Raw genomic sequence first — 115,343 nt, forward strand, 5'->3', positions numbered from 1 at the left:
TCCAGCAAATCGTCTCCGCTGCCTCCGTACAGGATATCGTTGCCGCTGCCGCCTTGCATTACATCGTTCCCATTCGTTCCATACAGAATATTTCCCGCATCGGCCTCTGCTGGAGGACTGGCATGATTTAACACATAACCATAATCCCATACGGTGCCATCCGCAAAGCTAAATGCTTCAACAATATTAGAGGAGCTGCTGAAATAATCAACGATTTTAAGCTTATCTTTCGTATCCGTGATTATTAATTCTAAATGATTGCCGTTGCGCACAATTATCAATTCATCTGGCGACAATCCGGCATTAAAGAGCACCTGGTCATAGTTGCCTGCAACAGAATCAATGTCAACAATCGTATCGCTGCCGTAGCCTTTACCGAAGATGTAGGTGTCATTGCCCGTTCCCCCGACAAGATAATCATTGCCGGCACCGCCATCCAGCGTATCATTTCCGTCTTCTCCGGCAAGATAATCATCCCCAGCTTCACCGATCAGTGTGTCGTTCCCGGCACCGCCAAAGGCAGTATCGTCACCGGCCCCTGCCAAGTATCTCTCGCCAAGTGCAGTACCATAAAAGGTATCCTGCTGATCCGTCCCTCTGACCTCCTTCTGCGCCTGACCTAATATGTATTCAAGATTCCACAAGCTTCCGTCAGCAAACTTGATATTCTCAATCCGGTAATTCTCGCCCTTGAAGAAATTACGGACATTGATCTTATTGGCCTGATCACCAACCGAAACCAGCAGATCGTTCTGAGCTCTGATTAATCTCACCTGCTGAGGCAGAATCCCTTCACCTAATTGGATGCTGTCAGCATTTCCAGGTGTATCATCGTCTTCATAAATATGAACAGTTCCGCTCTCTTTTCCAATTACATATGTATCATTGCCCAGCCCGCCGAACAAGGCGTCATTGCCGCCATTTCCGGAGAGAATATCATTTCCGCTGCCGCCTGCTAACGCATCATCTCCAGCTGTACCGGTTAAAGTGTCATTCCCGTCCGTTCCTGACAGACTGTTCTTCAGGTTTGACTCCACTATCCATGCCAGCTCTACACTTTGTTCGGAGAAGAAGTCAGCAAAGTTAGTCCATTGAAGCGAACCCGCCTGATACAACTGCTTCGAGGTCCGGATAAACTCACCGAGTCGGCCCTTTGCCCCCGCATCACCAGCCTGAAGTGAAGACTGCAGCTGGTTCTGCACCCCGCTCAAATCCACCACAAATCTGTCAGTACTCCAGACCATCGATATCTCAGCATACAGCGCAGCCAGATGAGTCTGAGCCATAAGCTGTGCATATACATATTCCCGGATATCATGGTAAAACTCCTTAATTGTATCAGCCGTATTCCCCGGCGGAATATGCCCGGGCTGACTCACGCCGTAATACTTTTCTATGACTACTAATTTTTGCGCATCCACGATACCGCCGCGGCTGTCAGGATCAACCGCGTCAGCCCCCGTCCACTTATAAACCATCTGGTCAAGCAGCAGATCACGCACTTCCATATCGCTTTCCGCCTGGAACTGCTGCACCCATTGCTTCAGCTGTCCGCTGGCATCACGGAGCATTGCTTGATGGAACGTATGTAACAGACCGCTTCCATCTACATCAGGCAGCAATTGAATATCCGCGGGCTCTTCCAGCCATTCTTCAGCCACCGTATCATAGGGAGCCGCACCCACACTGTATTCAATCATGGAGTGGTTAACACCGTCGATCGTTCCGTACGATGCTTGCCCGGTCTCCTTATTGCCGGTGTCTCCATCCGGCCATTCCAGATTTCCGTGATCAAGCAGATTAAGGTACGTGATTCCCCATTCTGTCAGTGTCTGCAGCTCACCGGCATCTGTAATTCCGTCGGAGTTGAAATCCTGCCAGATTTGCAGCTGTCCGAATGCCTGGTCCAGACTGTCAATGACCTTATCCCCGTTGCTGTCCAGATCAAGCAGAGCTTCAAAGCCGCTCTTGGCAAGAGTTCCATCCTGAAGCACCGTGTATTGTCCAAACAGCTCCGAACCGTCGTTGATGATTCCGTCCTGGTTGATGTCGCGTACCAAAAGACCATCTTCAGCATTTACCCAGCCGGTTTTTTCAGCGAAGCCATCCCCGTTGTGGTCGAAATATACCCCGCTTTCCTCAAGACCAATTGTATTGTTGCTGCTGTCGTGGTCGAGATCCAGTATGACGGGATCGATGAAATCCTTCGCTCCGTTAGTCAGAGTATACAGCTTGTTTTTTTGATTCACTTTCAGGGTACCGCTCTTAAGGTGACTTTCAAAAAGCTCCTTCATCAGAACAGTCTTGGTGATTTCATTCGTATACGGATTGGCAAAAGACACCTTCTCCACGCACCCCACCGCATAGTTGGTTTTGTCATAGGTCAGTGTAATGCTGTCATTCGAATTTTCAAAGGTAAGAATGCCGAATCTTTTTCTTGCGTATTTGCCGATACCCTTGGCATGTGTAAATTGAAGTCTTGTGCTGGCTAGTGAATGCCCATAGATAATTAGCTCGTCCACATCCTTGCCGTTATAATTCACTTCATTGATGGTGTCCTGACCGTCTCCGGCAAAAAATTTGTAGGTGTCCGAACCTTTGCCGCCATATATGATATCGTTGCCTTTGCCGCCTACAATGACTTCGCCTGAATCACGTCCGTATAGTATGTCTGCACTGCCGGTCCCAATCAGGCTGTTATTATCGAAATATCCCTTGCCATTCATATAGTATTCAAAAGAACTGAACGCATTATGCCGATCTGCCGCTCCCGTCGGATCGCCGTCTTGATAACTGAACGGCATTTGCACCTGTCTACCCAGATGTGTTCCTAATTTCACTCTTGTATTCAGGACCTCTCCTTCCAGGATGTAGTTCCTTACCGGATATTGATCCAGGGGCATCGAATTTTTCGGGCGGTAATCTGAATCAGGCAGATAGCTATCGGGGTAAAACTTATTGTGTGTTCTGGCTGCATTAAAGATCACTGCCTGGCCGACCTGCTCCCGGTTCACGTTAATATGCGGACTGATTGTGCTCTCTACGCATTCGTACAATAGCTGTTGAGCCAGCTTTCCCCCTAAGGAATGGCCAGTAAAATTGTATTTAACATTACGCAGCTCATTATAATTGACCAGCTTCTGCGTATTCTTAAATAGCTGAATGGCTCCTAATAAAAACTGCGGGGAATACCAGTCCAGATTAATATTCTCTTTGTACCAGTCCACATTGAATGGAATCGGCCCCTCCGAGCCCCTGCAGGCAAACACTATTTCTCCTGTCATCTGACCGTTGGCCACACGTGCAAACGATGCTCCGTAAAATCCGTTTTGTGCGTTCTGATCTTCGACACTCAGCACCCTCCATTTGCTGTCCGTGAGTGAGTATTTATCCGGCACATTAATCTCTAGCAGATTCGGGCCTGTAGTTTGTTTCTTGTAAATCTCTTGACTTAGTCTCATGTATTCATAATCGGTTACCATATAGTAGAACACTCCTCTGCCGTTAATAATCTTTCAAACATGGATTGCCAATCTCAAATCTGGTCAGGTCAGTCAATTCATCCGGTGTGAGAATTTCACAGGCTCCAGTGAATGCCTCCCTGTTTTCCGCATAATATTCCGCAAAGCCCAGCTTGTTAAGTGAAGACAGGTCCGGTGAAGAAGCAATAGGATACAGCATGATGCTTAAGCTGCCTGCTCCTTGTTCTTTCATTTTATTAATAATGGAAAATACTCGTTCTCTGGTCATTATCCCGGTATACAGAAAGGATAGCTGTACAGACAGCTTTTCCGGGTGCCTGACGAAATTATCGTCCCAGTATTCAAGTCCCAAGCTATCATTAAATGACAGCGACGGTGATTGATAGACAGCCTCATATCTGACATCACTGCTTTCTAGCAAAGGGGAGATCAGGGATTTGGCCCACACATTAAGCGGATAATCTGTCTGCGGGTCCCGGCCGGAACGTTTGGCAAAATTGAAGGTCACCTCTTCATCGACAGATATTCCGCGCCCCTCATAATATCCGCTCAAATTCGTTTCGTTCAGCGCCGTGATCAGGAAGGGCTTATCGTAACGCTGTTCCATGAATTCACGGGTCTCCTTCTGTAACTCCTCTGAACCGGGAGAGCTTATTGCAGAGAAAAGGTTCACAATGAAGAGCGGATTTATAACAATCAGATAAATCAATGGCACGAGAATGGACACAATGATCCAAAATGGTATTTTCCGAAGCTTCATCACAAGCACATCCCTTCCATCACTTTATAATCAATACTGCTACTTCACAAAACTCACCCCCACTCTCTGCTCCCCGATCAGCTTCTTTTCCCCCTTGTAGCTCAGATATACCTTCACTTGCAGCGTGGGCTCCGACAGGCTGGTTGGAATACTGTCAATCTTGAATGTTCTCGGGATCAGGGAGAAGCTGCTTGTATCATCTGCCGTATTTAATCCATACTCCCTCTGCGTGATGATCTCCCCGGCATTTTCCAGTTGAATGATAATTTTATGTTCTGTGTCAAACGAGTCAAAAGACAGTTGCTTCGTTAATCCGGCTGTGAATTCCAGGGTGCCGTTATATCCTGAGACCAGCTTTGTCTGCGGATAGGAGATGTTCAGACTGTAAGGACCGGCATCCATTCCGGTAAGTCCATTAGCTGCAGCCCCTTTATCCTCTGTTAATTTAAGAAAGGCCGGTTTGACAAAAGCATCTGCATTTCCGCTGGTAGCTGCAATCTCCTTATTTTGGATCGCTAAGCCGAACAGCAGCTTCAAATCTGCCATTTTTGTTCCCTTTGGCACTCTCCCGGCCAAGGATTGAATAACCACATTGCCGTATTTCACAAGTTCATCTGCATTTGTTTCATACTTAAGCGGATAATACATTCCATCTGTGCTCTGAAAATAACCATACAGCGGATTGAGTACCTGAGTCCGTTTGTTCTTATTACGCTGAATCATTAATACTTCCACGAGATCTTCGGACGTGCCGGGATACACCACGACCTTATACATTTGTGCTTCGGATTCGCGGCCGGCTATATTCAAGGAATAGGATTGATCAGTTGCATACTCCGGCGCTTTATCCAGGGCATCGATCTGGAATTGTCCAATGCTCCGGCCCGCTCCCTCCTCATCGATTTGAAGCAGCACATTTACCTCACCTGAAGGCATGGAATACGGAATTTTCCCGATGACCTGCAAGGAAACCGGTGTATCCGGACCAGCACTGATCACTTTATCCAGTACAACGGGCTGTGCATCCACGGATATATGATTCACAGCATAGACTCCTTTGAATTCCGGAATAGCACCACTCCGGTAGGAGCTGCTGAACAACTCAAACTCCGTGACCATAGCATCTTCGCCGTCTACCGGTAAACGAAATGTAGAGATCCTCTTAATTTTGAAGTCCCCGTCCTTCGTTGAGAAATAAACCCAATCCTTCGTTATCATTTGTGTATGCTGTAATCCCGGCAGACTGAAAGTAGCAACCGGACGATACAGCTTGTTATTCCCCTGCTGAAAAGGTTCTTTCACGTTCAGTCTGAAATCCTGCAACCCTGCGTTGCCGGGAATCCGTACCTGAAAGGTTAACCTAATCCGGTCCTGCGGACTTAACCCGTTATCCGTCTGAGCATTAAGGAACGTCCCCTCGTAGCTGTACTTGTTCTCCACAGAACCACTAAGCTTGAATTCAGGCAATTCAATTTTTTGCTTCCCGTCATTATTTATCGTTAAGGTACCTTCAACAATCCGGTATTTTCCGTCCATATATCCCATGACGTTACTGACCGTCAGTGAATAAGGCGATCCGTCCTTAAGTGCTGTTTGAGTGATACTCGCTGCTTGCGTCGGCCCCGCTTCCGCAGACTTGCTTAAAGGAAGCTTTAATAGAGGCTGATACACGGGTTCCTCGCCGCTGCTTAATACTTTTGCAACAATTAGGTTCATATTGTACGGATTCATAATCTTTGGCAGACCCGCTGAAAGCGCCACCTCCCGCTGCTCCAACGCGTCGATCGTTTTTTCCGATGCGGTACCGCTTGAAACCAGCAGATAAGTGATTTTGTTGACTTCAACAAAATAGGCCAGGTTCGGATTAGCCACAGTATACCTGTTGTTATTGATTAGGGTGATGGATGTCCCTACATCCATTTGCGGCAAATCCGTTTCATTCATATATAGCTTGTCAGCTTGCAGCTGAAGCTGTTCCTTATCCGGTCTGATATAATATCCTCTCTCTGTGTTCAGCGGAATAGCGGTCCAGGCTTTGGCCTGTTCCAGCTTGAAGGCATGCTGAGTCAGCTGCACACTGTTCTCCTCTGTTGCCACAAGCAGCTTGAAGCTTATCGGAGCAGCCGTTTTGGGCAGGTTAGCATACAGGTCAGCGGTTACTTTGCCTTTGGCGTTCAATGTAATGCCGCTGCCGCCTACGGTCTGAAAAGGATACAGCTCACCTGAATCCGTCTGCAGCCAGTAGCTGTATCCGGGAAGCTCTACCGGCTGCGTTCCCCAGCTCTCCATTGTGAACGCCAACGTATATACCCGGTCATTTGCCGTCTCATATGAGTAAAAATCACCTGGTGTCATGCGGATCTGATTATTTTGCAGTACGGTTATTTTACTGTCACCGGCCGGTACGGTATTTGAATAAGCACCCGGTATTTTGACAACGCCGATGGATTTGCTGAAGCCCGGATAATGAATATTCCACTCTTTCACATCAAACTGCACCCCCGCAAGCCGGGTCTGATTAGGAACAGCTGCATAGAATATGAAGTCTCTGGCGGATTGCGGCAGCACCTTGGTGCCGGTCTGGGATTCTTTTACCTGTATGGCGTTTCCCGCATTTCCGGCATCAGTCTTTACCGTAATACCATATCTCAGCAGATCCATAGGAACCTGACCGCCATTCTTCAGCCGGACCTTGAAGGACAGCACGTTACTTTTTCCCCACTGTACCAGGTGAGGCTCGATGATCTCAATTGAACTGTTGTTGCTGACTGCTACTTTACCTACCGTCTGGGCTACTGCATTCCGGCCTTGGGCTGACATTTGACCCTGCCCTTGGCTCGTCAAAAGAATAAGACATAACATTATGGCTGCACATGCTGCGGTTACCTTCTTCATCTTTCTTCCCCTTTATAATTATCTTAGCGTGAAGCTCTCTTCGGCGGCTTTTTTGAGCGGTGACAGGAAGAAGTCAATAATCCTTCTCCTGCCTGTTTTGGCCTCAACGGACACGGACATCCCCGGAGTCAGCCCGATCCGATATCCGGATGAGGTCTCTGCAGACAGAACCTTCAGCTTAGCCTTGAAGACAGGTCCAAGCTGTTCATCTTCAAAGGCATCCGGGCTGACATAGATAATTTCACCCTGCAAATAGCCGTATTTCTGAAAAGGAAAAGTGTCTACCTTCAGATTGGCCGCCTGTCCTTTTTTAATAAAGCCGATATCCTGGTTGGCGATGGTTGCCTCTACAATCAGCGGCGTATCATCCGGCACAATGGAAATAACATCCTCAGCTGAACTGACTACCCCTCCAATGGTTAAAGAGGACAGCCCATGCACGGTTCCGTCTACCGGTGAGGATAACCGCTGTAGTTCGAACCGCTTCTCAGCTTTCGTTAACTCAGATTCCAGACTGTAAATGGTCTTTTCATTCTCAACAAGCTCATCCAGCACCGTTCGGTTGCGCTGTTTCTTAATAGAGGTGACATTCTCTTCAGCTTCGTCCAGTGCATCCTCCGCCCTGGAAATTTTCTTTTTCTGGGAATCTATCTCCAGTAAGGTTCTATTCAGGTTATTATCCGCCTGGAGCAAATCCGCACTGTCTGTGAAGCCCTCATCCCCGCCATTTTGCGATTTCATCAGGGCGAGCGAGTAGTCTTTGTTGGCCAGTTCGAGAGCAGCTTGCTCCAGATGAAGCTCCTGCCGGGTCTGAGATACAACCAGCTCTGCGGCTTTGATCCTACTGCCGAATTCTTCATCCCTGGCCTCACGCAGCTGCAACTGTACTTGCAGTACTTGCTCTGCATCTATGCCTGATCCAGCCACGGCAAGCTCACCCTGTTCGAGTCCGTCAAACCCCTTCCCCTCAAGCTCTGCTTCCAGCATTGCTTTTTGCAGCCTCGCAACGTACAGCTGCTTTGTCATCTCTTGAAGATCTGCTTCCGAGGTGGTCGAATCAAGCTCGATAAGCAGCTGGCCCTTTTGTACATGCTCCCCTTCGGATACCAATACTTCCTTGATGGTTCCCCCTTCCAGCGGCTGAAGGACCTTGGTCCGGCCGTCCGGGATAATCTTGCCGCGGGCTACCGCAACTTCATCCACTTTTCCCAGGTAAGACCAGGCCAGGACGATGATAAAAAGAATAACGATCGTCCAGATCAGCCAGCGCCCAAGCGGTGCTGGTGGAGTCTCTTCAATTTCTACGGCTGCAGGCAAAAATTCATATTCCAAACGATCTGCTTTTAATCCAAACATGTCTATTCCCTCTCCTGCTGGTTGTATAAATAATGGTACAGCCCTTTGTTCGCCAGCAAGCTTTGATGTGATCCGGCTTCAATTAAATGTCCTTTATCCAGCACGATTATTTTACTGGCTGTCCGCAGCGTAGATAGCCGGTGCGCAATAATAATTACAGTGCGGCCGGCACAAATTTTCTGCAGATTGTTCTGAATGATCCGTTCCGATTCATAATCCAGCGCCGAGGTCGCTTCATCGAAGATCAGGATTCGCGGATTCGATAACAGAGCCCGGGCAATCGCTATCCGCTGGCGCTGGCCTCCGGACAGCCCCTCACCCCGTTCACCAACCGTAGTGTCATACCCTTCAGTCAGCTCAATAATAAAGTCATGTGCCCCGGCCAGATGAGCCACACGAACAATCTCTTCAATTTTGGCGGAAGGATTGTTGAGCGCGATATTCTCCCGGATCGTTCCGCTGAACAGGTAGTTCTCCTGCAGCACAACACCAATCTGACGGCGCAGCCATGAGGGATCGGCCAATGAAATGTCCACACCGTCGATCAGAATTTTACCTGACTCCGGTACATAGAGCCGCTGGATCAGCTTGGATACCGTGCTTTTACCGGAACCACTGCGGCCTACAATTCCCACAACTGTTCCAGGCGGTATGGCAAATGACAGATCTCTTACAATTTCCGGCCCGTCCACTTTATAGCGGAAGGTGACCGCTTCGAAGGCGATTCCCCCCTGAATCCGGGGCAGTCTGGTTTTGGATACTGAGACTGCAGGTTCCGGCTTAACCTCAAAAATATCCTTTAATTTCTCGATAGAAATCCCGGTTTGCTGAAAGTCCTGCCACATCTGTACTAGCCGTAACACCGGATCACTGACACGTGAGGCCAGCATCTGAAAAGCAATCAGCTGCCCGACCGATATTGTCCCGGCCAGTACCAGATGGGTACCATAAAACAGAATCACGAGGTTTGATATTTTCTGGATAAACTGCGCAAGTGAACCTGCTGTTCCGGATAACATGAGCACTTTAAACGTAGCCTTAGTATAATTCGCAAGCAGGCCTTCCCACTTTTTCTGGGAGATCGGCTCCAATGCAAAGGATTTGATTGTCTGAATCCCGGACACTGCTTCAACCAGATAGGATTGGGATTCTGAGCCGCGCTGAAACCGCTCTTCCAATCTATTTCGCAGTAAGGGAGTAAAAATTAACGACAGCAGGGCGTATAAAGGCAACGTGCCTAAAGCGATAAATGTCAAATTGGAACTGTACGCAAACATAACAGCTATGTAGACAACAATGAACAGCAAATCAAGCACCGCCGTAAAGGGCGAGCCTGTAAGAAACTGGCGGATATTCTCCAGTTCACGGACCCGGGCAATCGTTGCACCGGTTCTCCTGTTTTCAAAATAGGACAGGGGAAGGCGGAACAGATGACTGAACAATCTGGTGCTTAGTGTAATATCCACTCTGCTGGTCGTATGGGTAAAGACATATGTACGGCTGATCCCAAGGATCAGTTCAAACAGGATAATAATCAGCAGTCCAGCTGCAAGCACGTTTAAGGTAGAGAGTCCGTGATGCACAAGAACCTTATCAATAATGACCTGTGTCATCAGCGGGGATACGAGTCCGAAGAGCTGAATGAACAGCGACGCCAGCAGAACCTCGGCCAGAATCTTTTTATGCTTCCACAGAGCAGGCAGAAACCATTTGATTCCGAATGCTTCGGTATGCTCTGTCTTGACTGCAGGAGCGAACAGAATGATGTCATTGCTCCAGATCTCTATCATCTCTTTGGTGGAGAGCGAAGAGGGTTTCCCGATCAGGGGATCGAAAATTAAAAATTGCTCCTCTTTCACTTTGGCAAGAACGAAATAATCTCCCGTTGTTGTCATCAATATGGCTGGCAGCGGCAGCTTATACAAGCGCTTCAGTTGAATACTGGCCTTCTTCGACTTTAACCCCAGCTCTCTGGCTGCTTTGAGAATCTGCAGTGTGTCCATCCCTTCATCATTCACCGCGAATGAATGCCTGATCTGCTCATAATCTGCCGGGATTTGATGATAATTAGCGATCAGGATCAGGCAGTGCAGCCCAGTGTCGGTTTTACGAATCCTCTCCTCTCCGGTAACCTGATTTTCTTCTTCCTTGTAAATGGCTTCTGCCTGCATGATGAGCACCCTTCTATGATGTAGTTAAACCCACACTTCAAATTTATATAAATTAAAAATAGGATTTTTGATTAAAATTAGAACAATAGAACTGAATTATTCATAACAGTAATTACAGATATTATTTTCCTTATGAATTTATCATCGGAATATTATGGTTAAATATGTACACAGAATGCTCAGATGTTAAAGACAGCCGAATGAACGACAGTCAAAAAAACACACCGTCAAAAATGACGATGTGCCGTGCCTGCTCGCTTGGAATTTAGAACACTTTCTTCTTATCCCGCTCCTCCATCAATATCTGTACCGACTCCTTAAACCGGATGGCATGAATGATCTCGCGCTCCCGCAGAAACTTAAGGCTGTCCTGAAGATCCACATCATCCGTCATGTCAATCAGCCACTGGTATGTAGCTCTGGCTTTCTCTTCGGCAGCGATGTCCTCATATAGATCAGCGATCGGATCACCCTTGGCCTGGATGTAGCTGGCGGTCCACGGAACCCCTGCTGAGTTCTGGTAGAACAGGGCATGATCGCGCTGTGCGTAGTTTGGCCCTAGTCCTGCCGCTTCCAGCTCCTGCACCGAGGCATCCTTGGTCAGTTTGTAGATCATGGTGGCAATCATTTCTAAATGGGCAAATTCCTCAGTTGATATATCAGTAAGGACACCGATTACCTTATCAGGAATCGAATAACGCTGATTCATGTAGCGCAGGGCTGCTGCCAGCTCCCCGTCAGCACCCCCATATTGCTCCATCAGGTACCGCGCCATTCTTACATCACATTTGCCGACACGAACCGGGTACTGCAGCTTCTTTTCATAAATCCACATCCGAAAGCCTCCCTCCTATACGCTGGTTTTGCGCTACACCTGCCAAGGCCAAGGGCTCTGGCTCCATTCCCACGGACATTTAGAGTACGCCCGCCCGAAATTCTGCAGCGGCCCGTACAGCTCCTGAAACTGGTTAGCCAGCCGGGTTCGCTCCTGAGTCAGCTGGTTAAACTGCTCGATTGCCTTCAAGTCCTCCGGATGAGTATCCAGATACAGATTCAGCTCAACCAGGGCAAAATCAAGCACTTGCAGCTGCTCCAGCATTTCATAGTAACGCGGCTCACATGCTTTTGGCTGCTCCATCTGGCTACACACCCCCTTTTCCGGCTTTGGATTCGTAAGGACTGTAGAAGGCCGGCCATAAGGTTCCTGCCCTCAGGGCTTCAGCCAACGGATACTGTGGCAAGCCCGGCGGCTGGAAGTTGACATACTGGTTGGGCGGCACAACGTACGTTTTGAACGGCACCGGCGGGCAAGGATCAAACGGTCCCCGGTAAGTAGCCCATACACGCTCCTGGGAGTTCAATAAAGTTCCCCTCCTAATTAAATCTGCTTCAAGTTCAGACATTCTTTCCTTCGTAACTACTGTATGATGCTCTGAGGCGCTCACAGAACGTTTGTCACACAAATTCCTCCTGAAACCTAAACATTCTTCATCAGCAAAAAAAAAGCCGCGCCGCTTCATCAGGTCAGGTGACCCTCATTCAGCAGCACAGCTTATAAAATAGTATATTACTCCCTGTCTTCATCCTCACCGGGATCTGCTTCGTCCGTCAAAGGCGGATTCAGATGGTGTATCTTGATTCTCGTAATCCGCAGGCGGGTTGATTCCTCAACTTCAAAGGTTACATCACCAATCACAATATGCTTGCCTTTGGACGGATTGCCCTCCAGCTCCTTAAACAGCCACCCGCCGATCGAATCCACTTCTTCATCTTCGATAATGACACCGGTCAGATCATTCACATCCTCAATCAGCATCCGCCCGTCCACCGAGATAAATTCTCCGTTACGCTCCACGTCCGGCCGCTCATTCTCGAACTCATCGTGCAGATCGCCGACTATTTCTTCAAGAATATCCTCAGCAGTCAGGAGACCGGCCGTTCCGCCGTATTCATCGACCACGAGAGTGAGCTGGGATTTGTTCTTCTGCATGAGCCGCAGCGCATGGCTGATCTCCATGGATTCCGGGACATTCAGGATCGGGCGTACCAGTGATCCCAGGTCATTCTGCTGATCCAGCGGGGCGAACAGCAGGTCAGTAATATGGATGAAGCCGATAATCCGGTCTTTATCCTCATTGGCTACCGGGTACCGGGAATGCTTGGTTTCGTTGATGATCCGCATATTTTCTTCCAGTGAAAGATTGCTGTACAGCACATCCATATCGGTGCGCGGCAGCATCACTTCACGGGCAAGGAGGTCCGAGAATTCAAAGATGTTATCCATCAGCTTCATCTCATCCTTGTCGATGACCCCGCTTTTGGCGCTCTGGTTCATCAAGATGCGGATTTCTTCCTCCGAGTGGGCTGCCTCTGCTTCACTGGCCGGTTCTACGCCGACTAATCTCAGAAGCGCATTTGCCGAAGCGTTCAGAACCCAGATGAACGGCAGGAACAGATTATAGAAGAACATCAGCGGTGCGGACAGCAGCAGCGCTGAGCCTTCTGTTTTTTGAATCGCCAGCGATTTCGGGGCAAGCTCTCCCAGTACAATATGTAAAAAAGTAATAATGGAAAATCCGATTACGACGGATACGGTAGAAATCAATGTATGGTCGGTAACCCCAAGCTTGAACATCAGCGGCTCAACCAGCAGCTCTGAGATTGCCGGCTCCCCGATCCACCCGAGCCCCAGTGAAGCCAGTGTAATGCCGAACTGGGTAGCAGAGAGATACGAATCGAGCTTCTTGTTGACCTTCAGCGCATACCCGGCCATTTTATTTCCTTCGCTCACCAGCTGGGTCAGACGGGATTGTCTGACCTTCACCAGTGAGAATTCAGCAGCGACAAAGATACCGTTCAACAGCACAAGCACCAGAACCAGCAACAAATTAAGCAGTAAGCTTCCTATGTCAAATTCCGTATGCACAATAACAACGCCTCGATTCTACAAAGTGATCGCTTTTCTTGATTTGAAATCGATCTTTGGATAGTACATGTCAGCAACCAGCAGATTTGGCCCGCAGCAGCCCGCAGCATCACAGAAGCAATTAACCTTCTGGTTGAGGGGATGACTGCTTAGCCATTCAGCAAAAATATCATCCAGCCGGTTCGTTTCAATGTTGCCAAAGGCAGAAATGTCGGCAAAATCTGTTACGAATACATCACCGGTAAACATATTTACATTTACCCGGTTGCGTCCGTCCGGATCATTACGCAGTGTCACATTCTTTTCTGTACGCAGCCTGCGCAGCAGTGTCTGGTGCTCTTCAAGTTCGCTGCAGGCAAAAAACGGCAGAGTGCCGAACAGCATCCACATCTCCGGATCGCGGGCATCCAGCAGGGAATGAATAGCATTCCCCATCTCCTTCAGGGATAGCACAGGAAGTGAAGAAGCGAAGCTGGAGGCATACATCGGATGCACCTCATGGCGCCGCGCCCCCATATCACCGATCAGCTTATGAATTTGCGGCAGCTTCGTGTGTGTGCGGTAGTTAATCATGGATTCTGCCGAGATCAGCATACCGTCGTCACTTAGCCGGCGGGAATTATCAATCATTGTCTCGTACAGCCGGTATGCCGCTTCCTTCGCCACCGGGTGCCCGCTGTTCGCGAAGCCGACCTCGTGGAAGTCATCACCGTTCACGTAATTGAAGGAGATATGCATAACGTCCAGATATGGAAGGAGCTTCTCGTACCGGGCATAAGGCATGGTGAGATTCGAATTGATCTGCGAGCGGATACCCCGGTCATGCGCATATTTCAGCAGCGGTACAATCATATTATCTACCGTAGAAGCCCGGAACATCGGCTCTCCCCCGGTTATGCTGATGGTCTGCAGATGCTCCACCTCGTCCAGGCGCTTCAGCATATTGGTTAGCGGAAGCATGTCCCCCTCCTTCATGGTCAGGCTATCCCCGACAGCACAGTGCTCACAGCGCATATTACATAGATTGGTAACCGTCATCTCCACACTGGTCAGCACATGACGCCCATGCCGGCGGAGTGAAGTAATCGGATCCCAAGGATCGTAGCTTGGCGACAGCTCCTTCATTGATCTTGATGGTTCTAATATACTCATTTTGCTTGCTCCTTTAATGCGTATTCCTTATTATTAACCCAAAAATATGAACAAGATAGGCAACTTACCTTTTATCATACCACGGCGAGCCAAAAATCGTCATGTTCTGAAGCTACAGTCTGCAGCAGCATCTTTTATATGCAGCTAACGAAAAACAGCGGGGCGGACACAGGCACACTATCTGCCGCACGGCTGCGGCTGCCCGTTGTTCGCTCCTCGCTGCTAGGTGGCAGGGGGCTGCAGGTGAAGTCCCTGCCGCCGCTCTCGGCGTTCCGGCAGACTTCACTGTTCATCATTTTCAGAGACATCAGATATCACTACGGAGAGCGCCGTGCCCAGATCCAGCTCATGCGGGGTAACCGGCTCATCTTCCGGCCCTGTAAATATGCGTACTACCGGCCTGTGCGGTGTACTAGGATCAATTTTGACCACAACGCCGCTTTCGCCTGTGCTCAGCTTGACAGTAAGCCCCAGCGGATAGATAGCTACACGGTCTCTGAACAGCTCCAGCTGCTTCTGCTCGTATAGCGTGCCTGAACCTACATAGAGTGCCTCTACAGCCTGATGGGGCAGCATAGCCTTTTTGTATATCCGGTTGGAGGTCATGGCATCATAGGAATCTGCAACGCCCAGCCACTTGGCATATTCATGGATCTGCGGGCCGGTCAGGCCGCGCGGATAGCCGGAGCCGTTGATCCGTTCATGGTGCTGAAATGCGCAGTGGGCGGCAAGCAGCGGAATGTTGGGCTCTTCTTTTAGAATCCGGTAGCCGATCTCGGTATGCGCCTGCATATGCTTGAACTCCTCATCGCTCAGCATGCCGGGCTTCTGGACGATTTTGACCGGAATCTGGGTTTTGCCGATGTCATGCAGCAGCGATCCAAGACCGAGTACCCGCAGCTCTTCCCTGCTGTAGCCGTAAGCAATTCCAAGCACCAGTGTATAAAGACATACGTTAAGCGAATGGACATACAGGTAATTATCGGCTGTATGCATATCCGCCAGCATGATCATCGGATCTTCCTGCGAGGACATATCATCCAGAATAGAATCCATAATTTTGGAGAATTTTTTGTCCAGATGGTAGAAGCCCTTGGTAATCCCCGAGGCACCGGACATCTCCTGGAACTGGTTCCTGATAACTTTGAGCGCCTGGTTGCGCGTCTCATCATGCAGCATTGACGTAATTACAACATCGTCCGTATGGGCATCCTCAATATAGACATAGCCGATGTCGATCTTAGCCAGCCGCTTAATTAACGCATCCGTAAGTTCTATCCCGTCAGCGAGCAGAACCAGTCCTTCATCATTATAAATCTTTTTTCCGAGCTTCATCCCAGCCTGAAGCCGATTCACGGATACTAAACGCACCTTGGCTCACTCCTGCCTTTAACGGTAAATTACAATTCTGATTCGAAGTCTTTTGAAGTACTGTATGCTATACCGTTATCACGGGTAAACCTGAATTAACGCATAATAAACAGCCAGAAAACAGCTGCCAGAATAAAGCGGTAGATGGCAAAATGCGTCGGTCTGATCTTCTGGATCAGCTTCATGAATAATACCACCACGAAGTATGCAACCACAAAGGCAATTACGAATCCGATCGCGAAATCCATTATGGTATCCTTTGTAAAATATTTGTAGGAATCGAGCAGCTCATAGCCGGACGCAGCACACATAATCGGAATCGCAATAAGGAAGGAGAAATCCGCCGATGCCTTATAGCTTACTCCGCTCAGCATCCCCCCTGAGATCGTTGAACCCGAACGGGAGAATCCCGGCCATAATACGGAAATAATCTGATACAGGCCGATCGCCAGCGCCTGCCCGTACGACAGATCATCCAGCTCATGCGCAGTCACACGCGACTTATGCTTGTTCCACCACTCCGCCGCAATCATCAGTATCCCCCCCGCAACGAGCGCCCAGAGTACTGTAGTTGCCCCAAAGAGGCCTTTGATAAAGTCCCTGGCAAAAAAAGCGACCGCCAGCGCCGGAGCAATACCCAGGATAATGTGGATCAGATTAAGCCGGGGAGCCGGCATAACTCCGCCTCTGCCCCTGCCCCTCCGGCCTATGCCGAGCAGATCCAGCACACGTTTGCGGTAGACCAGTGCGATAGCCAGAATGGCCCCGAGCTGGATCACGATTTCATATGTCTTCATGATCGAATTTTGCTCATCAAAGCCAAGCAGCTTGGTGGTAAGAATCATATGGCCGGTTGAAGATACGGGTATAAATTCGGTGATACCTTCAACTATAGCGAGAATTATTGCTGTAATTGTATCCATGGCTTCCTCCTGATTTTGATTAAAAAAATGAACCTGGCCCGTCTTCTGCCTGTGCTGCAATAATTGCGTTTATGTAGATGAAGCTTTTATGTGGCTGTGCTCTCCCAGCGGACAGCAGCAGCTTCCTCAAGGCTTCCCGGACGCTGAAGCTCAATCCGCAGCAGATCGCGCAGGAAATGGGGCACCAGATAAACCGGATCGCGCCCGTTCGCAATACTCTCATAGCCGGAGCGGAAGGTGAACATATCGAGAGTACCGACCTCGTACTCTGTATCATCCTCCAGCGGCTCCTCTCCAACAAAAACTGCAATACTATTATCATACGGTATTATGGCAGGATCGTACAAGATTTTTAATCCGTCTGCGGCCAGGCTCCCAAGCACTTTGCCCCTGAAACCATAGCCAAAGATAGGCTTAGTACAGAACTCCTCCCTGAGGCTCTGCAGCAGGGCTGTCCGGATATCTCGGCCCTTAAGCCTTATTACGCAGGAGTTAATCGGCGAGGGACATAGGGCGTGCAGCATACCTGCCGTAATGTTGCCTTCCGGAAGAGGCCCAAGCAGCTGTCCGGTATTGACCAGCGACAGCCGGGTGCCTGTAAAACGGCGCACGGCCTGGGCGAGCAGATTGCCGAAAGGCGATTCTCCAAGCAGATTCAGCGGCAGCTCTTGTCCGGTAATCGCTGCAGTCTCCTCCAGCGCCTCCTGCCCCTGCTGCAGATGCAGCGCAGCCGCAGGAGCAATAACTGCTTCTGTCAGCCGCTGATCCAATTCAATGCATTCTCCGCTCACCAGTCTGAACGGTACTCCCGGCTCCGGCCGCTCGAACTGCAGCCTTCCCAGATAACAGCCGAACTTGCCCGCGCCGCAGACAGCCGTGCCGTTTATCATCAGCGGCTGCTCCAGCATATGGTGGGTGTGACCGCCCAGAATGGCATGAACCCCTTCCAGCCGCTCTGCCAGCAGCTTATCTGCCGGCAGCCCCAGATGAGACAGAATTATTACAAGATCCGCCTGCTGTGCCAGCTGGCGGCACTCTTCACGTAGCGCTTCTTCCGGATTTCTGACGTCCCAGCCCAGCAGGGCATAAAAGGAAGTGAACGCAGCAGTAGCCCCGGTTATGCCGATCCTGATCCCATTCTTCTCCACGATGGCATGACGCTTCATCCATAGCGGAGGCTCGCCTGTGGCAGCATCAAGAAAATTACAGCATACTACGGGGCACTGCAGCCCGGAGAATATAACGGCTAGCGTCTCCGGTGAGAAGGTCAAGCCTTCGTTGTTACCTATAGTAACCGCGTCATATCCGGTCAGATTAATAATATCAATGTTCGCCTGGCCCATTGTTCCTTCCGTCTCTACTGCAGCCCGGTCCATATGGTCACCGATATCCACCAGCAGCACAGCTTCCTCACCGGCGGCTGCCTTCAGTCCGGATATCCCGGCAGCAATGGGACTCATCGTCTCAAAATGGCTATGTATATCATTGGTATGAAGTATCGTCAGTCTCTGCGGTACAGACTCCATGAGCACTAGTTCCCTTCCTTCTGTAAAGCCGTTCCGGCAGAAGCGGCAGGCATGTAATCTTATGTAGCCTAGCATAACATTTTCAAGGGCAATATGGTATATTGTAATCATTATTAGAGACATGAGGTGAAATGAATAGTGCAGATAACCATACGCCTGTTCGCCGGCCTGGCCGAGCTGTTCAGCGCATCCACAATTACCTTTCAGGTCCCGGAAGCTCCGCTGACCGCAGGCAGCCTGAAGGCACAGCTTGCCGCCTCCTACCCTGAGGCCGCACAGCAGATCCATACTTCACTTGTAGCTGTTGATCATGAATATGCACCTGATGACTCCCTTATTTCTGCAGATGCCGAAGTTGCCCTGATTCCGCCTGTATCGGGCGGAGAACCAGATCAGACGGACGGTGAGACAGCTGACGGCCTGTTCAGCATAACCGGTCAGCCCCTGAATGCAGAAGCTCTCCTGGATAAGGTGCTGGATCAGAATCACGGCGCTTCTCTGGTGTTTGTCGGCACCACAAGAGAAATGACCGGAGATCAGCGGACAACAGCGCTTCATTATGAAGCTTATACACCGATGGCGCTTGGCAAGCTGCAGGAAATCGGCAGAGAAGTTAAGAGCCGCTGGAAAGCGAATTGCGCAATTGCACACCGTACAGGCCTGGTCGGACTGAAAGAGGCAAGTGTCATTATCGCGGTGTCCGCCGCACACCGTGATATCTGTTATGAAGCAAGCCGGTTTGCCATTGAGAAGCTGAAAGCCTCAGTACCTGTATGGAAAAAAGACATCAATGACTCCGGTGAAGCGTGGCTCGGCTCTGACCTCAAGGCTGAACAATATAAGCCGCTTTAGCTCCTGCTGCAAAATCATTGAATAATTCCGGCTTTATTGCTATGCTGAGGAAAATTGCGATGAGTAAGGTGGCCTAGCATTGAGAGTACACGTTATGGATCTTAAAGCCGGTGATTTTCTGCGGTCGGATACCTTTAGTTCGAAAGGGCTGCACGTATTGCCCAAAGGCTCTCTTCTTCAGTTGGATGAGATATCCAAGCTGATACAGCATGGGGTGGATTATGTAGATATTGAAGAGACTCGGCAGGAGGCTGTTGTACCGACCAGCAGATCTTCCGTTATCCAGGCAGTAACCGCCAGCTTCGACAGCAGCATTGATGGCTTCGAATCCGTGTATATGGAAGCGTTGACTAAAGGAAGCTTTAATCAGTCTGTCGTAGATGACATCCTGCAGCCTACGCTGCAAGCGTTGGACAAGCACAAAGACGTGGTAACTCTCCTATTGCTGCTGGACCGGGAAGATAATTACACCTATAACCATTCCCTCCAGGTTGGCATGCTTTCTTATTATATAGCTTCCTGGCTGGGATATTCCAAGCAGGAATGTTATGAGATCGGCCGGGCGGGTTATCTGATCGACATCGGGAATTGCCGGGTCTCCCCTGCTATACTTAAGAAGCCGGGCAAGCTTACACCGTCTGAATACGAAGAAGTGAAATTACATACGCTTTACGGCAATGAAATTATCCGCAATTCCATGGATGATCCCTTCACAGCCCTGGTTGCCCTGCAGCATCATGAGCGGGAAGACGGCAGCGGTTACCCGAATGGACTGACTAAAGCCGAGATCCATCCCTATGCCCGGATTGCAGCCGTCGCTGATACCTACAGCGCAATGACTACCCACCGGATCTACCAGTCGAAGCAGGAGCTTATCTCCGTGCTGCGGGAGCTTAATTCGCTTAGCTTCGGCAAGCTGAACGGCAGACATGTCCAGGCTTTTGTCCAGCATCTGATGCCCAACTTCATCAATAAAAAAGTGCTGCTCAGCACCGGGGATATCGGAGTTATCATCATGAATAATCCGCTGGATGTCTTCCGTCCGCTGGTGCAGTGCGACGGCATGTTCCTTGATCTGTCCCGTGAACGCCAAATTTCCATTATTGAAATTTATATGGAATAAGAACTAAGCCCCCTGACCGCTAGCGGTACAAGAGGGCTATTTTTTTGAGTGAAACGGAATAGTCACTTTCTATTGGGCATTGGATAGTAATTGGAGGGGATTTGGCTAGCAATTTGGATGGAAATCAGATGACAATTGGAGGGCAACTGCAAGTATGTTTGGACTCCGGATTCTCTGGCGAGGCTGTAAAGACAGCTGTAAAAAACCGGAGGTGGAGTAATGCTACTGATTCATCAGCGGCTGGCTGAGCTGTATACCATAGGCTGCAAGCGTCCGCTAACACAAGCGGAGCTTACCGAACAACAGCACTGCCTGCACGCCAACGCTGTCTACTGCTGGGAGATCAGCCGGCTGAATATGGAGGAACAGCTTGCGGCGTTAACCGCAGATACGTTATGGCAGCAGGACATTGCTGCTCAGCTTCAGGAGGTGCGTATCAGCGGTAAAGCATCTAGGCGCCGGTAATGGCTGCTGCACGGCTGCTGCACACAACTGGAAATTTGCCCAAGCCGCGGTTACCTCTTCTTATCTTCACAACATATATGAAGGTAAGCCATTATAACAGGTGCTCGCCGTTTGAACCGGAGGTCTAGTTGGAATGTATCCGATTACATCACATTTGCTGATCTAACATTTGTAATTAGCGGGATAAAGTCCGCCTGATTCATCTCTCTTCGGATAAAAGCCAGCATTTCACGTAATGTAAACGGATTCTTTCCGCTTAATCGTTAGTTAACAGAGAAATAGACTGAATTAACGTACGTTTTTCCAGCTAATATGCAGATAAACTTCTTAGCAGCTCCCTGGCATCATGGCGGTCACAGCACCGGATAACCCTTTCCCGGGCAAACAGCCCGTCTCCATTAATCTGGAGACGGGCTGTTGACTTTACCATTAGAGGAAGCGGAATTGCGCTTCAATCAATCCGTTATAAATGCCGTCCCGTGCCGTAAGCTCGGCATGGGTTCCTTCTTCCTTGATCTCACCGTGATCCAGCACGACAATTTTGTCGGCATGTCGGATCGTTGAAAGTCTGTGGGCCACGATAAAGGAGGTCCGGCCTTTGAGCAGGATTTTCAGCGCATCCTGAATTTTGATCTCTGTCTCGGTATCAATACTTGCAGTAGCTTCATCCAGAATCAGAATCCGCGGGTCAGCCAGGAGCGCCCGGGCAAAGGATAGCAGCTGGCGTTGTCCCATCGACAAGGCGCTGCCCCGCTCCTCTACCTCAGTGTCATAGCCGCGGGGCAGCTTCATGATGAATTCATGCGCATCCACCGCTTTGGCTACCTCTTCGATCTCCAGGTCGGTTGCATCCAGACGTCCGAAACGGATATTGTCCCGGATCGTCCCCGAGAAAATGAACGTATCCTGCAGCACGATCCCGATCTGCTCGCGCAGGGTCTGCAGCTGAACTTCACGCACATCCTGGCCGTCTATTGTCAGCCCGCCGCTTTTAATATCATAGAAACGCCCGATCAGGTTAATAATGGTACTCTTCCCTGAGCCGGTATGCCCGACAAGCGCTATAGACTGGCCGGCTTTGACGTCGAGCGAAATCCCCTTAAGCGCCGCCCGTCCCTTTTCATACTCAAATACGACGTTCTTGAAGCTGATATTCCCCTGAATCTTCGGCAGCGGCTTGGCATCCGGCTTATCCTGAACCGCAGGCTGCTCATCCAGGTATTCAAAAATCCGCTCCGAGGATGCCATCGCCACCAGCAGCTGGTTGTACATCTGGCCCAGCCGGTTAATCGGGTCCCAGAAATTGCTGACGTACGTACTGAACGCGACCAGGTAACCCACTGTAAGCTCGCCTGACTGGATCAGATATGCGCCGTACCAGAACAGAATCATCGTGCCGATCCCGCCGGTAACCTCGATAATCGGGCCAAAGCCCTGGTTCATCGCCGAAGCCCTGTTCCAGGATTTGCGGCTGTCCATATTCATCGCGTCAAAATACTGCATGTTCTCCTGTTCCTGCGTGTAGGCCTGAGTCACCCTGATTCCCTGAATCGACTCGTTCAGATGGGAATTAATCCGTGAGTTCTTCATCCGCACATCCTGCCAGGCGATCCGGATTTTCTGGCGCAGCTTAGTGGATACAAAGAACATAATCGGCACAGTAATCATTACAGCGAGGCCCAGCTTCCAGTTAATCAGCAACAGAATGACCATAATGCCGACCAGCTGAACACAGTCAATCATCAGATTGACAACTCCGTTTGTGAACAGATCCTGCAGGGAGTTAATATCATTCGTTACCCGTACCAGCACCGAACCCGCAGGCCGTTTATCAAAGAAATTAAAGGACAGCTTCTGGATATGCCGGAATAAATCTGAACGCAGATCATAGATGACCCGCTGGCCGATCACATTCGTGTACTTAATCCGGTATACCCCGGCAATCCACTGGATCAGATATAACACGATTACGCTTGCTGTCAATATGTAGAGCAGGGTTAAGCTCGGACTGCCTTCCTTGGGCGCAATTGCCTTATCAATAGCCATACTGGTCAGAAAAGGAACGGTCAGCTTGGTTATTGTACCCAGAATCATCAGGATAGAGACCAGCGGGAGCATTTGCTTCGCATACGGCTTCATATACCCGAACAGGCGGGTGAACTGCCTCCAGTCAAAGGCTTTGTCAATCTGGTCATCATCCTTGTACACAAAACGCTCCTCAAGGAGCTGTCCCGCAGCCTTACCCTGCTTACCGGCCTTACCTGCCGATCCGCCTGCCGTTTGTTTCTTTTCAAGCTCCATGCTCCGTCCCCTCCCCTCTACCCTGCGTTCTGGCCAGATAATCGGCATATTGAATTCTATACACATCCTGATACGGTCCGGGAACCTCAATCAGCTCGGCGTGCGTGCCCGTTTGCGCCATCCGTCCCTGATCCATAACGATGATCTGGTCGGCGTGGCGCAGCGAGGAAATCCGGTGGGCGATAATCAGCGTGGTGCGTCCGCGCATAACCTCCTGGAAGCCGGCCTGAATCTCGTGCTCCGTCTCCATATCAACCGCACTCGTTGCATCATCAAGAATCAGAATCCGCGGGTTCTTCAGCAATGCCCTGGCAATGGCAATACGCTGCTTCTGTCCGCCGGAAAGTCCCATCCCCCGTTCTCCAACCACCGTATCATAGCCCTCCGGCATCTCCATAATGAAATCATGGGCTTTGGCGAGCTGAGCCGCCCGGATGATCTCGTCCATGCTAACATTTTTGAGTCCGTATGAAATATTATTGCGGATGGAGGAGGAGAACAGAAACGTCTCCTGAAAAACAGTAGAAATCTGCGAACGCAGACTGCGCACATTGTACTCCCGGATGTCAGTACCATCCAGCGTAATACGGCCTTCATTCACATCATAGGCACGCATCATCAGCTGGGTAATCGTTGATTTACCGGAGCCGGTTCCGCCCAGGAAGCCGATTACTGCGCCTGGTTTTGCCTCAAAGTGAATATCCTTAACAGCAGGCATCTTGTTTCCGTAGGCAAAGGTTACATGGTTGAAGATAACCTCACCTTTAACCTTAGTGGAATCCAGCGGAAGAGCATCTGCCTTATCCTGTACATCAATCCGCTGGTTGAGCACTTCGAGCACCCGTTCTCCGGAGGCTTTGGACTGCGTATAGTTGTTGATATGGAAGCCAAGTCCCCATACCGGACCGATAATGTACCAGATCAGGCTGAAAAAGGCTACCAGCTCACCCAGTGACATATTCCCTTTAATGACCAGCGTTCCGCCTACACCAAGCAGAATGGCAATACTGACCGAGGCCAGCAGCTCCATCACCGGGAAAAACTTGCTCCACAGCTCAGCCGCAAAAATTTGGTTATCTTTATAGCGTTCATTACGGTGCGAGAATTTCTGAACCTCATAATCCTCCCTGGCGAAGGATTTAACCGTCCGCACACCGGTAACATTCTCCTGTACAGCCGTAGTCAGAGAGCTTAAGGCAAGCCGCATCTCCTGAAAGGCGGGATGAATTTTCGATTCAAATTTGAAGGCTACGGCCGCCAGAAACGGCATCGTAACCAGGGTAACAAGCGTCAGCTGCCAATTAATAGTGAACATCATAACGGAGCCGAACAGCACCATAAAAAATACATTCAGTAATTGTGCGAAGCCGAAGCCGATGAAGTTACGGATCGCTTCCAGGTCCCCGGTTAAACGGGACATCAGATCGCCTGTCTTGGCAGTGTCATAATAACGGAAAGACAGGAATTGCAGCTTCTCATAACAGGCGTTACGCAGACGGTAGGCCAGAAAGTTACCCAGCCGTCCGCCAAAAAAACCATGGGCAAATTGCAGGCAGGCTTTTACAATGACGACTGCAGCAACACTGAGGGCCAATACCGGCACCTCTGTAAATTTCAGGGGAACAATAACATCATCAATCAGTCTTCTAAGCAAATTCGGGGTTATAAGCCCCACTGCAGTTGCGGCGGCCAAAGCTATAATCGACAGAATCAAATAATGCAGCTTCTCCCGGTAAAAGCCCCGCAGTTGCCTGAGAACATCCATTTCTCTCCTCCTTAAAGCTTAACCTCACATCGTAAGCCATATTTATTAGCGCTTTCACATTAGCGGCTTTATGCAGTTTATCACCCATGTTTTAATGCGGCAAAGGGGAGAAACGCCCATATTCCATGTTTTTTCCGGTTAAATCAGGCTTAACCTGGTCCAAAACAGCAGCCGTATCTTTAATTGCTCCCGTTTCCTTGCAAATACTGCTCAATTCAGCTTTAGCATTATTCAACGTACATTTTACCGGAATTTGCGCTGAAAACAGCACACCACACTGACTTTTTATCCATAAAAGTTATTATATGTATTTATCTGCAGTCAAATGATCAAAAGTAATAGCTACTTCACCAAATATACTTCCTTCTCACTCCTCCGCCTAAGCAGCCGTTGTTAACAGCAGGCTGTTATTTCCTCGGCAATACTTCCGCTTTATACAGGCTATATGAACTGCATCACGTCACTTAACGGTTACCTTCTGACAGGTTAGTAGCCGAAATCAAAAAAAAGTGCCCGCTGATCTCGGACACTTCAGTGTCAGGATGACAGCGGGCACTACTCTATACGTTATCGTAAACGATGGTAAGGTTACATAGGTCCGGTTCTTCTATAAAGAAGAATTAACCGATGCTTCCTTCCATTTCGAACTTGATCAGTCTGTTCATTTCCACCGCATATTCCATTGGCAGCTCTTTGGTGAACGGCTCGATGAAGCCCATGATGATCATCTGTGTAGCATCAGCCTCAGTCAGGCCGCGGCTCATCAGATAGAACAGCTGCTCTTCAGATACCTTGGATACCGTGGCTTCATGCTCAAGAATGACATTATCATTCATGATCTCGTTGTACGGAATTGTATCTGAAGTGGACTGGTTATCCAGAATCAGCGTATCGCACTTAATGTTAGCCTTCGCGCCTTCTGCCTGACGGCCAAAGGAAGCGAGACCGCGGTAAGTTACCTTGCCGCCGTGCTTACTGATGGATTTGGAGACGATGGTCGATGTTGTATCAGGTGCCAGGTGAATCATCTTGGCGCCTGCATCCTGGTGCTGATCCTTGCCGGCAACCGCGATGGACAATACCGAACCCTTGGCTCCCCGTCCCTTCAGGACAACTGCAGGGTACTTCATGGTCAGCTTGGAGCCGATGTTGCCGTCAACCCATTCCATGGTGGCATTTTCTTCGGCTACCGCACGTTTGGTAACGAGGTTATAGATGTTCGGTGCCCAGTTCTGGATCGTAGTGTAACGAACGCGGGCGTTCTTCATACACAGGATCTCAACGACTGCGCTGTGCAGGGAATTCGTGCTGTAGATCGGCGCTGTACAGCCTTCCACATAATGCACGAAGCTGTCCTCATCTGCAAGAATCAGGGTACGCTCGAACTGTCCCATGTTCTCGGAGTTGATGCGGAAGTAAGCCTGCAGAGGCACTTCGCACTTCACGCCTTTTGGAACATAGATGAAGCTTCCGCCCGACCATACTGCACTGTTAAGTGCGGCAAATTTGTTGTCGGCCGGAGGAATGATTGTGCCGAAGAATTTCTTGAACAGCTCAGGGTGCTCGCGAAGTGCAGTATCTGTATCCGTGAAGATAACGCCCTGATCCGAAAGATCCTTCTGCATGCTGTGGTAGACTACCTCGGATTCATACTGTGCCGATACACCGGCGAGGAACTTCTGTTCCGCTTCCGGAATACCGAGCTTGTCAAAGGTTTCCTTGATTTCAGAAGGAACCTCTTCCCATGTCTTCCCTTGCTTCTCGGAAGGTCTTACATAATATTGAATATCTTCGAAATCCAGATCATCCAGATTGCCGCCCCACTTAGGCATCGGCATTTTGCGGAACTGCTCCAGAGACTTCAGGCGGAAGTTAAGCATCCACTCCGGCTCGTTTTTGATTGCGGAGATTTCGCGGACGATTTCTTCCGTGAGTCCTTTACCAGACTGAAATATCGACTTATGCTCATCACGGAACCCGTACTGGTACTCTTCCATATCAGGCGCTTTCTTAGCCATGGTGTCAGCCTCCTTGTTCTAATGTTGTTGGTGCTCTTCTTCTGTTTCAATGCCTTTGCGCAGCGCGTTCCAGGCCAGGGTAGCACATTTGATCCGCGCCGGGAATTTATTAACACCGGACAGGGCTTCTATATCTTCGTAGTCTCCGAAATCTGCGTCTTCACCCTTCATCAGTGAGGAAAAGCTGTCAGCAAGCTCAAGCGCACGTTCAAGGCTCTGGCCTTTGACCGCTTCCGTCATCATGGAAGCGGAGGACATGCTGATCGAGCAGCCTTCGCCGCTGTAGCGCGCATCCTTAACGATGCCGTCCTCTACCTTAAGCTGCAGCGTAATACGGTCGCCGCAGGTCGGGTTGTTCAGTTCGATCTTTAGGGCATCGTCTTCAAATGAACCGCGGTTCCGGGGATTTTTATAATGATCCATAATAACGCGTCTATACAGGTCATCCAAGTTCATAAGAGAAGTACTCCTTTGCCTTGATTAGGCCTTTAACCAGCGCATCTACATCCTCTTCAGTATTGTAGAGATAGAAGCTGGCCCGGGCTGTTGAGCTGACCTGCAGCCAGCGCATCAGCGGCTGGCAGCAATGATGTCCGGCCCGTACGGCAATGCCTTCGGCATCAAGTACGGTGGCAACATCATGCGGATGGACGTCACCGAGATTAAAGGTTACTACACCCACCTGACGATTGCGCGGCCCGTAGATGGACAGATCGCTAATCTCAGACAGCTTCTGCTCCGCATAGGCGGCAAGCTGCATTTCATGACGGTGGATATTGTCCAGCCCTACCTCCTGCAGGAAATCAATGGCTGCTCCAAGACCGACAGCACCGGCAATAATCGGTGTACCGCCTTCGAACTTCCACGGAAGCTCCTTCCAGGTCGATTCGAACAGGCCGACATCATCAATCATCTCTCCGCCGAATTCAACCGGCTCCATTGCTTCAAGCAAGGCTTTTTTGCCGTACAGAGCACCTATACCGGTCGGAGCCAGCATCTTATGGCCGGAAAAAGCGTAGAAGTCGCAGTCCAGGTCCCGGACATCGACCTTCATATGCGGAGTACTCTGCGCACCGTCCACGACAATGACTGCGCCGTTGCGGTGTGCAATAGCGGCAAGCTCTTTAACGGGATTCGTAACACCCATTACGTTGGAGACATAAGCGATGGCTACAATTTTTGTCTTATCCGTAATGGTAGCCTCCGCATCCTCCAGCGTAACCGTTCCGTCCTGCTGCAGCGGGATAAACTTCAGGGTAGCCCCTGTCCGCTTAGCCAGCTGCTGCCACGGAATGAAATTGCTGTGATGCTCCATCTGGGTAATGACGATCTCATCACCTTCACCGACTGCAGCAGGTCCATAGGAGGATGCAACAATATTCAGCGCCGTAGTAGTTCCGCGGGTGAATATAATCTCCTTGACGCTGCGGGCGTTAATGAATTTCGCTACCTTCTCACGTGCGCCTTCATAAGCATCCGTTGCCCGGCTGCCTAAGGTATGAACACCGCGGTGCACATTCGAATTATCCCATTCATAATAGGCTTTGACCGCCTCGATAACCTGACGCGGCTTCTGTGAAGTCGCCGCACTGTCCAGATAAACGAGCGGATGACCGTTAATTTTCTGGTTCAGGATGGGAAACTGGTCCCGGATACTGCTGTTAATCATTGGCCCAACTTCCTTTCCACAAGAGTCTGGAGCTGATTACGCAGTCCCTCAAGTGGAATTTGCGACACGACAGGTGCCAGGAAGCCGTATATGATAAGTTTCTCTGCGTCATGCCGTGTAATTCCGCGGGACATCAGGTAATACACCTGCTCGGGATTGACCTGTCCTACGGAAGCGGCATGGCCTGCTGTTACATCATCTTCGTCTATGAGCAGAATCGGATTGGCATCTCCGCGCGCTTTCGGGCTCAGCATCAGTACTTTTTCAGTCTGCTGGCCGTCAGCTCTTGTCGCACCCTTCTCGATCTTGGTAATCCCGTTAATGATCGAATTGGCTGACTCACGCATTACCGCGCGGGTAATCATGTCACTTGGTGTGTTTTTGCCGAAATGCTGTGCTTGGGTAGTGTAGTTCAATTTCTGGGAACCCGAGCCTACTGCAATCACTTTGGCGTCAGAGCTTGAACCGTTGCCCTTAAGCACGGACTTGGTATCGCTAGCCGTATCGCCATAGTTCATCTCTCCGACAATCCACTCGATCGTGCCGTCATTCTCAACAACAGCCCGGCGGTAAGTAACATCTGTGGTGTCCTCCCCAAGCTGATGGACTGTCGCATAACGTACCTTTGCCCCAGCGCCGACGAACACTTCAACTGCCCCGTTGTGCAGACCTGCTTCAGCCTTGTCGGATACATAGTTGTCTACATAAGTAACAGAGCTGTTGGTGTCAGCAACGACCAGGATATGCGGAACAAAAGACGCCTCAGCATCATCGGTGAGCAGAACTGCCTGCAGCGGAGTATCAATAACTACATTCTTAGGAACATAGAGGAATACCCCGCCGTTCCACAGTGCCGCATGCAGCGCAGCAATTGAATGCTCGCCCGGGAGAACAGCTTTATGCAGATAACGCTGCACAAGATCTCCATGCTCTTTGGCAGCTGTCTGCAGATCAGTGAAGATTACGCCCTGTGCAGCCAGCTCAGGCGCCAGACGTGTATAGACCACACCTGAATTATGCTGAATGATCAGGCTTCCATCTTCCTGGTCCTTAATCAGCGCAGCAATAGCTGAAGGTGCTTCATTGAGGGCAGTAAGCAGCTTAGCCGCTTTGTAGCTTCCATAGTTGTTCACGTTCCAGCGGTCAATCCGTGTCTTCTCCAGTTTCGGCAGCTCCAGTTCGGCTGCCAGTGCCAGCGCCTGCAGGCGGCTGTCCTTCAGCCAGCCCGGCTCACCGCCGCTCAGTGATAATTCGCTGAGCCGCTCGGCATCCACCGGAAGAATGGTTTGCGTCGTCATAAGTGGTTTCCTCCTTCCTGGTGTATGAATTAAACTTCTTGTCCTACAGTTTCATCTTCAATGCCGAGCTCTTCCTTAACCCATTCATAGCCTTCTGCTTCCAGACGCTCAGCCAGCTCAGGTCCGCCGGATTTCACAATACGTCCCTGCATCATGACATGAACATAATCAGGCTTGATGTAGTTAAGCAGGCGCTGATAGTGGGTAATAACGAGGAAACCGCGCTCCGGGCTTCTCATGGCATTTACACCTTCAGCAACAATCTTCAATGCATCAATATCAAGGCCGGAGTCAATCTCATCAAGAATGACGATCTTCGGGTCCAGCATCATCATCTGTAGTATTTCATTACGCTTCTTCTCACCGCCGGAGAAGCCTTCATTCAAATAACGGTGCAGGAATTCCGGATTCATCTCCAGTTCCTTCATCTTCGCTTCCATCTGGCGGATGAAGCGGATCAGGGAAATTTCTTTCCCTTCTTCACGGCGGGAATTAATCGCGCTGCGCAAAAAGTCGGAGTTGGTTACGCCGGCAATTTCGCTCGGATATTGCATTGCCAGGAACAGGCCTGCACGGGCACGCTCATCTACTGCCATCTCCAGCAGATCTTCACCGTCAAGAACAGCTGTACCTTCAGTAACCTCATATTTAGGGTGACCCATAAGTGCCGAAGCAAGTGTACTTTTACCGGTACCGTTCGGTCCCATGATGGCGTGAATTTCTCCGCCCTTCATCTGAAGATTGATCCCCTTCAGAATCTCTTTTCCTTCAATGTTCGCTTTTAGTCCTTCAATGACAAAATCTGCTGCCATAATTAATATTCCCTCCACTATTCAATTTGCGAAATCAGAAAGTTGTATTGTCACAGGATTTCCCTGATCGCCAGCACAATTAGATTGTATATCACATTATAATAATTATAAACAGAATCATAATGATTATCAATGATTCTCAATAATTTTATTACAAAGGATGTCTTTTTTCAAATATTGCTTTTCATTTTTCACGGTATTTCTGCACTTTTTTGCCCTATTCTATGGCATACTACCTGCCAAGAGCAGACAGAATTTCATTTCTTCTCTGCTCAAACTCACTATCGCTGAGTACCGGCTTCCATTGCTGCGCCGGTGGTATATCAGCCAATTCAATCCAGGAACGGCAGCCCGAGTATTCAGGCAGTACCGGTACAGACACGGCAGCATCACTAACATATACGCGAAGCAGCAGAACATGCAGCGGCTCCTTAGCCTTCCAGCGCAAACGTTCGGCAGCCAGCTGCCCGCTCCAGATATGATAAGGGTTCAGCAGCTCAAGCTGTTCCAAATCCCTAATCTCAATATCATCAGCAGCTTCGGCATACACTGCCAGCGGAACCGTCCCGCCACCGGAAGCCGTCTCCTCCGCCAGTGTCTCTGTGACCAGATGACGGTAGGATTCCTTCAGGAGCTCTTCACGCTGATGCTCATAGGTGGGGTAAAGAAAAAACGAAGGGCTCTTCAGCTCAAACCTTCTGGTCTCCTCCGCAATGCCTCCTTTGCGCAGCAGGACTATCTGCTGTCCTCCGGCCAGGGCATGTACAGCTGAAGCCCATTCCTTTAGCGCGACAGAATTCATATTCAAGAGCAGTCTTCCCCTTTCCGGCTCCAGTTATATAACAGGAGATTTACTATGGATTATATAACTTGCAGACGCAGTCTACAAATAGCCTGGATCACATCTGCCGGAGAAATATTTAGCTGAGAATCCCCTGAAAATGTTCCTGCAAAAAAATATAGAGCCTCCACGCGGGAGGCTCTATATCCTACTGTCATAGTCCTTACGGTGTTACGCGCCCAGGAAAGAACGAAGCATCCACTGGTTCTTTTCCAGATCGGTGCGGATTTTGATGAACAGGTCCGCGGTCGGCTGGTCACTGGCCTGCTCAGCCAGCTCGATGCCTTCAGTCAGCTCTTCCGCTACTGTTGCAAAATCCTCTATCAGGGTCTGTACCATTCCGCGGGTATCTTCCTTGCCCGTTGCTTCCTGGATCGTCCCGATCTCCAGATATTCCTTCAGCGTTGCAGCAGGTTTGCCCTTGATGCTTAGCAGGCGTTCAGCTACCTCGTCCATTTTAAGGGTTACATCATCATACAGCTCTTCAAATTTCACATGCAGGGAGAAGAATTGCTCCCCCTTAACGTACCAGTGATAATTATGAAGCTTAACGTACAGTATGTTCAGGTTCGCCACCTGGCGGTTAAGTACTTGTTCCACTGAAGTTGTGTCGACTTTGTTTGTTGCTTTAGCCATTATTGATCCCATCCTTATCCATAATATTTGCCGGCTGCATGTCCAGCCTCCGGCAGCAGTTGTCTATATTCATTGTACCCTTCATAACCGGGCACGAAACAACGTCTCCCCCGGCATTGCCCGGCAGCCTTCGGGCGAGGGTATGCAGCTTCCTCTTATGTAGGATGACCATCTATTGCCGGCTTATCCGCCGCCTGTTCGAGCACAAATAAAGGGGCCTCAGCGGCCCCTTACCAGCTTTTCAATACGTTGAAAATACACTGCCTACAGCATAAGCAGCAGCGCTTCTTCACCGGTCATCCCCGGAACGATGCCCAGCTTCCCGGCTTCTATGGTAACAGACTCCAGCGGAGCGGCAAGCAGCTGAGCCAGCGTACGCACACCTACCGCCCTTGCCGCAATGATCTTCCGGTCAGCCAGCATCTCGTTCAACAGACCTACATCGAGTGCTCCGCACATAATATATCCCCGGTCCGTGCTGACCGTCAGCAGGGTTGTTTTGGGCAGCTTCACCTCGACACCAATTAGCGTATGTCCGCCTACCTGAACAGGCTCCAACGTCACCACTTTGCAGTTCCTCCTTTTTATCACAGTCACGTTGTAAGTGTATGCTCCCCTGGATGCCGGGGTGTGGACGTATGGACTAGACAGTCTATAAATTACATGGGCCGCTGGTCCTTGTTCCGGACAAAGAAGTATATGATTATCTGCTGTTTAGTGGTATAGTTTACTTGGATTGTGAAATGACTATATGAACAATTAAATGAGATGATTTAATGAAAAGCTGGGGGATTTATGGATAAGAAACTGCAAAATACGGACGGTAATTACCTGTTTAACGTCGATATCCTGATTAATGCCCGTACCAACCCGCTAGCCCTGCAATATTTACTCGAAATATTGAATAACAATAGCGATAAGGTCACGGATTTCAAAATCAACTCAGGTGTTGAACTGGGAAGAAGCATTGACACGCTGCTCCGCTCAGCCAAAGCAGCCCTGAATCAGGAGCCTGTGCAGGCCCCAGCGCCGTTCAAAATGCCGGCTAAGCCCGATAGCAAAAAGGCAGGGACGACAGAAAAGCCAGCCGCAGCTAAATCTGCAGCTGACAGCCCCGTTGATGCTTTTGCAAAAATCCGCCAATACATTAAGAACAATCAGCTGGTCCGTCTGCGCACGAACAGGCCCGGCAACCAGGTCTCCATGCCCTGCCGGATTCTGAACTTTGATGAAGAGTCATCGACCATCAGCGTCTATCATGTCGATGAGAAGCAAGTGTATACCTTTAAAATTTACGAAATTGATGAGTTTGTGTAAGATTATTCTTTACAGGTACACCAACAGGCACCTCCCGCCGGTACGATGCGGGCAGGTGCCTGTTGGTGTTTTGGCATTATTGCTTGCGGGAGAAGGCTTCCAAAGCGAGGCAAATCCAGCCGGCGATAAAGCTGACTCCGCCCAGTGGCGTAATAGCCCCTAAGAAGCTGATTCCGGAAATGCTCAGCACATAAAGGCTGCCGGAGAACAATATTATTCCCGTTATCAGCAGCCTGCCGGCCCAGCGCAGCCGGGCACTCTCTCCCCATTGCCCGATAAGCACGCCTATCAGCAGCAGGCCAAGTGCATGAGCCATGTGATATTGAACGCCTGTCTCATACACAGCCAGATGCTCACTGCTGATAACAGACTTCAGCATATGGGCGCCAAATGCGCCAATCATTACCGACAGCATCGTAAGCAATGCACCCCAGGCTATAAATCTTCGCTGCACTAATGTCACAACCCCTCTTCAGTAAGCTTTCCTTATCTTAACTTATCGGAGCCTGCGTTTTCCAGCAAGGGAGGACGGGGACTGACAGTATTTTTGCGTTATATCTTGCTTTTACAGCTGTCTTATGAAAAAGTGGAAGTATAAGTCTTCATCCCCATTATGAGGAGTGCTGAATATGAATCAACATTACCCGCCCAGAACCGACCTCCCGGACAGCCCGCCCGAGTCTTCCCTGACCGGGGCAGGCATGCAGCCGGAAGTAAACCCGGGATACGGGCATGAGGAGAACAAACGCGATTACAAGCATTCCGGCCCGGGGATCGCTTCTTTCGTAATTGCCCTGGTTACCGTAATCGGATATGCCATTGCCTTTGTCTACGCTGGCATGCAGGCGACTTCCATCCTTAACAGCAGCAATGATGTAATCAATGATTCATCGCAAGCCATCATGATGCTGGGTCTGGCCGTCATCATTCTTGTAGCGGTTAACATAGCCGGTGCTGTTGTCGGGATTATCGGCCTTACCCTCCGCAGGCGAAAAAAAGTATTCGCCATCATCGGTACCATTATCAATGCAATCATTCTTATTCTGTTCATGCTAATGATTGCTACCGTACTGGTAAATGCCGGAACCTGATCCTTGCGGCTCTATGATTCACACAGAAACAGGGCCGCCCGGTTAAATCCGGAGCGGCCCTGTTCTGTTATGATCAGCGGCTGACGATGGAATCCAGTGAAGCATAGACATGCGGTCCGAACCCTTCCGAGGCCTCCCGCTGCGGAATATTCATACGGATGATGTAGCCTTGGCCGTCAATTTCTTTAACAATATATTGGCTCGTTACTCCGGAGCCCATCGCCGTGAGATACAGCCTTATCCCTGACATCCGCCGTTCACGCTCTTCCTGGCTCAGCTTGGTAATCTCTCCGGTAGCAGATAGGGCTTTCCGGCCTTCTGCTTCCAGCTCGTCCAGGTTGAAATCGGAGGGCAGCCGGGTTATGTCGGCATAATAGCCGGGATCTACCTTCATAGCAAGCCTCCCGGTTGTCTTGTCAAAGGTGAAGATATCAAATACATACAATGAATAGCCTTCCCCCTCGGCCAAATTCGCCGTCTTCTCCTCCTCCATGCCCTCAAGTGTCAGCTTGAAAGCTTTTGTAGGCGGCAGGACTTCAGCAGAATCCGCTCCCCCGCCGGCTTCCGCCTTTTCCAGTCTGGACAGAATCCGCTGGACTACCGAGGGATCACCTTCCACTACTTTTTCCACATATTCAATAATGACATGATCATCCATCTCAAGTCCTTCTGGAACGTTCTCGGTACCTGCTCCCAGCTCAAATGCAGTCGGACCTTCTTCCGTTTCGATTTCCACGGAATGATTATCAATCTGACCGATATAGGTCCCGCTCCCGCGAATGACCTGCGCCGCTTCTTCTGTAGGCACAGGGGCGGGTGAAGGTGACACCGGTGCAGCATTCTCTGTCTGCGACGGGGCGGCCGTTGCCGTGGGCCCGCCTGGCGCCTCTGCCGGGCTCTGTCCCCCGCAAGCGGTAAGGGCCAGCATTAATACAGCAACAGCAGCTGCAGCCGGTAATGAACGTTGTGATCTCATTGATCTCATGTTGACGGCCTCCTTGTGTGTGCAGAGTGTAATAAGAGTCTACCCTTAATAACGTTTAACCCGTTGTCAGGGTTGCATAAACTTGCTCTGCATCACATCAGGGTAACGGTTCTCTCCGGCCGGCCGTTTAATCCGCGCTGTAGGCCGCAATACCGTTAACAACTGTCATACGCACCTTTACGTTCAGCATCTCCTCGGCATCCGCCATAATATCACGGTCTATAACGGTAAAATCCGCCCGGCAGCCGGGTGTGATGCGTCCGCGTTCCTGCTGCTCACCAGCCGCAAGGGCACTGCCCTCTGTGAACAGCCTCAGCGCTTCCGCCGGACTGAGCTTCTCCTCCGGCAGATAGCCCCCGTGACGTTCTCCCGGCCTGCACCGGGTAACAGCAGCGTGCATACCCAGGAACGGGCTCAGCGGCTCAATCGGGGCATCGCTGCCTCCGGCGCAGGGGATGCCTGCCGCCAGGAGCTTTTTCCATGCATATAGGTATCCGGCTCTAGCCGGACCGACCCGCTCCAGCACCCACGGAAAGTCACTCGCTACAAACCGCGGCTGGATGTCAGCAATCAGCCGCATAGAGGCCATCTGCTCTACCAGGCTGCGGTTCAGCACCTGGGCATGGATGAACCGGTCAGGCAGCGCCGCATCCGGCCGGAGCGGCTTATGCTGCATCGCAGCCAGCGTCATCCGGGCAGCAGCATCGCCGATGGCATGCACCGCGACCGGATAACCGAGCCTGCGGGCAGCACGGACAATCCCGTCCAGCCCCTCCTGGGTATGAATCGCTATCCCTGCGGTTCCAGGCTCATCACTGTAGGGCTGCTCCAGCAGGGCAGTCCGTCCGCCGATCGCCCCGTCGGCGAACAGCTTGACTGCGCCAAGCCGCAGCCATTCATCGCCGCTGCCTGCTGCGAGCCCAAGCTGCTCCACCTCTTGCAGATAAGCGTAGTAGAGCAGCTGATGGGTGCGGAACAGAACCCCTTCCTCCCTCAGCTCACGGTGGATGCGCAGCATGGTCTCCACGCTGCCCAAGAGCCGCAGGTCCTCGGTATGGACCGCGGTCAGCCCGAGGGAGAGCGCGTCCGCAATGCCGCGGCGCACCGCCTGTTTCAGGGCGGTGTAGTCCGGCGCCGACTGCACCTCATTGAACGGCTGGACGGCATCCTCGTAGATCCAGCCGTTCAGTCCCCCTTCGCTGTCACGTCCGTAAGCGCCGGAGGCAAAGTCCGGTGTGGAAGCCGTGACACCCGCCCGCCGGAACGCCTCACTGTTGCCCAGGAAGGCATGGAAGCAGGTCCGGGTCAGGAATACCGGATGCTGCTGTGTTACTGCGTCGAGCTCCGAGATGTGCGGTGCGGCGGCTGGCCTGAACTCATTCTCGTTCCAGTTGAGGCCGAGAATCCATTCACCCGGCGGCGTAAGTGCCGCCCGTTCCCTGATCGCCTGCAGCATCTCCTCTTTGGAGGTCATGCCGGTGAAATCCAGCATGTCCAGCTTCATACCATGCATGCCCAGATGCACATGGGCATCGACAAGTCCGGGCAGGACATGACCGCCGTCCCAGTCGATAACAGCCGCCCCGCTTCCCGTCAGCTGCAGGGAGAGCTCACTCCCTTTTCCGACAGCCTTAATGAAGCCGTCCTCTACAAGCACAGCATCATCTCCGGGTCGTCCGGCTGATGCGAGCTTTCCATTTTTGAACAAGGTTAATGTCATTGGCAGATACTCCTTTGTAATTGAAATCTCTTATATATAAATAGAATGCAGGCAGCAGTACTGTTTCTTTCCCGGCCCATAGGCATCTACCGGAAGCAGGAGCAGGCGGAACTAATACAATAGTGAAGAGCCTTATTTTATCCCCCCGAAGGAGTGGTTTCCTTGAAAATCGATATCGGCTGCGGTTCCGCCAAAGAATCAGGTTATCTGGGAATCGACCGGACTGCATACACCGGAGTGGATATTGTCTGTAATATTAATGAAGAAATACCGCTCCCGGATAACACCGCCGAGTTCATCATGGCCAGCCGGGTGCTGCCTTACGTGGATAATCTGATGGATGTCATGGCCGAAATATACCGGATCAGCTGTCACAAGGCGGTGGTCTGCATTCTGGCTCCTTATGCCCACAGCTATCCGCACAGCTCCAACCCTTTTTTCAAGCAGAAGTTCGACGAATATACCCCCCGTTATTTTACAGGCAGCTTCTTTCAGCCGTCCTCAAGCCCCGTATCGCCGGCGGTTCCCGATTATCCGGTCCCTGTGCCTCCGTTTGACTACAGGCTTATGCGGATGGAGCTGTTCTACCAGTATCCGTTTGACCAGTCACTGTATGAAACAGAGGAGCTTGATATCCTCAAAACGCTTCAGGCAAATGTTGTTCATGAAATAATGTATCATTTCGTTGTAGTTAAGAAGGACATTTCCCATGCCGAGCTTGAAGCCATGAGCCGTATTCCCTATCCCGAGCCGCGTGTACTGCTGGAACGCAGACGGCTGAGCCGGCTGAGACAAGACCTGATCTGAGAGCCGCTGCCGCTGCCCCGCAGAACCGGCTTGAATTATTCAAAAAAGTTGCAGTTGGACAAACAAGTAACGCTTTCTTCCGTCATAGGCTAAATATATCACAAGAAAGACAGCATATCGTCCTCAGCAGGAGACGGTTTGCTTTTTTTCGTTGCAGAACAAGCACAATAGCCCTATGAAGGAGGTGAAAATTATTCCTCTAGTCGTTCGGTCTACTATTAATGCAACAGGTGCAATTACGTTTACAGGCAACACGCTCGGCTTAAGCCGCTCAGATACGGCAGGCGTACCCGGTACACTGGACAGTATCGGTGCCTTCAGCACAATCAATACTGCCTCTGTATTTGGCACTTATCCTGCCGGGACTACCAATCTTTATCAGAACAACAGCGCTTCTGCCATTCTGACGATCCCTTCCGGAAGTACGGTACTATATGCGGAACTCATCTGGGGCGGCTCCTATATCAACGGGACCGTCAATCTTAGCGCGTTCATCAATAATCCTGTTTCGCTGACAACACCAGCCGGCAATACAGTCAGTGTCTCTCCCGATTCAGCTACCAGCAACACAGTGGATCTGGGCAGCGGAGCTGCAGCCTATGTGCGTTCCAACAATGTAACGAGTGTCATCCAGGCAGGCGGGGCTGGAACATATACCGTCGCCGGGGTGGTCGGGACGATCATTATTGCCGGTGATCCGACAGGGAACCATGCCGGGTGGACGCTCGGTGTCATTTATCAGAACCCGTCGCTGCCCTTCCGCAACATGTCGCTGCGCGCCGGAGCCGTACTGGTCCAGTCTACTTCCGCGCCTGTCGTCACTACAATTACTGGCTTTGCCACTCCTGTATCCGGGGCGCTCGGCGGACGCATCCTGTTCAGCGCACAGGAAGGCGATGCCAACCGGTCCGGTGACCAGGCCTTGTTCGGCCCTACCTCTGCTACCCAGGTGGCACTGTCCGGGCCTAATAACTTTGCCAACAACTTTTTTGCCTCACAGATTAACAATGATGCCGGTTCGCTGAATACCACCGGGACCTTCGGCAACCGCAACCAGACCAACGGCAGTCCGGGCAGCAATATTATCGGCGGCCGTCAGGGCTGGGATATCACCAATGTTGATGTGTCAGCCAGGCTCGTCAATAACCAGTCCTCGGCACTGCTGACGCTGACAACTTCCGGTGATGCTTATGTAGTTAATGCAAACGCGCTGCAGATTGATATCAATGCCCCCAAAATCAGTCTGACCAAAGGGTCCAACGTAACCGGAACGATTGTCGGTGACACCGTAACTTATACGGTAACTGTCAGCAATACCGGTACAGCCAGTGCCGCCAGTGTTGTGCTGTCAGATACTATGCCGCCCGGGCTGACTTTTGTTGCCGGAAGCGTCGTCGTTGCCGGGATATCCAGGCCTACTTTTGATATAACAGCAGGTATTCCTTTAGGTTCACTTGCTCTGGGCACCTCTGTGACCGTTACATACCAGGCAAGGGTCACTTCACTGCCTAACCCGCAGTTCGTTCCGAATACCGCCAATGCGGCATTTACGTTTCAAAGCGTGGCCGGCGGTCCCGTAGTTTCCGGGGTTATCCCCTCCAATACCAACTCCCTGCCTGTATACTCTCCTGTACTCGGACTTGTCAAAAGCGCCAATACCACCAATGCTACCGTCGGCGACCAGATCATTTATACCATTCAAATCTCCAACACCGGCAACATCGGCGCAGTCACTACGCTTACCGATAATATTCCGGCAGGCAGCACTTATGTCCCGGGCAGCTTTACCGTTAACGGGACACCTGTAGCCGGCAATCCCGCCACCGGCATTCCCATTGGCACCATTGCCGCCGGAGGAAGCTCTACCGTGCAGTTCCGGGTCGTGGTTAACAGCCTCCCGTCACCGCCTCAGCTCGTAGACCAGGCCACCGCTGCCTACACCTTTCTGGTTCCTGACGGCCGTACGGTTTCCGGGTCCGCCGCATCCAACACCCTGACCATACCCGTCACTCTGCCAAATGTAGCGGTTGCCAAAAGCGCCAGTCTGCCTGATGTTGCCGTAGGTGATACCCTGCTGTACACCTCGGTCATCAGCAACAACGGCATCGCTGCAGTTACCAATGTAGTCCTGTCCGATCCGATACCCGCCGGCAGCACCTTTGTGTCCGGCAGTGTCGTTGTTGCCGGCACCTCCCGGCCGGCAGCTGATCCCGCCTCGGGGATAACCATTGGAACCATTGCTGCCGGCGCCAGTGTCACTGTCACTTTTCAGGTAAGCATCACCTCTATTCCGGCAGGAGGACAGCTCTCCAACCGCTCTTCAGCCTCCTACAGCTCTGGAGCGTTCACTGCCATCACGCAATCCAATATTGTTCCTACACCTGTGTTCCAGCCGGTCATCGGAATCGTCAAAAGCGCCAGTCCGACCAGCGCAACCGTCGGAGGGAACGTCCTGTACACCCTGCAGGTGCAGAATTCAGGAAACATTGCTGCAAACGTTACATTGACAGACAACATACCGGCTGGTTCAAGCTTCGTCTCCGGAAGTGTCATTGTAAACAATGTTGTCCGCCCCTCGGATTCTCCGCTTACCGGGATTCCGCTGGGGTCTGTAGCCCCCGGTGCTTCCTTTACCGTAACGTTCCTTACCTCTGTGCAGTCTCTGCCTTCACCGGCAGTATTAACCGACCAGGGCAGCAGCAGCTATACGTATCAGCTGCCCAGCGGCCGTTCACTGTCCGGCTCCAGTGTGTCCAATACAGTCAGCATTCCGGTATCGGCACCTAATATCACAATACTCAAGAATGCCAATCTTACTGCCATTGCCGTCGGAGAATATATCACCTACACCGTCTCTGTCTCCAATCCCAGCGGTGTCGCAGTCAGTAACGTCGTCCTGTCCGATCCGATTCCGGCTGGAGGCGCTTTTGTAGCCGGCAGCGTAACAATTAACGGTGCTTCCTCACCCTCTGCCAATCCCGGTGCCGGTATTAATCTCGGAACGATCGCTTCAGGTGCAACCGTGGTCATCACCTTTCAAGTCAATGCCACCTCGGTGCCGCCGTCCGGCCAGCTCAGCAACCGGGCCAGCGCGTCCTTTACCGCCGGCGCATTCAGCGGCACCGCACTGTCGGGAACGATTAACACGCCGGTCTTCACTCCGGTTATCAGTCTGGTCAAAAGCGCCAATGCCGCACAGGCCTCTGTCGGCAGCTCCTTATCCTTTGCCATCCTGGCCCGGAATACCGGCAACATCGCTGCCACGCTGAATCTGACCGACAGCCTGCCGCCTCAGGTCACCTTTGAGCCTAACAGCGTCATTGTCGGAGGTACTCCGCTGCCGGGTTATGATCTGGTCAGCGGAGTGCCTGTCGGACCGCTTGCCCCCGGCGACAGCGTAACAGTAAGCTTTCTTGTTACTGTAACAGCACTGCCGCCCAATCAGCAGCTGCTTAACTCGGCAGCCGCCTCGTATACCTTCACCCTGCAGGACGGCCGGCAGCTCGGAGGAAGTACCGTTTCGAACACGCTAACCGTCCCTGTCTCAGCTCCTAATATCAATGTCGTCAAAAGTGTAAACGCCATTGACGCCGTTACAGGCGATATCCTGACCTTTACCTCCGTGCTGACAAACACCGGTATTGCTGCTGTAAATAACATCATTCTCAGTGATCCTCTGCCTGAGAATGCAGTCTTCATTCCCGGAACCGTAATTGTGGGCGGCGTGTCCCAGCCGTCATCAGTTCCGTCCACCGGCATTCCAGTCGGCAGTCTGGCCCCTGGGGCTTCAGTTGCCGTAACATTCGAGGTGAGGATTACAATGCCGATTCCATCACAGATTAACAACCAGTCCACCGTCAGCTTTACCTCCGGGGTCTTTTCCGGTTCGTCCAGTTCCAATGTGACAACCACCCCGGTCATACAGCCGCAGATCTCGCTGGTAAAAAGCGCAAACGATCTAAACGCAACAGTCGGCGATACCATTATTTATACCGTCATCGTCAGCAATACCGGAAATCTGGCAGCAAACGTAACCCTGACTGATAATATCCCGGCAGGGACCACCTTTGATCCGAACAGCGTCATCGTTGGCGGCTTTCCGCAGCCCGGCTCCGCTCCGGATACCGGCATCGCGGTCGGAACCGTCGCACCCGGAGCCAGTGTTACGGTCAGCTTCACTGTTTTTATCGTCTCCCTGCCTACTCCGCAGCAGCTGGTCAATCAGGCCAATTCCACCTTCACCTTCACTCCGCCTGACGGCCGGCTGCTTACAGGCACGGCAGCATCAAACAACGTAACCATTGCCGTTTCTGCACCTAGCCTTGCTGTAGTAAAGAGTACCACCTCTACCGCTGCGGCCCTCAATGACACTATCCCTTATTCCGTAAATATCACCAATAACGGGATTGATCCGGTCAATAATGTACTTCTTAATGATCCGACACCTGACGGAGCGGCCTTTGTGACCGGCAGCGTGGCTGTCAACGGCGTGCCGTTCCCCAATGCCAATCCGACTACAGGCGTGGCTATCGGGACACTGGCATCCGGTTTTGTAGCTGTGGTTACCTATAATGTAAGGGTAACCTCTGTGCCAGCCGATGCTTCCATAGATAACCAGGCGACGGTAACCTACACCTCAGGTGTATTCTCAGGTTCTACTTTCTCCAATCCGGTGGCTGTTCCTGTCTTCCAGCCCAATATAGCTGTAACCAAAGGTGCAAGCACCGTGAATGCCACTGTCGGCGATACGGTAACCTATTCCCTGACGGTTAACAACAGCGGGAACTACCCGGCCGCTCTGACTGTGACTGATAATATTCCGGCAGGCACAACCTTTGTACCGAACAGCGTGCTGGTTAACAGCCTGCCGCTGCCTCAGGCTGATCCGTCAGCAGGTATTGCCGCCGGCACCATTCCGGCGGGAGGTACAATAGTAGTACAGTTCTCAGTGGTCATTTCTTCCCTGCCGTCGCCGCAGCTTCTTGTCAACCAGGGAACCGCCGCTTACACCTTTACTCTGCCGGACGGACGGACACTGAGCGGATCGGCATTATCGAATACCTTCACCATTCCGGTGTCGAATCCGAATCTGGGCGTTGTCAAGAGCACTACTACTACAGCTACGACAGTCGGAGATTCCATCATTTATACCGTTGTTCTGACCAATAACGGAATAGCTGCCGTGAATAATGTCGTCTTCACGGATGCGCTGCCGGCAGGCACCGCCTTTGTAGCCGGCAGTGTACGGGTAGACGGAGTTGCCCGTCCCGGCGCTTCTCCGGCCACTGGAGTTACTATCGGCACCATTGCTCCCGGCGCTTCCGTTACAGTCGCCTTTACCGTTACGGTAACTTCGCTGCCGGCCACCGGACTGCTGAATAACCAGTCCTCTGTCAGCTTCACTTCCGGAGCACTTGCGAATGTCGCCTTCTCCAACATTGTTACGACCCCGGTCTATCAGCCGATTGTTGCAGCCGTCAAATCAGCTAACGCGACTAATGCAACTGTCGGCGATACCATTATTTATACTGTTACTGTCAACAACTCAGGGAATTATCCGGCAACGGGCACGCTGACTGACACCATTCCTGCAGGAACTACACTTGTAGCCAACAGTGTACTGATTAACGGGCAGCCGGTTCCGGGCAGCAACCCTGCCGCTGGCATTCCGCTCGGCACGATCGCTGCCGGAGGGGTGCTCACCGTTACGTTCTCCGTATTAATCAACATCCTGCCGCCGAGCCAACAGCTCAGTAACCAGGCTATCATCTCTCTGGCCTATACATTGCCGGACGGCCGGACCTTTAATCAGACAGCACCATCCAATATCAATCTGATTTCGGTATCCTCGCCTAACGTAACGGTAGCCAAAAGCACAACCGTTATCGATGCCGTCATCGGAGACACCGTGCCTTATACTATCGTCGTCACCAATAGCGGAATTGCGCCGATTAACAACATTGTACTCAGTGACCCGATACCGGCAGGAGCTTCTTTTGTTACCGCCAGCGTAGTCGTAGACGGCACTCCGGTACCGGGAGCCAATCCGGCCAATGGTATTGCAATCGGAACCATTGCACCCGGAGCCTCTGCTACCATTACGTTCAATATCCTGGTCAATGCCCTGCCTGCCAGTACTGTACTTAACAATCAGGCATCGGTCAGCTTTACCTCAGGTGCGTTCTCAGGTGCTTCCTATTCCAATAATCTGATTACACCGGTATACCAGCCGTTCATTAATGTCGTTAAGAGCGCGGATACTGCGAACGCTACTGTCGGCGATACCGTCACTTACTTCCTGAGTGTGAATAATACAGGCAATCTGCCGGCCAATGTTACCGTAACAGATGCTATTCCGCCGGGTGCTGTATTCGTGCCAAACAGCGTACTGGTTAATGGTGTGCCTCAGCCGGGTGCTGATCCTACAGCGGGAATCGCTATAGGAACTGTTGCGGCAGGAGCTACCGTTACGGTAACTGTTACCTTGCAGGTAACCGTAGCTTCCCTGCCTTCACCGCAGCAGCTCGTCAACCAGGCAGCGGCCACTTTCACCTTCACTCCGCCGGACGGACGTCTGCTTTCCGGCTCCTCACGCTCCAACGTGCTTGTTATTCCGGTATCTTCACCGGACGTTACGGCGGTTAAGAGCACCCCTGCAGTCGATGCGGTAGTCGGCGATCTTATAACCTACACGATTGTGGTAACTAACAACGGTATAGTCGCTGTCAATAACGTCGTACTGGTTGACCCTATTCCGGCAGGCAGCCAGTTTGTAATCGGCAGTGTTGCCGTCGACGGGGTTCAGCGTCCTGGCGCCAATCCGGCAGCAGGTATCGTAATAGGTACGATTGCCGCAGGAGCTACAGCAACCGTTACTTTCCAAGTACAGGTAATCGTGATATGACTCCCGGCCCGAATCTGCAACCCGTCGTGACCAATCAATCGATGGTGCTGTTTAGCTCAGCGGCGGGCATTGACGGGATCACCTTTTCCAATACCGTCAACACCCAGGTTGTAGGTCCTGTTCTCTCCCTGTCCAAAAGCGCAGATAAAACCAGTGTTTCCCTCGGGGAAACACTGGTTTATACCATTACGGCAACCAACAGCGGTAACCTCCCCGCGCTGGTTACAGTCCTTGACGCGCTTCCCCAGGGAGTGTCTTTTATTGCCAATAGTGTGCTAAGAGACGGGGTACCCTTACCCGGTGTGTCTCCAGAGGGCGGCATCCCGCTTGATGCGGTTGCACCGCAGAGCCATACCACAATCGCCTTCCAGGCTATTGTAGTTTCACTTCCGCCGTCACTTGAGCTGCAGAATGCGGCCACCGGCGAATACTCATTCTCTACAACAGGCGGCAGAATAATCAGGGGCGAAATCCGCTCCAATACGGTTAGTGTATCTCTGCTTGCCTATCAGCTCGCTCTGCTGCTTACTGCAAGTACTCCGACTACATTCATCGGTGATGTCATTACCTATTCACTACTGCTGAGAAATGAAGGCACACGGCCGCTAGCAGGTATCTCTGCTATTGTTCCTGTACCGGAGGGAGCCGTGTTTATCCCCGGAAGTGTAATAGCAGGAGGAGTATACTCCCCGGAAGCGGACCCCGCTGCCGGTATCCCGCTGGGAACACTGGAAGCCGGAGCAGCTGAAGAAATCTCCTATCGGGTTCGCGTGAATGCTGTTCCCGCTGATTCCGTACTCGTTACCCGCGCCGCGCTCTCCTATATTGTCGGTGATGATACTGAACGGGCCGAAAGTAATGCAGTAACGGTTACCATCGTGCAGGCTGGCATCAATGTGAGCTTAAAGGTAGACCGTAACAATGCATCTCCGGGCGATAACCTGCGCTATGAATTTACAGTCCGGAACAGCGGCAATCTGGCTGTGGAGGCTGTACTTACCGATGCCATACCTGCCGGTACACTGTTTATTTGGGACAGCATTCAGGTGAACGGAATGCCTCGTCCGGGTGCCCGGCCCGGGGACGGCATTCCGCTGGGCACCTTAAGACCCGGGGCATCTGCAGCAGTAGCGTTTCTTGTCTCCATACCGGCGGCTACCGATATCCGTGAACTGCCGGCAATCCGGAACCAGGGGAATGCCATGTACACCTACTCTCTTCCCGACAGCCGTAATGTCAGGCAGAATTCCCGGTCCAATATGGTCACAACACTGCTCTATGCTCCGGTCATTACCATTCAGATGACCGGCGAACCGCCGGTTGTCGAGCACGGAAGTATTGCCGAGTTCAATATCCATGTAACCAACAGCGGCAATTATCCTGCCGATGTCACTGTAATCCGGATTGTGCCTCAAGGCACGGTTATTGATCCGGATATTGTAACGGTCAGCGCATTGACGATGCCGGGAACCTCTTATAGCGGTACAGTGCCGCTCGGGATTCTGGAGCCCGGTCAGACGGTTCATCTGACCTACATGGTCAAAATCAATATTGATTATATGGGGAATACCCTTCAGGGCAATTCGACGGCTCTTTACGTATATACCATCGAGGACCGCCGCTATTCAGGTGAAGCCAGATCCAACAGCTACCGCCTGATTATTGAAGAGATCAGCGAATAAAGACAGTTCACATATCCCCCATCCCCATGAATATACTTTAGTTACAACCCTTTCAGCGGGACTAAGGCTTGTGCATCGACTGATTTATATTTCATGGGAGGTGGTCATCCTGCCGCAATCACCGGAGCCATATACGTTCGTTGTCTCGAAAGAAGACTGGTCCCTGCACCGTAAAGGCCATCAGGATCAGGAGCGTCACCAGCAGAAGGTCAGGGAAGCCATTAAGGATAATCTGCCCGACCTGGTTACCGAAGAGAACATTATCATGTCTGACGGCAAGCAGATTGTTAAGGTGCCTATCCGCAGTCTGGATGAATACCGGATTATCTATAACTTCCGCAAGCAGAAGCATGTCGGCCAGGGGGACGGAGACAGCCAGGTGGGCGATGTGCTCGGCCGTGACTCCCAGTCTGCCCAGCCGGGAAAAGGTGATAAGGCCGGTGATCAGCCGGGCCAGGATACTGTGGAAGCGGAGGTTAATCTGGAGGATCTGGAGGATATTCTGTTTCAGGACCTGGAACTGCCGCATCTGGCCCCCAAGGACAAGGAAGAGATTGAGGTCAAGTCGATTGTATTTAACGATATCCGTAAAAAGGGCATGATGTCGAATATCGACAAGAAGCGCACCCTGCTGGAGAATCTGCGGCGTAATGCCAGCAGCGGCCGGCCGGGCATCCATAGCATCAGCCCCGATGACCTGCGTTACAAAACCTGGGATGATATTACGGTTCCTCATTCCAACGCCGTTATTATTGCAATGATGGATACGTCGGGCTCCATGGGTACCTTTGAGAAGTACTGCGCGCGCAGCTTCTTCTTCTGGATGACCCGCTTCCTGCGCCGCCAGTACGAGAAGGTCGATATCGTCTTTCTGGCCCATCATACCGAAGCCAAGGAAGTCAGCGAGCATGATTTCTTCACCCGGGGCGAGAGCGGCGGCACGATCTGTTCATCAGCCTACCAGAAGGCGATTGAGATTATCGACAGCCGTTACCCTCCGGCAAAATATAATATCTACCCCTTCCACTTCTCGGACGGTGATAACCTGACCTCTGATAATGAGCGCTGTGTCAAGCTGATCGGCGAACTGCTGAAGCGCAGCAACATGTTCGGCTACGGTGAGGTGAACCAGTACAACCGCAGCAGCACGCTGATGTCCGCCTACCGCCATCTCAAGCAGGAGCAGTTCATGCACTATGTCATCAAGGATAAAAAGGAAGTGTATCAGGCCCTCAAGACTTTTTTCCGCAAAAGAGAGGCGATCAAATAACATTACAGCCGATTGCCGCGTGAGCAGAAAGCCCTGTCCCGACTAACCGGGACAGGGCTTTCTGTTTACCTCTGCTACTTTATGACCCTCCATATATTCAACACATTTCTTCTAAAGTTAATCATGGTCATTTTCCCCCTATACATTTGCCTGTTGACATCTATATCGGCAGGCGATATAGTTTATGTATCGGTAGACGATATAGCGATACACGGTATAGCAGGAAAGAGGTGATCCGGAGTGGCAGACACTAAAGATTTTGGCGCTTTAACAGAAGGCGTGTACTATATTCTTTTATCTTTGCTCACCCCGATGCACGGCTACGGCATTATGCAGAACGTGAAGCTGCTGAGCAATGAGCGGGTCGAGCTGGGCGCTGGCACATTATACGGCGCACTGAGCACACTGGCCGAGCGGGGCTGGATCGAGCTGCTGCAGGGGGATCAGGATTCCCGCAAGAAGGAGTACAGGATTACAGCTGACGGCCGGAGTGCTGTCCGGAACGAAATGGCAAGACTTGACGAGCTGCTGGCGAACGGTAAAAAGCTGATAATAGGCGAACCGGAATGAGTCTCGTACAACGCAAATTTTTCAGTGATTTTGAGAAGGAAGAGGAATGGCTGAATGAGATGGCTGCCAAAGGGCTCGCACTTAGCGAATACTCATGGGCAAGGTACGTATTTGAGGAAAGCGGCAAGAGAGAGTATATCTACCGCATTGAGCTGCTGAAGGAAGATCCGAAAGGACCGGAGGCTGCCGGATATCTGCAGTTTATGAAAGAGACAGGGGCTGAGCTTGTGCCTACCGGCAAATGGTTATGGGGCTTGCTTAAGTACAATAACCTGCGCTGGGTGATCTTCAGAAGAAAAGCATCAGAGGGTGCATTTACAATCTACTCCGATATTGATTCCAAGATCAGGCATTATAAAAGAGTTAACAGCCTGTGGATGTCCCTGGCAATGATGGAGCTGATCATCGGCCTACTTAATATCTCCTTAATGTTCGTGAATAACCCCACTGCCCTCAACATGATTAATCTTGTCATGGGATTGCTCCTTATCATTCTGAGTCTTTTCTTTATATCAATCAGCAGGCCAATCCGTCAAAAGATTACCAAGCTGCAAAATGATAAGCTGATCCGCGAATGATCCTTTATCCAGGTATAACCCGCTTCTGTAAAAAATAGGCCGGAAGCAGACACTCTCTGCACCGGCCCTTTTTCCATTCACTGCACCTTCTCACGGTCCTTGCCCTTGTCGGATTCACCGGCATTTTTGTTGGCTGCGTCGCGGTCCTGCTGCATTTCCTCAACGCTCTTCACCTTCAGGCGGGCAGCTCCCTCATTATCTGTACGGGTAGGAATAAGATTCCCTGAAGCCAGACGCTCCTTTGCTGCGGCAATCGCCGTCTTGTACTGCGGCAGCCACGGCTCCCCGGCAACGAGCATCTCATCGACCATCTGCCAGATTTCCTTCGGATTGCAGACCGCACCGACCAGCGGGTCCATCATGAACGCCTGACGCAGCAGCTGGTCATCCCCGTGCACCGCTGCCTCCACTGCCAGACGCTGCACCGAAATGCTGACATTGCAGACTGCAGCCGGACCAAGCGGCAACTCGCCGACCAGCGGCATCGAGATCCCGTTGTGATCTACATATCCCGGTGCTTCGATAATAGCATCAGCAGGCAGGTTGGCGATTACGCCGTTGTTCACGACATTAAAGTGCCCACGATAGACCCGGCCTGTCTCAAGCCCTTCAATGATATAGGAGCCATGCTCCTCCCCGCGGTTCTCCGGTGTATACTCCAGCGCCGGGTCCTTCATCCAGTTGGGAAAATCCGTCTCGAACCAGTTACGCCCCTCTGTGCACACCCGCAGATAACCTCCGGTTTCACCGTTAATCCAGCTGCCCAGATCAATCCAGTCCATAATTTCACCGCTGCGTTTACGGTACCACGGCACATACTCACTCAAATGGCCGTTGGATTCCGTGCTGTAGTAGCCGAACCGGCGTAGCATGTCAATCCGCACCTTCTCTGTCCGGCTGAACTCCGGATGACGCTCGAACGCTTCCAGCAGGCCGGCTGTCAGATCCTTGCCCTTATGCTTCGCCGAGATATACCAGGTCTGGTGATTGATGCCGGCACAGATAATGTCCACCTCTGCCTTCTCCAGCCCGTAGACCTCTGCAATCTGATGGTGTCCGTGCTGCACACCGTGGCACAAGCCGATTGTCCGGACCCCGCCGTATTTATTGCAGGCCCAGGTCAGCATCGCCATCGGGTTGGAGTAGTTGAGCAGCAGTACATCCGGTGAGGCCACCTCACGGATATCACGGCAGATTTCCAGCATTTCGGCAATTCCCCGCTGCCCGTACATAATGCCCCCGGCACACAGCGTATCGCCCACACATTGATCCACCCCGTATTTCAGCGGAATATCCACATCTGTCGCAAAAGCCTCCAGTCCGCCCATACGAATTGTGCAAAATACGTACTTGGCATCCTGCAGCGCTTCTCTGCGGTCAGTTGTAGGCTTGATCTGTATCGACAGTCCGTTCTCCGCAATATCGCGCTGGCACAGCTCAGTGACCATCTGCAGATTGTGGCTGTTAATATCCATGAAAGAAACTTCAATATTGCGGAATTCCGCTACAGTCAGCAGGTCACGCAGCAGTCCGCGGGTAAATCCGATACTGCCCGCCCCGATAAAGGTTACTTTAAAAGACATCGTTATCATCCTCCGTTATAGGCTCTTCTACCTGTCCATTGTAGCAAGATATCACACGGAAGCGTAACCAAAATCATGACCCGTTTCGTCCCACACTGTCAACAATCCTCACCTTTCATCGGATATCAGGCTGTTGTCGCTCCAGGAATAACGTTCGATTGCATTACGATATTCAACCGGAGTGACACCGGCATACTTTTTGAACAACAGATGAAAATACTGTCTGCTGCTGATTCCCACATAATCCGCAATTTCTGCCACCGGAATCTCGCTTTGTGCGAGCAGCATCTTAGCCTTCTCCATCCGCAGCAGGTTCAGATAATCCGTCAGTGTTCTGCCAGTCTGCGCTTTGAAAATACGGTGTAAGTACCCGGGATGCACATTTACGGCTGCTGCAACCTCGCTGGCTTGAAGGCTGCGGTCATAATTCTGGTGCAGAAATTCGACAGCCCGCCGCACGTAGAGCTGGGAGGGCTGCTGGCTGGCAACCAGCCGCTCCCGGCGGAGCCTGGAAAGCCGGAGCAGGAGCTCGGCAAAAAGCAGCTGAACCAGACTGCCTCCTTCTTTTCCATGCTGGTCAAGCTCAAGCACCAGTGCTTTCAGCACATGAAAAACCTCCTCCGGATCAGAGAGCACCAGACTGATGAAGGGCTTTTGCAGAAAATCAGCCAGGTCCCCCTCTTCGCGGGCCAGACTGCTGAGTGACGGCACGACTCCCTTATGCTCTGCGAAGCCGAATTCTACGTTCAGCATCCGGCAGGCCGTGTCCGGTTCAACGATCAGCCGGTGCGGAACATTAGCATCAAGGATAATTAGCTCGCTGCGCTTAAGTCTGAACCGCTCCTCCCCGCCAGTCCCGCTGCGCACTTCAACGGTGCAGCTCCCGGAGATAACATACATAATTTCCGTTGAGTTGTGCTGATGGTACGGCATCGTATAATGCTCCCACTGCTTATAATAGTAGGCAAAAAAATGCGGGCTATATTCTTTTTCAAGCAGAGACTGCTGAAACAGGCTTCCGCTCAGCTCACTCATGCGGTCCACTCCCTTTCCTTCTGTACCGGTAAATGCCTTCATACCGCTAAACTAAGCTGTACTTTGTACAATACAATAATCCTTGACCGGCAAACAAGCCTCAGTATCCATAACAGCTACGGAGACAGAGGCTTGTGTATCAGCTATAAATTTTATCTGGAGCGGATCTCTACAATAATATAGTCAGCCTTCAAAAGAAACCAGCGACTGCTTCAGATTCTCAGCCAGCTCCTCCAGCTTCGCTGAAAGGGCGACAAGCTCTTCGCTGACAATGAATTGCTGTGACGACATCGACGCTACCTCCTGGGTCGAGGCGCTGGTCTGCTGCACAACAGAGGTGACGCTTGCCATAGACTCGCTTAACTGTTGCTGGAAGCTGTCCAGTTCAGCAACAGATGCAGAAGATTGGCTGATTAGCCCGAGCAAGGCTTCCATCTCGCTGCGCACGCTCTCAAATATAATAGAAGATTCCCGCACAGATGTAATCTGCTCCCGGAACAGCGGGTCCGCCTCGCTTACAACTTTAACTGTGTTCTCTATATGCCGGCTGATCTCTTCCGTTATGCTGGAGACAGACTGGATGGATTGGCTGGACTGGTTAGCCAGAGCCCTGATCTCATCGGCAATGACAATAAAGCCTTTCCCGGCTGCACCTGCACGGACTGCTTCAATAGAAGCGTTCAGTGCGAGGATATTCGTCTGCTTGTTTACAGCAATCATCGGACTCAGGATACTGCGGATCAGATGAGTGCTCTCCTGCAGCATGGCTGAATTCTCCTGAATCAGATTCATCATCTGCACGGTTGACTCGCTCTGTGCCACCAGTTTTTGCATGAGCCCGGCACCCTGATCACTTACGTCAAGCACCCGCTCCGCCGAGCTGTCCATAATGGCATTGATCCCGGCTACCTCTTGCATTTTCCCGCCCATCCGTTCCACATTCCTGTTGCCTGCTTCCGCTTCAGCCGCCAGACTGGCTGTCCCTTGTGCGATCTCACCCGTTGCCTCGGCAACCTCTCTTGCATGACTAGCCGTTGCCCCGGAAGCCTTGACCAGCTGCTCTGAGGTCGCCAGTACCTCAGCTGCCGACCTGCTGCTCTGCCCGGCCAGCAGTGAAATCTGCTCCATCATCCTATTGAAGCTGTGGCCCAGCCGCCCGATCTCATCCTCACCCTTGAAATTTGTCCGGACCTGCAGATTGCCCTGTTCCCCCTCTTCCATCAGGCGGGCCAGCTTGCCCAGCGGACGTCCGATCAGGCGGACAAGAATATAACCGATCAGGAGCGCAATCAGAGCTGCCGCCAGCACCACTGCAAAGGTAATATAGAGCAGCTTATCAGCGGATCTGGTAAAATCACTGACCGGAGCATAGCCGATAAGGGTCCAGTCAGCTGTAGCCAGCCGCTGATAGACCACCAGCTGGGATTGGCCCGATTCATCACTGGCTGTAAAGGATTGCTCCTGCCCCCCTGCCGGCTGTACCGCAGCCTTTATGTATGAGTCCTGCCCAAGCAGGGCATTATCTGCTCCGTACACAATCTGGCCTGCCGGGTTCAGGATACGAATCTCTCCGGCTTGTCCGATATGAAGGTTAGACAATACATCTGTCACGGAGCTGCCCTTGATTTCAATCAGCATATAGTATTCTGCAGCGGGATTCTGAATATTGCGCAGCAGCCGTCCCATCGTCATGGAGGATTCACTGTACATTTCAAAGAACCCCTTGGCCAGCACCGGGAACCAGACCGGCTGGCCCTTACCCTCGTCGATCCTCTTCATTCTGGCCTGAATCTCCTCATCGCTGCGGACAGCACTGACTCCGGCTGATTTATAAGACTGCGCATCTACCAGACTTCGGGATACGAGGCGGATGGCGATCAGGCGGTCGTCTGACCCCTTTACCGAATCAAGCTTACGACGGATGCGGTCCTCTGCTGCTACCTTGGCTACTGTTCCGGCTCCCGGATTGTTCACCAGCTCCATATCCGCTTTCAGTGTAGAATCGACTGCGAACTGTCTTGATAGCGCTTCATATTCTGCAAACAGGAAATCCAGCTTGTCAGCAGCCTGGACAATCGACTGCGAGGAGGCAGCTGCTACTTCATCCGTTATAATGCCCTTGGCAGCATAATAAGAGGTCAGCCCCAGGACTGAGGACAGCAAAACTATAGTACAGAAGAGAATAACAAACAATTTGACGCCTACTGATTTGAACTGAATCTTTCGCGGCTGTTTCATTACACCTTCTCCTCATGACAGAAATAAACAGGGTACCCCCTTACCAGACTTCATAAAGGTGTACCCTGTTTTCATGGAATATTTGAAGCTGTGATGTATTATCCTTTGCTTGCACCGGCGGTCAGACCGTCAACCAGCAGCCGTTGCAGGAATCCAAAGAGGATCATTATTGGAACGGATATCATCACTGCGCCGGCAGCGAATAGTGTAAAGTTCGTATTCTGCTGGCTGTTAACCATATCCCACATCCCGACGGCAACCGTCCAGTTCTCTTTGGTGCGGAGAACGAGCTTGGCGAAGATGAAGTCCACCCATGGACCGACAAACTGAGTCAGCGCCATATAGGTGATCATCGGACGGGACAGCGGTAAGATAATCCTGGTGAAAATCCCGAAATTACTCGCACCGTCGATCCGTGCCGCTTCATCCAGCGAACGCGGTATTGTATCCAGGAAGCCCTTGGCAATCAGCGTTCCGCCCAGCGGCGCCCCCGCCGCATATACAATAATCAGAGCCAGATGTGTATCCAGCAGATTGAATTCCTTCAGCAGCAGGTAAATGGCAATCATGCTCATGAAGCCCGGGAACATCCCGAGAATCAGCAGGGTTGACAGTGTTGTCTTGCGGCTTTTGAACCGGAATCTGGATAGGGCATAACTGGTGAGCAACGTTAGCAGAACACCGATCAGCATGGAAAATACGGCAATTTTCAACGTATTGGTGTACCAGGTACCGAACATATAAACATCTGAAGTAAACAGCTCTTTGTAATGGGAAATTGTGAACTTCTCCGGTATCAGCGTCTTGCTGTACAGCGATTTACCCGGACGGAAAGAGGCCAGCAGAATCCACAGAGCCGGGTACAGTGCTGCAACCGCCAAAACAATCAGAATGATGTAGCTTCCAGCCAGGCGTACAAAGTTTGCAATTTTGCGTCCGATCATTGGATCATATCCTCCTCTTTAAATGACTTGGTCCGGCGGTAATTGTACAGGGAGAATCCGGCCACAATGATAAAGATGATAATCCCGATTGCGGAAGCCATATTATTTTTGTTCTGGTCAGCCGTTAATTTATAGAGCCATGTAACGAGCAAGTCGGTTGAACCGGCATATTGATAATTACCGTTAACCGGTGCACCGCCTGTCAGCAGGTAAATGGCGTTAAAGTTATTGATATTACCGGCAAACTGCATAATCAGTGTCGGTGCGGTTGAGAAAAGAATCATCGGCAGGGTGACGATCCGGAATTTCTGATAGTTTGTAGCGCCGTCTACTTCAGCAGCTTCATACATATCACGCGGAATAGTAGTCAGTACACCCATAACCAGCAGCATGGATACCGGTATACCCACCCACATATTTACGAGGATAACCGTCACTTTAGCCCAGAACGGGTCGGTCAGCCACGGCAGGCCGCCAAGACCGAAATAACCCAGATACTGGTTGATCGGACCAAACTGCCCGTTGAACAGGTTACGCATGAGCAGAAGCGAAATCATCTGCGGAACGGCATAAGGAACAATCAGAATAATTCTCCATAGTCCTTTGAAGCGGATCCCCTTCTGGTTAACCAGCAGCGCCACAAGTATGCCGCCGAAGTATGTAGTGACCGTCGAGAGCACCGCCCAGATGATCGTCCACGTTAATACTCCATAAAAAGTATGGCTCCAGGTTTTTAGGACCAGCAAATTACGGAAGGTTTCAAAACCAACCCAGTCTACCAGTCTGGCAGGCGGGATATGATCTGGTGCTGAAAAGTTGGTGAATGCCAGCATGATCATAAAAATAATCGGCATAATGGTGAAGAATAAAATGCCTATCCCAGGAAGAATCAGAAACGTTTGGGCAAACTTATAATCAAGAATATATCTGACCGTTTGCTTGAATGTATTGGATTCAAGACCGGCATCGCGTGCCGCTCCGATCTTATAAGCATCTCTAATGTTAATATACCAGGCAAACAGAATGATGATGAAAAACAGGAGGGTAATCAGACTCTCAATCATAAGGAAGATGGAGTGGTCACCCGTGACCATTTTGGCTATGCCGTTTACTTTCTCAAGACGGCTTGGAGAATCTCCTAATGTGAAGATGCCCCAAAAGGCTCTTCCCAGGTTATTGATGAAATAAATAAGGCCTAACGCCTCAACTGCTAAGAAGATAAGACCTTTGATGAATTGGCGGTTATATATTTGTCCCAATCCCATAAATACGGTCGACAGTATTGCGGCTCTCGTACGGTGTCGCTGCATTTCCCTTCCGTTCTCCTCTCCGCGCGGAATTCAGGAAACTGCCCGCCGGTGAGGCTTCGGCGGGCGATTTGATTCCACAGTTTGCTATTAGTTATTCACTGCTGAGTACTCAGGATTTTACTGGGCACCGTTGTTAAGGTCTTTAATCTGCTCTACTGCTTTGTCCATTGCTGTTTTTGGATCAGCATTGTTATCCCAGATTTCCGGAAGCGCCGCATTTACAGGAGCCCATACGTTGCCCATTTCAGGGATGGAAGGCATTGGCTGTGAGCTCTTAGCCTGCTCAGCAAATGCGGATACATAAGGGTCACCCGTAATTTGCGGATCTGCCAGTGCTTCATTGTTAGTAGGAATGGAACCAACCAGCTTGTTCAGGGCCAGCTGAGAGTCCTTGCTGGAAGCGAAGTGGGCATACAGCTTGGCTGCGTTCGGATATTGCGTATAAGCGTTAACTCCGAAAATTTTAATACCGGAGAAGGTAATGGCCGTTTTGCCGTTAATAGTCGGAACCGGAGCAACACCCAGGTTGTCACCAAGTGCCTCTTTATATGCTGCAAGTTCCCAAGGACCAGTGATGTCCATGGCTACATCGCCGGTAGTGAACAGGCTGCGCTTGATGTCGGCGCTGATATCACCGCTCTTGATCGGCAATGCTTCCTTCAATTTAGCAAGTGCAGTCAGACCTTCGATAGCCCCTTCGTTGTTCAGGCCGATATCATCCTTGTCAGTACCATCTTTACCGAACAGGTAGCCGCCGGTAGTAGCAATGAAGGTGTAGCCGTAGTACATGTTGCCGACTTCCCACATAATGCCGTATTTGTTCTCGTTTTTGTTAGTGAATGTCTTGCTGAAGGCCAGAACGTCATCAAAGGATTTCGGTGCCTCAGGCAACAGTGTCTTATTGTAGTAGAGGGCATAAGTTTCAGCGGCTCTAGGATAGCCGTACAGTTCACCGTCATAAGAGGAACCTACGATGGATGCTTCAGTATTGTCAGCTTTGGTCTGCTCTGCAAAAATATCGTTTGGCAGCAGCAGGCTCGCACTTGCAGCTTTACCAAGATTGTCATGCGGAATCAGAATAACGTCTGCAGCCAGTCCGGAAGGTCCGTCCTGTGTCAGCTTGCCAACTTGATCCGGCGGCGGAATCTCTTCAATTTTGACCGGAACGTTGTATTTCTCAGTGAACTGTTTAGCAATTTCTTCTGCAAATACTCTCTCTTCTTTACTTTCCCAGACAACCAGCGATGCGCCTTCTTCAGGAACAACCTCACCGCTTACAGCCTCGCCGCTGTTTGTAGCTGGTGCATTAGTAGCTGTTGTGTCCGCCGGAGCATTTGTTGCTGCTGCATTTCCCCCGTTGTTGTTGGAGCCGCATGCCGTGATGGATGCTGCCATGGATACTGCTGCGGTGATGACCATGAGTTTTTTCAACTTCATTACTTTAACCCCTCCCGATTTTGTAAATCGCTTTTTGTAGCCTTAATGATGCTGCAGAACGTGCGCAAACGATTTCAGAAGTTCCAAAAAAAAGGTGTATGCCAGTGAACCACACTTCTGAATACGCTTCAACAAGTTCTAGAAAGCGCTTCATTCATAATTTCATAATACAACAGTAATCTTAATTGTTAAAACGTTTGCACAGTGTGTATTCGCCCATTTAACGTTTTTAACACGCGTTAACACTAATATATCTCTTGAATTCACATGATTGCTCTGATTTACTGCTAATAACAGCAATAAAATCATGCGGTTTATCCAAAATACGTTTCTTCTTCAATAAAAACCGGGGATTAGCGGGCTGAAATTCTTTTTTCGAGTCCGGAATAAGGCTGCTGCTCGTGAAAAATAGTGCAATGGTTTGTACAATAGTATTGTACGGCCATTTATTCCATGCTATAATCCAAACCATTATGAGCACCGGCCCAGCCGGCGGCATTGGATCATGCGCCCTTGTTCTTACAACAATTAAAAGGCAATGTTACTTATCAGGGACAACCTCGGACAAGCTTATGCTGAAGTTGTGCCTTTTTGCTATGGGCGAATTCAGGTGATCCTGTGCCAGCTGCGGCGCAAAATGCGTGCCATACAGGCACAGCGCCATCCCTGGCACTTACAACCTCTTACATAACCATATCATGCTAAGCTCACAAAACTTAAGCCAATGCTTTCGAAGTCAGTTTTGTACGAAGAATTTCAGGAAGCACAGCTCACAAAACTTAAGCCAATGCTTTCGAAGCCAGTTTTGTACGAAGAATTTCAGGAAGCACAGCTCACAAAACTTTTAGGAGGAATTATTATGTTACTAGAAGCTGTATATCACCGCCCGCGATTGAACTGGTCTTATGCCTATGATTATGAAACCATCCATCTCCGGCTGCGTGCCAAAAAAGGAGATTTAACAGAAGTATTCGCCTGGGCCGGTGATAAATATGCATGGGATACCACCAAAGAGCTGATTCCGATGAAGCTGTTCACCAGTGACGCTATGTTTGATTACTGGGAATGTGAATCCGTTCCGCTGTACCGCCGCCTGAAATACGGTTTTCTCCTGCAAAAGGGGCATGAGCGCATCTGGATGACAGAAAGTGATTTTCAGACAGAACGGCCGGCCAACCCGAACCGGCTGTTTGAATTTCCGTACATTAACCGTGGGGATGTGTTCACTCCTCCTGCCTGGGTTAAGGATACTGTCTTTTATCAGATTTTTCCGGAGCGTTTTGCGAACGGTGATGCCAGCCTGAATCCTGACAATGTGCAGCCTTGGGGAGAAACCCCGACACCTGATAATTTCTTCGGCGGAGATCTGCAGGGCGTGATGGATCACCTCGATCATCTGACGGAGCTTGGTATTAACGGAATCTATTTCACGCCGATCTTTACCGGCACCACCAATCATAAATACGATACGGAAGATTATATGCAGGTGGATCCTCATTTCGGCGATGTGGAGATGCTTAAAAAGCTGGTTAACGCCTGTCACGAACGCGGAATCCGCATCTTGCTGGACGCTGTGTTTAACCACTCGGGCAGAACCTTTGCCCCGTTCGTGGATGTGCTGGAGCATGGGGAGAACTCCCGCTATAAGGACTGGTTCCACGTCCGCGAGTTCCCTCTGCAGGTAATCGATAACATCCCTAACTATGATGCCTTTTCTTTTGAACCGCACATGCCGAAGCTCAATACAGAGAATCCTGAAGTAAAAAAATACTTGCTGAAGGTTGCAGAATACTGGATCAAGGAGGTCGGGATTGACGGCTGGCGCCTGGATGTGGCGAACGAGGTGGATCACGGCTTCTGGCGCGAGTTCCGCAAGGTTGTCAAGGCTGCCAATCCCGAGGCTTATATTCTCGGTGAAATCTGGCATGAATCGGCACCTTGGCTGGAGGGTGACAAGTTCGATGCCGTAATGAATTACCCGTTCACCGACGCCGTGCTCGACTTCTTTATCAGCGGCACGCTTGATGCCGAAGCCTTCGCAAATGCGATCGGCAAGCAGTTGTCACGCTATCCGCTGCAGGCCAGCGAGGTTGCCTTCAATCTGCTGGACAGCCACGACACTGCCCGCCTCTTAACCCTGGCCGGCGGCGACAAGAAAAAATTCAAGCTGGCGGCGCTGTTCCAGTTCACCTTCCTGGGCACACCATGTATTTACTACGGCGATGAGGTCGGCATGGACGGCGACAATGATCCGGGCTGCCGGAAATGCATGGAATGGGACCCTGCCAAGCAGGACCGTGACCTCTTCAGCTTCTATCAGAAGCTGATTGCAGTCCGCAGCAGCCATCCGGCCCTGCGCAGCGGTGCCTTCAGATTCCTGGAAGCCGGCCGCGGCGGCAGCAAGCTCGCTTATGAACGCAGTCAGGGTGACGATATCATCATCGTCCTGATGAATACGGAGGAAACCGCACAGACCTTCCGGCTTAATGTTGAGGAGCGCAGCTGGGAGAACCTGTTCACCGGTGATTCCCTGCGTGCTGAACGCGGTATGCTGTCCGTGAAGCTGCCGGCTTACGGATATACAGTAATTAAGGCCGTTTTGTAGCCTGAACTATTCTTCTTGTTGTTCTGGGATTTAACGTATCCGCAGAGAATGTTTGAGCTTCCGGCAGCTGCCCTGCTGCAGATTTCTTGATTAGAACCGCAATTTGCACTGGAAATCTGCAGACTGCCTATATTTCTGTAGCGGGCTGTTCGGCGAGAAGCTCTCAGGCTGTCGTTAGTGCATCTACAGTTCCAAAATTCTCCGCCGCCACTTGCCCTTAACTTGTATTTTCAAGCTCAATCTATCTATAGTTGGATTTTTGCCACCTAATTTTATCATTTTTCAATAATTCTGATAATTAGGTGGAAAAAGGCCATCTAATTCAGTCCAAAACCACCTTTAGGGCTAATTTTGGCAAAATAAGTGGCGATTTTCCACCTATACTCTTAAACAACTCAATTGTTAAAGGATTAAGATGCGAAAATCCACTTATTTCAAACAGCGCCAACCTTCAGCACACGCCCCCTTACATTTGCTCTAACAAAGCCTTAGTTACTCGAACAATACATGGCAAACAGCCTTCTTCAACATTTGAAGAGGGCTGTTTGGTGCGCGGGCCAGGATGCGTTCAAGCATAAGTATGAGCAATAGTAAAAGCAAACGGTGACAGCCTACGGTGAAAGACCGTAGTATCGTATTGCATACCAGTCCAGCCAATGAAAGTAATTACTCGCTCTAAAACAAAACAACAATAACTCAACATCCCGACATCTCAACATCCCGACATCTCAACATCCCGACATCTCAACACAGTTACAACAACTCAACAACTCAACAACCTCAACAACCCAACAACCTCAACAACCCAACAACCCAACAACCCAACAACTTAACAACCTCAACAACTCAACTACTCAACAACCTCAACAATTTCAACAACACAAAGCAGCGGTCCCCATCACGAGGATCGCTGCTTGCGTTGTCTAACGCTAAATCTTCTACTCAGCCAGCAATTTGTAAATAACCTGTGCGCTTTCGGCGCGGGTCATGTTGGCTTTTGGGGCAAAGCGGTTGTTGTCTCTGCCCTGCACCAGACCAAGCTCTGCGGCTGCATTCACGTACGCCGCTGCCCATGCGCCGATGCTGCCCGCATCCGTAAAGCCTGCGGAAGCTGAGCTCAAGCTTACCTTTTGACCCTGTTTCACTTCAAGGGCCCGGATCAGCATTGCCGCCATTTCTTCACGGCTGATCTCCGCATCCGGTGCAAACTGCGCTGCGCTGCGGCCAGATACAATGCCCTGGCTTACAGCTGCCGCCACATAAGGGGCATACCAGGCATTCGCCTTCACATCAATGAAGGCTGTCTGGCCTGCAGCTTCGATGCCAAGCGCCCGGATCAGCAATGCCGTAAATTCTGCACGGGTAACATCCGCACCCGGATTGAACGCAGACGCTGATACTCCTGTTACAATCTGTTTGGCACTGAGTGCCTTAATAGCCTGGGAAGCCCAGTGTGAAGCCGGGACATCCGCAAAGGATTTGTCCAGCACAAGTGCAGCATATTTGCTGAAATGCATTACCTTCGCTGTTATCCACTCTCCGCTAACCGAGCCGCGGACATATTCCAGACTATTGTTATCACCTACATAGAACACGCCTGTCAGGTCTTTATCGGCGTTCCCGCTTAGCTTAAAGGATAGCTCAACCGGTACCGTGAATGAAGAAACAGGGATACTGGTGCCGTCCTTTTTGACAACAGACAGCGAGAAGTCATACATCTCAGAAGCTGCGTTTATTCGGGTGTACCCGTTACTCAGCCCGTTAAGCATTGAGGTGACTGCACTATCGGGTAACGGATCGGCAGTAAACCGGATCTGTGCACCTTCAGCATCTGCAGCACCGAGAGACTTCTGGAGCTCCAGTAATACCGCATTAGGCACGGTTACACTAAGCTCACCCATCCGGAGCTCAAGATTATTGGTACCCAGCTCTGTACCGGCCTGAACAGGCAGCAGGACTGTCGAAGCCGACGCAGCAACCTCAATGGTCACTTTGCCGTCCTTTCCGTTCTTCAGACTGTCTGCATTAACGATTTGTGTGCCGGCGGCCGGTGCAGGCACAGGCGTTACACCAGAGCCCGATCCGGGAAGCGGTGAAGGTGTTGGTGTTACATCCGGCACTGCTGCCAGGATAACCGTCCCTCCGCTATCTCTGCCGGGAAGCTCAACTTCCACCTTCCGGTCAGCCGATACGGTATATGTCTTGCCGCTGTATACATCTTTGACCGCCGCTCCAGCGGCAAACGGGACAGACAGGCTTAGCGCTACAGCTTCTGTCTTCGTGTTAATAACGGTTACTACGTTATCATCTCCGTATTGCTTGTTAAAGGCCAGATAACCAAGCTCATCGGAGCCAGCCAGTGTCGTGCGTGTTCCCTTGGAGTATACCTTGGAGAAGTCAGCACGGATATTAAGCAGCTTCTGATAGTGGTCATGCAGATCCTGCTGAGCTGTCAGCTGATCCCACGGCATATCGCTGCGGTTCTCGCTATACTCTCCCTTGGACATATCACCGGCATTGCTGCCGGAACGGCCAAGCTCTTCGCCGTAATAAATCACCGGCTGGCCTTTAGCCGTAATCTGCAGTGCTGCAGCGATCATCAGCTTGCCCTGATCCCCGCCCACATAATCGGAGAGGAAGCCGTTCTCGTCATGGCTGCTCAGGAATTGGGCCATAGTCTTCGTATTATCGAGCTTAGATTCACGGTCCTGCAGATAAGCATCGACTTCCGTAATTTTGCCGTCGGTGAAGCTTTTCGCTGCACCCTTGAAGCCGAAGTCAAGCAGACTGTCCATCTGCCCGGACTGCAGATTTCCGCCGTCACTGTCGATGGTTCCGCCGAAGTATTCACCGGCCAGCTTGAATTCAGGGTCGATGGCAGTCAGTGCATTTTTGAATGCTTTCCAGGTTGTGCTCTCTACATGCTTGACGGTATCCACGCGGAAGTAGTCAATCGTATCTCCGCGCTCCGTCCGCGCATTGTCAAGCCAGCCGGTCTGCCAGTCAATAATCTGCTGGCGCACCGCAGGATCTTCTGTCTTGAAGTCCGGCAGTCCGGCCAGTTCACCCTTGATCGGATCGGTGTCCGAGGATACACCGTCTGTGCGGAGCATGCCCTCGAAGCGCGCTTTATCTTCAGCAGTGACTCCTTCAACGTTGTCGCTCTCCTTCAGGCCATAGCCTGTATGGTTAAGAACAACATCGACCATAATCTTAATGCCGCGGTCATGCGCCTTCTCTATTAATTCCTTGAAGGTTTCCATATCACCCAGATGCTCATCAAGCTGTGTGAAATCCTTGGCCCAATAGCCATGGTAGCCGTACTGAATACCGCCGAAGCCGGTGCCTTTATTGAAGTCGATGTTATCGACAACCGGCGTAATCCACAGCGTATTGATGCCAAGCTCCTTAAGATAATCGAGATGGTCGATCATACCACGGAAATCGCCGCCGTGGTAAGCCTCCAGATGGCTTTTGTCCACATTCTCATTATTCGTCGGGTCCCCATCGGCAAACCGGTCAGTCAGCGCAAAATAAATCCGCGCCTCATCCCAGTCAAAGTCAAGCTTATCCCCGCTGTAGGTTCTGGCTTTGACTTCAAGTGTAGCTGAGCCTTTATGCGTATTGCCGTATTCGTCCACAAGTGTAACCGGAATGGATTTAACCCCCGCCGCCACTGTATCCTTCACGGCAACCGTCTGCTTCATCAGACTGGTATCAATCTGGACCTTAGCCGGCCCGCCCAGCGCAGTGAGATCCATATAACCGTCCTTATAGGAGACCTCCTCATCGGAAGCGGCAGTAACGGAAATTACTGCATTATCGTTAGAGTTAACCGCCTGCGGTGCTGCTGTTGCCGTAACGGTAACTTCAGGTTTGTGGTAGGTTACTGAAGATTCGCCGCCGGCGTTATTTTTCGGATCAGCCAGTTCTTCAACAGCCCCGTCTTTGGTGACCAGGAAGGTGTATTTATAGGTTCCTGTCTCTACGCCAGTAAGCTGATAGCTGAACCATTCATTTACGGCATCATAGACCATCGGATGTTCGGTACCATTCACTTTTACAGTGACAGCCTCAATCTCCTGCTGGTTGCCGCTGCGGAACAGCGCTTCATCACGGTACATGAAGGTGATTGTTCCGTCCTTCATCACTGGTCCGCTGATAAACGGCTTGATATCCAGCTCCTTCACCATGCTAGTTACAATGACCTTTGTATAGCTCTCGCCTGCCGTCAGCGGAATGACCCGGTCATCCGGATAGTCCTGCTTGCCTGTATTCCAGTCAGTGCCCTTGCGCAGTACAAAGCCTACACTTGTGGCATTCTGGGCAACTTCGATCAGAACACTGGCTTCCCCCTCCTTGAAGGTGGTGAAATCAATCTGGTCATTCTTCGCGCCTGTGTTCCAGACCCAGATATTCCAGCCGGAATAATCTTCGTCTGCCCGCACATAGGTAAATTCAACATAACGTTTGTTGTCCACTGTCTCAGTGACTACTTTAACCGTTACGACCGTTGACTTGCCGCCGTAAGTAACAGTAATATGGGCTGTTCCGGCTTTATGTCCGGTCACAACACCCTGAGCGGATACGCCGGCTACTTCCGGTTTATCGGAAGTATAGACTGCTGCTTTCGTAATATTCCGTTTGCTTCCATCGTCATATTTTGCATAGGCAGCTGTCTGATGACTTGTGCCTACCTGTAAAGAATAGGCTGCGCTGTCCGCTTCTACCGTAGTGAACACGGCTGCCGCTGCATCCATACGGATAATTACTGCAGTAAGCGGCTGGAGCTGAATCGATGTTCCGGTGAGCGCAAATCCGGTCTGCTCTTCAGCCGGAATGGCTGTCACGCCTGCCTGATCATCATCAGCCAGCACGGTACCTTTAGTAAGATCCTCTGACAACGTGAGCACTCTTGCTTCATCATCAGCATTGACGAACACATAGTACATGCCTGTGCCGTCAGTTGCTTTATTTTTGTAGCCGATTACGAGATCCGTCGCCTTCATTTCCGGCGCCTGAATCAGCGTAACATTGGAGTCCACCAGACTCTTGTCACCAAGGCGGAAGGCATCTGAGGACTTTCTGAGCTGAATAAGACCTGCTGTGTAATCCTTGGTCGTATTCTGCACCGGATACTTCACTTCATCCGTTACTTTAGACCAGTCGAACATATTAACAGCATCTGAGGAATCATAAGAGTCATGGATAAAATAGCCAAAGGACTGGCCGCTCAAATCCTTCATCTCGGTATACTTCTGTTCGGGCACATTTGTACCCAGCCACTGCTTCGTACGGCCGTATTCCTGGCCGGCCTGCATAAAGGCCGTACCCTGGGAAGTCAGCTCCAGCGTATTGCCAAGACGAATCCGCTGCTGGATTTCCAGCTCATTGGCCGGAATCGCAGGGTCCTTCTTAATGGACTGGGCAATGACATCATGCAGGGTCAGATTGTCATGGGCCTCAATATAAGGGACTACATCGCCCGGATCATCCGCCGGAATGTTGGACGGCTGGGCTTTGATATTATTCAGGATGGTCGCAATGGAGCGCGCTCCGCCTGTAATAAATCTCGGCTCGCCTTCCGATCCGAAGCCTGATTTCAGCTCATTACGGAACTCATCAGAGAAGACGCCAACGCTGTCTGTTTTGTCCATCCACTGCTGGTCGGCACCCTGGCCGGCAAGTGACGGGTCAGAAGCCGCGCCGCCGAACGTAACCCAGCCTTCGCCGATAAACAGCGCCTGCGGATTAATGGCCTGAGCCGCATCATAGGCCGCCTGCACCGCATCCTGTGTGGCATCGCCCATCATATCCCAGCGCATGCCGTCGATTTTGTACTCGCTGAACCAGTATTTGACGGAATCAATCATCAGCTTCTCGGCCATTTTGTGATTGGTGGCCAGATTATTGCCGAAGCCGCCGATAAAATTACCGTTCGCATCCTGGAACGCATAATAGTTCGGAACGATGTCGTCCAGGAAGTCTTTTTTGGCCATATGCGTATACACGACGTCCAGAATGACACCCATTCCGGCCTCATGCACCGCATCAATCAGGCCCTTCAGCTCCTTGATCCGCTCCTCAGGATCGGCCGGATTTTCTGAATAGGCGCCGTCTGGAGAGAAATAGCTGTGCGGGTCGTAACCCCAGTTATACTCATTGTTTTGCGCATAATAGTCCAGTTCTCTCTCATTCATCTTCGTTTCGTCCCCGTAATACCAGGCCATTACCGGGAGAAGCTGAATGTGGGTTACCCCCATTGATTTGATGTAATCCAGCTTAGTGGCAAAAGCGTCATAAGAGCCCCAGCGTTCGCCGCCCAGACTGCTCTCAATGGAGACATCTGAGGTGAAGTCCCGGATATGGACTTCATAGATAACGGCATCCTCACGTTTTTCATAGCCCTCAATGTCTGCAGGATGAACTTCCGCAGGATTCGTCTGGCTCAGATCAACGATTGCCGCTTTTCCAACGGTATCGCCGTCCGGACCGGCTGCACCGGCAGAGTCAACAGTAAATACGGCCATTGATTTGGCGTAAGGATCAAGCACAGGCTTGGTAACCCCGTTGTTGGTTACCTGATACTGATAATAGTAGCCGCGGACATCCTTCTCACCGCTGACTCCTGTAATATCTGCCGGCGTAAGGACTGTGGACCAGACTCCCTGCTCACCCCGTGTCAGGCTAACATGGCCGACAGCCTTAGTTGCATCCGTTTTGCTGTACACGTTGACTATAACGGAGCTGGCTACTGGCGCCCACAGCTTCAGCGTTGCTGATTGGTCAGCGGCGTGATAGGTAGCTCCCAGATCATCCCCGGTATAATTGTACATTTCATCGAGCATTCTCCAGCCGCTGGACGCGGACACTGTTTTGCCTGAATAGGTGACACTCAGCGGCGTCTTCTCCAGGTCAAAAGCCTCCGTATCCACTTCAATTGAAGACGTTCCGGTGATCTTCACTGCAGAAATGCTGACGGGAGCACCGTCCTTGTCTGTTACAGTGATCGCGCTCTTCAGAGCTGCAGCATCCAGTCCGTCAGTAAGGGTGAAGCCGAGCAGCAGCTTACTCGTTGACAGCACCTCAGCCGATACAAGCCCTATAGGCTGCTCACCAAACGGCGAGACATAGACTGTATTATCGCCCTCTTTGATCCAGAGCTGATTGTAGCGGTCCAGCAGGCTGAACGCTTTGTCTCCGCCGTCTTTAGCTTCGTTTGACGGATTCACGACAAGGAAGCCCAGCTTCTTGGCATTTTCTTTTAGCGGAAGATCTACATAAGCACCGAAACGGTCTGTATTCTCATCAGAGAACCGGACCGCATCAGTTGGCCATTGGGACGGAGCTTGGGCTACATCCTCCCAGGTCCATAAACCGAAATCACTTTGCTTATGATCCGCGCGGATATAATGAATCCGGACTGTATTGGCAGGCAGCGTCACCGGTTCGTACGGCGTCACTTCATCACTGCCCTGCTTAATCCAGATTTCGTTCGTTTGCGGAGTGTTGATCAGGAACGTTTTGTCTCCGCCGTCCTTAGCTTCGTTTGCGCGGTTAACGATAAGGAAAGAGATTTTTTTGGCGCCGGCTTTTAGCGGAATATCCACGTAAGCCCCGTAGCCATCCAGCTGCCCTTCTGGAAAAGCAGTAGCTCCACCCGGCCAGCCGGACGAGCCTGCAGCTACATCATCCCATAGCCACAGACCCTGATCAGCGTAATCACCGGCTGTACGGTTGTAGTGAATCCGCAGGTTTCCTTCCGGAACAGGCGTTACAGTGCCCGGATCGACCGGTGCTATGAATTTGGCATTCACCGCGTAAGTCTGAGCATTGAACTGGAAGGTAACCGGAAGATTTGCCGGCAGCGCAAGCGTAAGTTCTGCAGCAGGATAGCTTGTATCCTCAGCTGCGGATGCTCCCGGCACGAAGATCTGGTACACATAATCGCCCGCAGGCAGATTCACCGTAGTCTCGTAAACGTTATCAAAATTAGCATCTGCAAGTAATGTCCGGGCGTCTGCCGCAGAATGATCGTGTGCATCCCCCAGTTCCGTCTGCAGGGAGCCTGTCAGTCTAGGCAGCTTATCCTTTGTATGCAGGGTGTAGTACGTGGAATCGGCAATTTTTTTGGTAATATCGTTGTAATAAAAAGTCACCTGAGCTTCAGCAGCCAGCGTAAGCAAAATATTGCCGTCTTTGTCTACGCCCTGAGGATTGGTATAGCTGCTGTAGCCGTAGCTTTCATCCCACTTGCCGTTTAGCGCAACCTTATATTCATAAGTGCCCGCCGGCAGTGTTCCAGTGAACACATAAGTGCCGTTGTCCAGATAAGTCATTTCAGTAACCGTAGTATCCGGATTCCAGTCGCCTGTCTGGCTGGTCTCCGTAGACAGCTCGGACTGAAGCGAGCCTACCAGAACTGCCCTGGTTGCTGCTGCCTGTACCTTAGATGCCGGAAAGCTGAAATAGGAGCACACCAGAACGATAATCATACTGATGGCAAACGCCTTTTTGCTCCATGAAGCCATTTTCATTCCAAAAAGCCCCCCTAATATGAGATTATTTCCGCTCTGCGCGGGATTGCACCATGTCTTGCACGGGTTCACCTTCGTTTCGGCTGCTTAGACCGGAGTAAGCCTGAATCCTCCTTTTGTTATACCTGCAGTAATACTAAACGGCATAAAAGTAGCGCAAACGTTTGCAACAATGATTAAAAGAAGCTGCAGCAAGCAAAATAACAGAATTCTGGCTATTGCTGCACAAAAAACGCACTTGTAAGCGCTTTTAAGTACTGGTTACCATATTAATCCTAGCTTTAAAGCGTTGTCAATAATCATTTATAAATTTTAAATAATTATTTCGCTTTCGTACTTATGTTGATTCCCTTGTTAATTTGCACAAAATTGCACAAACCGTAAAGCAAATTACCTATATTTAAAACATTCTTTCATTGAAAACCGTTTGCACAGTCTGACTTCGCTGATTTTATTGCCTAGCAGCCCCCTTTCTCTGAAAAACCGTTATTTTCGGATAATGGCCTGATCCTGCTGTAAAATCATGCAAAAATAACACACAAATCCTTTAGATTATTCCAAAAACGCCGTAAAACAGCCTGTAACGGGACTTTCTCTATTTACAATTATCAGCACTTCGATTAATATTACTGTGTAAAGCAAACGGTTCCATGAAGGAGGTTTCTATGACAGTTACCATTAAGGATGTGGCTAAGAAAGCGGGAGTTTCTCCCTCCACGGTATCCCGGGTGTTGTCAGGCCATCCCAGAATCAGCCTAGAAACTTCCCGTAAAGTTAAAGTGATCATGGAGGAAATGGGCTACACTCCGAACATGATGGCAAAGAGCCTGGTTTCGAAAACAACCAACAGTATCTGTATCATCCTGCCTAAGCCGGCTGAGGAGCTTTTCTCCAATCTGTTCTTTATGGAATTGATCCGAGGAATCGTCACCCAGTCAAGCCGTTCCGGCTATGATGTACTGATCAGCTCCGGTGCGAACGAGAAGGAAGAGCTTGAAGCTGTTTCCCGCCTGCTCAAGGGACGCCGTGTTGACGGCGTTATTCTGCTGTACTCACGTAAAGATGATGCGGTTATTGATTTTCTCGAATCCGGCGGCTATCCCTTTGTCCTCGTGGGACGGAGCGACCGCTATGAGGATATACTGTCTGTGGATAACGATAATGTTATGGCAGCCTTCGATGCCACGAATCATCTGATATCCATGGGTCATGAGCGTATCGGCTTTGTCAGCGGACCTCCCAATCTGATTGTGTCGCGCGACCGTCTCGAAGGATACCGCAAAGCGATGCAGAACAGCGGCCTGGAGATGCGTGCGGAATGGATTGTGGAGGGTGAGTTTCTGCAGGACAGCGGCTACCGGGCGATGTCGTTCTTTATGAATCTCCCGAACCGCCCGACGGCGCTGGTCGCAGTCGATGATATGGTCTCTTTCGGAGTGCTGCGCGGACTGAATGAACTGAAATATAAGGTGCCCGAGGATCTGGCGATTGTCAGCTTTAACAATATCCCGCTCTCGGAATTATCCAGCCCGCCGATCAGCAGTATAGATATCGGTATTTATCATCTCGGATATACGGCTTCCCAGGTGCTTATCCAGACTATTCAGAAGCCGGACAATGATTCCGGATATACGAACCGGTTCGTTATTCCCCACCGTCTGATCGTGAGAGAGTCGTCCATGTATGCTCCAGGGAAGAAATGACCATGATTCAGGAATAAATGAAGCAGAGCCCTTGCTTCATTTATTTTTTCGAAAATTGTACAAACGTTTGCGCTAAAAATGCGGCGATCACTCTACAAAAATAAGCTCATCATTCCGAAGCTAGTTCTATAAGAAACAAACAAGGAAGCAAGCGCTATCAAAGTCTGATCTGCGTTTCCGCTGCAAGTTGTGTACGAAGAACATAAAGTAGCTAGCTCACCAAACTTAGCCTCTGCTTCCGAGCCGGGTTTGAACGAAAAATATCCGGAAGCGCAGCTCACCATACTATTAGGAGGTTCAATATGTCAGAAATCAAAGCCTGCCTGTTCGATCTGGACGGCGTACTCGTGGACACCGCCAAATATCATTTTATCGCCTGGAGAGAATTGGCAGATGAGCTTGGCTTTATATTCACCGAGCAGGACAACGAGCGGCTCAAGGGTGTCAGCCGGGCCGCATCGCTCGACATTCTGCTGGAGATCGGCGGACTTACATTCAGTGATGAGGACAAAACCCGCTACGCCGAACAGAAAAACAGCCGTTATGTCGAATACATCTCCAAAATGGACAGCTCCGAAATTCTTCCCGGCGCCCTCTCCTTCCTGCAGGAATGCCGCGAAGCCGGAATCAAGGTTGCCTTGGGATCTGCCAGCAAAAATGCAATGACTATCTTGGACAACACCGGCCTGACTCCTTATTTCGACGCCATTATCGACGGTACACACACCAGTGCTGCCAAGCCGGACCCTGAAGTATTCCTGCTGGGCGCACAGGCGGTAGGCATTGCCCCTGAGCAATGCGTTGTATTCGAGGATGCCGAAGCCGGAATCCTTGCTGCCACCCGCGCCGGCATGCGCAGCATCGGCATCGGCTCACCGGAAACCCTGTCCGGTGCGAATGTAGTCGTCCCTTCCCTCGCCCAGGTCAGCGTAGCCAAGCTGGGAGAATGGTTTGCAGAGGTTTGACCCATATTAACCGGTAATTGTGATATGTAACTGTTTCTGCCCTACTCTTTTATAAAATGAATTAATAAAACGTTGATTCATTCTTATATCTTCATCCCTCATTTAAAAGGAGCCAAATAACAATGAAACAATATCTCAAAATTGATGAATGGTCCATCATTGAAGAATCCTTTGATCCGCATACCCAGGAAATTTCCGAAAGTGTTTTTAGCATCGGGAACGGTTACATGGGCGGCAGAGCCAACTTTGAAGAGCAGTACAGCGGCCACAGCCTGCAGGGCAGCTATATGGCAGGCGTCTACTATCCGGACAAAACACGGGTCGGCTGGTGGAAAAACGGCTATCCGGAGTATTTTGCCAAGGTTCTGAACAGCACCAACTGGATCGGCATCAACATTGATATTGACGGCACAACGCTTGATCTGGCAGCCAGCACCGTGACCCAGTTCCGCCGTGTACTTAATATGAAGGAAGGCACACTGCTGCGCAGCTTTACTGCAGAGCTGGAAGGCGGCAAGCAGGTGCAGGTGGAGAGCATCCGCTTTGTCAGCATGGCCCGTCATGAGATCGGTGCAATCCGTTACTCGGTTACTCCGCTGAACTTCGCCGGAACGCTTACCGTTACTCCTTACCTCGACGGGGATATTAAGAACAAGGATTCCAACTATGACGAGAAGTTCTGGAATGAAGTGGAGAAGCAGAGCGGCACGGAAGGCGGCTATCTGACGCTCAAAACGAAAAAGCTCGATTTCCATGTGACTTCGGCTTTCACTTTTGACATTATGGTTAACGGTGAAAAGCTTACCGGTGGCGCCGAAGCGCTTGAACAGGAAAAATATGTAGCCAGCAAAGTGAAGCTTTCTGTGCAGTCCGGCGACCAGGTGGTTATTTATAAGTATGCCGCCAATGTAACCTCCCGCAATTACGGCCTGGGTCAGCTTGTTGAAGCCGCCCACAGCGCCTTGTCGGGTGCGCGCGAAGCCGGTTTTGTTACCCTGCTGAACGAGCAGGCTGCTGCATGGGGCGACAAATGGAAGGAAAGCGACATTATTATTGAAGGAGACGTGTCGGCGCAGCAGGCGATCCGCTTCAATATTTTCCAGCTGAATCAGACCTATACCGGTGAAGATGACCGTCTGAACATCGGGCCTAAGGGCTTTACGGGTGAAAAATACGGCGGCAGCACCTACTGGGATACCGAGGCGTATTGCGTACCGTTCTATCTGAGTACTGCGGATGCCAGCATTTCCCGCAATCTGCTGATCTACCGCTATAAGCATCTGGAGAAGGCTAAAGAGAACGCGCGCAAGCTCGGCTTCAAAAAAGGTGCACTCTACCCGATGGTGACCATGAACGGTGAGGAATGCCATAACGAGTGGGAAATTACGTTCGAAGAGATTCACCGCAACGGGGCAATTGCCCATGCCATCTACAACTATGTGAACTACACCGGCGACAAGGCTTATCTCGGCCAATACGGGCTTGAGGTTCTGGTCGAAATCTCCCGCTTCTGGGAGGAACGCGTGCATTATGCACCGCGCAAAGACCAGTATGTGATGCTGGGCGTTACCGGCCCGAACGAATACGAGAACAATGTCAACAACAACTGGTACACCAACCGGATCGCCTCCTGGACGATGGAATATACGCTCGAAGCACTGAAATATCTGCAGGAAAATGAAGCTGCACGCTACGCAGAGCTGGCTGATAAGCTGGAGCTGCAGGACAGCGAAACGGCCAAGTGGAATGAAATCATCGGCAAAATGTACTATCCGTCTGACGAGGAGCTCGGCATCTTCCTGCAGCAGGACGGCTTCCTCGACAAGGAGATTATTCCGGTGAAGGAAGTGGCCCCGGAGAACCTGCCGCTCAACCAGAAATGGTCCTGGGACCGCATCCTGCGCTCCTGCTACATCAAGCAGGCGGATGTCCTTCAGGGGCTGTATTTCCTGGGTGACCGTTATGACCTGGATACGAAAAAACGGAATTTCGACTTTTATGAGCCGATCACCGTTCATGAATCCTCCCTGTCGCCTTGCATCCATGCCATTCTGGCCTGCGAGCTGGGCTACAAGGAAAAAGCCTATGAGATGTACCTGCGTACCTCCCGGCTGGATCTCGACAACTACAACAACGATACGGAAGACGGCTGCCACACTACCAGTATGGCGGGTACCTGGATGTCGGTAGTACACGGCTTCGGCGGATTGCGTGTGCTGGCAGACCGGCTGATTCTGAATCCGTCCAATCCGGGCCACTGGACCTCGTATTCGTTCAAAATCATGTTCCGCGGCTCACGGCTCAAGGTGACTGTAACCGATGCTCAGATTACTGTTACCAATGAGACCGATGTGCCGGCAGCACTCACAATTCATGGCAAAGAGTATACTGTGAACGGGCTAAGCAGCGTCACTGCTGAAGGTTCCTCGGTAACGGCATAATTTTTGGCGGCCCCGGGACTTAGGTCCACGGGGCTTTTTTATGCGGGTACACAAACTACCATATAGAAGGAGTCGTTAATATGAACAGAGCCTTTTGGAAAGAAGCCGTAGTCTATCAGATTTATCCCCGAAGCTATCAGGACAGTAACGGAGACGGCATCGGCGATCTGCGCGGGATCATATCAAGACTGGATTATCTGAAGAAGCTCGGCGTGGATGTAGTCTGGATGTCGCCGGTCTATAAGTCGCCTAATGACGACAACGGGTATGACATTAGCGATTACGAGGACATTATGGATGAATTCGGCACACTGCAGGACTGGGAAGAACTGCTGGCCGGGCTGCATGAACGCGGCATCAAGCTGATGATGGACCTTGTCATCAATCACTCCTCCGATGAGCATGCCTGGTTCGCCGAATCACGCTCCTCCAAGGATAATCCTTACCGGGATTATTATATCTGGCGTCCGGGCGGCCCGGATGGTGAGCTGCCGAACAACTGGAGCTCCATCTTCAGCGGCCCGGCATGGGAGCTGGATGAACAGACCGGCGAATACTACCTGCATCTGTTCTCGCGTAAGCAGCCGGATCTCAACTGGGAGAACCCTAAGCTGCGGGAGGCATTATACAAGATGATGACCTTCTGGCTGGACAAGGGTGTGGACGGCCTGCGGATGGATGTCATCAATATGATCTCCAAGGTGGACGGTCTGCCATCAGTCAAGGGCGACGGTGTGGAGCCAGGCAGGCTTGCCGGCGGCGGCGAATATTATATGAACGGTCCCCGGGTCCATGAATATCTGCAGGAGATGAACCGTGAGGTCCTCTCCCAATATGATGTGATGACGGTCGGGGAAACACCGGGCGCCAGTGTTGAGGATGCGATTCTATATACGGCAGAGGACCGCAAGGAGCTGCAGATGGTGTTCCAGTTCGAGCATATGGACATCGATTCCGGTCCCGGCGGTAAATGGGAGGTTACACCGTGGAGCCTGAAGGGGCTACGCGATATTTTGCATAAATGGCAGGTTGGTCTTGCTGAACAGGGCTGGAACAGCCTGTACCTGAACAATCATGATCAGCCGCGGATGGTGTCGCGCTTTGGTCATGACGGTGAATACCGTGTGCAGTCGGCCAAAATGCTCGCTACCCTGCTGCATACGCTGAAGGGCACTCCTTATATCTATCAGGGTGAAGAAATCGGCATGACCAATGTGAAGTTCCCTGTGCTGGAAGACTATAAGGATATCGAGATTCTGAATATGTACCGGGAAAAGGTTACGGAGGGCGGAGGGGATCATGACACCATATTGAAGGCGATCCATGCCAAAGGCCGTGACAATGCCCGTACTCCAATGCAGTGGGATGCTTCACCAAACGCCGGCTTTACGGAAGGCACACCCTGGCTGAAGGTGAATCCGAATTACAAGGATATCAATGCGGAGCAGGCTTTGGCGGATTCCGATTCCATCTTTTATTACTATCAGAGGCTGATTGCCCTGCGCAAAGAGAATCTCATTATGTCTTATGGCGAATATGAGCTGCTGCCGGAGCATGAATATATTTATGCCTACACCCGGACGCTGGATGCCGAAAAATGGCTGGTGCTGCTCAATTTCAGTGATGTGCCGCAGAACGTTCAGCTTACGGATGAGCTTGCTAAGGTGCGTGAAACAGTTATCAGCAATTACCCGGACGAGCCGGCTGCCGCTGAGCGGGAAACGCTGCGTCCTTATGAAGCCAGAGTGTACCGTCTCGGGAACTGACAGCTGTGCCTGTAATCGGGTATACTTTGAAGAAAACCTGTCATTAATGAGCAGAGAATAACAGGACTGGTTCCTTAAGAAATGATAGGATGAACTCAAAGGGAGATGAAAGAGTCTTGGAATGGCTGATCCGGATGAAGGAAGCTATGGATTATATGGAGAGCAAGATGACAGAACCGCTGCGGATCGAGGATGTGGCGGGAATCGCGCACGTATCTCCGTTTCATTTTCAGCGGATGTTCAGTATGCTGACCGGCTTTACGGTGGCAGACTATATCCGCAAGCGCAGGCTCACACTGGCTGCCCAGGAGCTTGCCAGCTCCAAAGTCAGGGTGCTGGATGTTGCACTGAAATACGGCTATGACTCACCGGAAGCCTTCGCCAAGGCGTTCCGCAAGGCCCACGGTCTCACACCTTCGGCTGCGCGTGAACCAGGGGTACAGCTCAAAGCGTTCCCCCGCCTCTCTTTCCACCTATCATTGAAGGGAGATCAGGAAATGGAATACAAAATCGTAGATAAGCCTGCTTTTAACGTAATCGGCAAATCCATTCAGGTTACCTGCAAGGACGGAGAGAACTTTCGCAGAATTCCTAAGTTCTGGGACGAATGCAACGAGGACGGGACCTCGGATGAGCTGATCGGGCTTGCTTCAGAGGAAGCGTGGCTTGGAATCTGTATGAGCATGGACATGGAAAAGGATCTGCTGTCCTACTGGGTCGGAGTTAAGGCGGATGAAGCTGCGGATTCGCATGGTTATGAGAAAGGTATCGTTCCGGCTGCCAGCTGGGCGGTCTTTACCTCCAAAGGGCCATTGCCTGATACGCTGCAGGCGGTCTGGCAGCGGATTTATCAGGAATGGTTCCCGGGAACAGGCTACCAGCATGCCGGAGGGCCGGAGATTGAGCTGTACCCTCCCGGTGATACATCAGCAGAAGATTATGTGTGTGAGGTTTGGATTCCGGTTGTCAAAAAATAAGCAGTACTCTTCCATACTGCGTGAAGTATACAACAGTTAAGACTGTCTCTTGCGGACGGTCTTTTTTCTATTAAATTGTGATTTTTATTTTGAGATTCGGCATGGGCTTGGTATAATAAACAGATTATATGGTATTTCTGCAACTTATAACTGTGATCCGAGATTCAGATTCGGTGAAGGAGAATTTCATGTCTATTGTAAAGATTTTTTCAGACAGCACTTCCGATTTGCCGCAAGGCTGGAAGAACACGTATGATATCGGCATCGTTCCGCTGTACGTAGTATTTCAAGACGGTACATACAAAGACGGCGTAGACATTACACCGGAGGAAGTCTACCGCCGGGTAGCGGCTAACGGAGCTTTACCGAAGACGGCTGCCCCGTCCCCTGCTGACTTTATTGCTGCCTTCGAGCCTGTTGTTTCCGGCGGCGGAGATGTAGTCTACATCAGCCTGTCGTCTGCCCTATCCTCTACATACCAGAATGCCCTGCTTGCTGCAGGCGAATTTCCGGAAGGACGAGTCCGGGTCGTTGACTCCGAGACCTTGTGCGGCGGGATTGCGCTGCTGGTCATGAAGGCTGCCCGTGCTGCCGCACAAGGCCACAGCAGTGCTGAAATCGCCTCCATGCTGGAGCAGTGCCGCAGCCGGGTGGAAACCGAATTTGTCGTTGATACGCTTGACTACTTATATATGGGCGGCCGCTGCTCTGGGATGCAGAATTTTATCGGCAGCCTGCTGAAGATCCGGCCGGTCCTCCGTTTGATCGACGGCGCGATCGTGCCCGTCAGCAAAGTCCGCGGCAAGAAGGAAAAGGCTGTTGAGCAAATGCTGCAGAATGCGCTAGATAACGTGGACGAGATCGACCAGGAGCTGCTGATTATTGCACATACCCTGGCTGAAGAAGATGCAGCGTTCCTGGAACAGGCACTGCGTAAGCAGACTAAGGTTCAGGAAATCGCAGTAATTAACGCCGGCTGTGTTATCGGCAGCCACTGCGGACCGGCAACTGTCGGACTGATGTATATGCGTTAAGACTGGCGATGCCGCCTGTCTTGTGTATATTCGTTATGGCTGGCTGATATTTGCCGGTTCAGGCTAACCAGGAAGCGGGGCGGCTAAGCCTACGCGAAACCGGAGTGTCACGGCAATTTATGTAGTTGGATTTTCACCACCTAATTCTGTCTTATTTCAACTTTTAAGATGATTAGTGGGAAAAACGCCATCTAATATATGCTTACAAGCCTTCCATGGACGAAATCTGGAAGATTAAGTGGCGTTTTTCCAACTAAAGTTCTGAAGCCGGTGTTCTGGTAAGAAATAGGTGGCAAAAATCCACTTAGTCTGACGAGCGCACAACTGTACGGTAACCAGCCAGAACAAATAAGCCAGCCTGCCCCCGGATCAACGGGGCTGGCTGGCTTTTGTATTGATAATAGCAGCAACATCGGAAAGGCAGCTTCCTGGTACTCCCATGCAGCTCCGCCGCTTATTAAGCCTCCGCTGCTTGTTTCACGAACGGAAGCATGAAGCGGAAGATCGACCCGCGGCCTTCCTCGCTCTCCACAAAAATGGTGCCGCCCATCAGCTCGACCAGCTGCTTGCATATGGCAAGCCCCAGGCCGGTGCCGCCGTATTTGCGGTTAATGAACGGATGCAGCTGTGAGAAGGACTGGAACAGCAGATTCAGCTTGCTGTCGGCAATACCGACACCTGTATCCCTTACAGAGAATTCAAGCAGATACTCCTGGGAGCCCGGCAGCGGGATATTCTTCACTGACAAGGTTACACTTCCTTGTTCAGTGAACTTGAGCGCATTGCCGACCAGGTTGACAATAATCTGCCGCAGCCGGCTGGGATCGGTGGTTACTGCCTCCGGTACGCTGGTATCTGCCCACCAGCGCAGGGCAAGCTGCCGCTCCTCCGCCTTCGGAGTAAACAGATCAATTACACTCTCAATCATCTCTCGCAGGTCAACGGTCTCGGACTGCAGCTGCATCTTCCCTGCTTCCATTTTGCTGAAATCAAGGATATCATTCAGAATCCGCAGCAGGCTGTAGCTGCTGCTGCGCAGAATCTCCGCATAGCTGCGCTGCTCCTCCTCAAGCTCCGTATCGAGCAGCAGGTCTGCCATCCCGATCATTCCGTTCATCGGTGTACGGATTTCGTGGCTCATCATCGCCAGAAAATCCGACTTGGCCTGGGCTGCCTGCTCAGCTGACTCCTTAGCCCGCAGAATCTCCCGTTCATTCGTGATATCCGTAAATGATACGACTACCCCGCAGATCACCCCTTTGTCGAGCAGCGGGGCAATCCGGTAGCTTACGAAGAAGCTCGTGCCGTCCTTGCGCCAGAATATCTCGTCCGATTTGCTGCGGGTAATCCTGTCCTCCAGCGTATGCCGGATCGGGCATTCCAGCGGAGAATGGGAAGTGCCGCTGTTGTGGGCATGATGAATCGTGTCCATCAGAGGCACTCCGGCCAGCTCAGACGGATGATAACCCAGCATATCCGCACCTTCACGGTTGATAAAGATCGTTCTGCCTTCTGTATCCAGCCCGAAGATGCCGGCGGATACAGAATTGAGTATCAGGCTGAGCCGCTTATCCTCAGCCATCTCACGTATCAGAGCAGGAAGCTCCTGATCCTGCTCTGCCGGTTCCCCCGGCGTTCCGGCTGCCGCGAGCCGGCTGAGCCATTCCTTCAGTGCGGCAGGGAGCAGCGTGTTCACATCCTGATGAATAATCGCAAATACGCCGGCCACCCCTTCCGCAGCCTTAACAGGGGCATAGGTAACGGTAGCGCGGGAGAAGGTATTGCCGTTCTCCTCCTCTGTCAGCTCGAAGCTTGCAGTCAACCCTTCCAGAGCTGCGGCAAAGTGTACTTCACCAGGGGTCTGCTGCGGCTCTCCGCCTGTCTGAATTTGCACTGGATCACATAATGCACCAGGGCCGAGAGCACGGTTGCTGTCCACGTAATTACCCAGCCTGTCGAGCACAATGATCAAGTCCGGATGATAATCATATAACGATTTAAAAGCACTTTCCCCGGAAAGCACCCTGCCCAGTATGGCAGCCCAGTCTTTATGCATAGCCCACCTCCGCAGCTGCTCTTAGCCCCGCTATTGTTGTTAATCCGCAAATGCGGAATATATCTTTTTATGTAGAAATTCCTGAATTAACCTCTATTATAACAAAAAAACCGCTTGCAGTCGCCAGAAAAACTAGCGGCGTCAAGCGGTTTTGTCACTTTTTTATGCAGCCGGGATACGTAATCAGGCTACGTCCTGAGTCTCTATCTTACGGATCGAGAGATAAGCAATGGTAACACCCACAATTCCAAGAACCAGGGATACGCCAACCTGATTGCCAAGCTGGAAGCTGCCGAAATCAGAGGACAGGAGACCCGCAATCAGCACACCCGTTACAATAGTTGTAGGAACGGATTTCTTACGCATCCCAAAATACAGCGGAATTAGCCCGATGCCTGCCGAGTATACCGCATCTGAAGCAGCCCTTATAAGATGCTCACTGATTAGCTCCGCCGTCAGCTCGCCCGAAATCGCTTCTACGAAATAATGATTAAAGCCGACAATTGCAGCACCCACCAACACGTTAGCTATAAAGATTGTAACCAGCATGAATAACGAGACAATCATCAGCTTGGCTGCCATCAGCTTTTTGCGGGGAATCGGATACATGAAGAGCAGATCTATCGTGTTGTTTTTGTATTCATCAATAACCAGCTTGCTGATCAGGACGGCGCCAAACACCATAAAGACGGCTTTTACGAAAATATGCACCCCGTCAAAAACATCGGCATAGGTAGCGAAGTCACCCGGATCATCTATTTCTGTGAATACGACCAGCAGCATAAACAACATAATAGCCAAGGCTGCTATCAGAGACCCTTTAAACAAACTGATTCTGTTCTTTCGCAATTCCAGTCTGATCAGCTTAAGCAATGACTTCACCCCCCATTAGTTCGATAAAATAATCTTCCAGCGAGTGCTGCTTCCGGTTCAGGCTCTCCAGCTCCACATCTGCCGCTGCCAGCGCCTTGCTCAGCTCCAGCTGTGAGGTTTGCTCATAGATGCGGATTGTCCGCGGCCCGATTACCTTGAAATTGCTTAGGCCCAGCGAATGAGTCAGTGTATATACCGCCTTGCTGCTCTCACTGGTAACCAGCTCAATGTAGTCGGTATCACGTCTGCGGATCTCATCCATGGAAACCTCCTCCAGCAGCACACCGTCCCGGATTACGCCGATGGTATCGGCAATCTGCTCCACCTCACCAAGGATATGGCTGGAGATCAGCAGCGTCATCCCGTATTCACGGCTCAGCATGCGGAACACCTCGCGCAGCTCCATGATGCCCAGCGGGTCCAGCCCGTTAATCGGCTCATCCAGGATCAGCAGCTCCGGTTTGGTCATTACCGCTCTGGCTATGCCCAGCCGCTGCTTCATCCCCATCGAGAACTGCTTGACCGGCTTCTTGTCTGTTCCGGTAAGCTTTACAAGCTCCAGCGCCTCCTTCAGCGCCTTCGGATCATAATAGCCCATATACTCCCCGTGCAGCTCCAGATTCTCCCGGGCGGTCAGCTTGTCGTAGAATACCGGGTGCTCAATAATACAGCCCATGCGCTTAAGCATTTCGTAGGAGCGCGATGTCATCTTTTCGCCAAAAAACTCGATCTCGCCGGCAGTGGGCTTCACCAGGTTGGTGATCATTTTCATTACTGTACTCTTACCGGCTCCGTTCGGTCCCAGAAAACCGTAAATCTCACCCTGCTTAATATTCATGTTCACGCTGTTCACAGCTTCTTTGCCCTGATAGACCTTGGTTAAATTCCACGTCCGCAGTATGGTTGTCATTTCCGTTATCCCCTTTGGCTTCGTTGTCTTCCTTGATTTATATAATACAGGGCGGAATTTTCTTTTTTATTACCTGTTTCTTACGAAAATCTTAAGCTTCGGCAGAGGGATTTCTTATCGGGGCTTCGCCGTGAATTATTCCCTAAAAATCCAACCTTCGAAACGACAGCGTGAATGCGGTTCTGACATAAGGCTTACTGGTCAAAGTAATGCTGCCGTTCATCTGCTCGGTCAGTCTTTTGGTAATGGTCAGGCCCAGGCCGCTGCCCTGGTATTCACGGTTGCGCGAATCCTCCATTGTATACAGACGCTCAAATATTTTATCCTGATGCATCTCGGCAATGCCCTTGCCCTTGTCCCATACCTCAATGCATACCTGCTCTTCCTTCAAAAAAAGTCTGAGCCCCAGCACACCCCCGTCTGCTCCGTAGGTGATGGCATTAGACAAAAGATTGCCTAGCACCCGGTCCAGCGCCTCCTCATTCCCCATAATATACAGCGGCTCATCGGGGATCTCGATCTGCACATCACTGCCCCCGGTACTGAGAAGCTCATAGAAGGACAGGATATTGCGGCGGCACAGCTCACCCAGCTCTACCCGCCCAAGGGGGATTTCTTTATCCCCTGACTCCAGCTTGGCCAGATCAAAGAAGCGGTTCATCAGCGCAATTACCTCCTGCGCCTTGGTATGGATGGTCCGCAGCATAACCTCCCGTTCTCCGGCAGGCAGATCATCGCTCTGCAGCAAAGTTTCTATATAACCGAGCACAACGGTCAGCGGTGTCTTCAGATCATGGGATATATTCGCCAGCATATGGCGCATGGATGTCTCCAGTTGAGCCCTCTCCACAGCCCCTTTGTGATTAATGTTAAGCAGCGCATTGAGGGCTGCCAGCAGCTGCTGCAGTGCCGGATCGCTGTTAAACAGCAGCAGCCGTTCATGCGAGCCGCTTGCCATAATGCCCGTAAGCTTGGTCTGGATGTACCGCAGCTGGCGCCCATGCTCCCTCAGCCGCAAGAATTGCCAGAGGATGATGAGCAGCAGGGCCACAACAAGGCCGCCAAAAAAAGTAATCATGGCAGCACATCTCCCAGCTTATAGCCTATGCCCCACAGTGTTTTAATGTATTCGGGATGGGAGGGATCATCCTCAATCTTCTCGCGCAGCCGGCGCATATGAACATTAATGACATTCTCATCGCCGTAATAATCCTCTGCCCAGACCAGGCTGTAGATCTGCGCCTTTGTGTACACCCTGCCGGGGTTGGCCGCAAACAGCCGCAGGATCTGGAACTCCTTGGCGGTCAGCTTGATCTCTTCTCCCTGCTTCTGCGCAGAGAAAGTATCCAGATTCACTGTCAGTCCGCGCAAAGGGATGACCTTGGCTTGCTGCACTTCGGCTGCTTCCGGCCCTCCGCTGCTTGCTGCACCGGCAGCGGCATAGCCTGCCCGGCGGATCGCCGCCTTCACTCTGGCCGCGAGCTCGATCATCGAGAACGGCTTGGTAATATAATCATCTGCGCCGAAGCCGAGTCCGAGCGCTTTATCCACATCACTGTCCTTAGCGGACATAATCAGCACCGGTACCAGACTTACCGACCGGATACTCTGCAGCACATCCATCCCGCTGCGCTTTGGCAGCATCAGATCCAGCAGCACCAGATCAAAAGGATGACCGGTGCGCACCTTCCGCTCAGCAGCTTCCCCGTCAAACACCTGCTCGACCTGATAGCCCTCTTTTGCCAGATAAGAGCTTACCATTCTGCTTATATCTTCATCATCTTCAATCAGCAGTACACGCTGTTGCATTGCTCTTCCTCCTCGGTATTATCCCATAAAAGATTTACTAATTTGGGGTTAGCCGTGACTCCAGGGAATGTTTGGACTTCCGGCCGCTGTTGTCTTCAGATTTCCTGATTTGAACCGCTGTTCGCGGTAGAAATCTGAAGACAAAGGCGGACGCATTCGCTCCTACAGTTCCAAAATTCCCCTCCGCCACTTTCCCCTTAATTTTGGTATAAATTCAATCTGCTAAATTCAAATGCTTATAAATGCTATTAATAAAGCCGTGACCGGCCTTTATTCATAATACCCCTTCGTCTCCGGCAGCGCCTGATATAATTCGCTTTCCTGCACCTCGCTGATAATGCTCTGAGCCAGTGCAGTCATAACCTTGCCATCCGCGCTTTGATCGCATTCACTCCAGGCAAAATTCCGCTCATTTCCGTTCATCTCGACCAGCAGCGCGTAGGTCACAGCCGGCTTCCTATTGCACGCCTCAGTCAAGGTCTTGTCCTGCATATACCCGGCCAGCACCAGCTCACGGTAAATGCTCTGCAGCTTCGCGTGCGGCAGCCTGAAATCTGAGGCTTCGACGGTTCTGCCGTCCTGGAGATCCTTAACCAGCCTTTGTTCAAGTGTGTTAATCTCGTTTCTCCGGTTCACTCCGTATTGTAGCACGAAGCCAAAGTCAGCCTGCTCTGACAGACCGTAATGGACCCGCAGCAGTTCAGCTTCCGGATATTCTCCTTCACAGCCAGTAAGAGTATATTTCAGCTCTGTGCTTTCCTCTTTTCTCTCAAGCGTTGAGCAGGTATACATGCTTATTTCCTTAGAGCCAAAGGCGTCTTCTGTGTTGTCATAAGTAACGCTCAGCTTATCCCCTTCATACCGCAGCTCCATGAAGAGCGGGTCACCCTCAATCGTATATTGGATAATCCGCTGGCTGCCCGCTTTCCGCTCCAGGAATTCGTCCAGCTTGTTCAGGTTAAGCAGGCCTGTCCCGTTGTAATACACAACATCCTGTTGCTCATTAATCTTATGGCTAAGCTTACCCTTTACATTCTCCGTCAGGAAGCAGCCCGCCAGAACCACCGCAGCCAACAGCCATACTAGCGTCACCATCCCATAGCGAAGTGCCCTTTCTTTTACAGAACCCGGCATAATCTGCCTCCTCTTTACTCTGGAAAAGTTTGTCTATCATTCGAGTATACCAAGCCGCTGCGGCTCTTACTACCCGCTTATCAAAACTTGCAGACACGCAGTGTTCACCAAGCTCATCCCTATTCATCATTTCAGGTTCATTAAAGGTAAGGCGCGTAAGATCCAACTTAAGAACTTACACACCCGAGGTGATGCTGAAATGGCACAAATGGACAAAAAGAAAACTCTGAGCTTCAAGCAAAAGACAGGAATCGTAATTCTGGCCGTGATCCTGGTGATTGGCGGAGTGGTGTATAAGCTGGCTGACCGTTATTTGATCGAGCATGTTGAGGTCGTTGTGGCAGATGAAGGTGCAGGAACGTCCGGCAGTAATGGCACTGGTACAACCAATAGTGCTGAGACTGATTCACCTTCAGCCGAGGTTAATGCTACATCCGACGACTGGAGCTACAGCAGTGATGATATCCAGATCCAGATTGACCAGGTGGAGACCGGGTCCGGTTCGGACAAGATCACGTATTATGTGGCGGATGTTGTGCTGAAGGATGCGGAGAGCTTGAAATCAGCTTTTGCCGATAACAGCTTTGGCACGAATATTACGGAGGTGACTTCGGAAATTGCTTCCGGTAATGATGCGATCTTTGCGGTTAACGGCGACTACTACGGCTTCCGCGACGACGGGGTGATTATCCGTAACGGTACGGTGTACCGCGATGACCCGGTGCGCGATGCAATGGCGCTTTTTGAGGATGGCACGATGCAAACCTATAACGAGGAGGAGGTTTCCTCTGACGAGCTGCTGGCGCAGGGAGTTATTAATACCCTTTCCTTCGGGCCGATTCTGATTCAGGACGGACAGATCACCAGTGACTTCAGCAGTGTCAAAATCGACTCCAATTTCGGCAACCGCTCGATCCAGAACGCCAATCCGCGCACGGCCATCGGCATGATTGCCCCGAACCATTATGTGTTCGTTGTTGTGGACGGGCGCAATGAAGGCTACAGCCGCGGCATGACACTGGCTGAGCTTGCGGACGTGATGCAGGAGCTCGGAGCGACAGAAGCCTATAATCTCGACGGCGGCGGCTCCTCGACCATGTATTTCATGGGCCGGGTGGTCAATAATCCGCAGGGTAAAAACCAGGAGCGCGGCGTCAGCGACATACTATACATTAAGGAGTGACCCCTATTATGACTATATTAATTCCAGCCTATGAGCCTGACGACCGTCTGCTTGACCTAATAATTAAGCTGCAGGATTACGGGCTTGGCCCGCTTCTGATTGTGGATGACGGCAGCGGCCCCGCTTACCGCGGATTGTTCCAGACGGCTGAGGCGTTCGGCTGCACCGTGCTGACCCATCCCGTAAATTACGGAAAGGGCCGGGCGCTCAAGACCGGATTCCGTTATATATCGGAGCATGGACTGCCGGGCTACGTAGTCTGCGCAGACAGTGACGGACAGCATCTGCCTCATGACATCAAGCGGGTTGTGGAGCTGCTGCACAGCCAGAGCAAGCCCGGAATCGTGCTGGGCAGCCGCCGCTTCAGCGGTAAGGTCCCGCTGCGCAGCCGCTTCGGTAACGCTGTGACCCGCGGAGTGTTCGCACTGACCACCGGCAGCACAATCAGTGATACCCAGACCGGGCTGCGCGGCTTCCCGCCGTCCATGCTGGAGTGGCTATGCCAAATCCCCGGCGACCGGTTCGAATATGAGATGAACATGCTGCTGACCGCCCGCAAGGAGGGTTACGACATTAATGAAGCATTCATTGACACCGTATATCTGGATCATAACAAATCGTCACACTTCCGCCCGCTCTCCGACTCCTTCCGGATCTACCTGCCGATCCTGATGTTCAGCACCTCATCGCTGCTGTCGGCGCTGATGGATTTCGTCCTGCTGTTCCTGTTCCAGCGCCTGACGCACAATTTGTTCCTGTCCGTAGTCGCCGCAAGACTGTGCAGCTCGATCTTTAATTATTCCGTGAACCGGAGATATGTCTTTACCGGCGGCAAGCGGTCGCGCCTCCAGTCGCTCCCGAAATACTTCTCACTCGTTGTGCTGGTGCTGCTGTTCAACTACGGCCTGCTCTACTTCTACAGTGAGCAACTGATCCTCCCGCTGGCCGCGGCCAAGATCTTGACAGAGGTATCGATCTTCGTGTTCAGCTACTGGGCTCAGCGGCGGTTTGTGTATTGAGGGTATATGCGGAAACAGAAAGAGCAGCGGCTCCCCCATAACGGGAGAATCGCTGCTCTTTCTATTCATGCTGCTGTTCTTCATTATCTGAGGTATCTCTTTTCATAACCCTGACCACATGGAGAATAAAATACGTTCTTAAATTTCGGCTTCGGATTAGTTAAGAATTCCGCATATAATAGGAAGTTATTTATTCTTCGTTCCGATTAATTCCGATTAATTCAGATTCAATTATGGTCAAAATATGGTCATGATATTTTGGTATCGAACAACTGTTGTGATAGGTTGTTTTCAAGTTCTGCAGTATCCTGAATAATCTTTAGAAGAGATTCTTCAGCCTCTACTTTCGAACAACCGTCCTGCACTTGCATAAGAAGAAACAAAATATCAGTCCTGATTTTAGATACAAAGTACATGTTCGTAATGTCGATCATTTCCATGATTCCACCTCTCTGATGTGTTATAATGCGTTCGAATGACAACCTAACTGAGAGGAGATCAGCAACTTGCGCGTTCAAGTTACACGCGGAAGATGCTTACTCCAGGATTGGATCGACAGTAAAGGCTGGACTCAAACACATTACGCAAAAAAATCTGGTCGTCATAAACGTGTGATCTCCCATTTCTGCAACAACGAGAGGGTAATGCTACCAGAGGACGTCTACGCCGCCACCCTCATATTTGAATGCAGAATAGAAGAGTTACACGAATTTACCGTCGAATATCTGAAAGAGGAGTAGGCTGTGCGGATTACCGCACTTCCCTACTCTGATTGAGAGCAATTTGCTCCCAAAATCATTTTATACTGTGATTGGTAATATTTATGTCGCTAATTGTCGAATGAATTTAAGGTAAAATATTCCTTACACCTCCTAAATAAAATACAAAAAGGCCGTTACATTTCAAGGATAAGAATCATGATCACATCAAACCAAGCGTGTCGCAATTGCGACATGCAAGATTTTTTTTAAAAAGTGATCTGAATCAACCTTAAACTGTAACGGCCAGGATCTCAGAAGGAAAATGAGAGATTGTGCCGCAATTACAACACATTTCGTGTATGGCAGTTATTTGTTGCATTTAAAAATCAGAATGCTCTTACGGCGCATGCCCAGAGCTAAAAGGAAAAATTTATATGTGAATTCATCTTACCAGAAAAAACTGGCTAAGGGAAGGGATATATTCCTAAACAGATATCACACTCCGTATTTGCGCATTATATTGCGCATTTTTTTCATTGACGCGCAATATAATGCGTGTTACAATAAGGATATAGAAAGGAGGTAAGCAATGGGAAAACAAAAAACAGTCCGAGAAGTTATCCAAGCCCTTCGGGATGCAGGGTTCAGGCCATCACCGAACCACGGGAAAGGCACCAGCCATCAAAGGTACATACACCCGACAGACCCAACCCGATATGCAGATGTTAGCGCTCATGCAGGCGGGCGCTCCATACCGAAGGGGACACTAAAGAATATTGAACGGACTTCCGGGGTTGAATTCTGACCCCGGCTTTCCCCTCCGCTTACCTCTAAATTTTAAAGGAGCGTGATAATTTGACTACCCATGTGTATCCAGTAGTTGTTGAGCGTGCAGAGGACGGCGGTATCGGGATGTATTTTCCCGACTTTCCCGGCACTGCGATTATTCCCAAGGATCTGGCTGACGGTATTTGGAGAGCTAAAGAAATGTTAGCCTTTAGGCTATTGGAGTTAGAGGAGAAGTCAGAGGCATTTCCTGCGCCATCAGCACCAGGAGATATTGAGGTTGAGGACGACACGGATCGGATCATTTTTATTGACGTTTTCTTACCTCCGTATAGGGATGCGAGCGCGAATAAATCAGTTACAAAAAATTGCTCTATCCCAAAATGGATGCGGGAAGCTGGTGATTCGGCCGGGCTCAATTACTCCCTCCTGCTGCAAAATGCAATAAAGGAAGCGCTCGGACTGCAAGAACAACGATAATTTTAAAGCGAGGGAAATCATCATGAGCAGACAAGACAGACCGCTTAAAGAGTCATACCCGCTACCCGCAGACTTGTACCCGGTGTGGATACGATACATTGAAAAGGCTGCCCTTCAGGATGAGCAGCCCGCCGCAAATGAAGCTGCTGTGCGTCTCATGCGTGCTAATATCTTAAGTATCGGAAGACTATCAGAGTATAGCTTCGACCAACTTAAGAATATCCCGTATGTAGAAACGCACATTCCAATGCTGAAAAAATTACTCGCACGAATTTCCGCAAATCCGCAAATTGCAAGACCAATTAAGAAAGACCCGCTTCAATGATCCGCCTGACGATGGCCGGAAGGGAACCGGCCGAAACGCTCCCCTGTTTGGGGGAACGTCGCGGAATCCCGCCACGAGCTAGCCGTGCATGGCTGGCCTTTATATATATTGTTCTTTGATAAAGTAGAATAAAATTACTTCGCAAGTAAGGCAGCATTGACATCAGAAACCAATATCCTGTTTGCTTCAGCGTTGTCATTAAACGTAACAGAAATAAGATATTTTCTATTCTTAGTATTTTCTTGATCAGGCTTCATTTCAGTTAAATATTCTTTATTTTCAGAATCGTACAGATAATCAAGATTATTCGGAGCTTCAATAGAATTGTCATCACCATAAATCTTTTTAAAATCGTTTTTGTTCATATTAACTTCTGCCCCGCCAACAGTCTTGTATTTACCTTTTGAATCTTCACTAAGATGAATAGCAACCAAAACATTATCTCTAAAAATGACCGAGACGCCATCTGCATAAAACATCATATTTCCAAGTCCATCACGTTCCGCTTCACCAAGAACCTTTTCGACGTTTGCCCGGCTCATTCCATACTTAACCACGGCGTTTTTATCATCTACCTTTACAATTGCTAAATCATCAGGGGTAATCCCGCTTTTTGAAGATCCGCAGGCAGTGAGTACTGCCAAAAAGAGTAACACTAAAATACCTTTACGCATGTCCATCCTCCAATATAATTTTTCTAAAGTTTACCATGGGATGATATGCAAAAAAAAGCCCTGCTGACCATAACGGCCAGCAGGGCTTTATTAAGCGTACTACAGTAAGAATGCTTTAGAAATAATAACCAGCAAAATAAACAGAACTAAAATTCCAGCAGTTGAAGTAAAGCCGCCACCAAATCCACCGTATCCGCCACCGTATCCTATATTCTCACCCATTGCATTTCCTCCTTTAATTTAAGGTACGGCTTAGGATATGCAGATTAACTCGTTTAGTTTGGGCATAAAGGCTACAGGATTTCAAATTAATTACAAATAAAGCCCGCCGACCAGTTATGGTTGACGGGCTTTTTGCCATCACTACAATTTCATTTGCCAGCGTAGCATCCTATCAAGAATACGATCTGGTAAAAATCGCACCAAACGCGTCAACAATACCGCATCAGGACCAACGGTATAACGAGTTCTCGGTTTTTGCTCGTGGATAGCACGCGAAATGATTGCCGCAACTTTTTCGGGAAGGATACCATCCCTAGCCCATGATTCAGCCTGGGCTTTCACTGCGGAGAAAAGGCGGTCATGCCGCTTATGTTGTTCAGGAGTCATTAATTTAGAGAGCCTCCCTGATGTCTGAATTCCTTGCTCAGACATACCGGTACTAACCCCACCTGGTGTGATCATAATGACCTTGAGACCGGATGAGGCCATTTCTCTGCGGAAACTGTCATTAATGGCTTCCATAGCGAATTTGGCCGCCGAATAGATACCAAATCCGGGCATCGAGATTTTCCCACCAAGGGAACCAATATTTACTACGCGCCCACCACTAGCCAGTAAAGCAGGGGTTAGCGCTTGGGTAACTGCAACTTGACCAATGACACTAACTTCAATCTGGCGGCGTAATTCATCGAGCGGAACCATCTCCAAGGGCGCATTGACTGCAATACCTGCATTGTTTACAACCGCTCTCAAAGGACGACGATATAGATCATCTTTTACTCTTTTCGCTAAATCATTCAATGTATTCACATTAGTAATATCAACAATTACTGCTTCAATATTATCCTGGTTAATTTTATCAGCATCTTCTTGACGCCGAACACCAGCCAGAACATAAAATCCTTCTTTCGCCAGACGCTCTGCAGTAGCACGGCCTATACCGCTGGATGTGCCGGTAACAACAACCAATTCTTGATTAGTGGATGACATTGTAACCCTCCTTGGAAATCATAAACAGCTCACTATAACACTGCTATATTTAAAGTATAGCACCGTTATAGCCGAACGTCTATAAAACTGATATACAAATCTACTTATTGTCAGTACACACAGGGATTAGTCTGAAATTAAAGTTGCAGAAATGAACAAAAGAAATAGGCTTCGTCACCGAAGCCTTCCATAATTATTCATCAGTTTTTAATATTAATTTCATCGTACTCTCTCTAATCAGATTTACAACTGAAGGTTGTGGCGAAGGCCCCTTTCGAATATCGGCCGTCACATGTAGCAAAGAGGCTGAATTCGCGGAAGTCCAAATCAAATCAACTGCGGTTTCTAAAGATACTGCTAACTGATTCTCGTCTGAAACACCCTGAACATTACTTTTTAGTAATTGATAGGCCTGATCTGCTGCTTCAATCTGAGCGCCTTCTAGCAACCGCCCCATCATCGCTGCGTAGAGTCGTGGTCGGGTTGAAGCAAAACGAACATAATTGTCCCACCCTTGCCGAAGAGCTATTTTAGGATTGGTAGACATTATTGAAGTGTTTTTTTCCTGGAGAAATTGTTTAAACGCCTCCATGATGGCTGCACTCAAAAGTCCGTCAGCATTTCCAAAATGATGGTAGAGTGTGGGAGCTGATACTTGTGCAATCATACAAACTGTTCTTGTAGAGAAGTGCGCTCCGCCCTCCTCTTCGAGAACCCGTAGAGCGGCTGCCAATATTTTATCATAAGTCTTCATGATTTGATTATAGCAGTGCTATAATCCCCTGTCCATCTGAAACAGCATGAATTAGAAACCGAACCAAGGTCGGCATGCTCCGGATTCCGATATTTATAGAGATACAGTATAAACATAAAAAGCCCGCCGACCAGTTATGGTTGATGGGCTTTATTTTAGGGTCTGGTCTGAGGTCTTAATATTATATCCCTGATCGTGAGATTTATGCTCAACAATAAAAAATCCCGCATCCTTAGAACACGGGCAACACTTGATGGGAGTAAGGAGTCTATATTATGTTTCCCGTCATTCCATGCTTTTAAACCAAACCGCTAATACGTAGAAAAGCCCTGCCCATATAATCAGGACAGGACTGGTATATTTAAGCTTGAGTAAGCAAAAACCTCTGCAGATCCATTTCAGTTTTAGCTGCTTCTGCTGCTGCCTCTAAAGACGGTATCCATAACATAGAATCCTGCCGGATATAACTCAGTACTGTTTCGCTGCTCCGGTCAAAATCCAAAAGGTGTTTGCTTTCCGAATGTTCAAGCAGATGTCTTGCTAATTCTGCAAGTGTAACGTAATCCAGTCTCAGCTGCGTTTGAAATATTTCATCTTCGGAACTAAGGGCTGCCCACGTAAATGCTCCACCCTCTACAACCTCTTCTGAATCCTTTACGTACTCAACACTAGAATGTCCTTTGATAAAATGCAATACCCGCTCTTCAATCGCCCGATAGTCATTATGTAGTTCGTCAACATTTTTCATACAACACTCCTCTCTAACTTAGAATATGCAATGATGGCGCTCCTATGCCTACAGCCTCAGCTCAGCGCAGCGCATTAGAACACCCTCTTGGATGGGAACCGCACTAATAAGTTAACATAATCATACACCATGTTTGATCAATAACAAAATCCAAATGTTACAATAATGTTTATTGTATTTATTTACCGGATAGATTAGGTTTACATGAAAAAAAGCCCGCCGACCAGTTAAGGTTGACGGGCTTTCATATTCCCAAGCGTTTGGGATTTTACTCTTTATCGGATTTATTAGCATCTGTAATGGCTTCGGCCAGCATATAGACGGCGCAGGCACCTACAGCTGCAATAATACCTGTAATCTTAACCGCCGCATCATCTGAAGCACCTACTGCCCCTAAGATCGAGGTAGCCAATGCAGCGACCAGCGCCCAAAATTTACGGCTGGACAACTTTGCTTTCCAATCCACTTTATTCACCTTAACCCTCCTTTTCGGCAGGCAGGATACCTGCTTGACCCAATATCTTCATGAGCCGGTAAAAGTCAAAGCTGCCGCCTTCCGGCGTGTCGATCAACCCGACATCATAGGCAGCCTGAACGTATCGAGCCGCCCAATCCGGAATTTTAGCAAGCGCGGCTTTATCCTCCAGCTTCTTAACCCGCTCGCCTACCTTACCCATACTGCTTCCCTGTTCTTGTACGGCTTGTTTAAGCACATCCTTGCTTTTGGTCAGACCGGCCACAACTTCCTTCAGGTCCTTAACCTCAGCCCGCAGCGCGGCCAACTCCTGTTTTTCTGCTTGGGACAATTCGCCCGCCTCCTCATTTAATTTATCAATAACGGCATAAGCAACTGTAGTCTGCGCCGGTGTCGGCTGGGCTCCTGCCAGCAGCTTGGCAATCGACAGACCAAAGCTCATCTGAAAATGAGGATAGTCCTTAAAACTGGTCCAGTCTCCTCCCCATTCAAACCCGAGCGCCTTAGCCTGCTGTGCAACCTCCTGCCAATCGGCAATGCCGTCCTTGTCGCCGTCACGCTTCATATCCCAGGACGCACTGTATCCGTCCGGCAGCAGCAGTGCAAAATCGACAGCCAGCCCGTAATTATGGTAACTGTACCCGCCCCGGGCATTGGTAACGATGCCGCCCGGCTTCGTGCGTCCCTGCGCATAGAGCCCGTCCTGCTCAGCCTTGGACCGGTAACCCTGTGTAATGATGATTGGGACACCCTGAGCATAGGAGCGCTCAATAAGCGCCACAGCAGCTGCCACAACCACCGGGTGCAGATCAACAAGCCGGGCCTGTGATTTAAGCTTTACCTGAGCCAGCGTTAACATCGTCGGTATCCTCCTTTACTGCCGGGAAGATCATGAACAGATCCTGCCTGCGGGTATACATCAGCACGGTGAGGATCAGCAGCCCCAAGGTTGTGCCGGTTTGAGCGACGGCCCAGGCATTGGATTTGAGCGCAGCATAAACAGAGTCAGCGCCGGTGACGCTGGAGAAACGAATCCAGAAGGCGACAGCCATCTTGACTGTATAGGCTGCCAGGAAAGCGAACGCCGCCAGCATAAACAGGCTGACCACTCTGGCCCGGAACCTTTTGCGGAAGTACAAAAAAAGCGCGGCTATCAGCAGCAGCGCACAAATGAATGAAACCCCATATGCAATTAAAAGCAAGATATCAATGCCCCCCATGTTTAACACCCCTGTCGTAAATTAAGAATGGAGCAAATCCGTTATTTGCAATTTCCTCCTGAATCTCCTTTGAGGTATCCTTATAACGCTTGATTGAAAATGCGACCCTGCGGGACGCCTGCGCCAGCTCCTTCTCTCTCTTTTTGTGCTGGGGCGATAAACGTTTTATCCATTTAGCAAACACGGTTATCCTCCCCTTTCCTCATCCTGGCCGCCAGTGCCTGCTGCATGATCAACCTTCAGGCGCTGTAGCACCTCAAGAGTCGGCTGCATAAATGCTGCCCGCTCCTTGTCAAGAATGTCCTGCAGCCTGTCATTGTCCTCCAGCGCCCGGTCCAGCATTTCACGGGGCACCAACTCCCCCTTCATGACAGCTCGCCATTGCATCAGTACAACAATCAGCAGCACAAATACCAACAACACGGCAAGACCATATTTTTCAGCCAACGGCAGCAGCTTTTCCAAGTTTGTAACGCTATTGCTATCCATTCCCCCGCTCCCCTCTATCTCTAAAGTAATGCCCCCGAATCAGCTCCGAGGGCAAAATAAAAACGCCTCATTGGGCGTTACCTGTATTCTCTATTCTACTTCCAGGAGAGCAGCTACGTCCGGGCGGATAACCTCCGGCACCTGTTCCAGCGTTCTGAGTCCTTTACGTATCAAGTTTACGTACACTTTAGCCATTGTCTTCTTCACCTCCCTCTGCGGATTGATCCGCCGGTTGCTCTGCAGGCTGCCGTCCGGCAAGTACCAGCTCGTAAAGCTCAGCAAGACCGACCTGAGCTTCAACCGCCTCCCGTTTGGCTTCTTGCAGCTCCTCGTAGCTCTCTGCTAGTGCGGCCTGAGTGTCCAACAACTGTGCCTCTGTCTCATTGAGCCGGGCAAGTGCATCTGCAAGCTGCTGCGCAGTGTCAGCCGATCCAGCCTCAACAATCTCCAGTCTGCCTTCCAGTGGATTCGGCTGCGGGCCGGGGTAGGTAAACTCCAGCGTGCCGGACTCGGGATCTACCCGGTAGCTTTCGGCTTGCGCAAACTCTCGGGAGTGCTGGCCGTATTGCAACTTAATTACTCCGACTGTCTCCCGGACGCGCTGGGCCAGCTCCTTTATAGTGACAAAATCCTGATCCTCTGTTGGCTCTGTGTAACTTCTGCCGATGTACTCGCCGGTGTTATGGATTACATTGCCGGTTGCCTTGTCATAATAAATCCTCATTCCGATTTGCATGTCCATTCTCCTTTTTCAAATTAATAAAAACTGTGGTTGTTACTATTCATAAGCAACGTACGCAATCATGGAAATATCCGTAAAGCTTGTGTTAATGGCAAAACCACCTGAAGGCCACGTGCTCGTAAATGCCCCGGTTTCCAGTAGCTGACCCGTTGGACTGTTGTAACGTACCCGGTAAAGCCATTCACCCGCTACGCCCACATATTGATAATAATCACTTCCACGGTTAAAACTCAAGGATACCATTCTAACGGTAAATCCGAGGCCGGTAACAGACAAGTTAGCCGGCGGCGAAACAATTACATTGGACGCATACCTCTTACCTTCAACCAGCGTACCTACTACACCAAAGACATTAACACCACTACGAATATTAGCAGCAATCAGGTCTGCTTCAGCTGATTGTAGTTGTGCTGTTGATACCTTTATTTCTCCGGCACCCGCACCCCCTTTTCTATATCCCTCAGAAGGATAAACAGCCAAGCCTCCATCCGCCCATAAGCCCACACCCTGCGCAGGGTCGCTACCAGAAGTGATAATAGGTACCGTGCCTGTCACTCCGGCAATCGCTGTGTCAGATAAGATCTTATTGGCCGGTGCTGATACTGCCGCTATAGTGATGGGCGACGAATAGTATCCTGCTGGCTTAGACTGAGCCGATGCTGTAGGCGTCACTGTTCCACCAGCACCGTTATTCGCCATGCTACCATTTACCAGCCCGTTCTCAGTCCCAACGTTATATCCCTCAAGCGTCTGGGCTGCCCCTGCTGTTCCATACTCACCCCCTTCACCCTGTAATTGAAAAACTGAACCGTCATAAACCAGCGTATAGACGCCGCCAAGAGCCAGAGCAGCATTATTGCCGTTTGGCTTTTTGATTGATTTAGCTCCGAGGCCGTTGACATTAAGCGTAGCCGGGCCAGGGCTGGCGATATGGGCTTTTATGGTCAAACGCAACCCGACAGTCAGGGCAGCAGGCGCAGGGTTTAAGCTGGCCGCAAGTACTGCATATGTGCCAGTGGTAACAGCGTACGACAAAGAACCCTGTACCACTTCGGCCAAGGTTTTCCCTGCTAATGTTGAATATTTAGTATTCAAATTTTCTCCGTTGAAATGAATATCTGGAGAATAGAAATAATCGGTTCCTTCGACATAGCTTATCGAGCCGCTTATCTCCGCATTTAAAACAGTACTACTTTGAATGTTATACCAGTCCAGACCAAAGATACTGAAATTTGTATCCCCGTTAAAGCTTATTGTCTGGTATTCTGCATCTGTTATATATACATCTATACCGCCATATTTCACACCATTGTATGTGAAGGTACACGGTCTAAACACTTGAGATGATGCCCCTATTTTAAACAAAGACCAGTTCATCGCAGTGGTGTTGAAGCGTTTTTCTGCCGCTATCATAGCAGTTATCTGTCCGTTAAGTCCGTTATGTCTTCTCATTAGCAATAAGCCGTTACTAAACGAACTTGCAGAAGGGTTTGTGTTTGTAAGCTCGCAAAGCGCTATGACAGACCTTCTATATGATGTCGTTTGTAAACTACCTGTCAGATTAACTCTTCTTGTAACTGATTGTGGAAGAATGGAATCCGGTAAAAATCCTCCTGCTGTTAAACCAGCAATACCGCTTGGAGCATTATACATACTGCTGTTAGGGATGCCTACCCACGCACCCCATGCACTATTAACTCTTCTTCTCATGAAATGATGCGGGGTTCCCGAGGCATTAAGGTTTATAGCTATCTGAGATATATAATCATTACCGTTATTTGTACCAGAATGAACTTGAACTTGTATATGCCACCAATTCGTTGAGTTTGGAGCATTCACAAGATTCACACCGTCATAAAATCCAGCAGTGACCAAGCTATTCAGATTGTATCCCGACTCAAGAATCAAATTCTTACCATTGTCTTGAGTTAAGGAAAATTTCTGAACTGTATCTGGTATTGCTGAAAGTAGAACGTCCCCGTTTGAATCAAGGCCTGCATATCCTCCGGCAGTATTTTTGGTTCGAGCAGTTTCAATTTCGTACCAAGGACCATACACGCCGTTATAAGCGTTTCGAACAAATATCCTGGGTGATGCAGCAACATATGTGGTCAAGACTTGCGTAAGACCATCTCCAACATTTCGGGAAACCTTAATTGTATAGGACATACCTGCTACATCAGTAGGCATATTCAAATGTGTTGCTGCAGAGGCATTACTTACAGCAAAGTATTCACCTTCTATTAGCGAATTAAGATTTACATTATTCGGTAAGTTGGAGGCCTTCATACTTATCTCTCGCCAACTGGACCAGTCAGTTCCATTGTTTCTTGTTTCCCTCGTGAACTTTCTGATTGTCGTAAATCCATTGACAGTAGCGTAAACATCAGCGTCCTGCGTAATGTAACTTGAGTTATATCTTTTGACAATGACTGTTGTTGTCGAACCTGCTATTGGAAGATCAGGGCTTGAAAAAGTTAAAGTATGCATACCCGTTTCAAGCAGCGTATTTGGGCTGATTGTCGGATTTCCCGTTTTTCCCATCCCAGTAGTACCAGTAAGCGCGTATGGGTTATTTGTTACTGGAATATCCGAAGACACTGTAATTCCAGTTTCCAGAGTCTCTAAAGTAACACTCCATCCTGAAGCGAATCCTGTAGAGTTATGAGAAGACATCATCTCAGCAACTATTACCTTAGGGTACTTCCACACCTGGTTTAGCGTTCCTAACAAGATACAGCACTTCGTACCATCGTGCGCAAATCTGACATTAGTGAATGGGATATCACCCATACCGACCGCAGAAGTATACACCCATCCAGGTGTAGTAGAAAAGTTATAGCCTCCAAGCAGTATCTCCCAAGCTCCCCCTGGTGTACCATAGTCAAACCCTTTAATTTTGAGGGTCATCATCGTGTTTGTCCAAGAGACTGGAAGAGTTATCTTAATCGTTCCGGTAACGCTAGCAGAGCTGTTAGTGAGAGCTGCAAGATCCCTCTGCACACTCAGCCCTGAGTACACTCTACGCATAGGTCCAGTGTAGTCTCCTCCAGCATTTGAGAGCATATCAGCAACACGAGCAACGCTTGGAGGTATCTGAGCGTCTAGAACATCTGCATTAGCATCCAGCCCGGCATACCCGTTAGCTATATTCTTCTTATTAGATCCCTCAAGCTCTGTCCAGTTGCTCCAACCACCCTGCTTCTTTACTCTTTGATAGGTCACTGGTAGATCTCCAGACCCTCCACTCAATAAGGAAGCTTTCTGAAGGACATAGGTATCCCCTCCAGAGTGTTGCTGAACTTCAATGTAGTACCATATATTTCCTGAGACTGGAGCATTAGTCAGCACAATCCCGTCATAAAATCCATTTGCAGTGATAGTATTAAGATCGGTCCCATTCGGAAGATTTATAGCCTTGCCAGTGTAATGGGTAAGCTGATGTTTTTGAAGTCCGTAACCTGATTTAGTAACTGTATCATCAGGAATTGTTTGAATCGCTCTTGGCATTTCATCCGTCGTCAGCTTCATCTCATACAGATTTTTCAGATAGCTCTGAATTCTCGGGCAGCATTCAAAAGCATCCGGGTATTTGACAATGATTTGACTGATCAAAAAATCGTCTTCATCCGCAATCTGGCTCCTACTCTTGTTTCTTCTCAGGAAAAAATTCAGCTCCAGGGACGGTGCAGGATCGTTTTGAAGAGCTTTTTTATGGCCTATAATCTGCTACAATAAAAGGACAAACTGAACTGGAGGTGCCGGCCATGCAATGGGAAGAGGTACGCAAGATTTATCCTAATCAATACGTCAAATTGCAAATTCTCGCGTCACATACCGAAGGTAACACTAAGTTTGTTGATGAAGTCGCACTAATCCGTGCCATTCAGGACCCGCAAGAAGCGACCAAAGAATTACTTCAATCTAAGGATGGGATGATCGTATCCCACACGGCAAATGATGAATTGAAGGTTGAAATACGTACCCTACGCGGCTTGCGGGGTGTCGTACAGCATGAAAATTGATTATGTCGATGGACTGCTGATTCAATTCAACTGGGCAGCTTTCATATTGAGAATTATAAACTGGATGTTGGATTACTTCACGAGAAGCTTGCAATCAACGGGTTACTGGGACTAGATCTGTTGATGAAAGCTAATATTGTGCTGGATTTGGCGGAGCTTGTTATGTATTCGGCAAACGGAAAAGATTAGGCACTGTCTGTCATATTATGCTTCGATCTCAACAAGCCTCTCACGGATCTTCGGTTCGCTAATTTTCCCCAAGACATATTTACGAGTTCGTTTCTGTGCAACTTTAGATAAAAAACAGCACTGTAGCTTCTTGATGATCTCGGTAGTAATGTTTAATGTTTCTCCTTCGTATAAAGCGACATCTATATGTCCCCCCCATCATACTCTCCACCTCCCGCCCATATACATAAAAAGAACAGCAAGCCGGAGGGAGAGTAGAATCATGCCAAGTGAAGATGAAATCAAGGCGCTGGAGCGGTCGATTGCCGAGATTACGGAGATTGCTAACGGGTTCGGGCTGGACTTTTACCCGATGCGGTATGAGATATGTCCTGCCGATATTATTTATACCTTCGGGGCCTACGGGATGCCTACCCGGTTCGGGCACTGGAGCTTCGGGAAAAGCTTTCATAAAATGAAATCCCAGTATGACTTCGGCCTCAGTAAAATCTACGAGCTCGTCATTAACTCCAACCCCTGCTACGCCTTTCTGCTGGACGGCAATTCCCTGATCCAGAATAAGCTGATCGTTGCCCACGTTCTGGCTCACTGCGATTTCTTCAAAAATAATATGCGCTTCTCCATGTCTAACCGGGATATGGTCGAGAGCATGTCTGCCACAGCCGACCGGATCGCCGGTTACACGGTGACCTACGGCATTGACCGGGTGGAGCGGTTCATCGACTCGGTGCTGGCGATTCAGGAGCATATTGATCCCAGCCTGATCCAGCCGCGCAAGCTCGGCAAAACCGATCTGCTGGAAGCCAAGATGAGAGCTAACAAAAAGGGCCCGTCCGGCAATTCCGCCGGAGAGAATGCTTACAGCGAGCTGTGGAAGCTCGATCAGGCCAAAGACGGTCCGCAGGAGCCGGACGCTGCCGCCAAGCGGGCCTTCCCGCCTGAGCCGGAAAAGGATATCGTCTGGTTCATCCAGCAATATTCGACTAGCCTTGAGGATTGGCAGCGCGATATTATGACCATGCTGCGCGACGAGATGCTCTATTTCTGGCCGCAGATGGAGACGAAGATCATGAACGAAGGCTGGGCTTCCTACTGGCATCAGCGGATCATGCGCGAGCTGGACCTGACTTCGGAGGAGACGATCGAGTACTCCAAGCTCAATTCGTCCGTCGTGCAGCCGTCGCGCCAGAGCCTGAATCCGTATTATTTGGGACTGAAAATCTTTGAGGACATCGAGCGCCGCTGGGACCGTGACAAAATGTTCGAGGTACGCGAGCTCGACTCCGACATCTCCTTCATCCGCAGCTACCTGTCGAAGCAGCTGGTTAACGATCTCGACCTATACGTGTTCGAGAAAAAAGGCCCGGAGTGGAAAATCACCGACAAAGCCTGGGAAAATGTCCGCGACCAGCTCGTGCTTGCCAGGGTCAACGGCGGCTCCCCGTACCTCGTCATCCAGGATGCCGACTATGAACGCAACGGCGAGCTGCTGATCGCCCACCGCTACGAGAGCATTGAGCTGGATCTGAAATATCTGGAGCGCACCCTTCCGCACATCTACTCCCTCTGGGGCCGCAATGTTCACTTACAGACTGTCGTGGAGGATAAAAAGGCCCTGTTCACTTATGACGGGAAAAAGGTGCAGCGGAAGTTTATGTAGGTCTTTCAGCGAATACGAGAATGTTGTCAAGAGAGCATCTCCTTGTTGGGATGGTCTCTTTTTGTAATTTCCGTCTGGATAGCATAGTGCAAAAATAACTGACCCTGTGAGCCCTCACCACGACATAAGCCATACTTCAGCCTAGACGTGTTTATACTGCATTAGCATCGCACCATCTAATGCCATAAAAAAACTTTTATTCATATTAATAACAGCTATAATAGAACCCAGAGGTGATTGAATTGAATTTAAGCAAACAACGTGTCCATCTGATTGACGGACTAAGGGGGTTTAGCTTATCGGGAATCATACTGGCTAATATGCTGATCTTCCAGTACGGTATGTATGGGGAGTCTGATCCGCAGCTGTTTGGAATCGGGGGAACGGACCTCGTGTTACGCTCTCTATTGTTTATTTTGGTCGTCGGCAGCTTCATGCCTGTCTTCGCCTTCATGTTCGGGTTCGGCATGGTAAAGCTGTCTGAAAGCCTAAAGGGACGCGGTCTCCGCCCAAAAAGCCACCTGGCCCGCAGATTTCTTCTGTTGCTGGTCTTGGGGCTGCTGCATTCGATTTTACTGTGGGAAGGCGATATTCTGGCCTTTTATGGGCTAACCGGCTTTTTCCTGCTGCTGTTCCTGAACCGGAAGCCGAGGACGCTGCTAATCTGGTCAGTCCTGCTGCTGTCGGTAATGGGGATACTGGGCATCATCCCGCAAGATCCGGAGGACCCTCTTGCCGGGACATCGCCGCATACGCAAAAGTACATACGAGAAAGCATTGATATTTATGGTTCAGGAAGCTATGGAGAGATGATGCAGTTCCGCAACAACACCGACGCGCTGTCGGATGAGGAAAGCGACATTATGGCATATGCAGCTCTATTGGCCCCATTGCTGACTGCTCCGCTGTTCCTTCTTGGCATGCGTGCCGCCCGCAACGGCATATTTGATAACCCGCAAGCCAAACGCAGCATTTATCTCCGGCGCACACTCATCCTAATTCCGGCAGGCCTGCTCACCAAAGCCTATAGCGTGCTGGTTCAGCAGCTTGGAGGAGAATCCCTGCCCGGCGCGGGAATCGGTGATCTGGCCGGCGGGTCACTGCTCGCACTCGGTTATATCTATGCCTTCGCTCTTCTGTATACGAGACCTGCCAAGACCGGCCTGCTGTACAAATTCGAAGCGGTGGGCAGGCTTTCGCTGACGAATTATTTGATGCAGAGTGTGATCTGCACAACTATCTTTTATGGCTACGGGCTGGGTCTGTTCGGCAGGGCGGGCATACTCGGAGGCATCGGGATCGTTCTGGTGGTCTATGCTGCGCAGTTATTGCTAAGCCCGTATTATTTAGAATATTTCCGTATCGGTCCCGTCGAACAGCTCCTGCGCATCTGGACTTATCTGACATGGAGCGGCCGGCCCAAGCGGAGTCTTCACAGCGAATCTCTGCCGGAAGCAGGCGCTCCTTCAAGCAGCCAAACGACAGCCTAACCGCAGCCGGCTCTGCGGAATGTGGTAATATGATATGAAGAAGGCACTATCTGCCGGCACTCCGATACGAGCGCCGCTGATAGTGCCTTCTCTTTTCAGCCTGTGCAGATGACTAGGTTATTCCCCAAGTAAAAACTGCATGGTACGGTCGCCGCCGCCCGGCAGATATTCATGTCCGAAGTCCGGATACACGACCAGCTGCTTGGGAGCGGTAATTTTGTTATAGGCTGCGAACTGGGTGGACGGCGGGCAGATGGTATCCATCAGACCGGTGAAGAACAGCACCTCACCCTGAATGCGGGAAGCCAGATGCTGCAGGTCAATATAACCCAGCTTCTCAAAAACCTCGTCCTCCCGCTCATGCAGCGGATCGAACTTGCGGAAATAGATATTCAGCTCGTGGTATGCATCCTTGTCCAGGTCCATCTCCCAGACACGTTTGTAGTCACACAGGAACGGATAGGTGGTGGCGGCTTTTTTTATCCGCGGCTCAAGTGCGGCACAGGCGATAGTAAGCGCTCCGCCCTGTGACCCGCCCATGGCGTATACACGCTGCGGGTCTACTCCCGGCAGTTCAAGCGCAATCTGCGCTAACCGCACAGTGTCCAGATAAATATGGCGGAACAGCAGGTTGTCCGGGTGATCATCCAGTCCGCGGATAATATGCCCGTTATGGGTATTGCCTTTTACACCGCCCGTATCCTCAGATAAACCGCCCTGCCCGCGGCAGTCCAGTGCCAGCACCGAAAAGCCCAGCGAGACATAAGCCAGCTTATCCTGCCACTCGCCGGAGTCGCCGGTATATCCGTGGAACTGCAGAACCGCCGGCTGCGGCGTACTTACCGTTCTCGGACGGAGGTATTTGGCATGGATGCGCGCACCGCGCACTCCCGTGAAATACAGATCAAAGCATTCGGCCTGCGGCGTCTGAAAAGCACTCGGAATCAGCTCAAGCTGCGTTTCCACCGATGCAAGCTCCTCCAGTGCACGCTCCCAGTAAGCGTCGAAATCGGCCGGACGCGGGTTTCTCCCCTGGTATTGCTTTAACTGTTCTAGCGGCATATCTACTAATGGCATTTGCGGAACATCCCTTTCGGCAATAGGTATACATTCTAACCCATTATAGAGTCCGCCGGGAATGATTGGTATTAGATGATCTTACGAAAAAACGTTTGCAAATACCGCCAGCACGTGGATTCCGAGCAGGAAATCCAACCTTAACAGCGGCCGGAAGCCCAAACATTCCCGCAGTGCAGCTCCTTCACCCGGACAGTATTTGCCCCGCCGTACAGCGCCTCCACCTGGACAGTATTTGCCCAGCAACAGCTGCACTAACACCGCAGCATCTACAGCACCCGCATCAGTATAACGTTAAAGCCCTATTTTCACGCCCGCACCCTAACAGGAATGTAGATCTCCATCACCGTATCCACCCGGGAATGGCAGCGCTCATCATAAAATTCAAAGTCCTGCTTATCCTCGTCGAACGCATAACCGCTGGCCGGAAACCACTCCTCAAAAATGTATTTCCAGGTGCTCCTGATCACCTGCACGAATACATCCGGGTCACCGTCCGCGGTCCCGTCCACCGGCGGTGTGGTGAACACTGCATACTCCGCAGCCGGCACCTCCACAGTCAGCATATCCGGGGTCACTCTGGAGAAATCATCCACAATGACACCCAGCAGGTACACAGCATTGCCATCGCCGTTAGCAGGCACACACAGCCCCACTTCGCCATGTCTGGGCGGATTAAGGAGACTGTACATTTGGTCCTCCAGATTTTCGCCCTCATACTGGCTCCAGAAAGAAGCAATATCCCTGGTATAGCTGCTGTCCGTTACATTCGTCGCAATTCCGTAGCCAGCCGCCTTAAAAGCGGGCTTTCTTACAAACACAGGATTCATTAAATACCCTCCGAGCTCAAATTCCGGACCCTTCTGAAGATATCCGGCCATCCGCGCCGCATATTGCGAGGGATTGTAGCCGTAGGCTTTGCGGAACGCTTTGGTGAAGCCGCCCGGAGTTTCGAACCCGTAATCCAGCGCAATCTCCGTCACACTCCGCCCGCTGAACAGCTCAACCGCTGCCAAAGACAGCTTCCGGCTGCGCACATATTCCATCACAGTCATCTCCCTGCACAGGCTGAATACGCGGCAAAAATGATACAGCGAATAGCCGGCTACAGCGGCAATCTCCTCAGCAGCCAGGTTTTCCTTAATATTCGCCTCAATATAGTCAATGCAGCGCTCTATATCCTTACTGTAATTCACTGAGCAACCCAGCCTTTCCCGTACGGTACCTTCATTATAACAACACGCTTCGCAGAGGACTGTTCCAGTTTTGCTTGAATGGAAATTACTGTGCTCAATGAACCTGACGTACTGTAGTCAACTTCCATGAGGTATAGTTAAAGCGGGAATAATACCCAATAAACCCTTTTTACAGGAGGAAAAAATCATGGCACCCACAACAAATGCTCAGCGTGTATCCGAATTCCATTCTTTCATTCCTTACATTCAGTCGCTGGAAGCCCTGGACAATACAGTCTGGGAAAGTCCCGTCGGAGAAGGCAAATGGTCGCTCAAAGAGCTGCTCTGCCACTTAATGCGCTGGGATCAGTATTTTTACGGGGAGGCATTCGCCAAAGTGAAGGAAGGGCAGCCGGTGACGGCGAAGCACCTGAATTTTAACGAATTTAATGCCCGGGCGATTCAGTACGCGCAGACGGTAACCGTGCAGGAGGCGATTGAGCAATTTGTGCTATACCGCAGCCTGATCGTTGCCGAGATGACGGGCAGCAGTGAAGCGGATTTTTCGCGGACGCACAAGGACGGTGACGGCAAAACGTTCAGCTACCGCGGGCATCTGCGGGGCTTTCTCCCCCATGATAAGCACCATAAGAAACAAATTGAGCAGTATTTACAGTCCCGCGCGGTCACGAAAAGCCAACCTTAGCCAGGCATCCATACTTAACTGCACTCTGTACATCTAAAAAACTCTTTTTATTCCATAAAATCTGAATAGCTGTACTCCGTACATCTAAAAACACTAAAAAATCCCTTTTAGCCTAATTCCGGCTGATATAGCTGCACAAACTACACTTATATCGCTCAGCTATTGGTTTTTGCCCCTTTTAATTGCACAGAGTGCAGTTATGTCAGCAAAAAAAGCCCGCCCCTCCCCCTCCAAGGGGGAACGAGCAGGCAAGATGCCAACAGTAATTCATCCGCTACAGCAGCACATACTTCTCAACAGGTACCGGGTGATTCAGCACCACACATAATGCAAAGCCTTGGAGGCTCCGATTGGCCTGACTGCCTATTTCCCCTCACAATAGCTCTCCACTTCAAGCGATGCCAGCAAAAGCGGCCCGACTCCCATGGGGGTATCCGATACAACAGCTTCAGAAATATAGTAATCGTAGGAGCCGTTACGGTCTTTGCTCAGCCCGGCGCCATTGCAGATTGCGTGCAAATGAAGACCTTCGCTGTCCTCTGTAACCAGATGCTTCATAATACCTTCATAGCCTCTAAGCATACCTGCTTCAAAAGAACGCTCCAGATAGCCCAGTCTCAGCCCCTTAGCCATGGCATACACGAACATAGTTGAGCCGGTAGCTTCCAGGTAATTCCCCTTGCGTCCCGCCTGATCCAGCACCTGATACCAGAGGCCGGTCTCCTTGTCCTGTACTTCCAGAAGAGCGCCGCACACCCGCTGAAAAATACCGATGATCGTTCCGCGCTGCGGATGGGTCACCGGAAAATGCTCCAGGCAGTCCACGCAAGCCATCACATACCAGCCCATTGCCCGGCTCCAGAAGTGGGAGGATAATCCGGTTGTGGAATCTGCCCACTCCTGCTCCTTCGATTCATCCCAGCCGTGATACAGCAGACCGGTGCGGGGATCACGGGTCCGGCGCTCGATCAGCAGCAGCTGGCGGGCTGACTCGTCAATCAGCTCGGGGCGCTGGAAGACAGCGCCGAACTGGGCCAGAAACGGCGAGGCCATATATAACCCGTCCAGCCACATCTGGAACGGATAGACTTTTTTGTGCCAGAACCCGCCTTCCGAGGTGCGGGGATGACTGATCAGCTGGGCCGCCAGCAGATGGGCAGCTTCGGCGTAGCGCTGCTCTCCGGTCTTCTGGTAGAGCAGGAACAGATTCTTGCCCTGGTTAATCTGGTCCAGATTATATTCCTCCAGCCTGTATGTGCGGATGGAGCCGTCCCCGCCGATGAAGCTGTCCATATGCCGCTGCATATAATCGAAATAATCCGGTTCTCCCAGCTGAAGCCCGGCCTTGGCCATCGCCAGCTGCAGCATACCCGGAACATAAGCCCAGCGCTCCAGCAGGTAAGCATGCTCCCCCTGCTCATTGCACTGGCCGAGTATAGTCTCCGCAATCCTGCGGGACCAGCTTACGGTATTCACCTCTGTTACAGACATCATTCATTCCTCCTGTCATTTATCTATAATAGTAGTCAATCTGCAAGCTGCCCGCGCAGCCAGGCAAACGCCGGACCGCCGTGAATCTCATGCCCGCCTGAGAAAAAATCTGCCCCGACCTGCCCGCTATGCCCCGCTGCACTGTAAATCTGCTGCAGTCTGCCCAGCGCAAGCTTTGATCCTGCAGGGCCGAATAACGGATCACCATCACCTGACTCCAGGAACAGGCCGCGCGGCGCAATTAACCCCAGCAGGTCCGGCATTTCGGCTTCCAGCAGTATCCCCGGAATGTAGTTATCCAGGCAGTGGTTCCGTGTAAGAATACTAGCTGCGAATGTATTGGCATAGCCGCTGACAACGGCACAGGCAATCCGCTCATCCAGCGCCGCCGTGAAGCCGGCTACCAGTCCGCCGCCGGAGATGCCCATAATGCCGATATGCCCGCTGCGCACCTCACTGCGGGTCTCCAGATAATCAAGCACCCGCATCGTCTCATAGATGCGGTAACCAGCCATCGTCTGTCCGGCCATTAACAGCGCCGAGGACAGGCGGAAGCAGGAGTTTTTGCCAGGCTCACCGCTCAAGCGGTCTTCATCCAGCCGCCGGTCGCCGAAGCCAAACACCTCCGGAGCAGCCACTACAAAGCCTTCTTTAACAAGCGATACGGCAAAATCCTTATGAAGTCCCGGGTCCCTCTGCCGTTCTGATCCGTCCGGGTCCAGGCCGGTAATCTCCCGGCTGCCATAGCCATGTCCGTGAACGGCTACAACGGCCGGTGCGGGAGAAGCTGAAGCCCCTTCCGGAATCAGCAGGTACAGCGGCATACGCAGTCCCTCGTAGGTTGTAATCTCTATCCGTTCCCGGATATATCCGGGACAGGCTACCCGCTCCAGCAGCACGGGTTCAAGCCCGGTACGCGTCTCCGGGAATCCGCCCAGCTTCTCCGTGAAGGCTGCGGCAAGCCCGGAACGCCACTGCCCGAAAGGAAGCTCCTCCCGGAACGCGGAGCTGCGGGGTGCGGAATCTGTCAGGTTGTTCATGTATTGCTGCAATACATCCATTTCTTGTTCGCCTCCTGCATACTGTCTGCGATGTTAGCAGACACTCAATATCCCTCCGGATGCCAGCCGCCGAGGACGTTCAGCACCCTGTATTCCGCCGCTTCCTCAGCATTCAGCTGCCGGGACCATGATACTCTTGCCTGCGGACCAGCCCCCGGTCCGCTGCTGGCATATTCCTCATAACGGCTGGTTGCCTCCCTGTCCGGCTGCCCCCAGTTATGCCAGCCTTCCGGCGTAACCGAAGCATCCATCCCGGTGCGGATAAAAGCCACACGGGCATAGGGACGCCATGGACGGCCCAGATAGACATCGCTGACTCCTTCTCCCCCGGTGATCCCGCAGTTCAGGAACACGTAACCGAATCTGGCGCCTTCCGGTGTGGAAGCTGCGGTAATATAACCCCGGGAACGCTTGTTATGCAGCTCGCAGCGGTCAAACAAAGCGGTCGCGGGACCGAAAATATAATCCACATCACCTTCGATATAGCAGTTATCGTAATATTGCCTGCCTTGGCCGGTATACAGCGTATCCTGATCCCCGAGCAGGCGGACCCGCCGGAAGACAGCCTGATCTGCATCAATAAAAGCAGCTACGGCCTGACCGGTGCCCGGGCCGGAGCTGTTGCGGACAGTCAGATTCTCGGCGGTGAAGACTGACGCAAAGACATTTAGCGTACCGGTTCTGAATGTGCCGAGCGGCTCGCCGTCCGGGCCGAGCGTATGCGCGTTGTCCGACCAGCTCAGGATGGTCGATTCTGTATCCTCACCCAGCAGCAGAATGGGAGGCAGCTGCTGTCCTACTGTAATTTTTTCCTCATAGATTCCGGGTCTGATACGGATGGTAACCGCTGACCTGTACTCCGGGGGAATAGAATCCAAGGCCTCCTGCAGGCTGCCGAATCCGCCGGTATTATCCTTTGAGACTGTAATTAGCATACGCGGCTCCTTTTATATCTGTCTTAATTTATTCTATAATAGCCGTAACGGCCTGAAGAGAAGAGGAGATTCATGACCAGCATAACCAGCCCAAATCCCAAATATCATATAGCAGACAGCCGGTACAGCATCCAGCATATGAAGCGCAAAGGCATTACCGCTATGCCGCGCCCCCATAGACATGAATTAATAGAGCTGTATTATCTGCTGGAAGGGGAGCGCGTCTACTTTGTCGATGACAGGGTGATCACCGTTCATAAAGGCGAGCTGATTCTCATCCAAGGCAACGAGCTTCATTCCACAGCCAGCTCAGAAATCGCCGAATTTGAACGGATTCTGATTAATTATGATCCGGCTCTGCTGCCGGTGCAGCTGCGCAGCAGAGCGCAGTGGTTCCACAGCCGCAGCTACCGGCTATTCAGGCTTACACTGCGCGAACAGGACGAGGCGGAAAGCCTGCTGAACCGGATGCTGGAGGAATGCCGGCTGCAGAAGCCCTTCTATGAGACCTGCATCATAACGCTTCTCACCGAGCTGATGATTCTGCTGCAGCGTTCCGAGACTACCTCACAGGCCGGAGCAACCAAGCATCCGCTCCACCAGCTGGTTACGGAAGTTGCCACCTACATCCGCGGCCATTACCGCGAGTCACTGACCCTTGAGCAGACGGCCGGGCATTTTTTCATCAGCCCCTCTTATTTGAGCCGGGTGTTCCACCGTCTGACAGGATTTCATTTCCGTGAATACATCGTTCATATCCGGGTCAGGGAAGCTGAACGTCTGCTCGCCGGTTCGGCGGATAAAATCCAGGAGATCGCCTCGGCGGTCGGCTTCGAGCATCTCTCCCACTTTAATAAAACCTTCAAAAAATCAACGGGGCTGACTCCGCTTCAATACCGGAAGGAAGCCAAAGCCCGGCCGTCGTCCGGCTCCCGGATTACCGGAGAGGCCGTAGACCATGACATTATTTTAACTCCGGCTGATGGACAGCTGATCTGAATTCGTGACAGAGACGTTTCTGCATTTATGAATCTGCACCTCAGGCAATTCTTCAGTCTGCAGACCGATGTTATCAAGTCTTAACCCGTCGCCGTTACGCAGGATGATGCCGCGCTTGCTGACGGCTTGCAGATTCCCAACCGTTAGTTCAGCGAGCGGCAGCTCCGGTAATCCGTTCACCAGCAGTGCGGTATCCGCCCCCTGGCAGACAATATTGCGGAGGGTGATGTTCCGGAACTGCGGTGTTTCTTCGGTTACCGGCAGCAGCTCCTCATCATGCCCCTCCGAGCCCTCTACACCTGCGTAGAACATGTGGAAGGACACTGCTTCATGAAGGATACCGCTCATGTCGATGTTCTCCATAACAATATCCTCAACAACACCGCCTCTGCCTCTGGTGCTCTTGAAGCGCAGCCCGATATCAGTTCCCATGAACAGGCAGTCATGCACTCTGACCGCATGCACACCGCCGGACATTTCACTGCCGATGACCACTCCCCCGTGGCCGTGATACACGGTGCAATGACGGATTGTGATATAGCTGCAAGGTATACCCAATCTCCGGCCTTCTTCATCCTTGCCCGATTTCAGGCAGATGGCGTCATCCCCTACATCGAAGCTGCAATGCTCGACAAGCGCATGGCTGCAGGATTCCAGGTCAATTCCGTCCCCGTTCTGCGAATACCAGGGATTACGCACCTGGACCTTCCGTACCGTAATCTGCTCACAGGCCATCGGATGCAGGTTCCAGGCAGGCGAATTCTGAAAGGTCGGACCTTCCAGCAGTACCCTGCGGCAGTTCCGCAGGCTAAGCAGCACAGGCCGGAGATAGGCCCGTGCAGGCAGATAAGCCTCTACACTCGTATCCCCGCTCTCCTGCAGGCTGCGTACGTACGCCTCCCCTTCCATCGCTTCGCGCGACGGCCACCACATCTCTCCTGCTTCATCAAGCACCCCGCCGGAGCCGGTCAGCTTCTTCCACTGCAATTCTGTCATCTTGAAGCGTTTGACCGGACGCCAGCCCTCTCCGCCGCCGTCGAATATTCCATCGCCTGTAATTGCCACATCGCTCAGACCCTCACCGTCCAGCGGTGACTGGCAGCGCCAGCCGGATGTACCCTCATAGTAGGAAGGCTGCAGCGGGTACAAAACCGGGTCCGGGACAAACTGTACCAGCGCTCCTACCTGGGCATGCAGGTTGGTCCGGCTGCGGAGGGTAAGCGGGCCTGTACGCCAGATTCCCTGCGGAATAATAACCGTTCCGCCTCCGGCAGCAGCGCAGGCATCAAGCGCAGCCTGAATGGCAGAGGTACACAGCGAGAAGACTCCGGCTTCTGCACCATACTCCGTAATATAAAAAGTCCGATCCGGAATCTGCGGAAGCTCCGGAAGCGGATAAGCTTCAATTATTGGATTAATACTCATTATTATTTCCCCCTTCCCTATTCAAGCCCTTCATAGCTGAACCAGTCGAAATCTGCAGCATTAATGCTTTCCGCCCCCTGAGAGCTGGCATACATACCAATGTATGCCCCGGTAAAGCCTCCTGCCAGATCGGTACTAAGCACCGTTCCGTCCGCCTTCTCATACAGTGCAGTCCATTTATCGGATTCAGAGGTTCTGTAATAGAAGCTGTATTCCTGTCCCTTTGCTTCCACCTTGAACTGCACTTTGCCCGGTGTGTATGCTCTGGAAGCCAGCAGCTGCTCACTGCCGCCGCGGCGCTCGATCAGGCGGAGCACCTGCTGGCCCGCATCCTGCCCTAATTCATAGCGGAAATGATAGTTTTCATTCTGCAGCAGGACAAGTCCGGCTGCTTCACCCTCCTGCACCGGGCTGAACATCATATCCGCCGCAGCGCGGAAGCTGAGGTGCTGCTGCCGTCTGCCGATAAAGGACGGATTCTCCACTTCGGAGAGCCGCTGCGGCTTCAGGCGAAGCCGCAGATAACCCGGCTTATCGGTTAGACTCCAGAATTCGCCGCGCGGTGTCCGCAGGAAATTCCAGCTCAGGCCCAGTCTGCTATCCGCAAAATCATCACGCGCCGGCAGCTCGGGCCACTTAGTCTCCGGCAGATCCGGTGCGGCTGACTCAAATTCCAGCACGCCTTTGCCGGGATTCACTACAGGCCACTCATTCTCCCAGGCTACCGGGGTGAGAAAGGTTTCGCGCCCCAGGTTGCGGTAATAGCCGCCGCAGGTCCGTGAAGCCAGACAGAACATCCACCAGTCCCCGTGCTGGGTCTCGACCAGCTCGCCGTGCCCGACGTTAACAATCGGATATTGTCTGCCTAGATGGCGGTGGGTCAGGATCGGATTGGCCTTGTGCCCTTCATATGGCCCTGCTACATGTTTACTTCTTGCGATGGTAATTGCATGGGTATGTCCGGTGCCGCCTTCGGCGATCAGCACATAATACCAGTCCCGGATCCGGTAGACATGCGGACCTTCCTGTGCGTGAGCCACTTTAAGCGCGCCCTGCCAGATACTGATTTTTGGTCCTGTCAGCTTACCTGCCTCCAGGTCAATTTCCTGCAGCCAGATGTCCATATGCTTCGGATAATCCTGGCCTTCAGGCGGAACGCGGTTGCCGGTGTAGTACACCTTCCCGTCTTCATCGAAGAATAGCGAAGAGTCGATGCCGGGAGCATCCTCCAGCCAGACCGGATCAGACCAGTCTCCGGCGGGATCAGTGGCGGTGACATAGAAGTTGTGCTGGTTTTTGTCATTATCGACATAGGTTGTAATCATATAGAAGATTCCCTGATGATAGCGCAGAGTCGGCGCCCAAATGCCCATCGAAGGAATCGTATGATCTAAATTAAGCTGCGAGGGGCGGTCAAGCACATGGCCAAGCTGCCGCCAGTTGACCAGATCCTTGCTGTGGAAGATCGGAACGCCGGGGAAAAATTCAAAGCTGGAGGTAACCAGATAATAATCCTCACCGACACGGATGGCCGAAGGGTCAGGGTAAAAGCCCGGCATAACCGGATTGCGGAATGTTCTCAATACAAGAAGCCTCCTTAGGGCGGAAAATATGTAAGCACCACCAATTATAGTTCGCCCATGTTCAACTTTCTTGCAATTTCCATGCTCAATTTGTTCATTTTTATACTTTCATGCTCTATCCTTGCTTTTTCACACCTTGTCAGGAGATTCCCCGTCCCACTAGAATAGGTATAGATGGATTTACACGAAGGGGCGATCAGCTTGGGCAAAAGAAAGAGATTATACACCCGTTTTTTTATGAGCCTGACCACAATATCTGTCTGCTGCATACTCGTGCTGGCTGTTGTCATCTTTTTCTGGTACCGTAATATTTCAATAGCCAATGTGAACAAGGCCAACCGGAATGTGCTGCTTAATACTGAAACCGTATTCAAGAACTATAAGGAAATCGTCCAGAATTACACGATGGATTTCTATGCCAACCCGAACATCAACGCGTTGATGATGAACGGAGATACAAGCTGGAGCGACCAGCTGTACAGTGCCTTGAGCCAGATTAAGGGTGCCCTGGTGGTTAACCAGTACCTGGAGAACGCTTATATTTTTGGTGTAGATGAGCCTGTTGCGATGTTTGAAAATATGCCGCTGAGTCCGGAATCCAAGCTGCAGCTGGCAGAGCGGATGCGGGATAGCCGGATTGTTGAATCTCCGTTCCTGTGGGATGCCGCCTTAAATAACGGCACCCCGGTAAAGCTGATGACCGTTTTTTATAATGACCGGGCTTTTGCGGACAGTGAATATTACGGGGCTGTTGCCTTGACGGTAAACTTGTCCAAGCTGCAAAACAATCTTTTCACTCAGACTGAAGGCGAGACCACCCGCTACGCGGTGCTGGACCGAAACGGGACAGTGCTTATGCACAGTGCGCTTTCAGGTGATCCGCTGGAAACAGCAATGACGAATCAGATAGTGGACTCCGCCCTGGAGCAGGGATCCTTTGTTTATAAGGGAGGCGGGGAAGCCCGTCTGGTTACTTTTGTATACTCACCCAAGGATAAACTGTGGTTCATGTCGGACACCCCCTATAAGGACAGCATCCGGGATATATCGAGCGCCCGTAATCTGATGATTACGCTGTGTCTTGCCCTGATAGCAGCAGCAGCCGTCGTCTCCGGACTGATCTCCCGGCAAATGTACCAGCCGATCGGCCGGCTGTTCGGCAATATCCTCCATCTGTCCGGCAATGAGGAGGCGCTGAAGAGAGGCGGTGATTTCGCCTCTGCCAGCCAGGAGCTGGAAATGATCGGAGCTCGGCTCAACCAGCTAAAAAAAGAAAGTGACGACAGCGCACTGATGCGCTGGCTGCTCTCCCCACGCAGGGCTCCTGACGAATCCGTTAAGCCCAATATGAGCCTGGGCACGGCCGGGGGAGCATACTGCGTATGTGTGCTTGCAGTGATGGAGGAGCTTCCAGCTCCCACACTGCAGCAGATATGCGGCGATGCAGTTGCACAGATCCGTACGGAATTCTCCGGACTGGCTGCTGTACAGGCTTTTCACCCGCATGAAGGGTCGGCGGTCCTTATCTTAAGTGAGCTTCACAGCGGAAGCTTAGGAGATTATGCCCTCTACCGCAGTAACTGGGAGGCGCTCGCAGTAGGGCTAACACAGCCCGGAGTACGCTGTGCACTCGGTATCAGCGGCTTGACGGATGATCTCAGCCTCCTGAAGCCGAATTATATTGAAGCGGCCAACGGGCTCCATTATGTTAAATTTCTGGAACAACGCAACATTGTTTTTGCTGATGACACAATTCACCTGAACAGCAGTCCGGTACCTGACAGCACGTTAGAACCGGTGCTGCAGTCTGTCAGATTGCCTGAACAGCGAAGCCATATCCCCCAGGCGGTGGAGCGTCTGCTTGCCGTTGTGACCGGCTACCGGATAGAACTGGCCATAATCGCCGTATGCAGGCTGGCTCAGGAGCTTGAGCGCACTGCCGGTCCGGGCAGTGAAATCCGGCATTCCGGATTTCTGGATTACTACCAGGCGATCTCACAGCTCCAGAGCTATGACAAGCTGCGCGGCTGGCTGGAGGAATGCTGTTATACTGCTGCCGGCCGGATCGATGGCATGAGTGCTGTGCAGTCCCGTAG

The 115,343-nt window shown here is 50.9% G+C and carries 89 protein-coding genes (1 of these 89 running past the window's edge); 29 read left to right on the top strand and 60 right to left on the bottom strand.

Annotated elements, in window-relative coordinates:
* The 13 genes from BN3772_RS20180 to BN3772_RS20240 all read right to left on the bottom strand — a co-directional run.
* Positions 1-3,482, bottom strand: a 3,482-nt coding sequence (locus tag BN3772_RS20180) for a calcium-binding protein (protein ID WP_042201767.1), incomplete at its 3' end; no start/stop codon positions are given.
* Between the two features lie 22 nt (positions 3,483-3,504).
* Positions 3,505-4,089 carry a hypothetical protein gene (locus tag BN3772_RS20185; RefSeq protein WP_157643629.1) on the bottom strand — a complete coding sequence of 195 codons (585 nt, stop codon included), beginning with the start codon at positions 4,087-4,089 and terminating at the stop codon, positions 3,505-3,507.
* Between the two features lie 192 nt (positions 4,090-4,281).
* Positions 4,282-7,137 (bottom strand): hypothetical protein, encoded by a 2,856-nt coding sequence (locus BN3772_RS20190; RefSeq protein ID WP_157643630.1) that lies wholly within the window; start codon positions 7,135-7,137, stop codon positions 4,282-4,284.
* Between the two features lie 18 nt (positions 7,138-7,155).
* Positions 7,156-8,493 (bottom strand): HlyD family type I secretion periplasmic adaptor subunit, encoded by a 1,338-nt coding sequence (locus tag BN3772_RS20195; protein ID WP_052380612.1) that lies wholly within the window; start codon positions 8,491-8,493, stop codon positions 7,156-7,158.
* A gap of 2 nt (positions 8,494-8,495) precedes the next feature.
* Positions 8,496-10,664: a type I secretion system permease/ATPase gene (locus BN3772_RS20200; RefSeq protein ID WP_086074681.1), complete on the bottom strand. Its 2,169-nt coding sequence runs from the start codon at positions 10,662-10,664 to the stop codon at positions 8,496-8,498.
* 265 nt (positions 10,665-10,929) lie between these two features.
* On the bottom strand, positions 10,930-11,499 hold the full coding sequence (locus tag BN3772_RS20205; RefSeq protein ID WP_042201774.1) for a manganese catalase family protein: 570 nt from the start codon (positions 11,497-11,499) through the stop codon (positions 10,930-10,932).
* 33 nt (positions 11,500-11,532) lie between these two features.
* Entirely contained in the window at positions 11,533-11,802 is a 270-nt protein-coding gene (locus BN3772_RS20210) for a spore coat protein CotJB (protein WP_042174898.1), read from the bottom strand.
* A gap of 4 nt (positions 11,803-11,806) precedes the next feature.
* Positions 11,807-12,025, bottom strand: a complete 219-nt coding sequence (locus tag BN3772_RS20215) for a spore coat associated protein CotJA (RefSeq protein WP_039871645.1) — start codon at positions 12,023-12,025, stop codon at positions 11,807-11,809.
* 206 nt (positions 12,026-12,231) lie between these two features.
* A complete protein-coding gene (locus BN3772_RS20220) occupies positions 12,232-13,590 on the bottom strand; it encodes a hemolysin family protein (protein ID WP_042201776.1) in 1,359 nt (452 codons plus the stop codon).
* Between the two features lie 18 nt (positions 13,591-13,608).
* A complete protein-coding gene (gene yfkAB / locus BN3772_RS20225; protein ID WP_042201777.1) occupies positions 13,609-14,742 on the bottom strand; it encodes a radical SAM/CxCxxxxC motif protein YfkAB in 1,134 nt (377 codons plus the stop codon).
* Positions 14,743-15,024: 282 nt separating this feature from the next.
* On the bottom strand, positions 15,025-16,113 hold the full coding sequence (locus BN3772_RS20230; RefSeq protein WP_042174893.1) for an HD-GYP domain-containing protein: 1,089 nt from the start codon (positions 16,111-16,113) through the stop codon (positions 15,025-15,027).
* 95 nt (positions 16,114-16,208) lie between these two features.
* Positions 16,209-17,036 (bottom strand): undecaprenyl-diphosphate phosphatase, encoded by an 828-nt coding sequence (locus BN3772_RS20235; RefSeq protein ID WP_042201778.1) that lies wholly within the window; start codon positions 17,034-17,036, stop codon positions 16,209-16,211.
* An 86-nt stretch (positions 17,037-17,122) separates the two neighbouring features.
* Positions 17,123-18,562 carry a bifunctional metallophosphatase/5'-nucleotidase gene (locus tag BN3772_RS20240; protein ID WP_042201779.1) on the bottom strand — a complete coding sequence of 480 codons (1,440 nt, stop codon included), beginning with the start codon at positions 18,560-18,562 and terminating at the stop codon, positions 17,123-17,125.
* A 138-nt stretch (positions 18,563-18,700) separates the two neighbouring features.
* Here BN3772_RS20240 and BN3772_RS20245 point away from each other — a divergent pair, with 138 nt between their 5' ends.
* The 3 genes from BN3772_RS20245 to BN3772_RS20255 all read left to right on the top strand — a co-directional run bounded on the left by BN3772_RS20245 (position 18,701) and on the right by BN3772_RS20255 (position 21,002).
* Complete coding sequence (locus BN3772_RS20245) at positions 18,701-19,414, top strand: molybdenum cofactor biosynthesis protein (RefSeq protein ID WP_042201780.1); 714 nt, start codon at positions 18,701-18,703, stop codon at positions 19,412-19,414.
* Between the two features lie 79 nt (positions 19,415-19,493).
* Entirely contained in the window at positions 19,494-20,537 is a 1,044-nt protein-coding gene (locus BN3772_RS20250) for an HD-GYP domain-containing protein (protein WP_042201781.1), read from the top strand.
* A gap of 219 nt (positions 20,538-20,756) precedes the next feature.
* Positions 20,757-21,002 carry a DUF7667 family protein gene (locus tag BN3772_RS20255; RefSeq protein ID WP_042201782.1) on the top strand — a complete coding sequence of 82 codons (246 nt, stop codon included), beginning with the start codon at positions 20,757-20,759 and terminating at the stop codon, positions 21,000-21,002.
* 429 nt (positions 21,003-21,431) lie between these two features.
* Here the strand turns inward: BN3772_RS20255 and BN3772_RS20260 are convergent, their stop codons facing one another.
* From BN3772_RS20260 to BN3772_RS20310, 10 genes are all read right to left on the bottom strand, one after another.
* Positions 21,432-23,303 (bottom strand): ABC transporter ATP-binding protein, encoded by a 1,872-nt coding sequence (locus BN3772_RS20260; protein ID WP_086074682.1) that lies wholly within the window; start codon positions 23,301-23,303, stop codon positions 21,432-21,434.
* The gene (locus BN3772_RS20265; RefSeq protein WP_042201783.1) at positions 23,293-25,068 is read right to left on the bottom strand and encodes an ABC transporter ATP-binding protein; all 1,776 of its coding nucleotides are present in this window, start codon (positions 25,066-25,068) and stop codon (positions 23,293-23,295) included. Before BN3772_RS20265 ends, BN3772_RS20260 begins: the two co-directional genes overlap by 11 nt.
* Before the next feature lie 620 nt (positions 25,069-25,688).
* Positions 25,689-27,086, bottom strand: coding sequence for a Fe-S cluster assembly protein SufB (sufB, locus tag BN3772_RS20270; RefSeq protein ID WP_042174878.1), 1,398 nt, complete (start codon positions 27,084-27,086; stop codon positions 25,689-25,691).
* An 18-nt stretch (positions 27,087-27,104) separates the two neighbouring features.
* Positions 27,105-27,542 carry a Fe-S cluster assembly sulfur transfer protein SufU gene (gene sufU / locus BN3772_RS20275; RefSeq protein WP_042201784.1) on the bottom strand — a complete coding sequence of 146 codons (438 nt, stop codon included), beginning with the start codon at positions 27,540-27,542 and terminating at the stop codon, positions 27,105-27,107.
* Positions 27,529-28,755 carry a cysteine desulfurase gene (locus tag BN3772_RS20280; protein WP_042201786.1) on the bottom strand — a complete coding sequence of 409 codons (1,227 nt, stop codon included), beginning with the start codon at positions 28,753-28,755 and terminating at the stop codon, positions 27,529-27,531. The genes sufU and BN3772_RS20280 overlap by 14 nt, the downstream gene beginning before the upstream one ends.
* Positions 28,752-30,053, bottom strand: coding sequence for a Fe-S cluster assembly protein SufD (gene sufD / locus BN3772_RS20285; RefSeq protein WP_042201787.1), 1,302 nt, complete (start codon positions 30,051-30,053; stop codon positions 28,752-28,754). Before sufD ends, BN3772_RS20280 begins: the two co-directional genes overlap by 4 nt.
* 29 nt (positions 30,054-30,082) lie before the next feature.
* Positions 30,083-30,865: a Fe-S cluster assembly ATPase SufC gene (gene sufC, locus BN3772_RS20290; RefSeq protein WP_042201790.1), complete on the bottom strand. Its 783-nt coding sequence runs from the start codon at positions 30,863-30,865 to the stop codon at positions 30,083-30,085.
* A 232-nt stretch (positions 30,866-31,097) separates the two neighbouring features.
* Positions 31,098-31,667 carry a DUF1802 family protein gene (locus BN3772_RS20295; RefSeq protein ID WP_042201879.1) on the bottom strand — a complete coding sequence of 190 codons (570 nt, stop codon included), beginning with the start codon at positions 31,665-31,667 and terminating at the stop codon, positions 31,098-31,100.
* A gap of 210 nt (positions 31,668-31,877) precedes the next feature.
* Complete coding sequence (locus BN3772_RS20300) at positions 31,878-32,342, bottom strand: Dps family protein (protein ID WP_042174867.1); 465 nt, start codon at positions 32,340-32,342, stop codon at positions 31,878-31,880.
* Positions 32,343-32,606: 264 nt separating this feature from the next.
* Positions 32,607-32,909, bottom strand: a complete 303-nt coding sequence (locus BN3772_RS20310) for a YunC family protein (RefSeq protein ID WP_042201792.1) — start codon at positions 32,907-32,909, stop codon at positions 32,607-32,609.
* 228 nt (positions 32,910-33,137) lie between these two features.
* Between BN3772_RS20310 and BN3772_RS20315 the strand changes: the two genes are divergently transcribed.
* On the top strand, positions 33,138-33,659 hold the full coding sequence (locus BN3772_RS20315; protein WP_042201794.1) for a hypothetical protein: 522 nt from the start codon (positions 33,138-33,140) through the stop codon (positions 33,657-33,659).
* A 76-nt stretch (positions 33,660-33,735) separates the two neighbouring features.
* Here BN3772_RS20315 and BN3772_RS20320 read toward each other — a convergent pair whose 3' ends face one another.
* Positions 33,736-34,113, bottom strand: coding sequence for a DUF423 domain-containing protein (locus BN3772_RS20320; protein WP_042201795.1), 378 nt, complete (start codon positions 34,111-34,113; stop codon positions 33,736-33,738).
* 175 nt (positions 34,114-34,288) lie between these two features.
* On the opposite strand from BN3772_RS20320, the gene BN3772_RS20325 reads away from it, so the two are divergent.
* Entirely contained in the window at positions 34,289-34,750 is a 462-nt protein-coding gene (locus BN3772_RS20325; RefSeq protein ID WP_052380613.1) for a hypothetical protein, read from the top strand.
* A gap of 73 nt (positions 34,751-34,823) precedes the next feature.
* Here the strand turns inward: BN3772_RS20325 and BN3772_RS20330 are convergent, their stop codons facing one another.
* Both BN3772_RS20330 and BN3772_RS20335 read right to left on the bottom strand, forming a co-directional pair.
* On the bottom strand, positions 34,824-35,735 hold the full coding sequence (locus BN3772_RS20330) for a hypothetical protein (protein WP_052380614.1): 912 nt from the start codon (positions 35,733-35,735) through the stop codon (positions 34,824-34,826).
* A 127-nt stretch (positions 35,736-35,862) separates the two neighbouring features.
* Complete coding sequence (locus BN3772_RS20335) at positions 35,863-37,455, bottom strand: amidohydrolase (protein WP_042201797.1); 1,593 nt, start codon at positions 37,453-37,455, stop codon at positions 35,863-35,865.
* A 162-nt stretch (positions 37,456-37,617) separates the two neighbouring features.
* On the opposite strand from BN3772_RS20335, the gene BN3772_RS20340 reads away from it, so the two are divergent.
* The 6 genes from BN3772_RS20340 (at position 37,618) to BN3772_RS20365 (ending at position 49,266) form a co-directional block, all read left to right on the top strand.
* Complete coding sequence (locus BN3772_RS20340; protein ID WP_042201798.1) at positions 37,618-38,262, top strand: methyltransferase domain-containing protein; 645 nt, start codon at positions 37,618-37,620, stop codon at positions 38,260-38,262.
* 175 nt (positions 38,263-38,437) lie between these two features.
* Positions 38,438-45,166, top strand: coding sequence for a DUF7507 domain-containing protein (locus BN3772_RS20345; RefSeq protein ID WP_042201882.1), 6,729 nt, complete (start codon positions 38,438-38,440; stop codon positions 45,164-45,166).
* Complete coding sequence (locus BN3772_RS20350) at positions 45,163-46,848, top strand: COG1361 family protein (protein ID WP_042201799.1); 1,686 nt, start codon at positions 45,163-45,165, stop codon at positions 46,846-46,848. The genes BN3772_RS20345 and BN3772_RS20350 overlap by 4 nt, the downstream gene beginning before the upstream one ends.
* Before the next feature lie 79 nt (positions 46,849-46,927).
* Positions 46,928-48,118, top strand: coding sequence for a sporulation protein YhbH (gene yhbH / locus BN3772_RS20355; RefSeq protein WP_425280447.1), 1,191 nt, complete (start codon positions 46,928-46,930; stop codon positions 48,116-48,118).
* A gap of 240 nt (positions 48,119-48,358) precedes the next feature.
* The gene (locus BN3772_RS20360; RefSeq protein ID WP_042201800.1) at positions 48,359-48,688 is read left to right on the top strand and encodes a PadR family transcriptional regulator; all 330 of its coding nucleotides are present in this window, start codon (positions 48,359-48,361) and stop codon (positions 48,686-48,688) included.
* Complete coding sequence (locus BN3772_RS20365) at positions 48,685-49,266, top strand: DUF2812 domain-containing protein (protein WP_052380615.1); 582 nt, start codon at positions 48,685-48,687, stop codon at positions 49,264-49,266. The genes BN3772_RS20360 and BN3772_RS20365 overlap by 4 nt, the downstream gene beginning before the upstream one ends.
* 77 nt (positions 49,267-49,343) lie before the next feature.
* Here BN3772_RS20365 and melA read toward each other — a convergent pair whose 3' ends face one another.
* The 6 genes from melA to BN3772_RS20395 form a co-directional block, all read right to left on the bottom strand.
* Positions 49,344-50,849: an alpha-glucosidase/alpha-galactosidase gene (melA, locus tag BN3772_RS20370; RefSeq protein WP_042201802.1), complete on the bottom strand. Its 1,506-nt coding sequence runs from the start codon at positions 50,847-50,849 to the stop codon at positions 49,344-49,346.
* A 108-nt stretch (positions 50,850-50,957) separates the two neighbouring features.
* Positions 50,958-51,875, bottom strand: a complete 918-nt coding sequence (locus BN3772_RS20375; RefSeq protein ID WP_042201887.1) for an AraC family transcriptional regulator — start codon at positions 51,873-51,875, stop codon at positions 50,958-50,960.
* A gap of 192 nt (positions 51,876-52,067) precedes the next feature.
* Complete coding sequence (locus BN3772_RS20380; RefSeq protein WP_042201803.1) at positions 52,068-54,122, bottom strand: methyl-accepting chemotaxis protein; 2,055 nt, start codon at positions 54,120-54,122, stop codon at positions 52,068-52,070.
* A 98-nt stretch (positions 54,123-54,220) separates the two neighbouring features.
* Positions 54,221-55,066 (bottom strand): sugar ABC transporter permease, encoded by an 846-nt coding sequence (locus BN3772_RS20385; RefSeq protein ID WP_209443678.1) that lies wholly within the window; start codon positions 55,064-55,066, stop codon positions 54,221-54,223.
* Positions 55,063-56,376: a sugar ABC transporter permease gene (locus BN3772_RS20390; protein ID WP_042201804.1), complete on the bottom strand. Its 1,314-nt coding sequence runs from the start codon at positions 56,374-56,376 to the stop codon at positions 55,063-55,065. Before BN3772_RS20390 ends, BN3772_RS20385 begins: the two co-directional genes overlap by 4 nt.
* Before the next feature lie 117 nt (positions 56,377-56,493).
* A complete protein-coding gene (locus tag BN3772_RS20395) occupies positions 56,494-57,813 on the bottom strand; it encodes a sugar ABC transporter substrate-binding protein (protein ID WP_042201805.1) in 1,320 nt (439 codons plus the stop codon).
* A gap of 859 nt (positions 57,814-58,672) precedes the next feature.
* Between BN3772_RS20395 and BN3772_RS20405 the strand changes: the two genes are divergently transcribed.
* Entirely contained in the window at positions 58,673-60,418 is a 1,746-nt protein-coding gene (locus BN3772_RS20405) for an alpha-glycosidase (RefSeq protein WP_042201807.1), read from the top strand.
* Positions 60,419-61,356: 938 nt separating this feature from the next.
* On the opposite strand, the gene BN3772_RS20410 is transcribed toward BN3772_RS20405, so the two are convergent.
* Positions 61,357-68,955 carry a pullulanase gene (locus tag BN3772_RS20410; RefSeq protein WP_042201808.1) on the bottom strand — a complete coding sequence of 2,533 codons (7,599 nt, stop codon included), beginning with the start codon at positions 68,953-68,955 and terminating at the stop codon, positions 61,357-61,359.
* Positions 68,956-69,620: 665 nt separating this feature from the next.
* On the opposite strand from BN3772_RS20410, the gene BN3772_RS20415 reads away from it, so the two are divergent.
* The 6 genes from BN3772_RS20415 (at position 69,621) to BN3772_RS20440 (ending at position 77,841) form a co-directional block, all read left to right on the top strand.
* Positions 69,621-70,658 carry a LacI family DNA-binding transcriptional regulator gene (locus BN3772_RS20415; RefSeq protein ID WP_042201809.1) on the top strand — a complete coding sequence of 346 codons (1,038 nt, stop codon included), beginning with the start codon at positions 69,621-69,623 and terminating at the stop codon, positions 70,656-70,658.
* A gap of 302 nt (positions 70,659-70,960) precedes the next feature.
* Positions 70,961-71,623 carry a beta-phosphoglucomutase gene (gene pgmB, locus BN3772_RS20420; protein ID WP_042201810.1) on the top strand — a complete coding sequence of 221 codons (663 nt, stop codon included), beginning with the start codon at positions 70,961-70,963 and terminating at the stop codon, positions 71,621-71,623.
* A 122-nt stretch (positions 71,624-71,745) separates the two neighbouring features.
* A complete protein-coding gene (locus tag BN3772_RS20425) occupies positions 71,746-74,064 on the top strand; it encodes a glycoside hydrolase family 65 protein (protein ID WP_042201811.1) in 2,319 nt (772 codons plus the stop codon).
* An 80-nt stretch (positions 74,065-74,144) separates the two neighbouring features.
* A complete protein-coding gene (locus BN3772_RS20430; RefSeq protein WP_042201813.1) occupies positions 74,145-75,830 on the top strand; it encodes a glycoside hydrolase family 13 protein in 1,686 nt (561 codons plus the stop codon).
* Between the two features lie 116 nt (positions 75,831-75,946).
* On the top strand, positions 75,947-76,807 hold the full coding sequence (locus BN3772_RS20435; protein WP_209443679.1) for an AraC family transcriptional regulator: 861 nt from the start codon (positions 75,947-75,949) through the stop codon (positions 76,805-76,807).
* Positions 76,808-76,995: 188 nt separating this feature from the next.
* A complete protein-coding gene (locus tag BN3772_RS20440) occupies positions 76,996-77,841 on the top strand; it encodes a DegV family protein (protein WP_042201818.1) in 846 nt (281 codons plus the stop codon).
* 457 nt (positions 77,842-78,298) lie between these two features.
* Here the strand turns inward: BN3772_RS20440 and BN3772_RS20445 are convergent, their stop codons facing one another.
* The 6 genes from BN3772_RS20445 to BN3772_RS20470 form a co-directional block, all read right to left on the bottom strand.
* Positions 78,299-79,897 carry a PAS domain-containing sensor histidine kinase gene (locus BN3772_RS20445; RefSeq protein WP_052380616.1) on the bottom strand — a complete coding sequence of 533 codons (1,599 nt, stop codon included), beginning with the start codon at positions 79,895-79,897 and terminating at the stop codon, positions 78,299-78,301.
* Between the two features lie 183 nt (positions 79,898-80,080).
* Complete coding sequence (locus BN3772_RS20450; protein WP_042201820.1) at positions 80,081-80,770, bottom strand: ABC transporter permease; 690 nt, start codon at positions 80,768-80,770, stop codon at positions 80,081-80,083.
* Positions 80,763-81,680 (bottom strand): ABC transporter ATP-binding protein, encoded by a 918-nt coding sequence (locus BN3772_RS20455; protein WP_042201821.1) that lies wholly within the window; start codon positions 81,678-81,680, stop codon positions 80,763-80,765. Before BN3772_RS20455 ends, BN3772_RS20450 begins: the two co-directional genes overlap by 8 nt.
* 142 nt (positions 81,681-81,822) lie before the next feature.
* Positions 81,823-82,758 carry a sensor histidine kinase gene (locus BN3772_RS20460; RefSeq protein ID WP_209443680.1) on the bottom strand — a complete coding sequence of 312 codons (936 nt, stop codon included), beginning with the start codon at positions 82,756-82,758 and terminating at the stop codon, positions 81,823-81,825.
* A complete protein-coding gene (locus BN3772_RS20465) occupies positions 82,755-83,489 on the bottom strand; it encodes a response regulator transcription factor (RefSeq protein ID WP_042201823.1) in 735 nt (244 codons plus the stop codon). Before BN3772_RS20465 ends, BN3772_RS20460 begins: the two co-directional genes overlap by 4 nt.
* 270 nt (positions 83,490-83,759) lie before the next feature.
* Positions 83,760-84,623 carry a DUF4362 domain-containing protein gene (locus BN3772_RS20470; protein WP_052380617.1) on the bottom strand — a complete coding sequence of 288 codons (864 nt, stop codon included), beginning with the start codon at positions 84,621-84,623 and terminating at the stop codon, positions 83,760-83,762.
* Positions 84,624-84,822: 199 nt separating this feature from the next.
* Between BN3772_RS20470 and BN3772_RS20475 the strand changes: the two genes are divergently transcribed.
* Complete coding sequence (locus tag BN3772_RS20475; RefSeq protein WP_209443681.1) at positions 84,823-85,806, top strand: phosphodiester glycosidase family protein; 984 nt, start codon at positions 84,823-84,825, stop codon at positions 85,804-85,806.
* An 8-nt stretch (positions 85,807-85,814) separates the two neighbouring features.
* Positions 85,815-86,825: a bifunctional glycosyltransferase family 2/GtrA family protein gene (locus BN3772_RS20480; protein WP_042201825.1), complete on the top strand. Its 1,011-nt coding sequence runs from the start codon at positions 85,815-85,817 to the stop codon at positions 86,823-86,825.
* Between the two features lie 248 nt (positions 86,826-87,073).
* On the opposite strand, the gene BN3772_RS20485 is transcribed toward BN3772_RS20480, so the two are convergent.
* Positions 87,074-87,265, bottom strand: a complete 192-nt coding sequence (locus tag BN3772_RS20485) for a hypothetical protein (protein ID WP_042201827.1) — start codon at positions 87,263-87,265, stop codon at positions 87,074-87,076.
* A gap of 850 nt (positions 87,266-88,115) precedes the next feature.
* Here BN3772_RS20485 and BN3772_RS20495 point away from each other — a divergent pair.
* From BN3772_RS20495 to BN3772_RS20505, 3 genes are read left to right on the top strand one after another with little or no spacing between them, the layout of a single operon-like run.
* Positions 88,116-88,331 (top strand): type II toxin-antitoxin system HicA family toxin, encoded by a 216-nt coding sequence (locus tag BN3772_RS20495; RefSeq protein WP_042201831.1) that lies wholly within the window; start codon positions 88,116-88,118, stop codon positions 88,329-88,331.
* 50 nt (positions 88,332-88,381) lie between these two features.
* The gene (locus BN3772_RS20500) at positions 88,382-88,792 is read left to right on the top strand and encodes a type II toxin-antitoxin system HicB family antitoxin (protein WP_052380618.1); all 411 of its coding nucleotides are present in this window, start codon (positions 88,382-88,384) and stop codon (positions 88,790-88,792) included.
* A 22-nt stretch (positions 88,793-88,814) separates the two neighbouring features.
* On the top strand, positions 88,815-89,117 hold the full coding sequence (locus BN3772_RS20505; RefSeq protein WP_042201832.1) for a hypothetical protein: 303 nt from the start codon (positions 88,815-88,817) through the stop codon (positions 89,115-89,117).
* A gap of 134 nt (positions 89,118-89,251) precedes the next feature.
* Here BN3772_RS20505 and BN3772_RS20510 read toward each other — a convergent pair whose 3' ends face one another.
* The 13 genes from BN3772_RS20510 to BN3772_RS20560 form a co-directional block, all read right to left on the bottom strand.
* Positions 89,252-89,791 (bottom strand): hypothetical protein, encoded by a 540-nt coding sequence (locus BN3772_RS20510; RefSeq protein WP_042201834.1) that lies wholly within the window; start codon positions 89,789-89,791, stop codon positions 89,252-89,254.
* A gap of 99 nt (positions 89,792-89,890) precedes the next feature.
* The gene (locus BN3772_RS31070; protein ID WP_341872586.1) at positions 89,891-90,001 is read right to left on the bottom strand and encodes a YjcZ family sporulation protein; all 111 of its coding nucleotides are present in this window, start codon (positions 89,999-90,001) and stop codon (positions 89,891-89,893) included.
* Positions 90,002-90,154: 153 nt separating this feature from the next.
* Positions 90,155-91,003: an SDR family NAD(P)-dependent oxidoreductase gene (locus BN3772_RS20515; protein WP_042201835.1), complete on the bottom strand. Its 849-nt coding sequence runs from the start codon at positions 91,001-91,003 to the stop codon at positions 90,155-90,157.
* 193 nt (positions 91,004-91,196) lie between these two features.
* Positions 91,197-91,757 carry a TetR/AcrR family transcriptional regulator gene (locus tag BN3772_RS20520; protein ID WP_042201836.1) on the bottom strand — a complete coding sequence of 187 codons (561 nt, stop codon included), beginning with the start codon at positions 91,755-91,757 and terminating at the stop codon, positions 91,197-91,199.
* Between the two features lie 361 nt (positions 91,758-92,118).
* Positions 92,119-92,505 carry a hypothetical protein gene (locus BN3772_RS20525; RefSeq protein WP_042201838.1) on the bottom strand — a complete coding sequence of 129 codons (387 nt, stop codon included), beginning with the start codon at positions 92,503-92,505 and terminating at the stop codon, positions 92,119-92,121.
* A 268-nt stretch (positions 92,506-92,773) separates the two neighbouring features.
* Positions 92,774-92,980, bottom strand: coding sequence for a hypothetical protein (locus BN3772_RS20530; protein WP_042201840.1), 207 nt, complete (start codon positions 92,978-92,980; stop codon positions 92,774-92,776).
* A 1-nt stretch (position 92,981) separates the two neighbouring features.
* Complete coding sequence (locus BN3772_RS20535; RefSeq protein WP_042201842.1) at positions 92,982-93,839, bottom strand: M15 family metallopeptidase; 858 nt, start codon at positions 93,837-93,839, stop codon at positions 92,982-92,984.
* A complete protein-coding gene (locus tag BN3772_RS20540; RefSeq protein WP_157643631.1) occupies positions 93,811-94,182 on the bottom strand; it encodes a hypothetical protein in 372 nt (123 codons plus the stop codon). The genes BN3772_RS20535 and BN3772_RS20540 overlap by 29 nt, the downstream gene beginning before the upstream one ends.
* A gap of 4 nt (positions 94,183-94,186) precedes the next feature.
* Positions 94,187-94,384 carry a hypothetical protein gene (locus BN3772_RS20545; RefSeq protein WP_042201844.1) on the bottom strand — a complete coding sequence of 66 codons (198 nt, stop codon included), beginning with the start codon at positions 94,382-94,384 and terminating at the stop codon, positions 94,187-94,189.
* Between the two features lie 2 nt (positions 94,385-94,386).
* Positions 94,387-94,689, bottom strand: a complete 303-nt coding sequence (locus BN3772_RS20550) for a hypothetical protein (protein ID WP_042201846.1) — start codon at positions 94,687-94,689, stop codon at positions 94,387-94,389.
* 90 nt (positions 94,690-94,779) lie between these two features.
* Entirely contained in the window at positions 94,780-94,884 is a 105-nt protein-coding gene (locus BN3772_RS31075; RefSeq protein ID WP_209443683.1) for a CD1375 family protein, read from the bottom strand.
* Positions 94,877-95,425, bottom strand: coding sequence for a hypothetical protein (locus BN3772_RS20555; protein ID WP_052380619.1), 549 nt, complete (start codon positions 95,423-95,425; stop codon positions 94,877-94,879). The genes BN3772_RS31075 and BN3772_RS20555 overlap by 8 nt, the downstream gene beginning before the upstream one ends.
* A 42-nt stretch (positions 95,426-95,467) precedes the next feature.
* Positions 95,468-99,046, bottom strand: coding sequence for a pyocin knob domain-containing protein (locus tag BN3772_RS20560; protein ID WP_052380620.1), 3,579 nt, complete (start codon positions 99,044-99,046; stop codon positions 95,468-95,470).
* A 152-nt stretch (positions 99,047-99,198) separates the two neighbouring features.
* Here BN3772_RS20560 and BN3772_RS20565 point away from each other — a divergent pair, with 152 nt between their 5' ends.
* The 3 genes from BN3772_RS20565 (at position 99,199) to BN3772_RS20575 (ending at position 102,795) form a co-directional block, all read left to right on the top strand.
* On the top strand, positions 99,199-99,456 hold the full coding sequence (locus tag BN3772_RS20565) for a hypothetical protein (RefSeq protein ID WP_042201848.1): 258 nt from the start codon (positions 99,199-99,201) through the stop codon (positions 99,454-99,456).
* A 451-nt stretch (positions 99,457-99,907) separates the two neighbouring features.
* On the top strand, positions 99,908-101,305 hold the full coding sequence (locus BN3772_RS20570; protein WP_042201851.1) for a SpoVR family protein: 1,398 nt from the start codon (positions 99,908-99,910) through the stop codon (positions 101,303-101,305).
* Positions 101,306-101,538: 233 nt separating this feature from the next.
* On the top strand, positions 101,539-102,795 hold the full coding sequence (locus tag BN3772_RS20575; protein ID WP_341872585.1) for a DUF418 domain-containing protein: 1,257 nt from the start codon (positions 101,539-101,541) through the stop codon (positions 102,793-102,795).
* A 117-nt stretch (positions 102,796-102,912) separates the two neighbouring features.
* Here BN3772_RS20575 and BN3772_RS20580 read toward each other — a convergent pair whose 3' ends face one another.
* Positions 102,913-103,872 (bottom strand): alpha/beta fold hydrolase, encoded by a 960-nt coding sequence (locus tag BN3772_RS20580; protein WP_042201853.1) that lies wholly within the window; start codon positions 103,870-103,872, stop codon positions 102,913-102,915.
* 308 nt (positions 103,873-104,180) lie between these two features.
* Positions 104,181-105,068: an AraC family transcriptional regulator gene (locus BN3772_RS20585; RefSeq protein ID WP_042201854.1), complete on the bottom strand. Its 888-nt coding sequence runs from the start codon at positions 105,066-105,068 to the stop codon at positions 104,181-104,183.
* A gap of 187 nt (positions 105,069-105,255) precedes the next feature.
* On the opposite strand from BN3772_RS20585, the gene BN3772_RS20590 reads away from it, so the two are divergent.
* Positions 105,256-105,753, top strand: a complete 498-nt coding sequence (locus BN3772_RS20590; protein WP_042201857.1) for a DinB family protein — start codon at positions 105,256-105,258, stop codon at positions 105,751-105,753.
* Positions 105,754-106,116: 363 nt separating this feature from the next.
* On the opposite strand, the gene BN3772_RS20595 is transcribed toward BN3772_RS20590, so the two are convergent.
* From BN3772_RS20595 to BN3772_RS20605, 3 genes are read right to left on the bottom strand one after another with little or no spacing between them, the layout of a single operon-like run.
* Positions 106,117-107,247, bottom strand: coding sequence for a glycoside hydrolase family 88/105 protein (locus BN3772_RS20595; RefSeq protein ID WP_042201859.1), 1,131 nt, complete (start codon positions 107,245-107,247; stop codon positions 106,117-106,119).
* Positions 107,248-107,279: 32 nt separating this feature from the next.
* Positions 107,280-108,305, bottom strand: a complete 1,026-nt coding sequence (locus BN3772_RS20600) for an alpha/beta hydrolase family protein (protein WP_042201862.1) — start codon at positions 108,303-108,305, stop codon at positions 107,280-107,282.
* 44 nt (positions 108,306-108,349) lie between these two features.
* Entirely contained in the window at positions 108,350-109,240 is an 891-nt protein-coding gene (locus BN3772_RS20605; protein ID WP_042201865.1) for a pectinesterase family protein, read from the bottom strand.
* Positions 109,241-109,312: 72 nt separating this feature from the next.
* On the opposite strand from BN3772_RS20605, the gene BN3772_RS20610 reads away from it, so the two are divergent.
* Entirely contained in the window at positions 109,313-110,239 is a 927-nt protein-coding gene (locus tag BN3772_RS20610; protein WP_086074684.1) for a helix-turn-helix transcriptional regulator, read from the top strand.
* On the opposite strand, the gene BN3772_RS20615 is transcribed toward BN3772_RS20610, so the two are convergent.
* A complete protein-coding gene (locus BN3772_RS20615) occupies positions 110,210-111,664 on the bottom strand; it encodes a glycoside hydrolase family 28 protein (protein WP_244444804.1) in 1,455 nt (484 codons plus the stop codon). The genes BN3772_RS20610 and BN3772_RS20615 overlap by 30 nt on opposite strands.
* Before the next feature lie 17 nt (positions 111,665-111,681).
* Positions 111,682-113,247, bottom strand: a complete 1,566-nt coding sequence (locus BN3772_RS20620; RefSeq protein WP_209443684.1) for a glycoside hydrolase family 43 protein — start codon at positions 113,245-113,247, stop codon at positions 111,682-111,684.
* Between the two features lie 201 nt (positions 113,248-113,448).
* Here BN3772_RS20620 and BN3772_RS20625 point away from each other — a divergent pair, with 201 nt between their 5' ends.
* Positions 113,449-115,343: the 5' portion of an AraC family transcriptional regulator gene (locus BN3772_RS20625; protein ID WP_157643632.1), read on the top strand. Its footprint extends 334 nt past the window's final position; 1,895 of the gene's 2,229 nt are visible here — the first part of the coding sequence; its start codon is at positions 113,449-113,451; the stop codon falls past the right edge of the window.

Origin of the sequence: Paenibacillus camerounensis, from assembly GCF_000723885.1 — a bacterium.
GTDB lineage: Bacteria > Bacillota > Bacilli > Paenibacillales > Paenibacillaceae > Paenibacillus_AQ > Paenibacillus_AQ camerounensis.

What these genes read in the sequence shown, in the direction of transcription:
- BN3772_RS20295 (WP_042201879.1), bottom strand. Translation starts at nt 31,667, where the DNA reads ATGAATTCTGTCGCGCTAAAGGAATGGGCTTCAGCTGTACATGCCCTG.
- BN3772_RS20395 (WP_042201805.1), bottom strand. Translation starts at nt 57,813, where the DNA reads ATGAAGTTGAAAAAACTCATGGTCATCACCGCAGCAGTATCCATGGCA.
- BN3772_RS20390 (WP_042201804.1), bottom strand. Translation starts at nt 56,376, where the DNA reads ATGCAGCGACACCGTACGAGAGCCGCAATACTGTCGACCGTATTTATG.
- BN3772_RS20315 (WP_042201794.1), top strand. Translation starts at nt 33,138, where the DNA reads ATGGATAAGAAACTGCAAAATACGGACGGTAATTACCTGTTTAACGTC.
- BN3772_RS20260 (WP_086074682.1), bottom strand. Translation starts at nt 23,303, where the DNA reads ATGGAGCTTGAAAAGAAACAAACGGCAGGCGGATCGGCAGGTAAGGCC.
- BN3772_RS20600 (WP_042201862.1), bottom strand. Translation starts at nt 108,305, where the DNA reads ATGGATGTATTGCAGCAATACATGAACAACCTGACAGATTCCGCACCC.
- BN3772_RS20485 (WP_042201827.1), bottom strand. Translation starts at nt 87,265, where the DNA reads ATGGAAATGATCGACATTACGAACATGTACTTTGTATCTAAAATCAGG.
- BN3772_RS31075 (WP_209443683.1), bottom strand. Translation starts at nt 94,884, where the DNA reads ATGGCTAAAGTGTACGTAAACTTGATACGTAAAGGACTCAGAACGCTG.
- BN3772_RS20255 (WP_042201782.1), top strand. Translation starts at nt 20,757, where the DNA reads ATGCTACTGATTCATCAGCGGCTGGCTGAGCTGTATACCATAGGCTGC.
- BN3772_RS20520 (WP_042201836.1), bottom strand. Translation starts at nt 91,757, where the DNA reads ATGAAGACTTATGATAAAATATTGGCAGCCGCTCTACGGGTTCTCGAA.
- BN3772_RS20195 (WP_052380612.1), bottom strand. Translation starts at nt 8,493, where the DNA reads ATGTTTGGATTAAAAGCAGATCGTTTGGAATATGAATTTTTGCCTGCA.
- sufB (WP_042174878.1), bottom strand. Translation starts at nt 27,086, where the DNA reads ATGGCTAAGAAAGCGCCTGATATGGAAGAGTACCAGTACGGGTTCCGT.
- BN3772_RS20405 (WP_042201807.1), top strand. Translation starts at nt 58,673, where the DNA reads ATGTTACTAGAAGCTGTATATCACCGCCCGCGATTGAACTGGTCTTAT.
- BN3772_RS20235 (WP_042201778.1), bottom strand. Translation starts at nt 17,036, where the DNA reads ATGGATACAATTACAGCAATAATTCTCGCTATAGTTGAAGGTATCACC.
- sufC (WP_042201790.1), bottom strand. Translation starts at nt 30,865, where the DNA reads ATGGCAGCAGATTTTGTCATTGAAGGACTAAAAGCGAACATTGAAGGA.
- yfkAB (WP_042201777.1), bottom strand. Translation starts at nt 14,742, where the DNA reads ATGAGTATATTAGAACCATCAAGATCAATGAAGGAGCTGTCGCCAAGC.
- pgmB (WP_042201810.1), top strand. Translation starts at nt 70,961, where the DNA reads ATGTCAGAAATCAAAGCCTGCCTGTTCGATCTGGACGGCGTACTCGTG.
- BN3772_RS20380 (WP_042201803.1), bottom strand. Translation starts at nt 54,122, where the DNA reads ATGAAACAGCCGCGAAAGATTCAGTTCAAATCAGTAGGCGTCAAATTG.
- BN3772_RS20505 (WP_042201832.1), top strand. Translation starts at nt 88,815, where the DNA reads ATGAGCAGACAAGACAGACCGCTTAAAGAGTCATACCCGCTACCCGCA.
- BN3772_RS20525 (WP_042201838.1), bottom strand. Translation starts at nt 92,505, where the DNA reads ATGAAAAATGTTGACGAACTACATAATGACTATCGGGCGATTGAAGAG.
- BN3772_RS20425 (WP_042201811.1), top strand. Translation starts at nt 71,746, where the DNA reads ATGAAACAATATCTCAAAATTGATGAATGGTCCATCATTGAAGAATCC.
- BN3772_RS20480 (WP_042201825.1), top strand. Translation starts at nt 85,815, where the DNA reads ATGACTATATTAATTCCAGCCTATGAGCCTGACGACCGTCTGCTTGAC.
- BN3772_RS20200 (WP_086074681.1), bottom strand. Translation starts at nt 10,664, where the DNA reads ATGCAGGCAGAAGCCATTTACAAGGAAGAAGAAAATCAGGTTACCGGA.
- BN3772_RS20330 (WP_052380614.1), bottom strand. Translation starts at nt 35,735, where the DNA reads ATGAGATCAATGAGATCACAACGTTCATTACCGGCTGCAGCTGCTGTT.
- BN3772_RS20325 (WP_052380613.1), top strand. Translation starts at nt 34,289, where the DNA reads ATGAATCAACATTACCCGCCCAGAACCGACCTCCCGGACAGCCCGCCC.
- BN3772_RS20455 (WP_042201821.1), bottom strand. Translation starts at nt 81,680, where the DNA reads ATGACAACCATACTGCGGACGTGGAATTTAACCAAGGTCTATCAGGGC.
- BN3772_RS20570 (WP_042201851.1), top strand. Translation starts at nt 99,908, where the DNA reads ATGCCAAGTGAAGATGAAATCAAGGCGCTGGAGCGGTCGATTGCCGAG.
- BN3772_RS20555 (WP_052380619.1), bottom strand. Translation starts at nt 95,425, where the DNA reads ATGCAAATCGGAATGAGGATTTATTATGACAAGGCAACCGGCAATGTA.
- BN3772_RS20610 (WP_086074684.1), top strand. Translation starts at nt 109,313, where the DNA reads ATGACCAGCATAACCAGCCCAAATCCCAAATATCATATAGCAGACAGC.
- BN3772_RS20345 (WP_042201882.1), top strand. Translation starts at nt 38,438, where the DNA reads ATGAAGGAGGTGAAAATTATTCCTCTAGTCGTTCGGTCTACTATTAAT.
- BN3772_RS20465 (WP_042201823.1), bottom strand. Translation starts at nt 83,489, where the DNA reads ATGCAACAGCGTGTACTGCTGATTGAAGATGATGAAGATATAAGCAGA.
- BN3772_RS20205 (WP_042201774.1), bottom strand. Translation starts at nt 11,499, where the DNA reads ATGTGGATTTATGAAAAGAAGCTGCAGTACCCGGTTCGTGTCGGCAAA.
- BN3772_RS20515 (WP_042201835.1), bottom strand. Translation starts at nt 91,003, where the DNA reads ATGTCATCCACTAATCAAGAATTGGTTGTTGTTACCGGCACATCCAGC.
- BN3772_RS20385 (WP_209443678.1), bottom strand. Translation starts at nt 55,066, where the DNA reads ATGATCGGACGCAAAATTGCAAACTTTGTACGCCTGGCTGGAAGCTAC.
- BN3772_RS20335 (WP_042201797.1), bottom strand. Translation starts at nt 37,455, where the DNA reads ATGACATTAACCTTGTTCAAAAATGGAAAGCTCGCATCAGCCGGACGA.
- BN3772_RS20580 (WP_042201853.1), bottom strand. Translation starts at nt 103,872, where the DNA reads ATGCCATTAGTAGATATGCCGCTAGAACAGTTAAAGCAATACCAGGGG.
- melA (WP_042201802.1), bottom strand. Translation starts at nt 50,849, where the DNA reads ATGTCTTTTAAAGTAACCTTTATCGGGGCGGGCAGTATCGGATTTACC.
- BN3772_RS20615 (WP_244444804.1), bottom strand. Translation starts at nt 111,664, where the DNA reads ATGAGTATTAATCCAATAATTGAAGCTTATCCGCTTCCGGAGCTTCCG.
- BN3772_RS20605 (WP_042201865.1), bottom strand. Translation starts at nt 109,240, where the DNA reads ATGCTAATTACAGTCTCAAAGGATAATACCGGCGGATTCGGCAGCCTG.
- BN3772_RS20590 (WP_042201857.1), top strand. Translation starts at nt 105,256, where the DNA reads ATGGCACCCACAACAAATGCTCAGCGTGTATCCGAATTCCATTCTTTC.
- BN3772_RS20565 (WP_042201848.1), top strand. Translation starts at nt 99,199, where the DNA reads ATGCAATGGGAAGAGGTACGCAAGATTTATCCTAATCAATACGTCAAA.
- BN3772_RS20415 (WP_042201809.1), top strand. Translation starts at nt 69,621, where the DNA reads ATGACAGTTACCATTAAGGATGTGGCTAAGAAAGCGGGAGTTTCTCCC.
- sufD (WP_042201787.1), bottom strand. Translation starts at nt 30,053, where the DNA reads ATGACGACGCAAACCATTCTTCCGGTGGATGCCGAGCGGCTCAGCGAA.
- BN3772_RS20595 (WP_042201859.1), bottom strand. Translation starts at nt 107,247, where the DNA reads ATGATGTCTGTAACAGAGGTGAATACCGTAAGCTGGTCCCGCAGGATT.
- BN3772_RS20495 (WP_042201831.1), top strand. Translation starts at nt 88,116, where the DNA reads ATGGGAAAACAAAAAACAGTCCGAGAAGTTATCCAAGCCCTTCGGGAT.
- BN3772_RS20460 (WP_209443680.1), bottom strand. Translation starts at nt 82,758, where the DNA reads ATGATTACTTTTTTTGGCGGCCTTGTTGTGGCCCTGCTGCTCATCATC.
- BN3772_RS20440 (WP_042201818.1), top strand. Translation starts at nt 76,996, where the DNA reads ATGTCTATTGTAAAGATTTTTTCAGACAGCACTTCCGATTTGCCGCAA.
- BN3772_RS20190 (WP_157643630.1), bottom strand. Translation starts at nt 7,137, where the DNA reads ATGAAGAAGGTAACCGCAGCATGTGCAGCCATAATGTTATGTCTTATT.
- BN3772_RS20470 (WP_052380617.1), bottom strand. Translation starts at nt 84,623, where the DNA reads ATGCCGGGTTCTGTAAAAGAAAGGGCACTTCGCTATGGGATGGTGACG.
- BN3772_RS20300 (WP_042174867.1), bottom strand. Translation starts at nt 32,342, where the DNA reads ATGGCTAAAGCAACAAACAAAGTCGACACAACTTCAGTGGAACAAGTA.
- BN3772_RS20475 (WP_209443681.1), top strand. Translation starts at nt 84,823, where the DNA reads ATGGCACAAATGGACAAAAAGAAAACTCTGAGCTTCAAGCAAAAGACA.
- BN3772_RS20280 (WP_042201786.1), bottom strand. Translation starts at nt 28,755, where the DNA reads ATGATTAACAGCAGTATCCGGGACCAGTTTCCCATCCTGAACCAGAAA.
- BN3772_RS20430 (WP_042201813.1), top strand. Translation starts at nt 74,145, where the DNA reads ATGAACAGAGCCTTTTGGAAAGAAGCCGTAGTCTATCAGATTTATCCC.
- BN3772_RS20410 (WP_042201808.1), bottom strand. Translation starts at nt 68,955, where the DNA reads ATGAAAATGGCTTCATGGAGCAAAAAGGCGTTTGCCATCAGTATGATT.
- BN3772_RS20265 (WP_042201783.1), bottom strand. Translation starts at nt 25,068, where the DNA reads ATGGATGTTCTCAGGCAACTGCGGGGCTTTTACCGGGAGAAGCTGCAT.
- BN3772_RS20550 (WP_042201846.1), bottom strand. Translation starts at nt 94,689, where the DNA reads ATGGATAGCAATAGCGTTACAAACTTGGAAAAGCTGCTGCCGTTGGCT.
- BN3772_RS20510 (WP_042201834.1), bottom strand. Translation starts at nt 89,791, where the DNA reads ATGCGTAAAGGTATTTTAGTGTTACTCTTTTTGGCAGTACTCACTGCC.
- BN3772_RS20445 (WP_052380616.1), bottom strand. Translation starts at nt 79,897, where the DNA reads ATGCATAAAGACTGGGCTGCCATACTGGGCAGGGTGCTTTCCGGGGAA.
- sufU (WP_042201784.1), bottom strand. Translation starts at nt 27,542, where the DNA reads ATGAACTTGGATGACCTGTATAGACGCGTTATTATGGATCATTATAAA.
- BN3772_RS20535 (WP_042201842.1), bottom strand. Translation starts at nt 93,839, where the DNA reads ATGTTAACGCTGGCTCAGGTAAAGCTTAAATCACAGGCCCGGCTTGTT.
- BN3772_RS20185 (WP_157643629.1), bottom strand. Translation starts at nt 4,089, where the DNA reads ATGGAACAGCGTTACGATAAGCCCTTCCTGATCACGGCGCTGAACGAA.
- BN3772_RS20365 (WP_052380615.1), top strand. Translation starts at nt 48,685, where the DNA reads ATGAGTCTCGTACAACGCAAATTTTTCAGTGATTTTGAGAAGGAAGAG.
- BN3772_RS20350 (WP_042201799.1), top strand. Translation starts at nt 45,163, where the DNA reads ATGACTCCCGGCCCGAATCTGCAACCCGTCGTGACCAATCAATCGATG.
- BN3772_RS20210 (WP_042174898.1), bottom strand. Translation starts at nt 11,802, where the DNA reads ATGGAGCAGCCAAAAGCATGTGAGCCGCGTTACTATGAAATGCTGGAG.
- BN3772_RS20240 (WP_042201779.1), bottom strand. Translation starts at nt 18,562, where the DNA reads ATGGAGTCTGTACCGCAGAGACTGACGATACTTCATACCAATGATATA.